The sequence below is a fragment of the Amycolatopsis arida genome, assembly GCF_900115565.1.
GTDB classification, from domain to species: Bacteria; Actinomycetota; Actinomycetes; order Mycobacteriales; family Pseudonocardiaceae; genus Yuhushiella; species Yuhushiella arida.
Map to the genome: position 1 here is coordinate 1 of NZ_FOWW01000002.1, position 98,089 is coordinate 98,089.

Annotated in this window: 93 protein-coding genes and 5 tRNA genes; 43 read left to right on the forward strand and 55 right to left on the reverse strand. The window is 72.8% G+C overall.

Translation table 11 applies throughout. The features are described 5' to 3' along the window. The 3 genes from BM051_RS29675 to BM051_RS04845 all read right to left on the reverse strand — a co-directional run. A partial coding sequence (locus BM051_RS29675; protein WP_244894466.1) for a DUF1259 domain-containing protein occupies positions 1-427 on the reverse strand: 427 nt, incomplete at its 3' end. Between the two features lie 179 nt (positions 428-606). Then, the gene (recG, locus tag BM051_RS04840; RefSeq protein ID WP_092528577.1) at positions 607-2,760 is read right to left on the reverse strand and encodes an ATP-dependent DNA helicase RecG; all 2,154 of its coding nucleotides are present in this window, start codon (positions 2,758-2,760) and stop codon (positions 607-609) included. Next, entirely contained in the window at positions 2,761-4,371 is a 1,611-nt protein-coding gene (locus BM051_RS04845; RefSeq protein WP_092528579.1) for a DAK2 domain-containing protein, read from the reverse strand. 168 nt (positions 4,372-4,539) lie between these two features. Here BM051_RS04845 and rpmB point away from each other — a divergent pair, with 168 nt between their 5' ends. Further along, positions 4,540-4,731, forward strand: coding sequence for a 50S ribosomal protein L28 (rpmB, locus tag BM051_RS04850; protein WP_092528581.1), 192 nt, complete (start codon positions 4,540-4,542; stop codon positions 4,729-4,731). A 214-nt stretch (positions 4,732-4,945) separates the two neighbouring features. On the opposite strand, the gene BM051_RS04855 is transcribed toward rpmB, so the two are convergent. From BM051_RS04855 to BM051_RS04870, 4 genes are all read right to left on the reverse strand, one after another. Next, a complete protein-coding gene (locus tag BM051_RS04855) occupies positions 4,946-6,193 on the reverse strand; it encodes a DUF6236 family protein (protein ID WP_092528583.1) in 1,248 nt (415 codons plus the stop codon). 16 nt (positions 6,194-6,209) lie between these two features. Beyond that, positions 6,210-6,887 (reverse strand): uracil-DNA glycosylase, encoded by a 678-nt coding sequence (locus tag BM051_RS04860; protein ID WP_092528585.1) that lies wholly within the window; start codon positions 6,885-6,887, stop codon positions 6,210-6,212. A gap of 69 nt (positions 6,888-6,956) precedes the next feature. Continuing rightward, a complete protein-coding gene (locus BM051_RS04865; protein WP_092528587.1) occupies positions 6,957-7,433 on the reverse strand; it encodes a GNAT family N-acetyltransferase in 477 nt (158 codons plus the stop codon). 39 nt (positions 7,434-7,472) lie between these two features. Continuing rightward, a complete protein-coding gene (locus BM051_RS04870; protein WP_092528589.1) occupies positions 7,473-8,456 on the reverse strand; it encodes a thiamine-phosphate kinase in 984 nt (327 codons plus the stop codon). Between the two features lie 127 nt (positions 8,457-8,583). Between BM051_RS04870 and BM051_RS04875 the strand changes: the two genes are divergently transcribed. Further along, positions 8,584-8,817, forward strand: coding sequence for an Lrp/AsnC family transcriptional regulator (locus BM051_RS04875; RefSeq protein ID WP_092528591.1), 234 nt, complete (start codon positions 8,584-8,586; stop codon positions 8,815-8,817). A gap of 172 nt (positions 8,818-8,989) precedes the next feature. Next, entirely contained in the window at positions 8,990-9,505 is a 516-nt protein-coding gene (locus BM051_RS04880; protein WP_092529584.1) for a DUF3515 domain-containing protein, read from the forward strand. A 357-nt stretch (positions 9,506-9,862) separates the two neighbouring features. Here the strand turns inward: BM051_RS04880 and BM051_RS04885 are convergent, their stop codons facing one another. Beyond that, a complete protein-coding gene (locus tag BM051_RS04885) occupies positions 9,863-10,960 on the reverse strand; it encodes a D-alanine--D-alanine ligase family protein (protein ID WP_092528593.1) in 1,098 nt (365 codons plus the stop codon). An 11-nt stretch (positions 10,961-10,971) separates the two neighbouring features. Next, on the reverse strand, positions 10,972-12,435 hold the full coding sequence (gene pdxR, locus BM051_RS04890; RefSeq protein ID WP_092528595.1) for a MocR-like pyridoxine biosynthesis transcription factor PdxR: 1,464 nt from the start codon (positions 12,433-12,435) through the stop codon (positions 10,972-10,974). Positions 12,436-12,609: 174 nt separating this feature from the next. Between pdxR and BM051_RS04895 the strand changes: the two genes are divergently transcribed. Beyond that, positions 12,610-13,302 (forward strand): pyridoxamine 5'-phosphate oxidase family protein, encoded by a 693-nt coding sequence (locus tag BM051_RS04895; RefSeq protein ID WP_243859245.1) that lies wholly within the window; start codon positions 12,610-12,612, stop codon positions 13,300-13,302. On the opposite strand, the gene BM051_RS04900 is transcribed toward BM051_RS04895, so the two are convergent. From BM051_RS04900 to BM051_RS04910, 3 genes are all read right to left on the reverse strand, one after another. Beyond that, positions 13,263-13,742, reverse strand: a complete 480-nt coding sequence (locus BM051_RS04900; protein ID WP_092528597.1) for a cysteine dioxygenase — start codon at positions 13,740-13,742, stop codon at positions 13,263-13,265. The genes BM051_RS04895 and BM051_RS04900 overlap by 40 nt on opposite strands. A gap of 186 nt (positions 13,743-13,928) precedes the next feature. Beyond that, positions 13,929-14,942: an NAD(P)H-dependent glycerol-3-phosphate dehydrogenase gene (locus BM051_RS04905; protein WP_092528598.1), complete on the reverse strand. Its 1,014-nt coding sequence runs from the start codon at positions 14,940-14,942 to the stop codon at positions 13,929-13,931. A gap of 4 nt (positions 14,943-14,946) precedes the next feature. Continuing rightward, on the reverse strand, positions 14,947-15,654 hold the full coding sequence (locus BM051_RS04910; protein ID WP_092528600.1) for a lysophospholipid acyltransferase family protein: 708 nt from the start codon (positions 15,652-15,654) through the stop codon (positions 14,947-14,949). A 157-nt stretch (positions 15,655-15,811) separates the two neighbouring features. On the opposite strand from BM051_RS04910, the gene cofC reads away from it, so the two are divergent. The 3 genes from cofC to BM051_RS04925 all read left to right on the forward strand — a co-directional run bounded on the left by cofC (position 15,812) and on the right by BM051_RS04925 (position 19,707). Then, positions 15,812-16,453, forward strand: a complete 642-nt coding sequence (gene cofC, locus BM051_RS04915) for a 2-phospho-L-lactate guanylyltransferase (protein ID WP_243859169.1) — start codon at positions 15,812-15,814, stop codon at positions 16,451-16,453. Positions 16,454-16,552: 99 nt separating this feature from the next. Then, positions 16,553-18,754, forward strand: coding sequence for an RNA degradosome polyphosphate kinase (locus BM051_RS04920; RefSeq protein WP_177216893.1), 2,202 nt, complete (start codon positions 16,553-16,555; stop codon positions 18,752-18,754). After that, positions 18,751-19,707, forward strand: coding sequence for an NUDIX hydrolase (locus BM051_RS04925; RefSeq protein ID WP_092528604.1), 957 nt, complete (start codon positions 18,751-18,753; stop codon positions 19,705-19,707). Before BM051_RS04920 ends, BM051_RS04925 begins: the two co-directional genes overlap by 4 nt. A gap of 270 nt (positions 19,708-19,977) precedes the next feature. Here the strand turns inward: BM051_RS04925 and BM051_RS04930 are convergent, their stop codons facing one another. From BM051_RS04930 to leuC, 3 genes are all read right to left on the reverse strand, one after another. After that, on the reverse strand, positions 19,978-20,628 hold the full coding sequence (locus tag BM051_RS04930) for an HU family DNA-binding protein (RefSeq protein ID WP_092528606.1): 651 nt from the start codon (positions 20,626-20,628) through the stop codon (positions 19,978-19,980). A gap of 231 nt (positions 20,629-20,859) precedes the next feature. Beyond that, a complete protein-coding gene (gene leuD / locus BM051_RS04935; RefSeq protein WP_092528608.1) occupies positions 20,860-21,489 on the reverse strand; it encodes a 3-isopropylmalate dehydratase small subunit in 630 nt (209 codons plus the stop codon). Between the two features lie 37 nt (positions 21,490-21,526). Then, on the reverse strand, positions 21,527-22,942 hold the full coding sequence (leuC, locus tag BM051_RS04940; protein WP_092528610.1) for a 3-isopropylmalate dehydratase large subunit: 1,416 nt from the start codon (positions 22,940-22,942) through the stop codon (positions 21,527-21,529). 113 nt (positions 22,943-23,055) lie between these two features. Here leuC and BM051_RS04945 point away from each other — a divergent pair, with 113 nt between their 5' ends. After that, positions 23,056-23,775, forward strand: coding sequence for an IclR family transcriptional regulator (locus BM051_RS04945; protein WP_166677543.1), 720 nt, complete (start codon positions 23,056-23,058; stop codon positions 23,773-23,775). Positions 23,776-24,121: 346 nt separating this feature from the next. Here BM051_RS04945 and BM051_RS04950 read toward each other — a convergent pair. The 4 genes from BM051_RS04950 to gltX all read right to left on the reverse strand — a co-directional run bounded on the left by BM051_RS04950 (position 24,122) and on the right by gltX (position 26,779). After that, positions 24,122-24,194, reverse strand: a tRNA-Glu gene (locus tag BM051_RS04950). Between the two features lie 64 nt (positions 24,195-24,258). Next, positions 24,259-24,330, reverse strand: a tRNA-Gln gene (locus BM051_RS04955). Positions 24,331-24,422: 92 nt separating this feature from the next. After that, positions 24,423-25,208, reverse strand: coding sequence for an HAD family hydrolase (locus BM051_RS04960; RefSeq protein ID WP_177216894.1), 786 nt, complete (start codon positions 25,206-25,208; stop codon positions 24,423-24,425). 86 nt (positions 25,209-25,294) lie between these two features. After that, positions 25,295-26,779 (reverse strand): glutamate--tRNA ligase, encoded by a 1,485-nt coding sequence (gene gltX / locus BM051_RS04965; protein WP_092528614.1) that lies wholly within the window; start codon positions 26,777-26,779, stop codon positions 25,295-25,297. An 89-nt stretch (positions 26,780-26,868) separates the two neighbouring features. Here gltX and BM051_RS04970 point away from each other — a divergent pair, with 89 nt between their 5' ends. Then, the gene (locus BM051_RS04970) at positions 26,869-28,107 is read left to right on the forward strand and encodes an FAD-dependent oxidoreductase (protein WP_092528616.1); all 1,239 of its coding nucleotides are present in this window, start codon (positions 26,869-26,871) and stop codon (positions 28,105-28,107) included. On the opposite strand, the gene BM051_RS04975 is transcribed toward BM051_RS04970, so the two are convergent. From BM051_RS04975 to BM051_RS30290, 5 genes are all read right to left on the reverse strand, one after another. Continuing rightward, positions 28,082-28,852: a fumarylacetoacetate hydrolase family protein gene (locus BM051_RS04975; protein ID WP_092528618.1), complete on the reverse strand. Its 771-nt coding sequence runs from the start codon at positions 28,850-28,852 to the stop codon at positions 28,082-28,084. The genes BM051_RS04970 and BM051_RS04975 overlap by 26 nt on opposite strands. 10 nt (positions 28,853-28,862) lie before the next feature. Beyond that, entirely contained in the window at positions 28,863-30,488 is a 1,626-nt protein-coding gene (gene cimA, locus BM051_RS04980; RefSeq protein WP_092528620.1) for a citramalate synthase, read from the reverse strand. 389 nt (positions 30,489-30,877) lie between these two features. Continuing rightward, positions 30,878-31,918 (reverse strand): 3-isopropylmalate dehydrogenase, encoded by a 1,041-nt coding sequence (locus BM051_RS04985; protein ID WP_092529588.1) that lies wholly within the window; start codon positions 31,916-31,918, stop codon positions 30,878-30,880. A gap of 307 nt (positions 31,919-32,225) precedes the next feature. After that, complete coding sequence (gene serA / locus BM051_RS04990) at positions 32,226-33,824, reverse strand: phosphoglycerate dehydrogenase (protein ID WP_092528622.1); 1,599 nt, start codon at positions 33,822-33,824, stop codon at positions 32,226-32,228. Then, positions 33,821-33,955 carry a hypothetical protein gene (locus tag BM051_RS30290; RefSeq protein ID WP_279587009.1) on the reverse strand — a complete coding sequence of 45 codons (135 nt, stop codon included), beginning with the start codon at positions 33,953-33,955 and terminating at the stop codon, positions 33,821-33,823. The genes serA and BM051_RS30290 overlap by 4 nt, the downstream gene beginning before the upstream one ends. A 225-nt stretch (positions 33,956-34,180) precedes the next feature. On the opposite strand from BM051_RS30290, the gene BM051_RS04995 reads away from it, so the two are divergent. Continuing rightward, positions 34,181-35,572 (forward strand): ankyrin repeat domain-containing protein, encoded by a 1,392-nt coding sequence (locus tag BM051_RS04995; RefSeq protein ID WP_092528624.1) that lies wholly within the window; start codon positions 34,181-34,183, stop codon positions 35,570-35,572. A gap of 94 nt (positions 35,573-35,666) precedes the next feature. Further along, positions 35,667-36,410, forward strand: coding sequence for an SDR family NAD(P)-dependent oxidoreductase (locus BM051_RS05000; protein WP_092528626.1), 744 nt, complete (start codon positions 35,667-35,669; stop codon positions 36,408-36,410). A 39-nt stretch (positions 36,411-36,449) separates the two neighbouring features. On the opposite strand, the gene BM051_RS05005 is transcribed toward BM051_RS05000, so the two are convergent. The 4 genes from BM051_RS05005 to BM051_RS05020 all read right to left on the reverse strand — a co-directional run bounded on the left by BM051_RS05005 (position 36,450) and on the right by BM051_RS05020 (position 40,278). After that, positions 36,450-36,722 carry a DUF397 domain-containing protein gene (locus BM051_RS05005; RefSeq protein WP_092528628.1) on the reverse strand — a complete coding sequence of 91 codons (273 nt, stop codon included), beginning with the start codon at positions 36,720-36,722 and terminating at the stop codon, positions 36,450-36,452. Positions 36,723-36,832: 110 nt separating this feature from the next. Further along, a complete protein-coding gene (gene ilvC / locus BM051_RS05010; protein WP_092528630.1) occupies positions 36,833-37,846 on the reverse strand; it encodes a ketol-acid reductoisomerase in 1,014 nt (337 codons plus the stop codon). Between the two features lie 54 nt (positions 37,847-37,900). Beyond that, positions 37,901-38,407 (reverse strand): acetolactate synthase small subunit, encoded by a 507-nt coding sequence (ilvN, locus tag BM051_RS05015; RefSeq protein WP_092528632.1) that lies wholly within the window; start codon positions 38,405-38,407, stop codon positions 37,901-37,903. 2 nt (positions 38,408-38,409) lie between these two features. Next, positions 38,410-40,278, reverse strand: coding sequence for an acetolactate synthase large subunit (locus BM051_RS05020; RefSeq protein WP_092528634.1), 1,869 nt, complete (start codon positions 40,276-40,278; stop codon positions 38,410-38,412). Between the two features lie 275 nt (positions 40,279-40,553). Between BM051_RS05020 and BM051_RS05025 the strand changes: the two genes are divergently transcribed. Both BM051_RS05025 and ilvD read left to right on the forward strand, forming a co-directional pair. Then, positions 40,554-41,057 (forward strand): PH domain-containing protein, encoded by a 504-nt coding sequence (locus BM051_RS05025; protein ID WP_243859170.1) that lies wholly within the window; start codon positions 40,554-40,556, stop codon positions 41,055-41,057. Between the two features lie 136 nt (positions 41,058-41,193). Then, positions 41,194-43,050, forward strand: coding sequence for a dihydroxy-acid dehydratase (gene ilvD / locus BM051_RS05030; protein ID WP_092528638.1), 1,857 nt, complete (start codon positions 41,194-41,196; stop codon positions 43,048-43,050). Positions 43,051-43,096: 46 nt separating this feature from the next. Here ilvD and BM051_RS05035 read toward each other — a convergent pair whose 3' ends face one another. Beyond that, positions 43,097-43,645 (reverse strand): DoxX family protein, encoded by a 549-nt coding sequence (locus BM051_RS05035; protein WP_243859246.1) that lies wholly within the window; start codon positions 43,643-43,645, stop codon positions 43,097-43,099. Positions 43,646-43,797: 152 nt separating this feature from the next. Then, positions 43,798-44,712: a 2-hydroxyacid dehydrogenase gene (locus BM051_RS05040; protein WP_166677544.1), complete on the reverse strand. Its 915-nt coding sequence runs from the start codon at positions 44,710-44,712 to the stop codon at positions 43,798-43,800. Positions 44,713-44,789: 77 nt separating this feature from the next. Between BM051_RS05040 and BM051_RS05045 the strand changes: the two genes are divergently transcribed. After that, positions 44,790-45,992, forward strand: a complete 1,203-nt coding sequence (locus BM051_RS05045; protein WP_243859171.1) for a PQQ-dependent sugar dehydrogenase — start codon at positions 44,790-44,792, stop codon at positions 45,990-45,992. Positions 45,993-46,132: 140 nt separating this feature from the next. On the opposite strand, the gene BM051_RS05050 is transcribed toward BM051_RS05045, so the two are convergent. From BM051_RS05050 to gatC, 5 genes are read right to left on the reverse strand one after another with little or no spacing between them, the layout of a single operon-like run. Beyond that, entirely contained in the window at positions 46,133-47,227 is a 1,095-nt protein-coding gene (locus BM051_RS05050) for an ABC transporter ATP-binding protein (RefSeq protein WP_092528644.1), read from the reverse strand. A gap of 44 nt (positions 47,228-47,271) precedes the next feature. Beyond that, entirely contained in the window at positions 47,272-47,784 is a 513-nt protein-coding gene (locus BM051_RS05055) for a hypothetical protein (RefSeq protein WP_243859172.1), read from the reverse strand. A gap of 34 nt (positions 47,785-47,818) precedes the next feature. Next, positions 47,819-49,324 carry an Asp-tRNA(Asn)/Glu-tRNA(Gln) amidotransferase subunit GatB gene (gatB, locus tag BM051_RS05060; RefSeq protein ID WP_092528646.1) on the reverse strand — a complete coding sequence of 502 codons (1,506 nt, stop codon included), beginning with the start codon at positions 49,322-49,324 and terminating at the stop codon, positions 47,819-47,821. Beyond that, complete coding sequence (gene gatA, locus BM051_RS05065; protein WP_092528648.1) at positions 49,321-50,880, reverse strand: Asp-tRNA(Asn)/Glu-tRNA(Gln) amidotransferase subunit GatA; 1,560 nt, start codon at positions 50,878-50,880, stop codon at positions 49,321-49,323. Before gatA ends, gatB begins: the two co-directional genes overlap by 4 nt. Beyond that, positions 50,877-51,176, reverse strand: a complete 300-nt coding sequence (gene gatC, locus BM051_RS05070; protein WP_092528650.1) for an Asp-tRNA(Asn)/Glu-tRNA(Gln) amidotransferase subunit GatC — start codon at positions 51,174-51,176, stop codon at positions 50,877-50,879. The genes gatA and gatC overlap by 4 nt, the downstream gene beginning before the upstream one ends. Positions 51,177-51,440: 264 nt before the next feature. Between gatC and BM051_RS05075 the strand changes: the two genes are divergently transcribed. The 7 genes from BM051_RS05075 (at position 51,441) to BM051_RS05105 (ending at position 55,955) form a co-directional block, all read left to right on the forward strand. Further along, the gene (locus tag BM051_RS05075) at positions 51,441-52,094 is read left to right on the forward strand and encodes an ACT domain-containing protein (protein ID WP_092529591.1); all 654 of its coding nucleotides are present in this window, start codon (positions 51,441-51,443) and stop codon (positions 52,092-52,094) included. Positions 52,095-52,248: 154 nt separating this feature from the next. Beyond that, on the forward strand, positions 52,249-52,668 hold the full coding sequence (locus BM051_RS05080) for a YciI family protein (protein ID WP_092528652.1): 420 nt from the start codon (positions 52,249-52,251) through the stop codon (positions 52,666-52,668). 16 nt (positions 52,669-52,684) lie between these two features. Then, on the forward strand, positions 52,685-53,971 hold the full coding sequence (locus BM051_RS05085) for an RNA polymerase sigma factor (protein WP_092528654.1): 1,287 nt from the start codon (positions 52,685-52,687) through the stop codon (positions 53,969-53,971). Positions 53,972-54,127: 156 nt separating this feature from the next. Further along, complete coding sequence (locus BM051_RS30295) at positions 54,128-54,259, forward strand: hypothetical protein (RefSeq protein ID WP_279587010.1); 132 nt, start codon at positions 54,128-54,130, stop codon at positions 54,257-54,259. Positions 54,260-54,340: 81 nt separating this feature from the next. Then, positions 54,341-54,526 (forward strand): hypothetical protein, encoded by a 186-nt coding sequence (locus tag BM051_RS05095; protein WP_092528657.1) that lies wholly within the window; start codon positions 54,341-54,343, stop codon positions 54,524-54,526. Positions 54,527-54,577: 51 nt separating this feature from the next. Next, positions 54,578-55,087 carry an MFS transporter gene (locus tag BM051_RS05100; protein ID WP_092528659.1) on the forward strand — a complete coding sequence of 170 codons (510 nt, stop codon included), beginning with the start codon at positions 54,578-54,580 and terminating at the stop codon, positions 55,085-55,087. A 34-nt stretch (positions 55,088-55,121) separates the two neighbouring features. After that, entirely contained in the window at positions 55,122-55,955 is an 834-nt protein-coding gene (locus BM051_RS05105) for an MFS transporter (RefSeq protein WP_092528661.1), read from the forward strand. A gap of 180 nt (positions 55,956-56,135) precedes the next feature. Here BM051_RS05105 and BM051_RS05110 read toward each other — a convergent pair whose 3' ends face one another. Then, a complete protein-coding gene (locus BM051_RS05110; RefSeq protein WP_092528663.1) occupies positions 56,136-57,314 on the reverse strand; it encodes a Cmx/CmrA family chloramphenicol efflux MFS transporter in 1,179 nt (392 codons plus the stop codon). A gap of 283 nt (positions 57,315-57,597) precedes the next feature. Between BM051_RS05110 and BM051_RS05115 the strand changes: the two genes are divergently transcribed. After that, positions 57,598-58,206, forward strand: a complete 609-nt coding sequence (locus BM051_RS05115; RefSeq protein WP_166677545.1) for a hypothetical protein — start codon at positions 57,598-57,600, stop codon at positions 58,204-58,206. A gap of 28 nt (positions 58,207-58,234) precedes the next feature. On the opposite strand, the gene ligA is transcribed toward BM051_RS05115, so the two are convergent. From ligA to BM051_RS05135, 4 genes are read right to left on the reverse strand one after another with little or no spacing between them, the layout of a single operon-like run. Continuing rightward, positions 58,235-60,394, reverse strand: coding sequence for an NAD-dependent DNA ligase LigA (gene ligA / locus BM051_RS05120; protein ID WP_092528665.1), 2,160 nt, complete (start codon positions 60,392-60,394; stop codon positions 58,235-58,237). Between the two features lie 11 nt (positions 60,395-60,405). Continuing rightward, positions 60,406-61,146, reverse strand: coding sequence for a hypothetical protein (locus BM051_RS05125; protein WP_092528667.1), 741 nt, complete (start codon positions 61,144-61,146; stop codon positions 60,406-60,408). A 9-nt stretch (positions 61,147-61,155) separates the two neighbouring features. Further along, positions 61,156-62,196, reverse strand: coding sequence for a uroporphyrinogen decarboxylase/cobalamine-independent methonine synthase family protein (locus BM051_RS05130; protein ID WP_092528669.1), 1,041 nt, complete (start codon positions 62,194-62,196; stop codon positions 61,156-61,158). A gap of 24 nt (positions 62,197-62,220) precedes the next feature. Beyond that, a complete protein-coding gene (locus tag BM051_RS05135) occupies positions 62,221-63,639 on the reverse strand; it encodes a pyridoxal phosphate-dependent decarboxylase family protein (RefSeq protein WP_243859173.1) in 1,419 nt (472 codons plus the stop codon). A gap of 341 nt (positions 63,640-63,980) precedes the next feature. Between BM051_RS05135 and BM051_RS05140 the strand changes: the two genes are divergently transcribed. Continuing rightward, entirely contained in the window at positions 63,981-65,021 is a 1,041-nt protein-coding gene (locus BM051_RS05140) for an MBL fold metallo-hydrolase (RefSeq protein WP_092528673.1), read from the forward strand. A 37-nt stretch (positions 65,022-65,058) separates the two neighbouring features. Here BM051_RS05140 and BM051_RS05145 read toward each other — a convergent pair whose 3' ends face one another. Next, positions 65,059-66,582: an acyl-CoA synthetase gene (locus BM051_RS05145; RefSeq protein ID WP_092528675.1), complete on the reverse strand. Its 1,524-nt coding sequence runs from the start codon at positions 66,580-66,582 to the stop codon at positions 65,059-65,061. A gap of 172 nt (positions 66,583-66,754) precedes the next feature. Here BM051_RS05145 and BM051_RS05150 point away from each other — a divergent pair, with 172 nt between their 5' ends. Further along, positions 66,755-66,952 (forward strand): hypothetical protein, encoded by a 198-nt coding sequence (locus BM051_RS05150; protein WP_092528677.1) that lies wholly within the window; start codon positions 66,755-66,757, stop codon positions 66,950-66,952. Between the two features lie 18 nt (positions 66,953-66,970). Then, the gene (locus BM051_RS05155; RefSeq protein ID WP_092528679.1) at positions 66,971-67,423 is read left to right on the forward strand and encodes a GNAT family N-acetyltransferase; all 453 of its coding nucleotides are present in this window, start codon (positions 66,971-66,973) and stop codon (positions 67,421-67,423) included. Positions 67,424-67,427: 4 nt separating this feature from the next. Here the strand turns inward: BM051_RS05155 and mnmA are convergent, their stop codons facing one another. Both mnmA and BM051_RS05165 read right to left on the reverse strand, forming a co-directional pair. Beyond that, complete coding sequence (mnmA, locus tag BM051_RS05160; protein WP_092528681.1) at positions 67,428-68,516, reverse strand: tRNA 2-thiouridine(34) synthase MnmA; 1,089 nt, start codon at positions 68,514-68,516, stop codon at positions 67,428-67,430. Positions 68,517-68,521: 5 nt separating this feature from the next. Then, on the reverse strand, positions 68,522-69,739 hold the full coding sequence (locus BM051_RS05165) for a cysteine desulfurase family protein (RefSeq protein ID WP_092528683.1): 1,218 nt from the start codon (positions 69,737-69,739) through the stop codon (positions 68,522-68,524). A gap of 252 nt (positions 69,740-69,991) precedes the next feature. Here BM051_RS05165 and orn point away from each other — a divergent pair, with 252 nt between their 5' ends. Beyond that, a complete protein-coding gene (gene orn, locus BM051_RS05170) occupies positions 69,992-70,594 on the forward strand; it encodes an oligoribonuclease (RefSeq protein WP_092529593.1) in 603 nt (200 codons plus the stop codon). Positions 70,595-70,660: 66 nt separating this feature from the next. Beyond that, positions 70,661-70,736: transfer RNA gene (locus tag BM051_RS05175), tRNA-His, on the forward strand. A gap of 979 nt (positions 70,737-71,715) precedes the next feature. On the opposite strand, the gene BM051_RS05180 is transcribed toward BM051_RS05175, so the two are convergent. After that, positions 71,716-72,903 carry a L,D-transpeptidase gene (locus BM051_RS05180; protein WP_092528685.1) on the reverse strand — a complete coding sequence of 396 codons (1,188 nt, stop codon included), beginning with the start codon at positions 72,901-72,903 and terminating at the stop codon, positions 71,716-71,718. Between the two features lie 193 nt (positions 72,904-73,096). Here BM051_RS05180 and BM051_RS05185 point away from each other — a divergent pair. Together BM051_RS05185 and BM051_RS05190 are read left to right on the forward strand one after the other, a co-directional pair. Beyond that, positions 73,097-73,169, forward strand: a tRNA-Lys gene (locus BM051_RS05185). Between the two features lie 173 nt (positions 73,170-73,342). Next, positions 73,343-75,184 (forward strand): AMP-dependent synthetase/ligase, encoded by a 1,842-nt coding sequence (locus BM051_RS05190; protein ID WP_092529594.1) that lies wholly within the window; start codon positions 73,343-73,345, stop codon positions 75,182-75,184. 6 nt (positions 75,185-75,190) lie between these two features. Here BM051_RS05190 and BM051_RS05195 read toward each other — a convergent pair whose 3' ends face one another. Next, the gene (locus BM051_RS05195; protein WP_092528687.1) at positions 75,191-76,075 is read right to left on the reverse strand and encodes an SDR family NAD(P)-dependent oxidoreductase; all 885 of its coding nucleotides are present in this window, start codon (positions 76,073-76,075) and stop codon (positions 75,191-75,193) included. A gap of 436 nt (positions 76,076-76,511) precedes the next feature. Here BM051_RS05195 and BM051_RS05200 point away from each other — a divergent pair, with 436 nt between their 5' ends. From BM051_RS05200 to BM051_RS05220, 5 genes are all read left to right on the forward strand, one after another. After that, positions 76,512-77,732 carry an MFS transporter gene (locus BM051_RS05200; RefSeq protein ID WP_243859174.1) on the forward strand — a complete coding sequence of 407 codons (1,221 nt, stop codon included), beginning with the start codon at positions 76,512-76,514 and terminating at the stop codon, positions 77,730-77,732. A gap of 1,160 nt (positions 77,733-78,892) precedes the next feature. Continuing rightward, the gene (locus BM051_RS05205) at positions 78,893-80,116 is read left to right on the forward strand and encodes a GGDEF domain-containing protein (RefSeq protein WP_092528691.1); all 1,224 of its coding nucleotides are present in this window, start codon (positions 78,893-78,895) and stop codon (positions 80,114-80,116) included. 249 nt (positions 80,117-80,365) lie between these two features. Next, on the forward strand, positions 80,366-82,534 hold the full coding sequence (locus BM051_RS05210) for a phospholipase (protein ID WP_092528693.1): 2,169 nt from the start codon (positions 80,366-80,368) through the stop codon (positions 82,532-82,534). A 168-nt stretch (positions 82,535-82,702) separates the two neighbouring features. After that, entirely contained in the window at positions 82,703-84,406 is a 1,704-nt protein-coding gene (locus tag BM051_RS05215) for an LCP family protein (protein ID WP_092528695.1), read from the forward strand. A 209-nt stretch (positions 84,407-84,615) separates the two neighbouring features. After that, positions 84,616-85,131 carry a helix-turn-helix transcriptional regulator gene (locus BM051_RS05220; protein ID WP_092528697.1) on the forward strand — a complete coding sequence of 172 codons (516 nt, stop codon included), beginning with the start codon at positions 84,616-84,618 and terminating at the stop codon, positions 85,129-85,131. Between the two features lie 137 nt (positions 85,132-85,268). Here BM051_RS05220 and BM051_RS05225 read toward each other — a convergent pair whose 3' ends face one another. Beyond that, positions 85,269-86,792: a flavin-containing monooxygenase gene (locus BM051_RS05225; RefSeq protein ID WP_092528699.1), complete on the reverse strand. Its 1,524-nt coding sequence runs from the start codon at positions 86,790-86,792 to the stop codon at positions 85,269-85,271. Between the two features lie 134 nt (positions 86,793-86,926). Here BM051_RS05225 and BM051_RS05230 point away from each other — a divergent pair, with 134 nt between their 5' ends. After that, complete coding sequence (locus tag BM051_RS05230) at positions 86,927-87,502, forward strand: TetR/AcrR family transcriptional regulator (protein WP_092528701.1); 576 nt, start codon at positions 86,927-86,929, stop codon at positions 87,500-87,502. A gap of 196 nt (positions 87,503-87,698) precedes the next feature. Further along, positions 87,699-88,133, forward strand: a complete 435-nt coding sequence (locus BM051_RS05235) for a hypothetical protein (protein ID WP_092528703.1) — start codon at positions 87,699-87,701, stop codon at positions 88,131-88,133. A gap of 108 nt (positions 88,134-88,241) precedes the next feature. Here the strand turns inward: BM051_RS05235 and BM051_RS05240 are convergent, their stop codons facing one another. Further along, positions 88,242-88,463 (reverse strand): DUF3618 domain-containing protein, encoded by a 222-nt coding sequence (locus tag BM051_RS05240; protein WP_092528705.1) that lies wholly within the window; start codon positions 88,461-88,463, stop codon positions 88,242-88,244. A gap of 139 nt (positions 88,464-88,602) precedes the next feature. Between BM051_RS05240 and BM051_RS05245 the strand changes: the two genes are divergently transcribed. Continuing rightward, a tRNA-Leu gene (locus BM051_RS05245) sits at positions 88,603-88,676 on the forward strand. Positions 88,677-88,755: 79 nt separating this feature from the next. Here the strand turns inward: BM051_RS05245 and BM051_RS05250 are convergent. Continuing rightward, positions 88,756-89,361: a PepSY domain-containing protein gene (locus tag BM051_RS05250; protein ID WP_092528707.1), complete on the reverse strand. Its 606-nt coding sequence runs from the start codon at positions 89,359-89,361 to the stop codon at positions 88,756-88,758. A 452-nt stretch (positions 89,362-89,813) separates the two neighbouring features. Between BM051_RS05250 and BM051_RS05255 the strand changes: the two genes are divergently transcribed. After that, the gene (locus BM051_RS05255) at positions 89,814-90,059 is read left to right on the forward strand and encodes a hypothetical protein (protein WP_243859175.1); all 246 of its coding nucleotides are present in this window, start codon (positions 89,814-89,816) and stop codon (positions 90,057-90,059) included. Positions 90,060-90,071: 12 nt separating this feature from the next. Here the strand turns inward: BM051_RS05255 and BM051_RS05260 are convergent, their stop codons facing one another. Continuing rightward, the gene (locus BM051_RS05260; RefSeq protein ID WP_208325817.1) at positions 90,072-90,497 is read right to left on the reverse strand and encodes a pyridoxamine 5'-phosphate oxidase family protein; all 426 of its coding nucleotides are present in this window, start codon (positions 90,495-90,497) and stop codon (positions 90,072-90,074) included. 203 nt (positions 90,498-90,700) lie between these two features. On the opposite strand from BM051_RS05260, the gene BM051_RS05265 reads away from it, so the two are divergent. From BM051_RS05265 to BM051_RS30610, 5 genes are all read left to right on the forward strand, one after another. Continuing rightward, positions 90,701-91,657, forward strand: coding sequence for a M28 family metallopeptidase (locus tag BM051_RS05265; RefSeq protein ID WP_092528709.1), 957 nt, complete (start codon positions 90,701-90,703; stop codon positions 91,655-91,657). Positions 91,658-91,816: 159 nt separating this feature from the next. Further along, the gene (locus BM051_RS05270; RefSeq protein ID WP_092528711.1) at positions 91,817-91,999 is read left to right on the forward strand and encodes a hypothetical protein; all 183 of its coding nucleotides are present in this window, start codon (positions 91,817-91,819) and stop codon (positions 91,997-91,999) included. Positions 92,000-92,250: 251 nt separating this feature from the next. Beyond that, positions 92,251-92,745: a hypothetical protein gene (locus BM051_RS05275; protein ID WP_243859176.1), complete on the forward strand. Its 495-nt coding sequence runs from the start codon at positions 92,251-92,253 to the stop codon at positions 92,743-92,745. A 43-nt stretch (positions 92,746-92,788) separates the two neighbouring features. After that, positions 92,789-93,265: a thioredoxin-dependent thiol peroxidase gene (gene bcp / locus BM051_RS05280; RefSeq protein ID WP_092528713.1), complete on the forward strand. Its 477-nt coding sequence runs from the start codon at positions 92,789-92,791 to the stop codon at positions 93,263-93,265. 76 nt (positions 93,266-93,341) lie between these two features. Then, positions 93,342-93,836: an NACHT N-terminal Helical domain 1-containing protein gene (locus BM051_RS30610; protein WP_424923205.1), complete on the forward strand. Its 495-nt coding sequence runs from the start codon at positions 93,342-93,344 to the stop codon at positions 93,834-93,836. Here BM051_RS30610 and rdgB read toward each other — a convergent pair. The 6 genes from rdgB to BM051_RS05310 all read right to left on the reverse strand — a co-directional run bounded on the left by rdgB (position 93,751) and on the right by BM051_RS05310 (position 97,961). Continuing rightward, positions 93,751-94,356 carry an RdgB/HAM1 family non-canonical purine NTP pyrophosphatase gene (gene rdgB / locus BM051_RS05285; protein WP_092528715.1) on the reverse strand — a complete coding sequence of 202 codons (606 nt, stop codon included), beginning with the start codon at positions 94,354-94,356 and terminating at the stop codon, positions 93,751-93,753. The two genes, BM051_RS30610 and rdgB, sit on opposite strands and share 86 nt — an antisense overlap. Beyond that, entirely contained in the window at positions 94,353-95,132 is a 780-nt protein-coding gene (gene rph / locus BM051_RS05290) for a ribonuclease PH (protein WP_092528717.1), read from the reverse strand. The genes rdgB and rph overlap by 4 nt, the downstream gene beginning before the upstream one ends. Before the next feature lie 65 nt (positions 95,133-95,197). Beyond that, complete coding sequence (locus BM051_RS05295; protein WP_092528719.1) at positions 95,198-95,965, reverse strand: MBL fold metallo-hydrolase; 768 nt, start codon at positions 95,963-95,965, stop codon at positions 95,198-95,200. Positions 95,966-96,025: 60 nt separating this feature from the next. Next, positions 96,026-96,874 carry a glutamate racemase gene (gene murI / locus BM051_RS05300; protein ID WP_092528721.1) on the reverse strand — a complete coding sequence of 283 codons (849 nt, stop codon included), beginning with the start codon at positions 96,872-96,874 and terminating at the stop codon, positions 96,026-96,028. 10 nt (positions 96,875-96,884) lie between these two features. Then, positions 96,885-97,271, reverse strand: a complete 387-nt coding sequence (locus tag BM051_RS05305) for a DUF1622 domain-containing protein (protein WP_092528723.1) — start codon at positions 97,269-97,271, stop codon at positions 96,885-96,887. Between the two features lie 36 nt (positions 97,272-97,307). Beyond that, complete coding sequence (locus BM051_RS05310; RefSeq protein WP_243859177.1) at positions 97,308-97,961, reverse strand: rhomboid family intramembrane serine protease; 654 nt, start codon at positions 97,959-97,961, stop codon at positions 97,308-97,310. Between the last annotated feature and the right edge of the window lie 128 nt (positions 97,962-98,089).

Sequence of the window (98,089 nt, forward strand, 5' to 3'; positions counted from 1 at the left end):
CGATACCGTTCGCGTGCAAGGCGTCGGTCACCCGCGGCAACTCGTCCTCGGTGACCACCAGATCACCCATCATCATCGTCTGCCCGTCCGGATAACGGGCGAAAACGACGTAGGAACCCAGTGCCAGGCCCGGTGTGACGGCCACGTCCTTACTTGTCACGGAAAGGTCCCGACGGGGGAAACCGACCCGGTACACCGTGCCGTTCGACAGTGTGCCGCTGCGGCCCAACGCCTCGGCCACACCCTCCCAATCGCTGTCCTGGGTGGTCACCGGTTCCGCGACCGGCCCCCCGCGCGCGTTGGACTGGTGAGCCGGTGGCGCCGCCGAATCTCCCGCACCGGAATCTCCTGGATCGCCGGAGCACCCCGCCACAAGCACGGCCACCCCCATCGCCGCGAGCAGCCGAGCCAGGCTCACCTGCGCCATGACTACCATCTCCCTCAGTCGGCATCCAGATGCAACCATGGTTGCGGTCATGTCGTGAGATCGCAGGCTGAGTACCGGAAGCGCGTGCCGTATCCGCCCTTGCCGCGGCCAGCGTCGCCAAGGCCAGCACCACCGTGACCGCCGAGGTCGGACGCGGCCAGGTCACCGTGCTGACCGGCCTAAGCCTTCTCCAGGTACTCGGCGCGCTCGGCGTCCACCACGTCGTCGACCAGCCGGGCCAGCCCGGGGTGCTCGGCCAGGTCGGGGTCGTCGGCCACGACGCGCTGCGCGCTCTCCCTGGCCCGCGCGATCAGGTCCTCGTCCCGCAGCAGCGACAGCAGCCGCAGCCCGGACTTGCGGCCCGACTGCGCCGCGCCGAGGATGTCGCCCTCCCTGCGCAGCTCGAGGTCCAACCGGGACAGCTCGAAACCGTCCAGTGTGGACTCCACGGCGGCCAGCCGCTGCCGCGTGGTGGTACCGTCTAGCGCCTCGGTGACCAGCAGGCACACCCCCGGCACGTCACCGCGCCCGACCCGGCCGCGGAGCTGGTGCAGCTGGCTCACCCCGAACCGGTCGGCGTCCATGATCACCATCGCGGTGGCGTTCGGCACGTTCACCCCGACCTCGATCACCGTGGTGGCCACCAGCACGTCCAGCTCGCCCGCGGTGAACGCGCGCATCACCGCGTCCTTCTCGTCGGCGGGCAGCCGGCCGTGCAGCACCCCGACCCGCAACCCGGCGAGCGGCCCCTCGGCCAGCTCCGGCGCCAGCTCCAGCACCGCGATCGGCGGGCGCCGGTCGGTCCTGTCCGACGGCGGCTCGTCGCCGATCCGCGGGCACACGACGTACGCCTGGTGCCCGGCGCGGACCTCCTCGGTCACCCGCTGCCACACCCGGTCCAGCCACGCCGGCTTCTCGGCCACCGGCACCACCGTCGTGCCGATCGGCGACCGGCCGACCGGCAGCTCGCGCAGCGCGGAGACCTCGAGGTCGCCGTAGACGCTCATGGCGACCGTGCGCGGGATCGGCGTCGCCGTCATCACCAGCACGTGCGGGCTGGTCGAGTCCGCCCCGCGGGTCCGCAACGCGTCCCGCTGCTCCACCCCGAACCGGTGCTGCTCGTCGACCACCACCAGCCCCAGGTCGGCGAACGACACGGTGTCCTGGATCAGCGCGTGCGTGCCGACCACGATGCCGGCCGCGCCACTGGCCGCGTCCAGGAGGGACTGCTTGCGCTCCTTCGCCGACATCGAGCCGGTCAGCAGGGTCACCCGGGTGGCCACCTCGGGCGCGCCCAGCTCGCCGGCCCGCGCGAGGTCACCGAGCATCTCGCGCAGCGACCGGGCGTGCTGCGCGGCGAGCACCTCGGTCGGCGCCAGCATCGCCGCCTGCCGGCCGGCGTCGACCACCTGCAGCATCGCCCGCAGCGCCACCACCGTCTTGCCGCTGCCCACCTCGCCCTGCAGCAGCCGGTTCATCGGGTGCTCGTCGGACAGGTCCGCGGCGATCGCCGCGCCGACCTCCCGCTGCCCCGCGGTCAGCTCGAACGGCAGCCGCGCCTCGAACGCCTCCGCGACGCCCCCGGCCTTCGGCGGGCACGCCGGCGCGGGCCGGGACAGGGCCGAGTGCCGGCGCTGCGCGAAGATGAGCTGGATGGCGATGGCCTCGTCCCACTTCAGCCGCTGGCGGGCCGTCTCCAGCGCGGCCCAGCTCTCCGGCCGGTGGACGGCGCGCAGCGCGGTGTCGAGGTCGACCAGGTGGTACCGCTCGCGCAGCCACCCCGGCAGCGGGTCCTCCCCCGGCTCGAACGTCGCCAGCACCTGCTGCACGGCGCGGGCGATCGACCACGACGGCATGCCCTGTGCCGCCGGGTACACCGGGATGATCTCGGCCAGGAAGCTGTCCACCGAGGACGGATCGGCGTCCGGGTCGATCAGCTCGTACTCGGGGTTGGCCAGCTGGAGGGTGTTGCGAAAGGCGTTGACCTTCCCGGCGAACAGCCCGGTGCGGCCCGGCCGCAGCTCCTTCTCCCGCCACGCCTGGTTGAAGAACGCGCAGGACAGCCGCCGGTGGCCGTCGGTGATCGTCATCTCCAGGATCGTGCCGTGCCGCGAGCGCATCCTTCGCTTGCTGACGTGCTCGATCCGGGCCATGACGGTCGCGTGCTCGCCGACCTCCAGCCCGGCGATGTCGGTCAGCTCGCCGCGCTCGGCGTAGCGGCGCGGGTAGTGCCGCAGCAGGTCCCCGACCGTCTCGATGCCGAGCGCGGACGACAGCGCCTTGGCGGTCTTCGCGCCGACCAGCGGCGTCAGCCCGTCCCGCAGCCCGCTCATTCACTCCACCCCGATCAACAGCACCGTGTCGGCCTGCCCACTGGGATAGCACACCAGTTCGACCTCCGGTCGCTCGGCACGCAGGCGCTCGGCGAGAACGTCCGCGGTGTCCGCCGGCGCCGCCGCCCCGACCAGCACGGTGACCAGCTCGCCGCCCAGGTCCAGCATCCGGTTCAGCACGGCCGTCGCCGGGCCCAGCAGGTCGGCGTGCCCCGGCTCGATGAGCACCACCTCGCCGTCCACCAGCCCGACGACGTCTCCGGCGTGCACCCGCCCGACCCAGGTGATCGCCTCCCCACTGGCGATCCGCAGCTCGCCGCGCCGGGTGGCCGCCGCGGCCTCCGCCATCGCCACCACGTCGTCGCTGGTGCGCCGGGTGGCGTCGTGCACGGCCAGCGCGGCCAGCACCTGCACCGGCGAAACGCACGGCACCACCACGACGTCGCGGTCGGCGAGCACCGGGTGATCGGCGATCCGGTCGGCCGCCTCGGTGAGCTCCGCGTCACCGGGCAGGACGGTAACGTGCGCGGCGCCGGTCTCGCCGATCAGCCCCAGCAACTCCTCGATGCTCGGCGCGGCGCCCGCGGGCACGGCGAGCACCGGCACGTCCTCCGCCCGGATCAGCTCGGCCAGCCCGGTGCCGCGCACCACGGCCACGACGGCTCGGCTGGCCCGGCTGGCCCGGCTCGCCCCGGCCGTGGTCTCCTCCACCAGCGGCGGGCTGAACAGCGGCTCCACCCGGATCCGGTGCGGGCGTCCGGCGACGAGCCCGGCCTCGATCGCCGCGCCGATGTCGCCGCAGTGCACGTGGACGGCGTGGCTGCCCGCGCCGTCCCCGGCCACCGTCACGCTGTCGCCGAGATCGGACAGCGCCGCGCGCAGCGCCGGCAGTGCGTCCTCGGCGACGCCGTCCAGCAGGTACATGACCTCCCACGCGTCCACCGGACGCGACGGTGCCGGTGGCGCCTGTCGGGGCGCGCAGCCGGCCGCCGCGGTGGTCCGCCCCGACTCGACCGGGTGCCCGGTGACCACCGCGACCAGCGCGTCGAGCACCGCGACCACGCCGCGCGCACCGGCGTCCACCACTCCGGCGGCGGCCAGGACGGGAAGCTGCCAGGGCGTCTCGGGCAGCGCCGCGGCGGCCGCCGACGCCGCCGCGCGGGCCACCTCGGGCACGTCACCGGTGTGGCCGTCCACCGCCGCGGCGGCCGCGTGCAGCACGGTGAGCATCGTGCCGGGCATCGGGTGGGCCACCGCCTCCGCCGCGGCCCGGTCGGCCCTGAGCAGCGCCGCCGCGAGCGCGGGCCCGTCGAGCTCGGCCCGATCGCCGGCCGAGTCGGCCAGCCCACGCAGCACCTGGGAGATGATCACCCCGGAGTTGCCCCGGGCGGCGCGCACGGCGCCCCTGGCCAGCACGCCCAGCGCCGGCCCCGCACCGGCCAGCTCGGTCGCCGCCAGCTCGGCGTGCGCGCCGGAGAGCGTGTGCAACAGGTTGGAGCCGGTGTCGGAGTCGGCGACCGGGTAGACGTTGATCCCGTCGATCTCGTCCCGGAGGTCCTCGAGGATCCGCACGCACGCCGCGGCCCACGCCGTCACCGCCGCCGCGTCCACGCCAGCACCACCCCATCCGCGCGTCACGCCTGTCGAGGGACTCCCGGCAGCGTAACGGCCCCCGGCGACCCCACCGCACCCCACGCCGGCCGCACCGGTTACCCTGTTCTGGCTGCCCGGCGCCGTCGGGCCTGTTCGTTTTCCCTGATCTTTCGAGGAGTGTTCGACGTGGCTGCCGTGTGCGACGTCTGTGGCAAGGGGCCGGGCTTCGGCAAGTCGGTCTCGCACTCCCACCGGCGCACCAGCCGCCGGTGGAACCCGAACATCCAGACCGTCCACGCCAAGGTCGGCCTGTCCCAGCGCAAGCGGATGAACGTCTGCACCTCGTGCCTCAAGGCCGGCAAGGTCGTCCGCGGTTGATGCGAACCCTCGGGTGAGGTGTGTTCGCGGAACACGCTCACCACTGGCCCGCATCAAGTGTCCCGTGGGGGTCGAACCCCCACACCCCCGCCAGGGGGCAAGCCCCCTGGACCCCCAGCCGCTGAGACTCGAGCGGTGATCTCCGGTAGGTCGGGTTACCCGACCCCAAGCCCGCCAGGTTTTGGTCCCTGGCGGGCTTTTTGTCTGGGCGGGGTCAGGCGCGGGTGAGCAGGCGGCGGAAGCGGTCCACCACGCCGCGCGGCTCCAACCGCTCCCGCAGGCCCAGCAGGTAGCCCGCGGCGGTGCGCCGCTGCTGGGCACTTGAGCGCCGCGTGCCAGCCGTCGCGCCCACCAACTGCGCCGCGACGTGCCCGGCCTGGCCGACCACCGGCGGCAGCCCCGCGGCGGTCAACGCCGCGCCGGCCAGCGCGGGCAGCTGCGGCGAGCTCAGGCTCAGCACACCCTTCGCCGGCTCCAGCCCGAGCTGGGTCAGCGCCCGCTCCAGATCGGCGGTAGGCAGGGTCAGCTCCCGCTCGACCAGCAGCTCCAACCGGGCCCGCAGCACCGCCGGATCGGGGATCTCCGCCAGCTCGGCGAACACGGGCGCCAGCGCCTCCAGATGCGCCCGGAACGCGTGGAACTCCCCCGCCAGCGCGCGCCGCGCCTTGATCACCTTCTTCACCGGCACGTGCTCGAGCCCCTTCGGCACCACGGTCCGCACCGCGAGTACCGCATAGCTCGCCGCGACCGCCTCGGCGTCCGGCCGTGGCGGGGCCTTGCCACCGTCCCCACCTGCCTCGTCGGCGAGCAGCACGGCCGCCAGCTCGTCCACGGTCCACCCGCTGAGCGCGCCGTACACGTCGTCCTGGTCGGTGACCGGCCGCATCCGGTTGGCCTCGGCCACCGCGTCGGCCAGCGCCACGCTGTAGACCCGCACCAGCGCGGGATGCATGCCCAGCCACTGCACGGACTCGACCACGGGGCTCGGACCGTCTCCTGGCGGGAACAGGACGCTCTGGTGGAACGGGTGGCCCCACTCCTCGACGGCGAGTCCCGCCGCGACGAGGTCGCGCACCAGCCCTTGGCTCACCTTGTCCAGGTGCAGCCACTCCAGGCTGGACCCATCCGGGAAGATCGGCGGTGCGGCCGCGAAGTAGGCGTCGGCGTCGCCGCCCCGGGACGGGCGACACTCGGGCGGTAGCGCGTATCGCGCCCGCAGCGCGTCGAGGTCGCGCCGCAGGAGCTCCTGGAACGCCGCCGACACTCCCGGCGCGTAGAGCCGCGGGTCGACGTTCACCAGGAAGCCCAGCTCGCCGTTCAGTGCCCGCGCGACCTCCGAGTCGTAGCGAGGCCAGTTCCGGGGCGCCAGCCGGCCGAGCCGCGGCCAGTACAGCGCCGCGGCCTTGAGCCAGGCGTCGTCGCGCACGTGGATGTAGGGGTAGTACAGCGCGAGGTCCGTCACCGGACCATCCTCCGGCTCAGGGCAGCTTCCAGTCCACCGGTTGGGCGCCCTGGCGTTCGAGCAGTTCGTTGGCCCGGCTGAACGGCCGCGAGCCGAAGAACCCGTTGTGCGCCGACAGCGGGCTGGGGTGCACCGACTCGACGCACGGCACCTCGCCGAGCAGCGGCTTGAGTCTGCGGGCGTTGCTGCCCCACAGGATCGCCACGAGCGGGCCGCCGCGGGCGGCGAGCGCGCGGATGGCCTGGTCGGTGACCTCCTCCCAGCCCTTGCCCTGGTGGGAGTTCGGCGCGCCGGGGCGGACGGTCAGCGCTCGGTTCAGCAGCAGCACGCCCTGCTCGGTCCACGGCGTCAGGTCGCCGTTGCTGGGCGGCGGGTGGCCGAGGTCGTCGCAGTACTCCTTGAAGATGTTCACCAGGCTCTTCGGCAGCGGCCGGACGTCGGGCGCCACCGCGAAGCACAGCCCGATGGGGTGGCCCGGCGTCGGGTAGGGGTCCTGACCGACGATGAGCACCCGCACGTCGTCGAAGGGCTGCTGGAACGCCCGGAGCACGTGGTCGCCCGCGGGAAGGTAACGGCGCCCCGCGGCGATCTCCGCCCGCAGGAAGTCGCCCATCGCGGCGATCCGGTCGGCCACCGGTTCGAGGGCCTTCGCCCAGCCTGCCTCGACGATCTCGTGCAGCGGTCGTGCGGTCACGGCCCGCGACTCTAGCAGTGACCGGGATCGCACCGGGCCGGGCGTCGGGTCAGGGAGACCTCGGCGACGTCAGCCCACCAGTGACTTGCCGAAGCAGCGGCTCAGCGGCTCGCACCGGTACACCCCGAAATTGGGGATCGGGGTGTAGCCGGACGAGGTGTAGAGGGCCAACGCCTCGGGCTGGGCCGTGCCGGTCTCCAGCACGGTCCGGAGCCGGCCGGCCGCCCTGGCGGTGCGCTCCAGCTCGGCCAGCATCGCCCTGGCGTGACCGCGGCCGCGGGCCTCCGGCACGACGTACATCCGCTTGAGCTCGGCGTCGCCCTGCCGGAACTCCGGCTCGGGGCCGTCGTGCGCCCGCCATCCGCCGCACGCGACCGGCACGCCGCCGGCGTACCCGACGAGGAACAACCCGCGCGGCGGGGCGAAGTCGGCGGGGTCCACCGGGGTCTCGTCGGGGCCGCCGTAGCGCACCACGTACTCCTGCTGCACCTCGGCCATCAGCTTGGCCGCGTCGGGGTCGTCGTAGGGCACCACACGGATCTCCACGACCGCACGGTAGCCGAACGGCCGGCCGCGTCCGAGTGGCTAGCGCCAGTGCTCCCAGCCGGCCGGGCCCTCGTAGGGGCGGCCGTCGACGGTGACCCCGGTGTCCGGCATGAGCACCGTGCCGATCTGGTACCAGCCCTCCGGCAGGTCGGCGTAGGACGGGAAGGTGGCGGCCAGCGCGTGGTCCTCCCCGCCGGTGAGCACCCAGTGCAGCGGGTCGGCGCCGAGCGCGGAGCCGACCTCGACCAGCCGCTGGTCCACCCGCAGCCGGTCGGTCAGCACGTCCAGTCCGACGTCCGAGGCCTTCGCGATGTGCCCCAGGTCGGCCAGCAGCCCGTCGGACACGTCGATCATCGCGGTGGCGCCGGCGACCGCCGCGGCGGGGCCGGCCGCGTAGGGCGGCTCCGGGTAGCGCTGGGCGTTCACGACGCCGACCGGGGAGCGGAAGCCGCGGCCCAGCACGGCGAGCCCGGCCGCGGCCCAGCCGAGCCGGCCGCAGACCGCGAGGACGTGCCCGGGGCGGGCGCCGGAGCGGGTCACCGGGGCGCGCCCGCCGAGGTCACCGAGCGCGGTGACGCTCACCACGATCTGGTCCGCGCGCACCATGTCGCCGCCGACGATGCCCACCCTGGCCCGCGCGGCCTCCGCCCACATGCCCGCGGTGAGGCCGGTGACCAGCTCGGTGGGCGTCTCCGGCGGGCAGGCGAGGCCGACCAGCACCGACGTGGGCGTGGCGCCCATCGCGGCGATGTCGGCCAGGTTCACCGCCACCGCCTTGCGGCCGACGTGCTCGGGAGTGGACCAGTCGGTGCGGAAGTGCACGCCCTGGACGAGGACGTCGGTCGTGGCGACGGTACGCCCGTCCGGCGCGGCCACCACCGCGGCGTCGTCGCCGGGGCCGAGCAGCGTCGTCGGCGGCTGGACGCGGCCCTCGGTGATGGCCCGGATCAGCCCGAACTCGCCAACCCCGGCGACCGTGTCCCGGCCGGGTTCGCCGTGCTCTGTCCTGTTCTGCGTCGACACGCCTCCACCTTCGATCACCGACAGTCGGATCCCCGATGTTTGCCTGGCCGCGGTAAGTTCCTGCGGGCTATCGTCCTATGCGGCCCATGAAACACCGAGCACATCCATCGAGACGAAGGGGCGCGCCGTGGTTCACGCGTACATCCTGATCCAGACCGAGGTCGGCAAGGCCGCGACCGTGGCCGCCGAGATCGCCACCATCCCGGGCGTCACCAGTTCGGAGGACGTGACCGGGCCGTACGACGTCATCGTGCGCGCGGCCGCGGACAATGTGGACCAGCTGGGCCAGCTCGTGGTGGCGAAGGTGCAGAACGTGGAGGGAATCACCCGGACGCTGACCTGCCCGGTGGTGCACCTGTAGCGCGTGCTGTAGTGGAGCCGTGACGGAACCCACCGAAACCGACCCCGCCGGCCCCGGCCGTGCCACCGGCGGCAAGGACGGCGCCGGCAAGGACAGCGTCGACAGCGAGAGCGCCAACAGCGAGAGCGCCAACAGCGAGAGCGCCGACAGAGAGAGCGGAGCCCCGCCGCGGGTGCTGATCGTCGTGGCCGCGGTGCTGGCGGTGGCGCTCGCCGTGGGCGTCGCGGTGCTCGGCCTGCTGACCGGTGGCACCGAGGACCCGGTCGCCGGCGATCCTGGCCCGCTGCCGCTGGTGCCCGTGCCGGCGCCGCAGGCCGCCGCGCCGGAGTGTGGCGAGCTGATCCAGGCCCTGCCCGAGCAGCTCACCTCGGCCGGCACCCCGCTGGACCGGCGGACGCTGGCCGAGCCGGCGCCGCCGGCGACCGTGGCCTGGGGGCGCAACGACCCGGTGGTGCTGCGCTGCGGACTGGCCCGCCCGCCGGAGCTGGTGCCGAACGCCACGCTGCGCGAGATCAACGGCGTGCGGTGGCTGCAGGTACCCGGCGAGGGCGCGGCCACCTGGTACGTCGTCGACCGGGAGGTCTACGTGGCACTCACCGTGCCCGAGGGCGCCGGGACCGGGCCGCTGCAACAGGTCTCCGACGCGGTGACCGCGACCCTGCTCCCGGTTCCCGTCCGCACCGGCTGACCTGGCGGCAGCGGGACGAAACCAGCCTTGGAAGCCCGCCGTCAGCGCGAGACCGGGCGAGGCCAGCACGAATCACCCGAGCACTCCCTGGCTGTCCCGGGCCGCTCCGGCCACGGCGACACCACGGCCGGCGACGGGGAACGGCGACGGTGATCCTGCCGATCGCGGTCGCCATGCCGCGCACCCCGAACTCCGGCCCGGCCCCGCTCCGGCCCGCCGACACCCTGGACGCCCTTCCCGCGATCGTCCAGATCGCACGCGACGCCGGCCTCCAGGTGACCCTCGACGACCTGTCCGGTCGCGCTGACCTTCGCCGACGGCGGGCGGCACCGCCGAGCGAAGCCGACCGCGGCGGGGTCAGCGCAGCCCGGTGCCTCGGGCGACGGCCGTGTCGATCAGGGTGCTCAGCAGGGTCGAATAGTCCACTCCGGTCACCGCCCAAACCTTGGGGTACACCGAGGTCGTGGTGAAGCCGGGCATGGTGTTGACCTCGTTGACGGTCAGCTCGCCGCCGGCACCGACGAAGAAGTCCACCCTGGCCAGTCCCTGGCAGTCCAGCGCCGTGAACGCCCGCACGGCCGTCGCCCGCAACCGCTCGACCACCTCGTCGTCCAGTTTGGCCGGAATGTCGAGCTCCAGCCGGTCGTCCAGGTACTTGGCCTCGAAGTCGTACCATCCCTCGCCGTGCTCGGCCGACACTCGGATCTCCGCCGGCAGCGAGGCCTCCACCCGGCCGTCCGGGAACTCCAGCACCCCGCACTCCACCTCGCGGCCCACCACCGCGGCCTCCACGAGGACCTTCGGGTCGGTCCGCCGGGCCAGCGCGATGGCCTCGTCCAGGTCGGCCCAGTCGGTCACCCGGCTGATCCCCACCGACGACCCGGCCCGCGCCGGCTTGACGAACACCGGTAGGCCCAACCGCTCCCGGTCGTCCTCCCCCGGGGTGGACTGTCCACGCCGGACGGTGGCGTAGCGGCCCACCGGGAGCCCCTCGGCGGCGAGCAGCTTCTTGGCGTACTCCTTGTCCATCGCGGCGGCACTGGCCAGCACACCGGCCCCGACGTAGGGGATCCCGGCGAGCTCGAGCATCCCCTGGATCGTGCCGTCCTCGCCGAAGGCGCCGTGCAGCAACGGGAACACCACGTCCACCCCGGCCAGTGTCGCGCCGCGGGTCTCCGGCGCCAGGCTCACCAGCTCGCGCCGGGTGGGGTCGCCGGTGAGCACCAGCTCCGCCCCCGCGGACACCGTGGGCAGCTCCCGCCCGCGGATCCGCAACGCCTCCGGGTCGTCGGTGCCGGCCACCCAGCGACCCTCCGGCGTGATGCCGATCGGCACGACCTCGAACCGCTCGCGGTCCAGGTTCGCCAGGACGCTGCCCGCGGAGACGCACGAGATCGTGTGCTCGCTGCTGCGGCCGCCGAAGACGACCGCCACTCGGGTCTTCCGTGCGCTCATGGCCGGTCACCCTACCGGGCGCTCGGTCCGCTCCCGCCGCCCGCGCCGAGCGGCGTACCGGCGCCCGCACCGCCCAGCAGCTCGACCAGCACGTCGAGCGCGTCCCGCAGTGCCTTCCTGCCGCACCCCGAGTACCCGATCGCGATGCCGTGCGCGGTGGGCTCCCCGGCGAAGTGCCGGCACAGGCCGTCGAGCAGGATGCCCCGCTCCCGCCCGGCGGCGACCAGCTCCCGCTCGGCCCCGGCCGACGGCAGCGGCACCACCAGGTGCGCCCCCGCGTCGTCGCCGAGTACCGGAATCCGCGCGGCCCGCAGTGCGCTGGTGAGCATCGTCCTCCGCTCGGACAGCTCCCTGCGCAGCTTGCGCAGGTGCCGACCGAGATCGCCGTGCCGGGCCAGCTCGACCAACACCCGCTGCCCGGCCGGCGCGGGCCGCGTCCCGGTGCGGTCGCGGTACTCCAGCACGACCGAGGTCACCGCCGGTGGCGCCACCATCCAGCCCGCGCCCAGCGTGGGGGTGAGGATCTTGCTGGTGGTGCCGAGGTGGGCCACCACGTCCGGGGCGAGCGCGGCCAGCAGCGGCAGCGGGGCGACGTCGAACCGCAGCTCACCGTCGTAGTCGTCCTCGACCAGCAGGAACCGCCCCGCCCGCGCGCGCTCCACCAGCTCGACCCTGCGCGCGGCGCTCATCCGCCCGCCCATCGGGTACTGGTGCGCCGGCGAGCAGTACACCGCCCGCACCCCCGGCGGTAGCGCGTCCGGCCGCAGCCCCTCCCCGTCCACCGCCACCGGCGCCACCCGCACGCCGGCCGAGCGGAACGCGTGCACGGCGCGCTGGTACCCCGGTTCCTCGACGGCCACCAGGTCGCCGTGCCGCAGCATCGCGTTGGCGAGCTCCACGACGGCCGCCGTGGTGCCGCCGGTGGCCAGCACCGAGTCGGCCCCGGTGTCCAGGCCGCGGTGCCGCAGCAGGTGCTCGGCGACCACCGCGCGGTACTCGGGCAGCCCGGCCCGCTGCGCGGTGGACAGCGGCGGCGCGTCGGCTGCGGCCCGCCACGCCCGGCGCCACGCGGCGCGGTCCAGCCCCTCCGCCCACGGCTGGCCGAGGGTCAGCTCGAGCAGGTCCGGTGTGGAGTCCTCGGGCTCGACCACCGCGCGGCGCTCGGGCCGGCCGGCCGGCGGGGAGGTGGTGACGTAGGTGCCCGAGCCGTGCCGGCCGGCGATCCAGCCCTCGGCGTGCAGCTGCTCGTAGGCGGCCGAGGTGACCGTTCGGCTCACCCCGAGCCGGCTGGCCAGCGCGCGGGTGGAGGGCAGCCGATCACCGCCGCGGAGGTGGCCGTTGGCCGCGGCGTCGCGCAGGGCGTCGGCCAGCTGCACGGCCAGCGGTACACCGGACACGCGGTCCAGGCGCACCGGCAGCGCGGTGTCGGCCCGCGCCGCACCGATCGGCTTCGCCGTGCCCGCGGGCTTCGCCATGCCGACCTCCCCGAGAGTGGCCTTTCAGGATTCTACGATGGTGGCCATTCCATGATGCCACTCCTCCCGGCGACGCTGAAACGCATGACCGAGGAGCTCGTGACCGAGGAGCGCGCGACCGAACCGACCGCTCCGCCGTTGACGGAACAGTCGACGCTGACGGCGCTGACGGCGCTGACGGCGCTGTCGCCGACATCCCGTACCCGGCTGGGCCGCAGGCGCGAGCGGGCCGCCACCGACCGTGCGGCGCTGTACGACATCCTGGACGAGGCGCTGGTCTGCCACCTCGGGCTGGTGCTCGACGGCACCCCGGTCGTGCTGCCCACCGCCTACGGCCGCGACGGCGACACCCTGTACCTGCACGGCTCCACCGGCGCGCGGAGCCTGCGCGCGGCGGGCGGCACCGACCCCGCCGAGGTGTGCGTGACCGTCACCCTGCTGGACGGGATCGTCTACGCCCGGTCGGTCAACGCGCACTCGATGAACTACCGCAGCGCGGTGATCTACGGCCGGTCGCGGGTCGTCACCGGCAGGACCGAGAAGCTGCACGGGCTGCGGGTGCTCACCGACCACCTCGCCCCCGGCTCCTGGGAGCACGCCCGCGACGTCAACGCCAAGGAGCTCGCCGCCGTCACGGTGCTCGCGCTGGATCTGGCCGAGGCGTCGGTGAAGGCCCGGGCCGGCGCGGCCGGCGACGAGCCAGAGGACATCGCGGCCGGCACCGCGTGGGCCGGGGTGCTGCCGGTGCGCACCGCCTTCGGCGACCCGGTGCCCAACCCCGACCTTCCGGAGGGCATGCCCGTGCCGGCCCACGTGACCGGCCGCGCTCAGCGGGGCACCGGGCCGTCCAGCGGGTCGAGCGCGTAGGGCCGCAGCGTGCGCCCGCCGGCGCGGTAGACGTGCAGGCTCACCGCGGGGTCCACGCCGTCGTTGCGCACCTCGTGCACGTAGCCCGGTCCGAACACCCGGGACTGCCCTGCCGCCAGCACGCGGCGGCTCTCCCGCACCCGCCCCTCGGTGGTGCGGCGCACCACCAGCTCGGACAGCTCGCCGCTGACCACGGTGAACGCGCCGTCCACCCTGCCGTGGTCGTGCAGGCCGGTGCCCTGGCCGGGCAGCCAGCTCATCAACCACACCTCGCCGGCCTCGGTGCGGGAGACCAGCACGGCGAAGCGGCGCTCGGGGTCGTAGCGGAGCAGGTGGGCCCAGCTGGCCCGGTCGGCGGCGTGGGCCAGCGCGACCCGGACCGGGTGGCGCAGGGCGGGGTTCTCGGCGACGGCGACGGTGTTGGCCGGAACGGCGAACATGGTGGTGTCCTCTGGGGTGATCGGGAACTGGTCGGGCTGGGGTGGATCACCGACAGGGACACAGCGCGCTGGCGACCCGGCGCAGGTCGATGTGACCTCGCCGCTGCGGGTAACCAGGCGTCAACACAGCGAACAGGAAACCAGCTCGCCGGCGGAGTGGTCAAACCGGTTCCACCAGGTGGGCGGTCAGGACCACTCGTGTTTGCGCTGCCGGCCGAGCAGCTCCGCACCCAGCCGCCGCGGGTCCGCGCCCTCGTGGCACACCCGGTACATCGCGTCGGTGATCGGCATGTCGACACCGAGGCCGCCGGCGAGTGCCCGGATGGACGAGCAGGACATCACGCCCTCGGCCACCTGGCCGCCGGCCGCCCGCTGCGCCTGGGCCACCGTCTCACCCCGGCCGAGCCGCTCGCCGAAGGTCCGGTTACGGGACAGCGCCGACGTGCACGTCGCCACCAGGTCCCCCACGCCGGCCAGCCCGGCGAAGGTGAGCGGGTCGGCTCCGAGCTTGCTGCCCAGCCGGGCCATCTCGGCCAGGCCGCGGGTGATGAGCGTCGCGACCGTGTTCGTGCCGAACCCGAGGCCCACGGCCATGCCGCAGCTGAGCGCGATGACGTTCTTGCACGCCCCGCCCAGTTCGCAGCCCACCACGTCGGTGTTGGTGTAGGGCCGGAAGTAGCGGCTGGAACAGGCCCGCTGGACCAGCACCGCGCGGTCGTGGTCGGCGCACGCCACCACCGCCGCCGAGGGCTGCTCCTGGGCGATCTCCCGCGCCAGGTTCGGCCCGGAGACGACCACGACCTGCTCGTCGGGCACGCCGGCGACCTCGGCGACGACCTCGCTCATCCGCTTCAGCGTGCCCAGTTCCACCCCCTTGGCGAGGCTGACCAGCGGCGCGCCGGGGGGGAGCAGCTCGCGCCAGCCGGCGAGGTTGGCCCGCAGGCTCTGGCTCGGCACGGCCAGCACCACCGCGTCGGCCCCGGCCAGCGCGGCGGCGGGGTCGGTGGTGGCGGTCAGCCGCTCCGGCAGCCGCACCCCGGTCAGGTAGGCGCTGTTGGTGTGGGCGTCCCGGATCTCCTCGGCCACCTCCGGCCGCCGTGCCCACAGGGTCACCTCCCTGCCGGCGTCGGCGAGCACCTTGGCGAACGTCGTGCCCCACGAGCCCGCGCCGAGCACGGCGATGCGCTGCAGGTCCGCCATCGCTTCAGTCCCCGCCGACGGCGCGGGGCCGGTCGGCCGGCGGCTGCTCGCCGCGGATCTCGGCCAGCAGCCGCACCACCTCGTCCATGATCAGGTCGGTCACCTCGCGCAGCGTGCCGCCGCCCACCGGCCCGCCCCGGTAGGCGGAGAGGTCGATCGGGTCACCGACCGAGTGCACCACCGTCTTGCGCGGCAGCGGGCGGAACTTCTTGTCGTAACCGTTCCAGATCCGCTCGGTGCCCCAGCGGGCGATCGGGATCACCGGGACGTCGTTCTCCAGCGCCAGCCGGGCCACGCCCGTGTAGGAGCGCTTCGGCCAGCCCGTCGGGTCCCTGGTGATGGTGCCCTCGGGGTAGATGACCACCATCTTGCCCTCGCGCAGCGCCTGGTGCGCCGCGCGCAGGCTGTCCCCGGCCTTCGACGTGCCCCGGTACACCGGGATGCCGCCGGAGCCGAGGAAGATCCGGCGGAAGATCGGGGCGCGGGCCACGCTGTCCTTCGCCAGGAACCGCGGTACCCGCTTGTGCTGGTGCACGAACACCGCGTCCACGGCGGGGTCGAGATGGGACACGTGGTTGAGCACCAGCAGCGCGGGCCCCTGCCGGGGGATCCGCTCGCCGCCCCGGTACACCCGCCGCCCCATCCAACTCAGCGGGTAGAACAGCACCGCGGCGGCGCCCACCCAGAAGCCGCCCTTCTCCCGATCGGCCAACGCTCCTCCTCCGTGTCGCTCGCCCGCTGGTTCGCCGGTGGTCGACGCCTCGCCCCGCGCCTCAGTGGGCGATCCTCCCCCGCGGCGTCGCGCGGGCCAAACAGGGGGTGCTCGAAGTCGCGGGCGCGGCCGCGACGGTTTCGGTAAAGATGGGGGCGTGGCTCGCGAGGTGGACCTGATCGTGCCGTTGAAGCCGCCGCACGCCGGCAAGTCGCGGCTGCGCGGCGTCAGCGCCAGCACCAGCGCGGTCGAGCACGCCGCGCTGGTGCTGGCGCTGGCCGCCGACACGCTCACCGCGGCCGTCACCGCGCCGGGGGTGCGCAGGGTGGTGGTCGTCGCCACCGACCCCGCCGAGCTGGCCGACCTGCGCGACCTCGACGTGGAGTTGGTCGCGGAGCCGGGCACGGCCGGCCTGAACGGGGCGCTGCGGCACGGCGCGGCGGTGCTGCGCGGCGACGACCCCGCCGGCGTGATCGCGGCGCTGCAGGCCGACCTGCCGGCGCTGCGGCCAGCCGAGCTGGCGGCAGCGCTCGGTGAGGCCGACGGCCGCAGGGCGTTCACCGCCGACCGGCACGGCACCGGCACCACCCTGCTGGTCTCCGCGCCCGGCGGCCCGCTGGACCCGCGGTTCGGCGCGGGGTCGGCGGACGCGCACGCCGCGTCGGGAGCCGTGCCGCTCGGCCTCGACGCGCCGTCGCTACGCGGCGACGTGGACACCCCCGGCGACCTCGACCACGCCCGCGCGCTCGGCCTCGGCCGGCACACCGCCGCGTTGCTGGGCGTGCCGAGGGCGGCCTGACGTGATGGACACCACCCCCGGCAGCGAGTGGCGGGTGATTTCACCCGCGGTCCTCCTCGACACGGGCGGCGGGCGGCCGGTGTGCGGAACAATGGGCACGTGACCAGCGACGAGAGCTCCCCAGCACCACCAAGGTCCACCCCGGGCGACACCCGGCGGACCACCGTGGGCAACGGCCGCGCCCAGGAGATCCACGCCGTGCCGTCGGCGCCGCCCGCGGTGACCGCCGCCACCCCCGGCGCCGACACCCTGCCCGACGACCGGTACTTCAACCGCGAGCTGTCCTGGCAGGACTTCAACACCAGGGTGCTCGCGCTGGCCGAGGACGCCTCCCAGCCACTGCTCGAGCGGGCGAAGTTCCTCGCCATCTTCTCGTCCAATCTGGACGAGTTCTACATGGTCCGGGTGGCCGGGCTGAAGCGCCGACACGAGACCGGGCTGTCCGTGCGCAGCGCCGACGGGCTGACCCCGCGGGAGCAGCTGGCCTACATCGCCAAGCGCAACCAGGACCTGGTGGAGCGGCTGACCGAGGCGTTCGAGGGGCACGTCCGGCCGGCGCTGGCCGCCGAGGGGATCCGGATCGTCTGCTGGTCCGATTTGGATCCGGCCGACCAGGTCCGGCTCTCGGCGTTCTTCACCGAGCAGATCTTCCCGGTGCTCACCCCGCTGGCGGTGGACCCGGCGCACCCGTTCCCCTACATCTCCGGCCTGTCGCTCAACCTCGCGGTGACCGTGCGCGACCCCGCCGGCGGCACCGAGCGGTTCGCCAGGGTGAAGGTGCCGAACAACGTGCCGCGGCTGATCCGGATCGAGCAGCAGCGGCAGAGCGAGACCGCCACGTTCCTGCCGCTGGAGGAGCTGATCGCCGCGCACCTCGGCGATCTGTTCACCGGCATGGAGGTCACCGAGCACCACGTCTTCCGGGTCACCCGCAACGCCGACTTCGAGGTCGAGGAGGATCGCGACGAGGACCTGCTGCAGGCGCTGGAACGCGAGCTGGCGCAGCGCCGGTTCGGCCCACCCGTGCGGCTGGAGGTCGCGCCGGACATGAGCGAGCACATGCTCGAGCTGCTGCTGCGCGAGCTGGAGGTCGACCCGCACGACGTGGTGGCGGTGCCCGGGCTGCTCGACCTGGGCTGCCTGCACCAGCTGAGCGCGGTGGACCGCAAGGAGCTGAAGGACCCGCCGTTCGTGCCGGCCACCCACCCGGCTTTCGGCGAGCGGGAGACGCCGAAGAGCGTGTTCGCCACCCTGCGGGAGGGCGACGTGCTGGTGCACCACCCGTACGACTCGTTCTCCACCAGCGTGCAACGGTTCATCGAGCAGGCCGCGGCCGACGACAAGGTGCTGGCGATCAAGCAGACGCTGTACCGCACCTCGGGCGACTCGCCGGTCGTGGACGCGCTGATCGACGCCGCGCACTCCGGCAAGCAGGTGGTGGCGCTGGTGGAGATCAAGGCCAGGTTCGACGAGCAGGCCAACATCGCCTGGGCGCGCACCCTGGAGCGGGCTGGGGTGCACGTGGTCTACGGGCTGGTCGGGTTGAAGACGCACTGCAAGGTGGCCATGGTGGTGCGGCAGGAGGGCTCGACCATCCGCCGCTACTGCCACATCGGCACCGGCAACTACAACCCGAAGACCGCCCGGCTGTACGAGGACATGGGACTGCTGACCGCCGACCCGGCCATCGGGGCCGACCTGACCGACCTGTTCAACGTCCTGACCGGCTACTCCCGGCAGGACACCTACCGCAACATCCTCACCTCACCCAACGGCATCCGCCGCGGCATCCTCCGGCTGATCTCCGAGGAGATGGCGCACGCGGCGGCGGGGACACCGGCCGGCATCCGGATCAAGTGCAACTCGCTGGTCGACGAGCAGATCATCGACGCGCTCTACCACGCGTCGCTCGCCGGCGTCGGAGTCGACATCGTGGTGCGCGGCATCTGCTCGCTCAAGCCGGGCGTGCCGGGACTGAGCGAGAACATCCGGGTGCGCTCGATCCTGGGCCGGTTCCTGGAGCACTCGAGGGTGTTCCACTTCCGTGGCGGCAACAGCTACTGGATCGGCAGCGCGGACCTGATGCACCGCAACCTGGACCGGCGGGTCGAGGCCATGGTTCGGGTGAAACACCCGAACCTCGCCGCGCAGCTGGACGAGGTGTTCGACTCCGCACTCGACCCGGCCACCCGGTGCTGGGTGCTCACCGCCACCGGTGAGTGGGCACCGTCCCCAGCGGACGGCTCGACGGTGCGCGACCACCAGGTCGAGCTGATCGCCAAGCACAGGGCGGCCGGATGACCGGCGGCGGTTCCCGGCCGGAGGTCCGCGCGGCCGGCGCGGTGCTGTGGCGGCCCGCGGCGGGCGGCCCCGAGGTGGCGGTGGTGCACCGGCCGCGCTACGACGACTGGTCACTGCCCAAGGGCAAGCTGGATCCCGGCGAGACGGCGCCGGTGGCGGCGGCGCGCGAGGTGGCGGAGGAGACCGGCTTCCGCGCGGTGCTGGGCCGCTACCTGTGGCGCGTGGAGTACGACGTCGCCGATGCCCGCAAGACGGTGGACTACTTCGCCGCGCGGTCCGGCGGCGGGAGGTTCACGCCCAACGAGGAGGTCGACGAGCTGCGCTGGCTGCCGGCCGACCGGGCGGACGCGGCGCTGACGCACGCCGGCGACGTGGCCGTGCTGCGGGCGTTCCGCGCGCTGCCCGCCGAGCTGACCACCCTGCTGCTGGTGCGGCACGCCAAGGCCGGCAAACGGGAGGAGTGGACCGGCGACGACGACCTGCGGCCGCTGTCCGACGCCGGGCTCCGGCAGGCGGCGGCGCTGCGCGTGCTGGTGCGGCCGTTCGAGCCTGACCGGGTGTTCGCCGCGCCGCGGCTGCGGTGCGTGCAGACCGTGCGGGGCGTCGCGGAGGACCTCGGCGTGGAGATCCGGCACGAGCCGTTGCTCGGCGAGGAGGGGTACTGGAAGGACCCGGTGCTCGGGGTGGCCCGGCTGCTCGCGATCGTCGCCGACGGCGGCACGCCGGTGGTGTGCAGCCAGGGCGGGGTGATCCCGGACGTCGTCGCCACCCTGGCCGAGCGGGACGGCGTGGCGCTGCCCGCCGCCAAGCCGGGAACGGCCGGCAAGCCGGTGGCGAGCAAGAAGGGCTCCGTGTGGTTGCTGTCCTTCCGGCAGACCCCGGAGGGCCCCCGACTGGTGGACGCGTCCTACTTCCCCAGCCCCCTCCCGTCCCCCGTCCCCGCCCGCCCCTGACAACCCCCGGGTCCGACGGACGCGACCCCGCGACGATGTGTCCGCGGCCTGTGTACGTGTGTCCGCGGTCTGTGTACGGGTGTCCGCGCCGTGCGGCGGGATTACCCGATCGTGGAGCGCGGACACGGCAGGAACCGCCGTGTTGGCCGGCCGCGTCGCCGGGTGGGGCGCCACGGCTCGACAGTGGACCCCGTGCGGAACGGAAGGCTTCTGAACGCGGTGGGGCCCCCGCGCGGCACGCGGGGGCCCCCCGAGTAGCGGGTCGGGTCGCTACTTCTTCTTCTTGGCGGCGGAGGTCGTCTTCTTCGCCGTCGACTTGGCCGCGGTGCTCTTGGCCGCGGTCTTCGGTGCCGCCTTGGCGGTCGTCTTCTTGGCCGCGGTGGTCTTCGCCGCGGTCTTCGGCGCCGCCTTGGTCGCGGTCTTGGTCGTCGACCTCGGGGCGGCCTTCGCCGTACGGCTCGCGGTGGTACCCCGAGTCGTGCTGGTGGCACGAGTGCGGGTGGTGGTGCTGCGAGTCGTGCTCGGACGGCTCGCCGTCGCCCGGCTCGCGGCGGTGCGCGTGCTGGTGCCGCGCGACGCCGTGGTGCCGGTGCTACGCGAGGCGGCCGTGGACCGCTTCGTGGCGGTCGCCTTCGGCAGCTTCTTCGCGCCGCTCACCACGTCCTTGAAGGTGGTCCCGGCGCGGAACGCCGGCACGTTGGTCTTCTTGACCTTCACGGTCTCACCGGTGCGCGGGTTGCGCGCCGTGCGGGCGGCCCGCGCCCGCTTCTCGAACACCCCGAATCCGGTGATGTTCACCTTCTCGCCCTTGTTGACCGTCCGGATGATGATGTCGACGAGGCCGTCGACCGCTTCCGACGCAACCTTTTTGTCGCCCAGGCGCTCCGACAGCGCCTCGATCAGCTGGGCCTTGTTGGCCATCCCAGTCCTCCACGAAGAACTACTTGTCCCACGGCCACGTCGGCCGACTTGCGCACACGGTATTACCAATGGCGCACAAATTCCAAACGGCACGCGGAAGTTTTCCTTGCCGGAGGCGGATCTTCCGCCTCCCGAGGGATGCCCCGGGGCGGTCCCGGGGTGCCGTCCGGTGTGGGGCTCGCGGCCGGTGGGCGGGCCCGGAATTCCTTGCTGAGCAGGGAATCCTTGTCCCTACCCGCCGGTACGAACCGGGGTTCCGGTGGTGCCGGGGGCGGGGGTGGTCACCGGAAGCCAGCTCGGCCGGGTGGTCTCGAACGCGTCGATCGCGTCCGCGTGTCGCAGGGTGAGGGCGATGTCGTCGAGGCCCTCCAGCAGTCGCCAGCGGGTGTAGTCGTCGATGGCGAAGGAGGTGACGAAGTCCTTGACCCTGACGGTCTTCTCGGCGAGGTCCACGGTGACCTCCGTGCCGGGCTCGTTCTCCAGGATCTTCCACAGCAGCTCGACGTCGGACTGCTCGCACTGGGCGGCCAGCAGGCCCTGCTTGCCCGAGTTGCCCCGGAAGATGTCGGCGAACCGGGACGAGATGACGACCCGGAAGCCGTAGTTCATCAGGGCCCAGACGGCGTGCTCGCGGGACGAGCCGGTGCCGAAGTCGGGGCCGGCGACGAGCACGGTGCCCCGGCGGAACGGCTCCTGGTTGAGCACGAAGTGCTCGTCGGAGCGCCAGGCGGCGAACAGTCCGTCCTCGAACCCGGTCCGGCTGACCCGCTTGAGGTAGACCGCCGGGATGATCTGATCGGTGTCCACGTTGGACCTGCGCAGCGGGACGCCGACGCCGGTGTGTGTGGTGAACGGCTCCATGGGGTGAACTCCTCGTGGGGGTGGCTGGACGGTCGGCTCAGGTCAGGTCGTCGGGCGAGGAGAGCGTGCCGCGCACCGCCGTGGCGGCCGCCACGAGCGGCGACACGAGGTGGGTGCGCCCGCCCTTGCCCTGCCGGCCCTCGAAGTTGCGGTTGGAGGTGGAGGCGCTGCGCTCGCCCGGCCTCAGCTGGTCGGGGTTCATGCCGAGGCACATCGAGCAGCCGGCCTGCCGCCACTCGGCACCGGCCTCGGTGAAGACCTTGTCCAGGCCCTCGGCCTCGGCCGACTGGCGGACCCGCATCGACCCGGGGACGACGAGCATCCGGACGCCGTCGGCGACCCTGCGTCCGCGCAGCACCTCGGCCGCCGCGCGCAGGTCCTCGATCCGGCCGTTCGTGCACGAGCCGAGGAAGACGGTGTCGACCGCGACGTCCCGCAGCGGCGTGCCCGGCTTCAGATCCATATAGGACAGGGCCTTCTCGGCGGCCAGCCGCTCGGTCTCGTCGGGGATGTCGGCGGGGTCGGGCACCCGCTCGCCGAGCGGCAGTCCCTGCCCGGGGTTGGTGCCCCAGGTCACGAACGGGGTCAGCGCGCCGGCGTCCAGGTGCACCTCGGCGTCGAACCGGGCGTCGTCGTCGGTGCGCAGCTCGCGCCACGCGACCAGCGCGGCGTCCCATTCGGTGCCCGAAGGGGCGTGCGGGCGGTCCTTGATGTAGGCGAAGGTGACCTCGTCGGGGGCGATCATGCCGGCGCGGGCGCCCGCCTCGATGGACATGTTGCAGATCGTCATCCGGGCCTCCATCGACAACGACTCGATCGCGCTGCCCCGGTACTCCAGGACGTAGCCCTGCCCGCCGCCGGTGCCGATCTTGGCGATGACCGCGAGGATGACGTCCTTGGCGGTGACGCCGGGCCGCAGCCGGCCGTCGACGTTGATCGCCATGGTCCTGAACGGGCGCAGCGGCAGGGTCTGGGTGGCGAGCACGTGCTCGACCTCGGAGGTACCGATGCCGAACGCCATCGCGCCGAACGCGCCGTGGGTCGAGGTGTGGCTGTCGCCGCACACCACGGTCATCCCCGGCTGGGTCAGGCCGAGCTGCGGGCCGATGACGTGCACGATGCCCTGCTCCGCGTCGCCCATGGGGTGCAGCCGGACACCGAACTCGGCGCAGTTGCGACGCAGCGTCTCCACCTGGGTGCGCGAGACGGGGTCGGCGATCGGCAGCTCGATGTCGACGGTGGGGACGTTGTGGTCCTCGGTGGCGATCGTGAGGTCGGGGCGGCGCACGCGCCGGCCGGCCAGCCGCAGCCCGTCGAACGCCTGCGGGCTGGTGACCTCGTGGATGAGGTGCAGGTCGATGTAGAGCAGGTCGGGCTCGTCGCCCTTCCCGCGGCGCACCGTGTGCGCGTCCCACACCTTCTCCGCCAACGTGCGGCCCTGGGTGGTGGCCATCAGGGCTCCTCTCGGGATCGTTCGGGTTGTCGCGACGAACGGGCGCCCTGGACCGGGCCGAGGTTCGTCCCAAGATCTGGACTTCCCAAAGTTCGGGAATATAGTATCGCTTCGTGAGACAGCATAGCTCGACGAACCAGCACAGCGGTATCGGTGTCCTGGACAAGGCGGTGGCGGTGTTGCATGCCGTCGCGGAGGATCCGTGCGGGCTCGCGGAGCTGTGTACCCGGACGGGCCTGCCGAGGGCGACCGCGCACCGGCTCGCGGTGGGGCTCGAGGTGCACCGGTTGCTACGGCGGGGCGCGGACGGCCGGTGGCGGCCGGGCGCGGCGTTGGCGGAGCTGGCCGGGGGGACGACGGACCCGTTGCTCGACGCGGCGAGCGCGGTGTTGCCGAAGCTGCGGGACATCACCGGGGAGAGCGTGCAGCTGTACCGGCGGGACGGGATGCAGCGGGTGTGTGTGTCCACCGCGGAGCCGCCGAGCGGGCTGCGGGACACGGTGCCGGTGGGGGCGCGGCTGCCGATGACGGCGGGGTCGGGCGCGAAGGTGCTGGCCGCGTGGGCGGATCCGCACACGCAGCGGGCGCTCCTGGTGGACGCGGTGTACGGAGAGCGGACGTTGCTGGAGGTGCGCCGGCGAGGGTGGGCGCAGAGCGTGGCGGAGCGGGAGCCGGGCGTGGCGAGCGTGTCCGCCCCGGTGCGGGACTCCGGTGGGACGGTGATCGCGGCGGTGTCGGTGTCGGGCCCGGTGGAGCGGATCGGCCGCAAGCCCGGCGGCAGGTGGGCCGCCGACCTACTGGCCGCCGCCGAGGCCCTACAAGAACGCCTCTAGCCCCCGCCCCCAGCCCGGCTGCACGCCCCAGCGGGCAGCACGCGACGCGGACGCGGCAAACACGACGCCGCAAACGGCAAACACCCGAACACAGACCGCGGACACGCGTACACAGACCGCGGACACGCGTACACAGACGGCGGACACGTGTACACAGATCGCGGACACAGCTTCCCGGCGCGGGTCAGTCAACCCGGGCGTGGAACTCGCGCCCACCGAACGGGACCACAGGATGGGGGTCCGGGGGTGTGCCCCCGGCAGGGGGTGTGGGGGCTTGGCCCCCACAGGACACAACGGAAGAGCCCCGTCTGCGCTTTCCGCAGACGGGGCTCTCCCAGCTCTTACGTACCCCCGATGGGATTCGAACCCACGCTACCGGCGTGAGAGGCCGGCGTCCTAGGCCGCTAGACGACGGGGGCTTGTCGTGGTGACTTGCCTTTGTTGCGAGAGAGAACTTACCAGAGGCGGTTGCGCCCTCCGCAGCTGGGGTACCAGGACTCGAACCTAGACTAACTGAACCAGAATCAGTCGTGCTGCCGATTACACCATACCCCAACGGTGACACCGTTCTGGTGAGCTTCCGGAGCGGCACCGCCGGATGGAAATACTAGACCACCCCGTCCGGGGGCGGTCAGCCGCCCCCGAGCTCAGCGCGGCGCGGGCACGCCGACCCTGGCGAACTCGCAGACCAGCAGCTCGGGAAGCTCGGCGAGGCTGTGGATCGCGTGGACGCCGGTGGGCAGGTCACCGGGGGTGCCGGCGCGGTCGAGCCAGATGCCACCGAGCCCGGCGTCGCGGGCGCCGACGGCGTCGGTGTCCAGTTTGTCGCCGACGTGGGCGGCTTCGGACGGAGCGCAGCCGAGCGCGAGGCACACCGTGTGGAACATCACCGGATCGGGTTTGGCCACGCCCAGCTCGCCGGCGATGGCGACGTAGTCGAAGAACCGGGCGAGGCCGAGGTCGGCGAGCTTCGCCCGCTGGTGGACGCCGGAGGCGTTGGTCACGGCGGCGAGCTGGACGCCGGCGGCCTGGAGCCAGTCGAGGCAGGGCAGCACGTCGTCGAACAGCCGCCAGGACCGGCGGAGCAGCTCCTTGCGACGGGACTCGAAGGCGAGCACGTCGGCGAGCTCGGCGTACACCCCGAGCTCCTCGAGGAAGCAGCGGGTGCGCCGGGGGTGCATGTCGGCGTAGTCGAGCTCGCCGGCGACGACCCTGGCGACGTGCTCGTCGGTGATGCGCTCCCAGAGGGGCCACATGTCGGTCCTGCCGATCAACGCGGCCAGCGCGCGGCGTCCCGCGGCGGTGAAGTCGATCAACGTGTCGTCGATGTCGAGGCAGACCAGGCGGAGGACGGGGGGACTCCATGGTCCGGGTGGCTCGAGCCGGGTGTCGACGGTTTGCGGTGCTGTCGGGGAGGCGAGCGCAAATTCCACCCAGCGAGGCTAGGGCACTTTTGGCCGTACCGATTCGACTGACGAGGTGATTACGGCTGCTCTCTTTCGGTGCGTGAGGTCTACGCTCAGTTGCCCGGCAGGGCGCGACGCAGCCGTCCGAGGGACCGGTCCCGGCCGAGCAGCTCCATCGACTCGTACAGCGGCGGGGACACCGTGCGCCCGGTCACCGCCACCCGGACGGGGGCGAAAGCCTTGCGGGGCTTGAGTCCCAACCCGTCGACGAGCGCGGTCTTGAGCGCCTGCTCGATGGTGGCGGTCTCCCAACTCGAGAGCGCCTCGAGTGCCTCGATGGCGGCGCGCAGCACGGCCTCGGCGTCGGGACCGAGCGCCTTGGCGGCGGAAGATTCTTCCGGGGCGAAGGAATCCTCGTCGGCGAACAGGAAGCGGAGCATCTCGACGGCGTCGGAGAGCACGGTGACCCGCTCCTGCACCAGCGGCGCGATCGCGCGCAGCGTCGCGAGCTGGTTCGCGCTGGGCTCGACGGGCAGCACCCCGGCGGCGGTGAGGTGGGGCGTGACCCGCTCGACGAAGTCGGCGGTGTCCAGCGCGCGGATGTGCGTGGCGTTGATCGCCTCGGCCTTCTTCAGGTCGAACCGGGCGGGGTTGGCGCTCACCCGACTGATCTCGAACGCCTCGACCAGCTCGTCCACCCCGAAGACGTCGCGGTCGTCGGCGATGGACCAGCCGAGCAGGGCCAGGTAGTTCAGCAGTCCCTCGCGGACGAACCCGCGGTCACGAAGGTGAAAAAGATTCGAAGAGGGGTCTCGTTTGGACAGTTTCTTGTTGCCCTCCCCCAGCACGTAGGGGAGGTGGCCGAACTCGGGCACGAAGTCGGCGACGCCGATCCGGCGCAGCGCCCGGTACAGGGCGACCTGCCGGGGGGTCGAGGGCAACAGGTCCTCGCCGCGCAGCACGTGGGTGATCCGCATGAGCGCGTCGTCGACCGGGTTGGTCAGGGTGTACAGCGGGTCGCCGTTGGCCCGCACCAGCACGGGGTCGGGGATGCTGCCGGCCGGGAAGCTGATCTCGCCGCGCACCAGGTCGGTCCACCCGAGGTCCTCGTCCGGCATGCGCAGCCGCAGCACCGGGCTGCGCCCCTCCGCGCGGAAGGCCGCCTTCCGCTCCTCGGTGAGGTCGCGGTCGGCGTTGTCGTAGCCCAGCTTCGGGTCCTGACCGGCGGCCCGGCGCCGCGCCTCGACCTCCTCGTTGGTGGAGAACGCCTCGTACAGCTCGCCCGCCTCGAGCAGCCGCGCGGCGACGTCGGCGTAGATCTCGCGGCGCAGGCTCTGCCGGTACGGCCCGTACTCCCCGCCGACCTCGGGGCCCTCGTCCCAGTCCAGGCCGAGCCAGCGCAGCGCCTCCAGCAACGACCGGTACGACTCCTCGGTGTCGCGCGCGGCGTCGGTGTCCTCGATCCGGAACACGAGCGTCCCGCCATGATGGCGGGCGAAGGCCCAGTTGAACAGCGCCGTGCGGATCAGCCCCACGTGCGGGGTTCCGGTCGGCGAGGGGCAGAAGCGGGCGCGAACTTCGGTGGGCGTCTCAGTCATGGCTCGATCAGCCTATCCGCTTGACCGGAGGTCACTGGGCGGGCATGGTGTATTTATTCAACACAGGATGAAAACTGTGGGAGACCACGATGAGCGAGCGCACGACCTGCGTCGTCGCCGGGGGTGGACCGGCCGGCATGGTGCTCGGCCTGCTGCTGGCCAGGGCCGGCGTCGAGGTGACCGTCCTCGAGAAACACGCCGACTTCCTGCGCGACTTCCGCGGCGACACGGTGCACCCGACGACCATCGACCTCCTGGACGAGCTGGGCCTCGGCAAGAGGTTCGCCGCGCTGCCGCAGAGCAGGCTCGACAAGGTGACCTTCCCGATGCCCGACGGCGGCGAGCTGGTGGTGGGCGACCTGCGCCGGCTCGACGTGCCGCACCCGTACATCGCGATGGTGCCGCAGTGGGACTTCCTGGACCTGCTGGCCGACGCGGCCCGCGCGGAGCCGACCTTCACGCTGCGGATGAACACCGAGGTCACCGACCTGCTCCGGGAGCGCGGCGCGGTGCGCGGGGTGCGCTGTCGGACCCGCGACGGCACCGAGGGCGAGCTGCGCGCCGACCTGACCGTCGGCGCCGACGGCCGGTGGTCGCTGGTCCGGCGGCGGTCCGGGCTGCGGCCGAAGGAGGCACCGGTGCCGTTCGACGTGTGGTGGTTCCGGCTTCCCCGGCGGGAGAGCGACCCGGCCGGGATGCTCATGCCGGCCATGCGGAACCGGCAGTTCGCCGTGGTGATCCCGCGCGAGGGCTACTACCAGATCGCCTACATCGGCGCGAAGGGTGCCGACGCCGGGCTGCGCGCCGAGGGGATCGCCTCGTTTCGGGCCCGGATCGCGCGGCTGATGCCGGCGCTGGCCGACCGGGTGGACGCCCTGGAGTCGATGGACGACGTCAAACACCTGGACGTCCGGATGAACCGGCTCCGCCGGTGGCACGCCGACGGGGTGCTGTGTCTCGGCGACGCGGCACACGCGATGTCGCCGCTCGGCGGGGTGGGCATCAACCTGGCGGTGCAGGACGCGGTGGCCGCGGCGCACCTGCTCGCCGAGCCGCTGCGCGCGGGCCGGCTCACCGGCGCGGACCTCGCGAAGGTCCACAGGCGACGGTGGCTGCCGACGGTCGCCGTGCAGGGCCTGCAGCGGCTGCTGCACCGGGTGATCGTCGAGCCGGTGATGGCCGGCCGCAGGGAGGGCCCGCCGCGGCCGCTGGTGCGCCTGCTCGGTGCCGTGCCGAAGCTCAGCTTCGTGCCGGCCTACCTGATCGGGGTGGGCGTCCGACCCGAGCGCGCGCCCGCGTTCGCTAGGCGGCCCCCACCGGGTTGCTGAGCGTGCCGATTCCCTCGATCGTGACCGACACGGTCTGTCCGACGGCCATCGGACCGACTCCCTCGGGGGTGCCGGTGAGGATGACGTCGCCGGGCAGCAGGGTCATCACCCCGGAGACGAACTCGACCAGCTCGGGGATCTTGTGCACGATCGCCGAGGTGCGGGCGTCCTGCCTGACCTCGCCGTCCAGCTCGGTGCGCAGCGCCAGGTCGCTCGGGTCGACCGCGGTCTCGATCCACGGTCCGAGTGGGCAGAAGCTGTCGTAGCCCTTCGCCCTGCCCCACTGGCCGTCCGCCTTCTGCTGGTCCCTGGCGGTGACGTCGTTGGCCACCGTGTAGCCGAGGATCGCCCCGGGCGCCTGCGCCGCAGTCACGTTCCGCACCGGCTGGCCGATCACCACGGCCAGCTCGCCCTCGAAGTCCACCCGGTTCGAGCTGGGCGGCAGCTTGATCGCGGCGTTGGGCCCGGTCACGCTGGTCGACGGCTTGAGGAAGATCATCGGCTCGGCCGGGACCTCGTTGCCGAACTCGCCGGCGTGCGCCGCGTAGTTGCGGCCGACCGCGACCACCTTCGTCGGCAGGATCGGGGCGAGCAGCCGGACGTCGGCCAGCGGCCAGCGCTTGCCGGTGAAGTTGGGCTGGCCGAAGGGGTGCTCGGCGATCTCCAGGACCTGGGCGTCGGGGCCGTCGCCCTCGACCGCGGCGAACGCGACGCCACCGGAATGTGCCACTCGTGCCAATCGCATGGACCCGAATCTACACACGCGGGGTGCGCAGGCTCTTGTGCACCAGCGCGTCGCACAGGGCCAGCCAGCTCGCCTCCACGATGTTCTCGTGCACGCCCACCGTGGTCCACTCCCGCTCGCCGTCGGAGGACTCGACGAGCACCCGGGTCACCGCGTCGGTCCCGGGGTGGCCCGCCAGGATGCGCACCTTGTAGTCGGACAGCTCCACGCTGTCCAACCACGACAGATGGGGGGACAGCGCGCTGCGCAGCGCGGCGTCCAGCGCGTGCACCGGTCCGTTGCCCTCGGCGGTGGCGATCACCCGCTGCCCGGCGACGTGCACCTTGACCGTCGCCTCCGAGGTGACCGCGCCGTCCGCGCGGTGGTCGAGCACCACCCGGTAGGACTCCAGCACGAACGGCGGCTCGTCCAGCACGTCCCGGTCCGGCCCGACCACCTCCCGGCGCAGCAGCAGCTCGAGCGAGGCGTCGGCGGCCTCGAAGGACCAGCCCTCGGCCTCCAACCGCTTCACCTTCCGCACGGCGCTGGTGAGCGCCTCGGGTTGGCCGGCGAGGTCGACCCCGAGCTCACGTCCCTTGAGCTCGAGGCTCGCCCTGCCGGCCATCTCGGTGACCAGCACCCGCATGTCGTTGCCGACGGTGGCCGGATCGATGTGGTTGTACAGCAACGGATCCACCTTGATCGCGCTCGCGTGCAACCCCGCCTTGTGGGCGAAGGCCGACGCCCCGACGTAGGCCTGGTGGGTGTCGGGGGCGAGGTTGGCGATCTCGGCAAGGGCATGGGAGACGCGGGTGAGCTCGGCGGCGCCCCCGGTGGGGAGCACCGGCATGCCGAGCTTGGTCACCAGGTTCCCCGCCACGGCGAACAGGTCGGCGTTGCCGGCCCGCTCGCCGTAGCCGTTCGCGGTGCACTGCACGTGTGTCGCGCCGGCCTGCACGGCCGCGACGCTGTTGGCGACCGCGCACGCGGTGTCGTCCTGGCAGTGGATGCCGAGGCGCAGTCCCGTGCGCGCGGCGACGTCGCGCACGGTGTCGGCCAGTTGCAGCGGCAGCTGCCCGCCGTTGGTGTCGCACAGCACCAGGACGTCGGCACCGGCCTGCCCGGCCGCGTCGAGCACGCGCAGCGCGGTGTCCGGGTCGAAGGCGTAGCCGTCGAAGAAGTGCTCGGCGTCGAGGAAGACCCGCCGGCCCTCGCCGACGAGGAAGGCGACGGTGTCGCGGACCATGGCGCAGGCCTCGGCGACGTCCACCCGCAGCGCGCGCTCGATGTGCCGGCGGTCCGATTTGGCCACCAGCGTCACCACCGGGGCGCGCGAGTCCAGCAGCGCCCGCACCTGCGGATCCGCGGCGGCCGCGGTGTCCGCCCTGCGGGTCGCGCCGAACGCGACCAGTACCGCGTGCTTGAGCGCGAGCTCGCCGGTCGCGGCGCGGGCGAAGAACTCGGTGTCCTTGGGCAGCGCGCCGGGCCAGCCGCCCTCGATGAAGCCCACCCCCAGCTCGTCCAGCAGGCGGGCGACGGCGAGCTTGTCGGTCACCGAGTAGGAGATGCCCTCCCGCTGAGCTCCGTCCCGCAGCGTCGTGTCGTAGAGGTGGAAGTCGTCGCCGAGCGGGGTGTCGACGGGTTCCGTGCGGTTCACGGGTCTCTCCTGGTGGTGGGTTCGCCTGCCAAACAAAAAGACCCCCCGCGGATGCGAGAGGTCTGCGCGCCGGGAGCTGGAGGCTCTACCCGGCGCGCCCGCCGATAATGATCACGGCAAAGGAAGTCATGTGCCGCATCATGCCACACCCCCTCCCGGCCTTCCACGGCCTGGGCGGAACTTCCCACGATCCGGGCACGCCCCACTGGCCGCCCTCATGGCCACCCAGGCCCCCTTGGTGGTGCCCACCCGTCTCCCACCACCCGAACGGAGACGCAGCGCGTCGCCGTGCACACACAACGCTCCCCCACCGCGCGGGCTTCGCCGTGGTCGCGCGGCGGGGCCCAACGGAGGCCCTGGTGGCAAGCCGGTCCGGTGAGGGGATCGGGTCAGGCGACCGGGCGGGCGTTGGACGACACCAGCGCGGCCAGCCGGTCGCCGATGGCCTGGGTGGTGCCCGGCGAGGACTGGTCACGGGTGGCGAGGTCGAAGGCCACCGACGCCTCGATCCGCCGCGCGGCCTCCTTCTGCCCGAGGTGGTCGAGCAGCAGCGACACCGAGAGCACCGCGGCGGTCGGGTCGGCCTGGTTCTGCCCGGCGATGTCCGGCGCGCTGCCGTGCACCGGCTCGAACATGCTCGGGTTGCGCCGGGTGATGTCCAGGTTGCCGCTGGCGGCGAGGCCGATGCCACCGGTCACCGCGGCGGCGAGGTCGGTGATGATGTCGCCGAACAGGTTGTCGGTCACCATCACGTCGAACCGGGACGGATCGGTCACCAGGTGGATGGTGGCGGCGTCCACGTGGGAGTAGGCGACGGTCACGTCCGGGTGCTCGAGCGAGACCTCCTCCACGATGCGCGACCACAGCGAGCCGGCGTACTCCAGCACGTTGGTCTTGTGCACCAGGGTGAGATGCCTGCGCGGCCGGGCCTGGGCGCGCTGGAACGCGTCGGTGACCACCCTGCGGACCCCGAAGGCGGTGTTGACGCTCACCTCGGTCGCGATCTCGTGCTCGGTGTCCTTGCGCAGCAGACCACCGTTGCCGGCGTAGGGGCCCTCGGTGCCCTCCCGGACCACCACCATGTCGACCTCGCCGGGCTCGGCCAGCGGGCCGCGCACGCCCGGGTAGAGCCGGGCCGGCCGCAGGTTCACGTGGTGGTCCAGCTCGAACCGAAGCCGCAGCAGCAGGCCGCGCTCGAGGATGCCGCTGGGCACCGTCGGATCGCCGACCGCGCCGAGCAGGATCGCGTCGTGCTGGCGGAGCTCGCTCAGCACCGATTCGGGAAGCAGCTCGCCGGTGGCATGCCACCTGGCGGCGCCGAGGTCATAGTTGGTGATCTCCGCGCTCGGCGCTACCTCACCGAGCACCTTGAGCGCCTCGGTGACCACTTCGGGCCCGATCCCGTCACCGGGGATCACCGCGAGCCGCATCCACACACCTCCGTCGATCGGGGACCGGAGTTCCGGATGCCCCATCTGCCACAAACTCCAGCCACGGCAGGTTACCGGCCGTCGACGACCCACCGAAGCAGCACCACCCTTACGCCGGATCATCCCGCGGTCCGAGACACCCAAAAGTGTCAGTTTGGTGCCCGAGGGTTGCGCCAACCGGGCGATGCGGCCCGAACGCGGTGCTCCGGCGGCCACCGCCGGAGCACCGGTCGGGGCGGCGGCGCGGCCGGTGGAGTCCCGGGCACGGGTCCCGGGACTCCACTATGGAGGCGACAGGGGCGGCAGGTCACCCGAACGTGACCGCGCGGATGGTCCGAGCGCCCACCGAGGCACCGATCGGCTCGAGCATGTGCGCGTCCACCGCCCGGTCCACCCGGAGCAGCATGACCGCGTCGGTCCGGTCGGTGGTCTGGCTGATCTGCGCGGCCTCGATGTTGATGCCCGCCTCGCCGAGCAGGGTGCCGACCCGGCCCATGATCCCCGGCCGGTCCGGATACTCCAGCAACAGCAGGTGGCCCTCGGCGCGCAGATCGAAGTGCCGACCGTTGACCTCGATCAGCTTCTGCACCTCGTCCTTGCCGGTGACCGCGCCGGACACCGACAGCGTGGTGCCGTCGGCGTGCACCGCGCGCACGGTCACCTCACTGCGGTAGTTGCGGCTCTCCGGCTCGGTGACCAGCTCCACGCCCACGCCGAGCTCCTCGGCCAGCCGCGGCGCGTTCACGAACGTGACCTGGTCCTCGACCACCCCGGAGAACGCGCCGCGCAGCGCGGCCAGCGGCAGCACGCTGACGTCCTCGGTGGACAGCTCGCCGCGGACCACGACGGTGATCGACGCGGGCGCGCTGGCGCTGAACGCCGACAGCACGGTGCCGAGCTTCTGGGCGAGCGGCAGGTACGGCCGCACCTCCTCGCCCACGGTGCCGCCACCGGCCACGTTCACCGCGTCGGGTACGAAGTCACCGCGCAGCGCGAGCAGCACCGAGAAGGCCACGTCGGTGCCGGCCCGGTCCTGCGCCTCGGCGGTGGAGGCGCCCAGGTGCGGCGTCACCACGACGTTGGGCAGCTCGAACAGCGGGCTCGACGTCGTCGGCTCGGTCTCGAACACGTCGACCCCGGCGCCGCCGACGTGCCCCTCGGCGATCGCCTTGGCCAGCGCGACCTCGTCGACCAGGCCGCCACGAGCGGCGTTGACGATGATCACGCCGGGCTTGGTCCTCGCCAGCGCGGCGGCGTCGATCAGCCCCTTGGTCTCCGGGGTCTTCGGCAGGTGGATGGAGATGAAGTCGGCGCGGGCGAGCAGCTCGTCGAGGTCGACCAGCTCGATGCCGAGCTGCGCGGCACGCTGCGCCGAGACGTACGGGTCGTAGGCGATGATCGTGGTGCCGAACCCGGCCAACCGCTGGGCGAACAGCTGACCGATCTTGCCGAGCCCGACCACACCCACCGTCTTGCCCTGCAGCTCGACGCCGGCGTAGGCGCTGCGCTTCCACTCCCCGCCGCGCAGGCTCTGGTCGGCGGCCGGAACCCGGCGGGCCACCGCGAGCAGCAGCGCGACCGCGTGCTCGGCGGCCGACACGATGTTCGAGGTGGGCGCGTTGACCACGAGCACGCCGCGCGCGGTGGCGGCCGGCACGTCCACGTTGTCCAGCCCCACGCCGGCCCGCGCGACCACCTTGAGCCGGCTCGTGGCACCGAGCACCTCGGCGTCGACCTTGGTGGCCGAGCGGACGAGCAGCGCGTCGGCGTCGCGCACCGCGGACAGCAGCGCGGAACGGTCCGTGCCGTCCACGTGCCGGACCTCGACCTCCTCGCCGAGCACGCTGAGCACGGAAGGGGCGAGCTTCTCGGCGATGAGTACCACCGGTTTGCTGGGCACGGTCACGATTGCGGCTCCACTGCGATCACGGGGTCATTGGCGGCGAGGGGGCCGAGCCCGCCGGTGGCGGCGAGGAAGGCCGTCGATGCTCGGGTGCCGGCGCCGGGGCCGGCCACCTCGACCGGCCGGAAGAACACACCCTCACCCACGCCGACCGGTCACGACGATGTGCCCGGACCCGCCGCAGTTTAGTCCGCGCGGTGGCCACCCGAACGGGCGCCCGGTATGCTCGCACCCGCGCGGCCGGGGCCGCGTCCCGTCCGCGGGAAGGGCCGAGCCCACCCCGTTCTCCTCGACCAGGCACCACCCTTCTTTCCCGCCCGGTGCTCGCGGACCACGGGCGTGACGGGAAGGAAGTGGTCATGTCACTACCCACCGCCGCCAGTCTCGAGCAGCTGCGCAAGCGCGCCAAGGAGCTCCTGCGCGCCGCCCGCGCGGGGGATGTCGCCGCGCTGCGCCGGATCGCCGCGCACCACCGCCGGCCGGCGGAGGTGCCGAAGCTCGCCGAGGCCCAGCTGGTGATCGCCCGCGAGCACGGCTTCCCGAGTTGGGCCCGGTTGCGATCCTATGTGGAGCGGTTGGAGCGGTTCGGGCCGGCGCTGCGGCACGCCTACCGTGCCGATCTCGACTACTACGCCGAGCGGGCCGTCGGCCTGCTGGCCTCGGCCGAGGACGGTACGGCGGAGGCGCTCGCCGCGTTCGCCGCCGCGGAGGCACCGCTGACCAGGGCCGGCGCCCGTGCCGTGGTCGCCGGGCAGCACGGCTTCGCGTCGTGGGCCGAGCTGCGCCGCCACGTGGCCGGGCTGGCCACCGGCGGGGAGCCGTTCGCCCGGGCCTACCGGGCAGTCGAGGCACACGACGTGGACGGGCTCGCCGAGCTGCTCGACCGGTTTCCGGAGCTGGTCACGGCCAGCGGCACCAACGGCAACGACCTGCTGGGGATGGCCACGGCCACCTGCGACGAGCGGCTGGTCCGGCTCCTGCTGGGCCGCGGCGCCGACCCGGCCCACGCCAACGACCACGGCTGGACCGCCCTGCACGGGGCCGCCTACGCGGGCCGGCCCGCGCTGGCCCTGCCGATGATCGAGGCGGGTGCGCCGATGGCCGCCTCGGCGCGGGGTGACGGCGGCACCCCGCTGGTCGTCGCGCTGTTCTGGGGGCACCGGGAGGCCGCCGAGTTGCTGGCCGAGCACGGGACGCACCCGGGCAACCTACGGGTCGCCGCCGGCCTCGGCCGGGTGGAGATGATCGAGCGGCTGGTGGCGCCGGACGGGCGGCTGACCCCGGAGGCCGGGGCGCACCGTGGCTTCTACCGGCCGCACAGCGGTTTCCCCGCCTGGCGCCCCTCGGACGATCCGGCGGAGGTCAGGGACGAGGCGTTGACCTGGGCGGCCCGCAACGACCGGCCCGACGCGGTGGACCTCCTGGTGCGGCGGGGCGCCCGGGTCGAGGCGGACGTCTACCGGGGCACCGCGCTGGTGTGGGCGGCGGCGTGCGGCCGCGTCGGCGCGGTGCGGCGGCTGCTCGAGCTCGGCGCGGACCCGAACCGCCGGGGCACGTTCGGCGGGCCGACGCACGGGCTCGGGGTGACGGCGCTGCACCTGGCCGCGCAGAACGACGCGCTGCCGGTGATCCGGCTGCTGCTGGCCGCCGGAGCGGACCCGACCGTGCGGGACGAGCTCCACGACGGAACGCCGGCCAGCTGGGCCGAGCACTTCGGCAACCCTGCCAGCGCTGAGTTGTTGAGTGTTTAACTAGATGTCCGAAAGGTGCCGGCGAGGCGCGGGCGCCCCGGCTTGGATCGATCCCGTGAACGTCACGTCATACCGAGACGACAGGGAGATCGCGATGACCGGGGAGCTCGACGGCAAGGTGGCAGTGGTGACCGGTGGCAGCAGGGGGATCGGCGCGGCGATCGCGCTCCGCCTCGCCGAGCACGGGGCCGACGTGGTGATCACCTACCAGCACAGCGCCGACGCCGCGGGCACCGTGGTGGCGGCGGTCGAGGCCCGCGGCAAGCGGGCGTTGGCCGTCCGCGCCGACAGCGGTGACCCCACCGCCGTCGCCGAGGCGGTGGAGACGGCCGCGGCGGAGTTCGGCCGGCTGGACATCCTGGTGAACAACGCCGGCGTGGGCATACTGGGGCCGCTCGGATCGCTGGCGGTCGCCGACATCGACCGCGCCCTCGCGGTCAACGTGCGGGCCCCGCTGGTGGCGGCGCAGGCCGCGACACGGCACATGGGTGAGGCCGGGCGGATCATCAGCATCGGCAGCTGCGTCGGCGAGCGGACCCCGGGTCCCGGCGTCGCGCTCTACGCGCTGAGCAAGACGGCGCTGACCGGGATGACCAGGGGCCTCGCGCGGGAGCTCGGGGACCGTGGCATCACGGCGAACGTGGTGCACCCCGGTCCGGTGGACACCGACATGAACCCGGCGGACGGGCCGGGTGCCGACCACCAGCGGGCCGGCACCGCCCTCGGCCGCTACGCCCGCCCGGCCGAGATCGCGGCGACCGTCGCGTACCTGGCCGGTCCCGATGGCAGCTACGTCACCGGCGCGACCATCGCCGTGGACGGTGGCTGGACCGCCTGACGGCGGGGTGGCCGGAGCGCGGGACCCACCCGCCGAGTGTCACCAGGGTTCGTCGAACTCGCCGTCCCGAACGCCGGCGAGGAAGGCGTCCCACTCGGCGGGGGTGAACACCAGCACCACGCCGTCGGGCTCGGAGGACTTGCGCATGGCGACGTAGGTAACGCCGTCGGTGTGCGGCACGAACGCGTACTCGACGGCGTCCTCGAGGGTTTCCCCCTCGGGCTCGGCGCGCTGCCACTCGGCCTTGCTCAGGTCCAACTCGTGCCGGATGTGGGCCTTGTCGTCGACCGGCCGGGCGGGTTGCTCGCTCATGTGACCCACCGTATCCACCCCACCACCCCACCACCAAGACCCACCCCCCGCATGCCATGAAGGCCACCGAGCGCGCTGACGGTGGCCTTCATGGCGGGTGGGGCGAACGATCAGGCGGTCTCGGTGATCGGGCGGTCCACCCAGGACATCAGGCCGCGCAGCTTCCCGCCGACCTCCTCGATCGGGTGCGCCGCGCCCTTCTCCTGCAACGCGCGGTAGTTGGGTCGGCCGGCCTCGTCCTCGCCGACCCACTCCCTGGCGAACGTGCCGTCCTGGATCTCGCCGAGGATCCTCCTCATCTCGGCCTTCACCTGGTCGTTGATCACTCGAGGGCCGCGGGTGAGGTCGCCGTACTCGGCCGTGTCCGAGATCGAGTACCGCATCCGGGCGATGCCGCCCTCGTACATCAGGTCGACGATGAGCTTCAGTTCGTGCAGGCACTCGAAGTACGCCACCTCGGGGGCGTAGCCGGCCTCGGTGAGCGTCTCGAAGCCGGCCTGCACCAGCGCCGTGGCACCACCGCAGAGCACGGCCTGCTCGCCGAAGAGGTCGGTCTCGGTCTCCTCGGTGAACGTCGTCCTGATGACCCCGGCCCTGGTGCCGCCGATGCCCTTGGCGTAGGAAAGGCCCAGCGCCAGCGCCTCGCCGGTGGCGTCCTGCTCCACCGCGACCAGCGCCGGTACGCCCTTGCCGTCGACGAACTGGCGGCGCACCAGGTGCCCCGGCCCCTTCGGCGCCACCATGATGACGTCCACATCGGATGGCGGCTTGATCAGGTCGTAGCGGATGTTGAAGCCGTGCCCGAAGAACAGCGCGTTGCCGGACTCGAGGTTGGGCGCGATGTGCTCGGCGTAGATGTGCCGCTGCGCGGTGTCCGGCGCCAGGATCATGATCACGTCGGCCTCGGCGGCGGCCTCGGCGACGGTGCGGACCGGCAGCCCCTCCTCCTCGGCCTTGACCCGGGACTTCGACCCTTCCGGCAGCCCGATGCGGACGTCGACCCCGGAGTCGCGCAGGCTCAGGGCGTGCGCGTGGCCCTGGCTGCCGTATCCGATGACGGCCACCTTGCGGGCCTGGACGAGGCCGAGGTCGGCGTCGTCGTCGTAGAAGATTTCGGCTGGCATGAGGGGTGGTTACTTCCTTTCGGTTTCGATGGGCGGGAACGGTGGCGCGCCGCCTCAGCGCGTCCCGCTGGCGGTGATCGACCGGGCGCCCCGGCCGACCGCGACCATGCCGGACTGCACCAGCTCACGCACGCCGTAGGGCTCCAGCATGCGCAGCAGCGCGTTGATCTTGTCGGCGGTCCCCGTCGCCTCGATGGTCAGCGCCTCCGGGGACACGTCGACCACCTTGGCCCGGAACAGCTGGACGGTCTCGAGCACCTGACTGCGCACGGTGGCGTCCGCCCTGACCTTGACCAGCAGCAGCTCGCGCTGCACCGAGCTGGCCGGGTCCAGCTCAACGATCTTGATGACGTTCACCAGCTTGTTGAGCTGCTTGGTCACCTGCTCCAGCGGGAGTTCCTCGACGGCGACCACGATCGTCATCCGGGACACCTCGGGGTTCTCGGTCGGCCCCACGGCGAGGGACTCGATGTTGAACCCGCGGCGGGAGAACAGGCCGGAGACCCGGGCGAGCACGCCGGGGACGTTCTCCACCAGGACGCTCAGCGTGTGTGTCGACATGTCTAGATCTCATCCTCGTCGAACAGCGGGCGGATGCCACGGGCGGCCATGATCTCGTCGTTGCTCGTGCCCGCCGCGACCATCGGCCAGACCTGAGCGTCCTTGCCGACCACGAAGTCGATCACCACGGGCCGGTCGTCGATCTCCATCGCGCGCCGGATCACCTCGTCGACCTCGTCCTTGGTCTCGCAGCGCAGCCCCGCGCAGCCCAGTGCCTCGGCGAGCAGCGTGAAGTCCGGGATCCGGTGCTTGTGCGTACCGAGGTCGGTGTTGGAGTAGCGCTCGGCGTAGAAGAGGTTCTGCCACTGCCGGACCATGCCGAGGTTGCCGTTGTTGATCACCGCGACCTTGATCGGCGCGCCCTCGATGGCGCAGGTCGCCAACTCCTGGTTGGTCATCTGGAAGCAGCCGTCGCCGTCGATCGCCCACACCTGCTTGTCCGGGTGGCCGAACTGCGCGCCCATCGCGGCCGGCACCGCGAAGCCCATCGTCCCGAGGCCGCCGGAGTTGATCCAGGTGCCGGGCTTCTCGTAGGCGATGAACTGCGCCGCCCACATCTGGTGCTGCCCGACGCCCGCGGTGTAGATCGCGTCCGGCCCGACCAACGCGCCGATCCGCTCGATCACGTACTGCGGCGACAGCGACCCGTCCTCCGGCCATTCGTAGCCGGCCGGGAAGGTGGTGCGCCACGCGTCGATCTGCGTCCACCACGGCGTCAGCTCCGGCGGCCCGGACTGCTCGGTCTCCGCCTTCACCGCGTCGATCAGCTCGGTGATGATCTCCGCGCAGTCCCCGACGATCGGCACGTCGGCCTTGCGGTTCTTGGAGATCTCCGCCGGGTCGATGTCGGCGTGCACCACGGTCGCGTCCGGCGCGAACGACGACAGCTTCCCGGTGACCCGGTCGTCGAACCGGGCGCCGAGCGCGACCAGCAGGTCGGCCCGCTGCATCGCGGCGACCGCCGCCACCGACCCGTGCATGCCGGGCATGCCGAGGTGCTGGCGATGCGAGTCGGGGAACGCACCCCTGGCCATGAGCGTGGTGACCACCGGAATGCCGGTGAGCTCGGCCAGCTCGCGCAGCTGGATTGAGGCGCGCGCCTTGATCACCCCGCCGCCGACGTAGAGCACCGGCCGGCGGGCCCTGGCGATCAGCCGGGCGGCCTCGCGCACCTGCTTGCCGTGCGGGCGCAGCGTCGGCCGGTAGCCGGGCAGCCGCATCTCCGGCGGCCAGGCGAACGACGTCGCCTCCTGCAGCACGTCCTTCGGGATGTCCACCAGGACCGGGCCGGGCCGGCCGGACTCGGCCAGGTGGAACGCCTCGGCGATCACCCTCGGGATGTCCGCGGGATCGGTGACCAGGAAGTTGTGCTTGGTGATCGGCATGGTGATGCCGCAGATGTCGGCTTCCTGGAACGCGTCCGTGCCGATCAGCGCCCTGGTCTGCTGCCCGGTGATCGCGACCACCGGCACGGAGTCCATGTTGGCGTCGGCCAGCGGGGTCACCAGGTTCGTCGCGCCCGGGCCCGAGGTGGCCATGCACACCCCGACCTTGCCGGTGGCCTGCGCGTACCCGGTGGCCGCGTGCCCCGCGCCCTGCTCGTGCCGGACCAGGACGTGCCGCACCTTCGTCGAGTCCAGCAGCGGGTCGTAGGCGGGCAGGATGGTGCCACCGGGAATGCCGAAGACGACCTCGACGCCCACGGCCTCGAGCGAGCGCACGAGCGACTGGGCACCGGTCACCCGGACGGGGGTGCCGGCGGGCGGGGCGGGCTTGGGCCTGGCTCCGAGCTGGCTTGGCGACGCGGCCGGGACCTTGCCGGGCGGTTTCGGCCCGGCGTTCGCGTCCGATCGCGAGGTGGCGCTTGTCATCGGTTCTGCCTCGTGGGTCTGGAGGGTCGGTGGTCGGGCAACAAAAAACCCCCGCCGACCGAAAAGGTCGCACGAGGGTCGCGCGTCGACGCAGCGGCAGCTTCCCTAAGCGTCGACGCGCTCGGGAAGTACGAGGCCGGTCTGCGGTGTCACGGGCACGACGGTAATCGGTCGCCGTCCGGAGTGTCAACTCTGCGGGATCGCGCTCCCGCATGTTGGACACCAACGAGGTACCCGCGTGCGACCGCCGGTCCGGGCCGGTGCACCATCGACGAGTGCAGGAGGACGTCGTGGACGAGAAGCCCGAGCAGCGGGAACGGCCGGAGGAGCCGGTACCCGCCAAGCAGCGGAAGGCCGTGTTCCGCATCCCGGCGATCGCGATGCTCGCCGTGGCGCTGCTGACCGTGTGCGTGATCCCGGCCGCTTTCGCGCTGGCCGGGCTGCAGGTGCTGCTCCTCGTGCCGATCGGGCTGGCCTGGTGGATCCTGCGCAGTCGGACGACGGCCACCCCGAGTGGGCTCACCGTCCGGACCGCCTTCGGCCGGCAGGAGCTGGCCTGGTCGGAGCTGAAGGGCCTGGCGCTGGCCCGGCGCGGCAGGGTCCGCGCGGTGGCCACCGACGGCCGCGAGGTCACCCTGCCCTCGGTCCGGCCCCGGCACCTTCCGGTGCTCTCGCTGATCAGCGGGGGCCGGCTGCCCGACCCCACGGGACTCACCGACGACATGCCCGGCGCCGGGTCGGACACCGGGCGGACCGAGTCCGGGGAGCGCGAGGAGTAGGCTCGCGGTACCGCCGCAGGCCGATCCCGCACACCCCGCGCCGGCCGCCCGTTCCCCGCCGCCCGCGCCGTCGAGCCGAAACGCCTCGATCCGGCCAGGAAGGCGGACCAGCACCCGAACAGTTCCCGGAGGAGCCTTGCCCGCACTGCGCTCCCGCACCACCACCCACGGCCGCAACGCCGCCGGCGCGCGCTCGCTGTGGCGCGCCACCGGCCTGACCGACGGCGACTTCGGCAAGCCGATCGTGGCGATCGCCAACTCCTACACCCAGTTCGTCCCCGGCCACGTGCACCTCAAGGACCTCGGGGACATCGTGGCGGAGGCGGTGCGCGAGGCCGGCGGGGTGGCCCGCGAGTTCCACACCATCGCCGTGGACGACGGCATCGCCATGGGACACAGCGGCATGCTGTACTCGCTGCCCTCCAGGGAGATCATCGCCGACTCGGTGGAGTACATGGTCAACGCGCACCAGGCCGACGCGCTGGTGTGCATCTCCAACTGCGACAAGATCACGCCGGGGATGCTCAACGCCGCGATGCGGCTGAACATCCCGACGGTGTTCGTCTCCGGCGGGCCGATGGAGGCCGGCAAGGCCGTGGTGGTGGACGGCGTGGCGCACGCGCCCACCGACCTGATCACCGCGATCTCGGCGTCGGCCAACTCCGCCGTGGACGACGAAGGGCTCGCCGTCGTGGAGCGCTCCGCGTGCCCCACCTGCGGCTCCTGCTCGGGCATGTTCACCGCCAACTCGATGAACTGCCTCACCGAGGCGCTCGGGCTCTCCCTGCCCGGCAACGGGTCCACACTGGCCACCCACGCCGCCCGGCGGGAGCTGTTCCGCGAGGCCGGCAGCACGGTGGTCGAGCTGTGCCGGCGGTGGTACGGCGAGGACGACGAGCGCGCGCTGCCCCGCTCGATCGCGAGCAGGAAGGCGTTCGAGAACGCCATGGCACTCGACATGGCGATGGGCGGCTCGACGAACACCGTGCTGCACATCCTCGCCGCCGCGCAGGAGGGCGAGGTCGACTTCACCATCGACGACATCGACCGGATCGGCCGGCGCGTGCCGTGCCTGTCCAAAGTGGCGCCGAACTCCGACTACCACATGGAGGACGTGCACCGGGCCGGCGGCATCCCCGCCATCCTGGGGGAGCTGCACCGGGCCGGGCTGCTGCACGCCGACGTGCACGCCGTGCACGCCGCCAGCCTGGCCGAGTGGCTGTCCACGTGGGACATTCGCGGCGGGTCCGCGTCTCCCCACGCGGTCGAGCTGTTCTCCGCCGCGCCCGGCGGGGTGCGCACCACCGAGGCGTTCTCCACCACCAACCGTTGGTCCGAACTGGATACTGACCCGGTGGTGGGGTGCGTCCGGGACGTGGCGCACGCCTACACCGCCGACGGCGGGCTCGCCGTGCTGCGCGGCAACCTCGCGGAGAACGGCGCGGTGATCAAGTCGGCGGGCATCGACGAGTCGCTGTGGCGGTTCTCGGGCCCGGCGCGGGTCGTGGAGAGCCAGGAGGAGGCGGTGTCGGTCATCCTCGGCACCGGGGAGGGCCGCAGGATCCGACCCGGCGACGTGCTGGTGGTGCGGTACGAGGGACCGGCCGGCGGGCCGGGGATGCAGGAGATGCTGCACCCGACGGCGTTCCTCAAGGGCGCCGGGCTGGGCGGGACGTGCGCGCTGATCACCGACGGGCGCTTCTCCGGCGGCTCCTCCGGGATCTCGGTGGGCCACATCTCGCCGGAGGCGGCCGCCGGTGGCGCCATCGGCCTGGTCGAGGACGGCGACCAGATCCTGATCGACGTGCGCGAGCGCCGGCTGGAGCTGCTCGTCGACCCGGACGCGCTCGCCGAGCGGCGGGCGAAGATGGAAGCCAGCGAGCGGCCGTGGCAGCCGGTCGCGCGGCAGCGCCCGGTGACCGCGGCGCTGCGTGCCTACGCCCGCATGGCGACCTCGGCCGACACCGGGGCGGTGCGCGACCCCAACCGCTGACCGGGTCGCCGGCCGGACGGCCGGCGACCCGGTCAGCGAAAGCCGGTCAGCGGAAGACCACGAGCACGACGACCGACGCCGCCGCCGCGAGCAGCAGCCCGAGCAGCGCGAACGGCATCGGCCTGCGCCGCCACGGCGTGTTCTTGTCCACCGAGATCCGGCCCGCCCCGGTGAACAGCAGCGCAAGCGCGACCGTACCGATCAGCAGCTCGTACTCGAAGCCGTTGTTGCCCATGAAAAAGCCGTTGGCCCACTTCACGTACACGACGTTCGCCGCGACACCGAGGATCGCGGCGGCACCGAGCGGGGTGAAGAGGCCGAGCACGAGCAGCAGCCCGCCGAGCGTCTCGGACAACGCGGTGATCCAGGACAGCAGCGTGGTGTTGCCGCTGTAGCCGAAGGGGCCGCTCAACGCCTGGGCGAACCCGCCGATGCCGGGCCCGTCGAAGGCGCCGAACAGCTTCTGCAGCCCGTGGGCGAACATCGTGCCGCCCAGCACCACGCGCAGGATCAGCAGCCCGAAGTCGAGCCCGCCGTGCCATCGGGTGGCGTCGCGGTCCCGGTCCGACGGAGTGTCGTCGACACCGGCGAGGATGTCCGTGCGCTGCGTGTCGGCGGAGTGGGCCCCGGCCTGGTCACTGGAGGAACGGTTGGTCACCTCATCGTCTGAAGTGTTCACGCGCGCAGAGTAGGGCATCGCGGGCGGCACCGGCAGACCCAGTTCGTATGGTACCTCTTTCGGGTGAATCAGTACTCGCCGTGCACCAGGTTGTTCGGTAGCTCGCCGTTGACGTAGCGCTCGATCTCGGCGGCCGCGACCGCGTAGGAGCGGCGCTGCAGCCCGCGGGCGGCACCGGCCACGTGCGGGGTCAGCACCAGGCCCGGCGCCGTCCAGAGTGGATGGTCCCGGGGCAGCGGTTCCGGCTCGGTGACGTCGAGCGCGGCCCGCAGCCGCCCGCTGTTCAGCTCGGCGAGCAGCGCGTCGGTGTCCACCACCTGGCCGCGGGCGGCGTTGACCAGGATCGCGCCGTCGGGCATCGCGGCGAGGAACTTCGCGTCCACCATGCCCTTGGTGCGCGAGGTGAGCGGCACCATGAGGACCACCGCGTCGTGCTCGGCGAGCAGCTCGGGCAGCTCGTCGACGCCGTGCACATCGTTCCGGGCGGACAGGCCGACCATCGTGATCCTGGCATCGAACGGCTCGAGCCGGCGGCGGAGCTGGTTGCCGAGATCGCCCGCCCCGACGACCAGGATCCGCTTGCCCTGCAAGGTGTCGGTGGTCCGCTTGCTCCACCGCCGACCGGCCTGCGCGGCGGAGAACTCGCGCAGCTCCCGGTAGACCAGCAGCAGTGTCGCGACCACCCACTCGGCGGTGCTGCCACCGTGCGCGCCGCGGCAGGTGGACAGCAGGACGCCGTCGGGGACCCTGCCGATCCAGTCCTCGGCGCCGGCGGACAGCAGCTGGATGAGCTTGAGCTGCGGCAGCCGGGCGACGAGCTCGTCCGCGGCCGGTGGGCGGGAGAAGCCGGGGATCAGCACCTCCGCCTCGGCCGCCTCGGGCGGCAGCGGCGTGTCCCAGGTGTAGCGCACCGGGCGCACCCCGGCGACCTCGGACAGCACGGCCACGCCGTCGTCGTCGGGCACCAGCACCGTTACCGTCATGATCACCACGGTAACCGTGTTCCCTGCGCAGGGTGTACTCACCCGCGGCTCACGGCAGGCCACCTACGCTCGGGGACGTGGGCGTCCGTGCTGTTCTCGGCCGACCGCTGGCGTTGGTGGCCTGCGGTGGGCTGCTGCTGTCCGGGTGCGCGAGGTTCGACGACCCGGTGGCCGGGCAGACGTTCGAGCCGGCGCCCGAGCTGACCGCGCCGGCGGGGCCGCAGCCGGAGCTGCCCGAGGTGGGCGGCAGCGGGCCCTCGCCGGGCCGACCGGGCGGTGCGCCCAACTCGGTGCCGCCGCCGGACGGGTGCACCGACTTCGACAGGGCGGTGATCGCGACCTGCCTGGACACCGTGTCGGCGGTGGCCGCGCTGCCCGGTGACGGCACGCGGCTGACGGCGCTGGCCGGCGAGCGGCGCAGCGGGCGGGTGATGCTGGTCGGCCGGGGGCAGGGTGGCGGCGTCGAGCAGACCGAGATCGCCCGGTTGGAGGTCGACGCCGCCGGTGACGGCGGGTTGACCGGGCTCGCGCTGTCGCCGAGCTACGCCGAGGACCGGCTGGTGTTCGCCTACGTCACGACGACGACGGACAACCGGGTGGTGCGGTTCGCCCAGGGGCAGCCGCCGAAGCCGGTGCTCACCGGAATTCCCAAGGCAGCGAGCGGCAACCGCGGAGCGTTGCTGACCGGGCCGGACGGCGCGCTGCTGGTGGCGACCGGTGACGCGGGCGACCCCGAGGCGGCGGCCGATCCCGGTTCACTGGCCGGGAAGGTGCTGCGGATCGACACCTCGGGGGAGCCGGCGAAGGGCAACCCGACGGCCGGCTCGCGGGTGCTGGCCCGCGGGTTGCACGCACCGGGTGGGCTGTGCGCGGCCGCCGACGGCCAGCGGTTGTGGGTGACCGACCGGGCGCCCGGCAAGGACGTGCTGCACCGGGTGCCGACCGGCGGGGACGTCGTGCCGGTGTGGTCGTGGCCGGAGCGACCGGGGGTCGCCGGGTGCGTGGACTGGGGTGACGTCGTGGCCGTGGCGGCGACCGGTGACGGGAACCTGCAGAACGTGCCGGTGACCGGGGACGGCACGGCGAACGGCAAGCCGGTGGTCAGCATGGACGGCCGGAACAACGCCGGGTACGGGCGGCTCACCGGCATCTCGCCGGTCACCCCGGACCTGGCGCTCGTGGGGACCGCGAACAAGGACGGCGGGGACCCCGTCTCCAGCGACGACAGGGTGGTCGTGATCAGCCGCCAGCAGAACGTCCCCGGCGGCGGCCGCGACTGAGGCCCGGGCTTCGGACCGGCGGGCGCACTCTCTCGGCGTGTTCGCCCCTCACGTCGCCGTGTTCGCCGCTCACGTCACCGTGTTGGCCGCGTGCGACGCCAACACGGTGACGTGGAACGCAACCCCACGCGGGTGCGCGGTCAGGCGGCCAGGCGCTCTCCGCTCTCCGGGTGGAACAGGTGCACCTCGTCCGGGTCACGCACGGTCACCTGAAGGGTGTCGCCCAGCGACGGCGGCACCCGCCCGTCCATCCGGACCACGAACCGCTCGTCCTCGCCGCTCACGCGCACGGTGCCGTGCACCAGCGCGTCCGCGCCGAGCTCCTCGACCAACTCGACCCGCAGGTCCATCCCCGGCTCACCGGCCCCGACCGGGCGCAGCGACTCGGGCCGGATCCCCAGGGTCACCTGGGCCAGCCCGCCGGCATCGGCGCTCGCGATCCGCGGCACCGGCACGGTCAGCCCGTCCAGCTGAGCACCGCCCTCGGCCAGCGGCACGGTCTTGAGGTTCATCGCCGGCGAGCCGATGAACCCGGCGACGAACGCGTTCGCCGGCCGGTCGTACAGCGCTCGCGGCGTGTCGCACTGCTGCAGCACCCCGTCCTTGAGCACCGCGACCCGGTGCCCCATGGTCATGGCCTCCACCTGGTCGTGCGTGACGTAGATGGTGGTCGTGCCCAGCCGCCGCTGCAGCGCCGCGATGTTCGCCCGCGTCTCCACCCGCAGCTTCGCGTCCAGGTTCGACAGCGGCTCGTCCATCAGGAACACCGCCGGCTCGCGCACGATGGCCCGCCCCATCGCCACCCGCTGCCGCTGCCCGCCGGAGAGCGCCTTCGGCTTGCGGTCCAGGTACTTCGTCAGGTCCAGCAGCTCGGCCGCCTCGGCCACCCGCTGCCGGATCTGCGCCTTCGGCATCCGCCGCAGCTTCAGCGCGAAGCCCATGTTCTCCGCGACGGTCATGTGCGGGTACAGCGCGTAGGACTGGAACACCATCGCGATGTCCCGTGCCTTCGGCGGCACCGTCGTCACGTCCTTGCCCCCGATGGAGATGCCGCCCTCGTCGACGTCCTCCAACCCGGCCAACATCCGCAGCGCCGTGGACTTGCCCGACCCGGAAGGCCCGACCAGCACCAGGAACTCGCCGTCGTCGACCTCGAGATCCAGCCCGTCCACCGCGCGGACCGGCGGCGAGCCGGAGTAGACGCGTGATGCCTTCTGGTATGCCACCTCTGCCATTGGCGCAGCTTATCCAGGTGACGCCGGCCACGTCCAGGAGATGTCTAGACCGATCCAGGGCGCCGCGCCGGCGGGGTTCGGCGCACCGCTCGGACGTCCAGCACCGCGGCGATGCCCGACACCACCCCGGCGACCACGGCCAGCCACCGCCCCGCACCCGCGCGCACGCTCACCCCGAGCTCGCGCAACAGCTCCCGCCGGTCGACGTCGTACCGCCACTCCATGGTCAACCAGCCCAGCACGAGCAGGGCCAGCGCGACCGCCGCGGCGACCAGCCACAGGTGCGGCAACCCCGCCCGGCGCACCGACGGCCGCTGGCCGAGCACGACCACCGCGGCACCGGCGAGCGCGAGCAGCAGTGGTGGGAACCACGCCAGCGGCCCCGCCTCCCACACGCTCCGGGTGACCTCGTCGGCCGGCAGTTCGGCCAGCGCCGCGGCGGTCTCCGGGAGGCTCGAGCCCAGCGTGGTCCACGGCGGGAACAGCGCCGCCACCGCGAGCAGCCCGGCGGCGAGGCCGAGCCACTCGCGCCGCCTCACCTCCGCGAGCCGGCCCACGCCGACGCACCGTCCGCGCGGCGCCGAGCCGCCGTCACCCGTTGACCCGTTCCAGGATCAGCTCGCGGACCCGCTTGGCGTCGGCCTGGCCCTTGGTCGCCTTCATGACCGCGCCGACGACCGCCCCGGCGGCCTGCACCTTGCCGCCGCGGATCTTGTCCGCGACGTCCGGCTGCGCGGCGAGCGCCTCGTCCACCGCGGCGAGCAGCGCCGAGTCGTCGGACACCACCTTCAGGCCGCGCGCGGCCACCACGTCGTCCGGCTCGCCCTCACCAGCCAGCACGCCCCGCACCACCTCGCGGGCCAGCTTGTTGGTCAGCTCGCCGGAGTCGACCAGCTCGATCACCCTGGCCACCTGCCGCGGCTCGATCGGCAGCGCGGCCAGCTCCACGCCGCGCGTGTTGGCCTCCTGGGCCAGGAAGTTCACCCACCAGCTCCGGGCCTCGCCGGGCTTGGCGCCGGCGTCCACCGTGGCCTGCACGAGATCGACGGCACCGGAGTTGAACAGGTCGCGCAGCTCCTCGTCGGTGAGCCGCCACTCGGTCTGGATCCGTCGCCTCCGCTGCGCCGGCATCTCCGGCAGCGTGGTCCGCAGCCGCTCCACCCAGTCCGCGGACGGCGCGATCGGCGGCAGGTCCGGCTCGGGGAAATACCGGTAGTCCTCGGCGGTCTCCTTGGTCCGGCCCGGCGAGGTGGTGCCGTCGGACTCCTGGAAGTGCCGGGTCTCCTGCACCACCCGGCCGCCACCGGCGAGCACCGCGGCCTGCCGGGTCATCTCGTACCGCACCGCGCGCTCCACGCTGCGCAACGAGTTGACGTTCTTGGTCTCGGTGCGGGTGCCGAACTCGGCGGCCCCCTTGGGCATCAGCGAGACGTTCGCGTCGCACCGCAGTGAGCCCTGGTCCATCCGCACGTCGGAGACGTCGAGCGCGCGCATCAGCTCGCGCAGCGCGGTGACGTAGGCGCGGGCCACCTCGGGCGCCCTGGCGCCGGTGCCGGCGATCGGCTTGGTGACGATCTCGATCAGCGGCACGCCCGCCCTGTTGTAGTCCAGCAACGAGTGCTCGGCGCCGTGGATCCGCCCGGTGGCGCCGCCGACGTGCAACGACTTGCCGGTGTCCTCCTCCATGTGCGCCCGCTCGATGCCGACCCGGACCACCTCGCCGTCGTCGAGCACGACGTCGAGGAAGCCGTCGAAGGCGATCGGCTCGTCGTACTGTGACGTCTGGAAGTTCTTCGGCATGTCCGGGTAGAAGTAGTTCTTCCGGGCGAACCGGCACCACGGCGCGATCCGGCAGTTCAGCGCCAGCCCGATCCGGACGACCGACTCCACCGCCGTGGCGTTGACCACCGGCAGCGACCCGGGCAGGCCGAGACACGTCGGGCAGACGTGGGTGTTGGGCTCCCCGCCGAACAGGTTGGGGCAGCCGCAGAACATCTTGGTCGCCGTGGACAGCTCCACGTGCACCTCGAGCCCGAGCACCGGGTCGAAGCGCGCGACCACCTCGTCGTAGTCCATCAGCTCGGCCGCGGCGGTCATGCCCGGACTCCCTTCAGCTCCGGAACGCGGTGGACCAGCGACCCACCGGCGGCGGCGTCCCTGGCCGCCTCGTAGGCCGCGCCCACCCGGTACAGCCGGTCGTCGGCCAGCGCCGGCACCATGATCTGCAGGCCGACCGGAAGGCCGTCCTCGTCGGCGAGGCCGCTCGGCACGCTCATCGCGGCGTTGCCGGCCAGGTTCGCCGGGATCGTGCACAGGTCGGCGAGGTACATCGCCATCGGGTCGTCCACCCGCTCGCCGATCTTGAACGCGGTGGTCGGCGTCGTGGGCGAGACGAGCACGTCGACCCGCTCGAACGCGGCGTCGAAGTCCTGCCGAATGAGGGTGCGGACCTTCTGCGCCGAGCCGTAGTAGGCGTCGTAGTACCCGGACGACAGCGCGTAGGTGCCGAGCATGATCCGCCGCTTGACCTCGGCGCCGAAGCCGGCCTCGCGGGTGAGCGACATGACCTCCTCGGCGCTGCGGGTGCCGTCGTCACCCACCCGCAGCCCGTAACGCATGGCGTCGAACCGGGCGAGGTTGGACGAGCACTCGCTCGGCGCGATGAGGTAGTAGGCCGGCAACGCGTAGGTGAAGTGCGGGCAGGAGACCTCGACGACCTCGGCGCCGAGCGCCCGCAACTGCTCCACCGCGGCCTCGAACGAGCGCAGCACGCCGGGCTGGTACCCGTCGCCACCCGCCGACGCACTCCGTCCCGCGGAGGCGGCATGGCCGGAGAGCTCCCGGACGACGCCGACGCGGACCCCGGACAGATCGCCCGCGGCTCCCTCCCTGGCGGCGGCGACCACCGGCGGCACCGGCGCGTCGATCGAGGTGGAGTCGAGCGGGTCGTGCCCGGCGATCACCTCGTGCAGCAGTGCCGCGTCGAGCACCGTGCGGGCGCACGGCCCGCCCTGGTCCAGTGACGAGGAGAACGCCACCAGGCCGTACCGGGACACGCCGCCGTAGGTCGGCTTCACCCCGACCGTGCCGGTGACGGCGCCGGGCTGGCGGATCGAGCCGCCGGTGTCGGTGCCGACGGCCAGCGCCGCCTCGAAGGCGGCCAGCGAGGCGGAGGACCCGCCGCCGGAGCCACCCGGGATGCGGGCGTGGTCCCACGGGTTGTGAGTCGGGCCGAACGCGGAGTTCTCGGTGGACGAGCCCATGGCGAACTCGTCCATGTTCGTCTTGCCGAGGATCACCACGCCGGCCTCGCGGAGCCGTCGGGTGACGGTGGCATCGTAGGGCGGCCGCCAGCTCTCCAGGGTGCGGGAGCCGCAGGTGGTGGGCATGTCCTTGGTGGCGAACACGTCCTTGAGCGCCAGCGGCACGCCGGCCAGCGGGGAGGCCGGGGGGCGGCCGGCGTCGAGGTCGGCGTCGACGGCGCGGGCGGCCGCCCGCGCGCCCTCGGCGTCGACGTGCAGGAACGCGTGCACGGCGTCGTCGACCTCGGCGATGCGGTCGAGGTGGGCGGCGGTGACCTCCTCGGCGGAGACCTCGCGGGCGTGGATCCGCGCCGCGAGGTCGGCGGCGGTCAGGTGGACGAGGTCGCTCACGCGTCCTCCCCAAGGATCCTGGGCACCCGGAAGCGCCCGTCCTCGGCGGCCGGGGCACCGGAGAGGGCCTGCTGCTGGGTCAACCCCGGGCGCACCTCGTCGGCGCGGAACACGTTGGTCAGCGGCACGGCGTGCGAGGTGGGTGGGACGTCCTCGCCGGCGACCTCGCCCACCTTGGCCACCGCGTCCAGGATCTGGTCGAGCTGGCCGGCGAACGTGTCCAGCTCGTCGTCGGTGACGGCCAACCTGGCGAGTCTGGCGAGGTGTGCGACCTCGTCGCGGGAAATCGTGGACACGCGGGTGTCTCCCAGGGTTCTTGTCGGGTCCTGCTCGGGTTCTGGTTCGAACGCGTTCGAAGGGGCAATTCTATGGGGACGGATGCGGCGCACTCGATCGGGTTTGCGCGGGCAGGGCGGCCGGGCCGGCGCGGATGAAGGGCACAACCTGATCTCGCTACGCGGACGGCAGGCCGTACTCGCGGGCCGGTCTGTCACAATCGTCGACCGGCACGAGTGCGCTCCACGGCGAGGCTGGAGCTCCAACCCGAGAGGGGTTTCGCGTTGTCCTTCCTGATCCGGGTGCAGCTCCCGGACAGCCCGGGGACCCTCGGTGCGGTGGCCACGGCACTCGGCACCGTCGGCGCGGACATCCTCAGCGTCGACGTGGTGGAGCGCGGCGGTGGGATCGCCGTGGACGACCTGGTGGTGGAGCTGCCCTCCGGGCGGTTGCCCGACGCGCTGATCACCGCGGCGGAGAGCGTGGAGGGCGTCGAGGTCGACGCCGTGCGGCCGTACGCAGGGGTGCTGGACACCCACCGCGAGCTCGAGCTGGTGGAGGAGATCGCCGCGCACCCGGCGCGCGGGCTGGAGGTCCTCGCCGAGGGCGTGCCGAAGATCATCCGGGCGGGGTGGTCGCTGGTGGTCCGGCACACCGGGGACGAGGTGCACCGGCTGGCCGCCTCCACCGCCGCGCCCGAGGCGCCGCTGGACGAGCTGCCGTGGCTGCCGCTGGAGCGGGCCACCGTGCTGGACGGCGAGGACACGTGGGTGCCCGACACGTGGCAGGAGCTGGGCACCGAGCTGGCCGCGACACCGCTGGGCAAGCCGGACAAGGCGCTGCTGGTGGGCCGGCCCGGCGGGCCGATGTTCCGCGCCGCCGAGGTGGCCCGGCTGGCGCACCTCGCCGGCATCGTGGCCGTCGTGCTGAGCAGTTGACCAGGGCGTTCGCTCCCTCACCGGCCGCCACTCACCCCTCGCCGAAGTCTCTCCAAAGAAATTTCGGGACGCTGTCGATCCACGCCACCCGCCGTTCGACCCAGGGATGAGAGGGTTCGAGAGGGACCCGCACCACGGAGGAGAGACGACAACCATGAAGTACATGCTGATCATGCGCGCCACCGACGAGGCGTTCGAGGGGTTCAAGGACGTCGACTTCAACGAGATCATCGAGTCGATGGGCCGCTTCAACGACGAGATGATCCGGGCCGGCGTGCTGGTCGCCGCCGAGGGGCTCGACGACGCCGCGGAGGGCGTGGTCGTGGACTACTCGTCCGAGCCGCCGGTGGTCACGGACGGCCCGTACGGTGAGACCAAGGAGCTGTTCAACGGCTTCTGGATCCTCAACGTCGCCTCCAAGGAGGAGGCCGTGGAGTGGGCGAAGCGGGCGCCGATGAAGGGGCCGGGCTTGAAGACCGAGATTCGCCGGGTCACCTCGATCGACGAGTTCCCGCAGGACAACGAGTGGATCCAGAAGGAGCGGGCCTGGCGCGAGGCCACCGGCCAGCTGTGAGCGGAACGGGCGGGAGATGACCGACGTGGGAGGCCGGGAGGCCGTCGCCGCCGTCTGGCGGATCGAGTCCGCGCGGATCGTCGGCGCGCTGGCGCGCTACACCGGCGACTTCGCGCTCGCCGAGGATCTGGCGCAGGAGGCGCTGGCCGAGGCGCTCGTCACCTGGCCACGCGACGGCACGCCCCGCAACCCCGCGGGGTGGCTGCTCACCGTCGGCCGGCGCCGCGCCATCGACGCCTTCCGCCGGCGCTCCGCCCTCGACGAGCGGTACGCCGCCCTCGCCCACGACCTGGGCGAGGGCGGCGCCACCGCGGGGAGTGCGCCCGCCGATCCGGCGAGGGAAGCCGAGGACGTGCTGTGGGACCCGGACCAGATCGACGACGACGTGCTCGCGTTGATGTTCATCTCCTGCCATCCCGTGCTGTCCCGGGAGGCGCGGGTCGCGCTCACCCTGCGCGTGGTCGGCGGCCTGACCAGCGACGAGATCGCCAGGGCCTTTCTCGTCCCGACCGCCACCGTGCAGGCCAGGATCACCAGGGCGAAGAAGACCCTCGGAGCGGCCAGGGTGCCGTTCGAGCTGCCGCCGGCCGCGGAGCGGACCGAACGGCTCGGGTCGGTGCTCAACGTGATCTACCTGATCTTCACGGAGGGATCCTCGGCCAGCTCGGGTGGCGATCTGATCCGGTTCGACCTCGCGGGCGAGGCACAGCGCCTCGCTCGGGTGCTGGCCCGGCTGGTGCCGAACGAGCCCGAGGTCCACGGCCTGCTGGCGCTGCTCGAGCTGACCGCGGCGCGGTTCCCCGCGCGCACCGGGCCGGACGGCGAGCCGGTGCTGCTGGAGCACCAGGACCGCCGCCGCTGGGACCGCGCCGCGATCCGCAGGGGACGGGCCGCCCTGGCCCGCGTCGAGCGGGCCGGCCGGGGCCTGGGCGCCTACGGCCTGCAGGCGGCGATCGCCGAGTGCCATGCCGTCGCCGCGTCCGTCGAGGCGACGAACTGGGAGCGCGTCGTGCTCCTCTACGAGGCGCTCGGCCGGCTCGCGCCGTCACCGGTGGTTGACCTCAACCGGGCGGTGGCGGTCTCCATGGCGCAGGGGCCGGCCGCGGCGCTGCCGATCGTGGACGAGTTGGTGGCCGCCAAGGCGCTGTCGACCTCGCACCTGCTGCCGAGCGTGCGCGGGGAGCTGCTCACCCGCCTGGGCCGCGGCGTCGAGGCGCGCCGCGAACTGGAGCGCGCGGTGGGGCTGTGCGGCAACGAGCGCGAGCGGGCGTTGCTGGAGCGCAAGCTCGCCGACCTCGGCTGACAGTGAGGATGTGGATGAGCGTCTCCCGGTGAGGTCTTGGCCCATCGCCTGACTGACCGTGGTGTCCTGAACGGGATCTGCGGCCTTGGCCGGAAGTCGCTCAGCCGCACGCACCGGACGTTGGCGCCGTGCCCGCATAGGAGCCTCGGCATCCCGATGGTCGTCGGGGAGAACGTGGTGCCGGTGCACGGCTACGGGCACCTGACCACGACGGCCGACTCCACCGACGATCCGTCGGACGGCCGGGCGCTTCTGGACCAGCTGATCGCCTACCGCGACGCGTTCTGAACGGGCTCGGTGGGGTTGTCGTCCAGCAGAGCACCGAGGACGCCGACGCCGAGGTGTGGGGGTGGGTCTGCCCCTCGCGGAATGCCTCCGGCGTATCGCGGGCGCGGCGGTCCCGCGCTCGGAGGGCGCAGCCTGCTGGCCTCCGGCCGGATGTGGGAGGGTCGTCGCGCGACGACCCGCCTGGCCATGGGGGCGACGGCCGTCGGTCTGGGCCGTGCGGCCCTGCTCGCCGTCGACGAGGACCCCGCCGCCGGCACGCTGCCGTGACCGCCTGACTGGTCGATGGGTGGGCGACGACCGACGACGAAGGAACGGCACATGACCTCTGAACCGGACGAGGCTCGTGGCAGGGCTGGGCGCCAGCCCGCCGTCGAGCGGGCCGGCGCCCCAGGGGTCGACCCCGACCGCCGCCGCCCGCTGTCGGCGAGCTATCTCGGTTTCGTCGGCTCCACGGGGCTGTCGACCCTGGGCGACGCGGCGTGGGTCATCGCCCTGACCACTGCTCTGACCGAACAAGCCGGACCGGCCGCCGCGGGTGGCCTGCTCGCGTTGTCCGGGCTGCCCCGGCTGGTCGCGCTGCTCGGCGGCGGAGTGCTGGCCGACCGGTTCGGCCCGGCACGGGTCATGGTGCACGCCGATCTCCTGCGGGCGGTCGTGATGGTCGCCGCGGCCGTCGTGGTGGTTCTCACCGGGCCCTCGGTAGTGGTGCTCACCGTGGCGGCCACCGTGTTGTCCCTGGTGGGGGCATTGTTCATACCGGCCTCGGGTGCGCTGCGCCCCTGCTGCTGCCGCCGCGCCACCTGGTTCGAGGCAACGCCTTGTACATGATCGGACTGCGCGCGGGACAGGCCGCGGGGGCCCGGTGGGGGCCGGGCTCATCACACTCGGCGGCGCCGCGCTGGTCGCCGTGGGCAACGCGGTCAGCTTCCTCGTCTCAGCCGTGGTGCTGGTGTGGATCCGCCGTGGGCACCGACACTCCACCGCCGATGCCGCCGATGCCGCCGATGCCGCCGACGGGTCGCCGCCCGCCGAGGCGACGGCCGCCAGGGCCCCGCGGGGCCTGCTCGGCCAGCTCACCGAAGGTCTGACCCACGTGGCCCGCCATCCGCTCCTGCGTGTGCTCGTGCTCGCGGACCTGCTCGTCGAACTGGCCTTGGCTGGCCCCGTGAACATCGGCCTGGTGCTGGTGTCGGACGGCATGGGTGGCGGCCCGACCGGCGCCGGACTGCTGCTCACCGCCTTCACCGTGGGCACCACCGCGTCCTTCCTGCTGAGCCTCGCCTGGCCGGTCAGGCGGCCGGCCGGGGCGATGCTGGTCGCCAGCACGGCCGCACTGGGCGCGGTGTTCGGCGCGCTGGCGCTGACGGTGCCGGACGACCCGACCGCCGTCACGGGCGGGACGGCACTGCCGGTCGCCCTCGGCGGCTACGCGCTTCTGGGAGCGCTCGGCGCCCAGTGCGGGCTGGTGCTCGTCTCGTTGCTGCAGCGCGCCGCGGCACCGGAAGTGCGCGGCCGGGTCATGTCGGTGTTCGCGCTCATGTCGTTCGGAGCCGTGCCCCTGGGCAACCTGCTCAGCGGTCTGCTCGTCGGTCGGCTGGGGACCGCGGCGATGCTCGGCGTGCACGCGGGCCTGGCCGCGGTAGCAGCCGGCACGGTGCTGGCCGCCCCCGGTCTGCGCCGCGCGACCTTGGCATGACCGGCCGGCCCGCCGCCGGACTCGACCCGGGCGGGGGGACCTGGCCACCGCTCCCCGTCCCGCGGGAGCTGCTCGACACGGGCGGGACCACTTCGGCCGAGTCATCACCCCCGTAGCCACCGACCACCGCACCCGCGCCTACGTCCAGCACTCGCGAGGCGGCCGGAGCGTCTCCCGCCGTCACCGAAGCACCTGGTCGCGCCGGCCGTCCGCGATCACACCGCGCAGGGGGAAGGCGGCGACCAGTGCGACCGCGACGAGGAGTCCGCTCGCCCAGAGGGGCCCGAGGTCCCCCGCCACGGTGCCGAGTGTGCTCGCGGCGATGAGCGGCCCGACGGCGGCACCGACGTTGAGTGCCGCGGTCGCGTACGACCCGGCCATGGTGGGGGCTCCCGCCGCCTCGTACAGCACCCGGGTGATCAGCGTGCCGCCCACCGCGAACGACAGCGCGCCCTGCCCGAACACGAGGACGAGCAGAGCGGCCGGCTCCTCGGCCAGCACGGCCAGGGCCAACCAGCCGGCGAGCAGCAGTGGACCGCCGACCGCGATGACCAGGCCGGGGCGCTGGTCGGACAGCCGTCCGGCGAGGGTGACACCGGCGAAGGAACCGGCGCCGAAGAGCACCAGAACGACGGAGATCCACAGCTCGCCCAGCCCGGCGGTGCCGGTCACGACGGGGGCGAGAAAGGTGAAGCTTCCGAAGGTCGCCGCGTTCACCAGCGCGCCGAGCAGCATGACCAGGATCAGCCGTGGCCGCCCGAGCTGAGCGAGCTCCGATCGCAGCGCCGGCCCGCCCGTTTCGCCTTCCCGGACCGGGCGCGCCGGGATCCCGCGGAGGATGCCGACGGCCGCGGGCAGGCAGAGGACGGCGACGGCCCAGAACGTCGCCCGCCACCCGAGCACCGTGCCCAGAACCGAGCCGCCGGGGACCCCGGCGACCGTGGCCAGCGTCGTGCCCGACAGCAGCACGGCGAGCGCGCGCCCCTTCGCGCCGGGAGGGACCAGCGTGGCGGCGGTCGCCAGCGCCACGGCGAGAAACCCCGCGTTCGCGACGGCCGCGACCACGCGGGTCGCGAACAGGACCGGGAAGCTCGAGGCGGCGGCGCCGATGGCGTGGGCCGCCGAGAACACGAGGACGAACCCGAGGAGGCTGGATCGTCCGGGCCGATTGCGGGCGAGCGCGGCCATCAACGGGGCGCCGACGATCATTCCGATCGCGAACGCCGACGTGAGCGTGCCCGCTGCCCCGACGGTCACGTCGAGGTCCGAGGCGAGGTCCGGCACGAGGCCGGCGAGCATGAACTCCAAGGTACCCATGGCGAAGACCGCCATGGCGAGCAGGTAGAGCGCGAGAGGCATCGAGTGGCTCCGAGGTGAGGAGAAGCGCGAGAAAGAGGCGTCTCGTCACCGCGGTCAGCACCCACGGGCGCACCCGTCCGGCCGCGGACGCGGCGGACGGTAGAACGACGAACTCAGTGGTTCAGGGGGCTGACGGCGTGACCGAAAGCCCCCACCGTGAACGCCTCGGGGCTCGACATGAGCCGCACGGTACCCGACCGGTGCCCGTCGAAGCACTTCCGTTTCCCGCGCGGCGAGCCGTGTCACCTCCGCCGTGTTCCGCGGCATCTAGCATCGGGTGGCGATGAGCGAACCCGACCGGTCCGTGGGGGACACCCGTGCCGAGCGGCTCGAGGCCCGCCTGACCGTTCCGGTCCTGCTCGCGGCGCTGGTGTCCGTTCCCGCCGTGTTCCTGACCACGGCCGAGGGACCGGCGGCCGACGTGGGCCGGGTGCTCAACTGGGCGTCACTGGTCGTGCTCGCCGGCGAGTCGCTCGTGCTGCTCTGGCTCAGCCGGAACGTGCCGTCCTGGCTGAGCCGGCACCGGTGGAAGCTGGCGGTGCTCGTCGTGGCGGTCCCCGCCGTGGTGTTCGTGGTCGGGCCGGCCCAGGTGCTCCGGCTGCTCCTGTCCCTCGGCGCGCTGCGCGTGCTGCGGGTGGGCCGGATCGTCCGGGCCGGAAGGGTGATCCGCCGCCGGGCCGGGCTCGGCACCCGGCCCGGGAGATGGCTGCTCGGCGGCGCCGGCGCGCTCGCCGTCGCGTTCACCGCGATCGTGCTGGCCGACCCCACTTCGCGCAGCCGGCGGCTGGTCGAGTGGGTGCTCCGCCACCTCGGTGTGGCGCCGGCCCTGCTCGGTGGGCTCGTGCTCGCGATCGCCGCGACCCTGCTGCTCCTCCGCCGGCGCCGGCGCTAGTGGCGCTAGTCCCGGCTGCGTTCGCGACTCACGTCCCGGCGGGCTCGTCCGCGCCGTCGTCCGGGGTCAGGGCGAGCTCGGCCGCGGCGTCGGGACCGCGGTCGAGCAGGACCCGGAAGCCCGCCTCGTCGAGGATGGGCACCTTCAGCTGTACCGCCTTGTCGTACTTCGACCCCGGGGCGTCGCCGGCCACGACGAACGCCGTCTTCTTCGACACCGATCCCGCGGCCTTGCCGCCGCGGGCCATGATCGCCTCCTTGGCCTCGTCCCGGGAGAAGTCGTTCAGCGAGCCGGTGACCACGATGGACAGTCCCTCCAGGTGACGTGGGATCGACTCGTCGCGCTCCTCGGCCATCCGCATCCCGGCCCGGCGCCACTTCGCCACCACCTCGCGGTGCCAGTCGTGGCCGAACCACTCCCGCACCGCGCGGGCGATGGTCGGCCCCACCCCGTCCACGTCGGACAGCTCCTGCTCGGAGGCGGCCTCGATCCGGTCCAGCGAACCGAACTCCCTCGCCAGCGCCTGCGCCGCGGTCGGCCCGACGTGCCGGATGCTCAACGCCACCAAGACCCTCCACAACGGACTGTCCTTGGCGGTGTCCAGGTTGACCAGCAGCTTGCGCCCGTTCGCGGAGAGCTCACCGGCCTTGGTGCGGAACAGCGGCACCTCGAGCAACCGGTCGGCGTCGAGGTCGAAGAGGTCACCCTCGTCGGTGATCACCCCGGACTCCAGCAGCGCGGTCGCCGCCTCGTAGCCGAGCCCCTCGATGTCCAGCGCGCCCCGGCCGGCGAGGTGAAACAGCCGCTCCCGCAGCTGCGCGGGGCAGGACCGCGAGTTGGGGCAGCGGATGTCGGCGTCGCCCTCCTTCTCGTAGGCCAGCTCGGTGCCGCACTCCGGGCAGTGGGTGGGCATGACGAACTCGCGCTCGACGCCGGTGCGCGCGTCCACCACCGGGCCGAGCACCTCCGGAATCACGTCGCCGGCCTTGCGGATGACCACGCGGTCGCCGATCAGCACACCCTTGCGCTTGACCTCCTGCGCGTTGTGCAGGGTGGCCATCGCGACCGTCGACCCGGCCACCTTCACCGGCTCCATCACCGCGAACGGCGTCACCCGGCCGGTGCGGCCCACGTTCACCTGGATGTCTTTCAGCGTGGTGGTGGCCTCCTCCGGCGGGTACTTGAACGCGATCGCCCACCGCGGCGCGCGGGAGGTGCTGCCCAGCCGCCGCTGCAGCGACACCTGGTCGACCTTGACCACCACACCGTCGATCTCGTGCTCGGCGTCGTGCCGGTGCTCACCCCAGTACGCGGCGAACTCGAGCAGGGCGTCGGCGGTGTCGACGACCTTGCTGTGCCGGGGCACCGGCAGGCCCCACGCGGCCAGCGCGCGGTAGGACTCCGACTGCCGCCGCGGCTCGAAGCCCACTCGCTTGCCGAGCCCGTGGCAGATCAGCCGGAGCTTGCGGCTCTTGGTGACCCGCGGGTCCTTCTGCCGCAGCGACCCCGCCGCGGTGTTACGCGGGTTGGCGAACGGCGGCTTGCCGGCCTCGACCAGCCGCGCGTTCAGCTCGAGGAAGTCCTCCGGGCGGAAGAACACCTCGCCGCGCACCTCGACGAGGTCCGGGATGCCGAACTCCGGGCTGCCGGTGAGCTGTTCGGGCACCTCCTCCAGGGTGCGGACGTTGAGCGTGACGTCCTCGCCGGTGCGACCGTCACCCCGGGTGAGCGCCCTGGTAAGCCGGCCCTTCTCGTAGAGCAGGTTGATCGCCAGCCCGTCGATCTTCAGCTCGCACAGGTACTGGGTGCCGGACCCGACCTCGCGTTCCACCCGCTCCACCCAGGCCAGCAGCTCGTCCGTGGAGAAGGCGTTGTCCAGGCTGAGCATCCGCTCCAGGTGGTCGTGCGCGGTGAACTCGGTGGAGAATCCGCCGCCCACCTGCTGCGTCGGCGACTCCGGCGTGGCCAGGCCCGGGTAGTCGGCCTCCAGCTCCTGCAACCGCCGGAACAGCTCGTCGAACTCGCCGTCGGAGATGGTCGGCGCGTCCAGGACGTAGTAGCGGAACTGGTGCGCCCGGACCTCCTCGGCGAGGGCGGCGTGCCGGTCCCGGACATCGGCCGGAACGTCACCGATGTCCTGCGCCGCGTCCGCGGGTACCTGGTCTGGCGGAAGCTCTTCGCTGCTCACGGCGGGTAAGCCTAGTGCGCGCCGCCGACATTCTCGCCCGGCGGCGGCGCGGGGCCGTCGGCCAGTCCGCGGACCAGCTCGCGCAGCTCCAGCAGCGAGATGGTCCCCGCCGGCTCGTGCTCGGCCGTCTCCACCCGGCGCAACCGCTCGGCGGCCATCCGCTCACCGAGCGTGGCGTCCAGCGGCAGGAACGTCATCGTCGTCCGCGCCGGCTCGGCCAGTCGCGCGAGCGCCGGGTGGTGGACCGCGACGTCGACCACCGCCTCGACCGGGTCGACCTGAGCCACCACCCGCACGTCGGCGAGCGCGACGCGGATGTCGCCCAGGTTCACCGTCACGCCGGTGGGGTCGGGCACCGGTGGCACCGAGTCGTGGTACTCCCAGATGGCGTCCTCCGGCGGGGCGGCGGCCTTCCACGCGTCGGTGTAGGGCCGCAGCGCCGGGTCCTCCTGGCCGGTGACGACCAGCGCGTAGATCGCCCGCTGCCCGCGCTCCAGGGAGAAGTGCAGGCCGGGATGCACCAGCGCCACCGCCCGGCACAGCTCGTGCTCGACGCGCTGCGGCTCCCGGTCCCCGAGCGCCGCGCTGATCCGCGGCAGCAGCTCGGTCCAGCGGCGCCAGAACGCGGCCGCGGCGGCCGCGGGGTCGGCCGGCACCGCCTGCCGCGGCCACGGGGTGCGTGGATCCACGGGGTGGTCGTCGCGGGCGGAGCCGGCGCGACCGCGCCGGCGAAGTCGGTGGAGGAACCGCATCCTCCCTTGCTACCAGCCTTCCGGCGGCTCCACGAACGCCGTGCCCAGATCGCGGGTGAGCGCCAGCGCCCGGCGCGTCCACTCCGGGCTCGCACCGGCGAGGCCGCACGCGGTGGTGGGCATCGCCCGCTCGGCCAGGATCGACCGGGCGAAGCCGAGCCGGTCGACCAGCCGCAGCGCCGGCCCTGCCGCGTCGCGCAGGGTGGGCCACTCCCCTTCCGGCGTCTCGCCCGGCAGCAGGCCGAGCAGCAGCACGACACCGGCGTCCCACGCCTCGCCGAGCTGGTCGAGGAGGCCGCCCGGCGCGCCGTCGAGCGTCCTGGCATCGAGGGCGAGCGCCCCGGCCCCTGCCGAGCGGAGCAGCGCCACCGGCGGCCGGGGCGCGCAGCAGTGCACCACCACCGGCTGACCGGTGGCGCGCTCGGCCGCGGTGACCACCCCGGCCAGCAGGTCCCGCGCCTCGGGCTCGGGGACCGCCGGCACGGTCTCGTAACCGGACGGCGTGGGCAGCGCACCGGCGAGCACCTCGGGCAGCGTGGGCTCGTCGAGCTGCACCACCACCCTCGCGCCGGTCCGCTGGGCGAGCTCGGCGACGTGCCGGCCGAGGCCCTCGACCAGCGACTCGGTGAACTCGCGCACGGCGCCGCGGTCGGTGAGCACCCGGTGCCCGCGGGGCAGCTCGATCCCGGCGGCCAGCGTCCACGGGCCGGCCACCTGGGTCTTGATCACCGGTGGGGTGGCGCCGGCGCGCTGCCGGGCGTCGTCGAGCGCGTCGAGGTCCCAGCGCAGCAGGTCGACCGCCCTGCGGTGGTCGTGGCCGGGCTTCGCGGTGACCCGGTAGCCGGAGGGCACCACGTCGACGGCCAGGTCCACCAGCATCGCGGCGGTGCGGCCGAGCAGGTCGGCGCCGACGCCGCGGGCCGGCAGCTCGGGCAGGAACGGCAGGTCGGGCAGCTCACCGAGGACGATCGCGGCGGTCTCGGCCGGGTCGGTGCCGGGCATCGACCCGATGCCGGTCGCCGCGCCGGGCGGCCAGGTCTGTTCGCGCACACCGACAGTGTGGTCATCGCCGGGTCACACGCTCAACGGGGTCAGCACCGGACGGGGCGCCCGCTCGTGCAGCACCGCCAGCGCCTCCCGGACGTGCTCGGCGTGCGAGCGGTGGGAGAGCACGCACAGCCGGAGCAGGTACCGCCCTTCGACAGTGGTGCCGGAAAGGTAGATCCGGCCCTCGGCGTTGACCTCGTCCAGCAACCGGTGGTTGGCGTCATCGGCGGCACCACCGGCACCGGCGAGCGCGAAGCAGACCGTCGACAACTGCGGCGGGTACGGGCATTCGAAAGCACCGCGCGCGGTCAGCTCGGAATACGCGAACCGGGCGAGGTCCAGTTTCTCGTCGAGTGCCGCGCGGAAAGCGCCGACCCCGTGCAGCCACAGCGGCAGCCACAGCCGCAGCCCGCGGCATTCCCGGGTGAGCTCGGGGCCGTGGTCGGCGTAGTGCGGTACCGGCGGCGCCGGCAGGTCCTGCAGGTAGGCACCGGTGTCGGCGTGCGCGGCGCGCAGCACGCCGGGGTCGCGGACCAGCAACATGCCCGTGCCGTAGGGCGCGAACAGCGACTTGTGCGGGTCCACGACCAGCGAGTCGGCCGCCTCGATGCCGCGCAGCACCGCCCTGCCCCGCTCGGTGAGCTGGAAGAAGCCGCCGTACGCGGCGTCGACGTGGAACCACAGACCCTCCCTGGCGGCGACCCCGCCGACCTCGGGCAGCGGGTCCACCGTGCCGGTGCTGGTGGTTCCGGCGTTGGCCACCACCAGGAACGGTCGCGCCCCACGGTCCCGGTCGGCGGCGATCATGGCGGCCAGCGCCGCGGGATCCATCCGCAGCCGGGCGTCGGTCGGCACGGTGCGCACGGCGGATGCGGGGAAGCCGGCGATCCTGGCCGCCTTGGCCACCGAGTAGTGCGTGTGCGCCGTGGCGTAGAGGGTGCCGTCGGCGAAGGTCTCGCCGAGCCGGTCGTGCCGGGCGGCGACCAGCGCGGACAGGTGCGCCGTGGAGCCGCCGGTGGTGATGATCCCGCCGGCGCCGGCCGGGAGCCCGAACTCCCCGCACAGCCAGCGGATGACGCCGTCCTCCATCGCGACCAGCGCCGGGGAGAACCCGGCCAGCCCCGTGGACCGGTTGAGCGCGCGGACCAGCAGCTCGGCCACGGCCGAGGTGTAGAGGCCGCCGGAGGGGACGTAGCCGAAGTACCGCGGGCCCGCCGTCTCCAGACCCTCGCCGGCGGCGTCGCGGAACAGCGCGAGCGCCGTGGCGAGGTCACGCCCGTGCTCGGCGGGCGGCTCGGCGATGAGGGAGTACCGGTCCGCCCAGGGGCGGAACGTCGATGCCGGCGCGTCCGGGAACGCGCCGACCATGTCGGTGACGAGCTGCAGTGCCGCCCGGCCGATGTCAAGCATGTCGGCCGGGTCGGGCTCGAGAGGAAAACCAGCCACACGCCAATTTGTACTCCCCGGTAACCGCGCCGACTAACAAGAAAACTGTGACGTACGGCGCAGCGTCAAAATTTACTGAGGTCGGCAAAGAATGATTAAAGGAAAGGGTATTCTCGAGCCATTTTCCGGGGCGGCGCGCCAATGCCGGGTAATCGATTGTCCCGGTGGCGGGAGGATCGCGCGCGGGTAACCGGCCGGGGTGCCGGATCGTGGGATACCGGGCGGTCTGTGCGTGACCCACGTCTCATCGACCTCCTGCCCACGCCCGATCCCTGGTCGAATCGGACGAGCCGGACCGGAGGCGCCCGGCCGAGGACGAGGACGAGGACGACGAGGTCATCGTGGAACCGCTTGCCGAGGACAGCACCCGCCACTGGGCCGAGCCGGGCACCTACGAGGTCGCGCCGGACGTGTACCGGATCCCGCTGCCGATCCCGGACGCCGGGCTGCGCGCCGTGAACGTGTACGCGATCACCGGCGGATCCGGGATCGCACTGGTGGACGCCGGATGGGCCACCCCGGAGGCCAGGGAGGCACTGCGCGCCGGCCTCGCCGCACTCGGCGGCGAGCTCGCCGACGTCCGGGAAGTGTTGGTCACCCACATGCACGGCGACCACTACACGCAGGCCGTGACGCTGCGCCGGGAGTTCGGCTGCCGGGTCACCCTCGGCGAGTTCGAGAAGGCGTCGGTGCGGGCCTCGTCGTCGGCCGCGCGGACGATGTTCGGCGCGCAGGCCGCACTGCTGCGCCGGTGCGGCGCCGAGCCGATGGCCGACGAGCTGCGGGCCACTTTCGGGACCGGCCCTCGGCACACCGCCGAGCTGTACGACCCGCCGGACGAGTGGCTCGCCGAGGGGCCGCGGACCGTGCCGTCCGGCCGGAGGCTCGAGGTGGTGCACACCCCCGGGCACACCGCGGGCCACGTCGTGTTCGTCGACGGCGCCGCCGGGCTGCTCTTCTCCGGCGACCACGTGCTGCCGCACATCACGCCGTCGATCGGGTTCGAGCCCGAGCCGGTGGAGCTGCCGCTGCGGGACTTCCTCGACTCGCTGCGCCGGGTGCGGACCATGCCCGACCGGCGGCTGCTGCCCGCGCACGGCCCGGTGACCGGCAGCGCGCATAGCCGGGTCGACGAGCTGCTGGCGCACCATGACCGCCGGCTCGAGCTCACCGCGCGGGCCGTCGCCGCCGGGTCCCGCACCGCGTTCGCCGCGGCACACGAGCTGACCTGGACCCGGCGCGGGCGCCGGCTGCCCGAGTTGGACCTGTTCAACCGCATGCTCGCGGTGATCGAGACCAAGTCCCACCTCGACCTGCTGGTGGCCGAGGACCGGCTGGCGATGACCGAGCTCGACGGCGTGCGCCACTACACCCCGAGCTGACCCGGCCGACGCGAAGCCGGGAAGGTGGCCTCGCGGGTCAGCCGCCGAAGCGGTCGCGCAGCTCGCGCTTGAGGATCTTGCCGGAGGCGTTGCGCGGCAGGTCGTCGACGAAGCGCACGGCCTTGGGCACCTTGAACCCCGACAGCCGCTCCCGCGCGTGCGCGATCAGCTCGTCGGCGGTGACCGCCGACTTGGCCACCACCACGGCGGTGACCGCCTCGATCCACTTCTCGTCGGGCAGCCCGACCACCGCGACCTCGGCCACTGCCGGGTGCGTGTACAGCGCGTCCTCGACCTCCCGCGAGGCGACCAGCACCCCACCGGTGTTGATCACGTCCTTGATCCGGTCGACGACGGAGAGGTAGCCCTCCTCGTCGATCCGCACCAGGTCGCCGGAGTGGAACCAGCCGTCCCGGAACGCCTCCGCGGTCTCCTCCGGCTTGTCCCAGTAGCCGACGGCCAACTGCGGCGACCGGTAGACGACCTCACCCATCCCGCCGGGCGGGACGTCGGCGCCGGAGGAGTCCACCACCCGCAGTTCGACGAACAGCACGGCGCGACCCGCTGAGTCCGGCCGCTCGGCGTGCTCCTCCGGCCGCAGGATCGTGGCCAGCGGCCCGATCTCCGACTGCCCGAAGCAGTTGTAGAACCCCAGCTCCGGCATCGCCGCGCGGAGCTTCTCCAGCACCGGGCCGGGCATGATCGAGGCACCGTAGTAGGCCTTGCGCAGCGCGCCGAGGTCCAGCCGGGCGAAGTCGGGGTGGTTGGCCAGCGCCACCCACAGCGTGGGGGCGGCGAAGAACGCCCGGTGCCTCTCCTCGGCGATCCGGCGCAGGATCTCCCCGGGATCGGGCACCTCGAGCAGCCGGTTGGTGGCCCCCACGGCCAGCCACGGCAGGAGGAACACGTGCATCTGCGCGCTGTGGTAGAGCGGCATGACGTGCAGCGGCTCGTCGTGCTCGGTGAGGTCCAGCCCGACGATGCACGAGAGGTACTCGTGCACCAGCGCGCGGTGGGTCATCATCGCGCCCTTGGGGCGGGACGTGGTGCCGGAGGTGTAGAGCAGCTGGGCGAGATCGGTGTCGGCCACCTCGACGTCCAGCTCCGGCACGTCGCCGGCGCCGGCGACGGCGAGCAGCGAGTCGGCGTCGTCCTGCAACGGCAGCACGTGCCGCAGCCGGAGGTCCCCGGCGAGCGCGTCGACCGCGTCGCGCAGGTCGGGGTCCACCAGCGCGACCGTGCTGCCGGACTGCTCCACGAGGTAGGCCAGCTCGGCGCCGGTGAGGTTGTAGTTGACCGGCACGTGCACCAGGCCCGCGCGGGCACAGGCGAGGAAGCCGATCAGGTAGCCGTCGGAGTTCCGGCCGTAGGCGGCGACCCGGTCGCCCTGGCGCAGGCCCAGGCCCAGCAGGTGCGCGGCGGCCCGGCTGACCGCGGCGTCCAGCTCGGCGTAGGTCCACTCCCGGTCGGCGAAGCGGAGCGCGACCCTGCGGGGCACGCGGGCGGCGCTGCGCCGCAGGACGTCCGCGACGGTGCTGGACCGGATCAGGGCGGTGTTCATCGAGCCTCCCGTGGCGCCGTTGCCGTCCCCCGGTGAGATCAACACTAACCGCGCGGGGGGTGGCCCTGTCGACGTTCGCCGGCCCGTGTCGGAGGCTGCCCACCCGCGGCCGGTCACCGTGGGTCAGCGCGGAGTACGCTGCGTCAGATCCGAGGGACGAAGGACGGCGACGATGATCGACTGGTGTTACAGCACCGCCTCGCGTTGCTGCCACTGCGACCAGCGGGCGTGCTTCCCGGACGAGCGGACCGCGGATCGCTTCGTCACCAAGTCCGAGCGGAGGCTGGTGTCCTTCGCCTGCCCGGTCGGCAACGGCTGGCACGTGATCTACCCCGCCGTCGAGCTCAAGGCGTCCGTGCCACGGCGCTGAGCGCGCGATACTTCCGGCATGGACGAGACCACCATCCGTGCCGCGCGGCCCGACGACGTCCCGGCCATCGTGGCCATGCTCGCCGACGACCCGCTCGGCGCGACCCGCGAGCGGCCGGACGACCTCGCGCCGTACCGGCGGGCGTTCGCCGCCGTCGACGCCGACCCGAACCAGCACCTGGTGGTGGCCGACCTCGGCGGCCGGGTGGTGGGCACGCTGCAGTTCGCCGTCATCCCGGGCCTGGCCCGATGCGGCGCGCCGCGCGGGCAGATCGAGGCGGTGCGGGTGCACGCCGCGCACCGGGGCCGCGGCATCGGGGCGGCGCTCGTCCAGTGGGCGATCGGGCAGGGTCGCCGCCGCGGGTGCGCCCTGGTGCAGCTCACCTCGGACGCCTCGCGCACCGACGCGCACCGGTTCTACCGGCGGCTGGGCTTCGCGCCCACGCACACCGGGTTCAGGCTCGCCCTGTGAGGCGCTAAGAGTCGGTGGCGCGGATCTTCGCGCTGCCCAGCACGAGGTCACCGGCGGCGTCCGGCCGGTAGAGCACCGCGACCTGGCCCGGCGCGACCCCGCGCAGCGGCTCGCGCGGCGCGATCCGCACCTCGCCGCCCACCAGCTCGGCCACGGCCGGTGCGGTGCCGCCGTGCGCGCGCACCTGCACCACGCACTCCACCGGACCGTCCAGCGGCGCGCCGGGCCACACCGGACGGTCGGCGGTGATCTCCCGCACCCCGAGCCGCTCGGCCGGGCCCACCCGGACGGTGCCGGACACCGGCTCCAGACCCAGCACGTACCGGGGCCGGCCGTCCGGGGCGGGCGCCTCGATGCCCAACCCCTTGCGCTGGCCCACGGTGAAACCGTGCACGCCGGTGTGCCGGCCGAGCACCGCGCCGGTCTCGGCGTCGACCAGCTCACCCGGCCGCTGCCCGAGCCGCGACTCCAGGAAGCCGCGGGTGTCACCGTTCGGGATGAAGCAGATGTCGTGGCTGTCCGGCTTGTTCGCCACGGCCAGCCCGCGCCGGTCGGCCTCGGCCCGCACGTCCCGCTTCACCGAGTCGCCCAGTGGGAACAGCGAGTGCCGCAGCTGCTCCGCGGTCAGCGAGGCGAGCACATAGGACTGGTCCTTGCCCTCGTCGGCCGCGCGCCGCAGCTCCGGTACACCGTCCACGACGGACAGTCGGGCGTAGTGACCGGTGCACACCGCGTCGAAGCCGAGCGCGACGGCCTTCTCCAGCAGCGCCGCGAACTTGATCTTCTCGTTGCAGGTGACGCACGGGTTCGGCGTCCGGCCCGCGGCGTACTCGCCGACGAAGGTCTCCACGACCTCCTCGGTGAACCGCTCGGCGAAGTCCCAGACGTAGAACGGAATGCCGAGGAGGTCAGCCGCCCTGCGAGCGTCCCGCGAGTCCTCGATCGTGCAGCAGCCCCGCGACCCGGTGCGCAGCGTGCCCGGTCGCGCCGACAGCGCCAGGTGCACCCCGACGACGTCGTGCCCGGCGTCCACCGCGCGCGCGGCGGCGACCGCGGAGTCCACTCCCCCGCTCATCGCGGCCAGCACCCGCATCCGCGTCACACCTCCTGCTTCTGCTTGCGCATTCCGGCCAGCCCCGCCTGCCTGGCCCTGGCCACCACCGCGCCGATCTCCCCGGCCAGCGCCGCCACGTCGTCCGAAGTGGACGTGTGACCGAGCGAGAACCGGAGCGACCCGCGGGCCGACGCCGCGTCCGCGCCCATGGCCAGCAGGACGTGGCTCGGCTCGGCCACCCCGGCCGTGCAGGCCGAGCCCGTGGAGCACTCGATCCCCTTGGCGTCCAGCAGCATCAGCAGGCTGTCGCCGGCGCAGCCGGGGAAGGTGAAGTGCGCGACGCCGGGCAGTCGGCCCGGCGTGCCCCTGTCGAGGACGTCGTCGGGCGGCGAGCCATTGAGCCGCGCGTCCGGCACCTCCCGCAGCACCGCGGCGACCAGCTCGTCCCGCAGCGCCGCCACCCGGGGAGCCTCGCCGGCGCGACCGGCCACCACGGACTCGACCGCCGCCGCGAGCGCGGTGATGCTCGGCACGTCGAGGGTGCCGGAGCGCACGTTGCGTTCCTGCCCACCGCCGTGCAGCAGCGGGGCGCACGGCACGTCCCGGCCGAGCAGCAGTGTGCCCACCCCGTACGGGCCGCCGACCTTGTGCCCGGTCAGCGTCAGCGCGCTGACGCCGCTGGCGGCGAAGTCGACGTCGAGGGCGCCGACGGCCTGCACCGCGTCGGTGTGCAGCGGGATCTCGTGCTCGGCGCAGACCGCCGCGAGCTCGGGCACCGGGTTCACGGTGCCCACCTCGTTGTTGGCCCACATCACGGTGACCAACGCCACATCCGAGGGGTCGGGGCCCAGCGCGGCGCGCAGGGCGTCCGGCCGCACCCGGCCGTGCCGGTCGACCTCGATCCAGGTGACCTCGGCGCCAGCGTGGTCGCCCAGCCACCGCACGGTGTCGAGCACCGCGTGGTGCTCCACCGCGCTGGCCAGCACCCGGCGCCGCGCGGGATCCTCCGCCCGCCGGGCCCAGAAGATGCCCTTCACCGCGAGGTTGTCGCTCTCCGTGCCGCCGCCGGTGAACACCACCTCGGACGGCTGGGCACCGAGCGCGGCGGCGATCGTCTCGCGCGCCTCCTCGACCACGCGCCGTGCCCGACGGCCCGAGGAGTGCAGGGAGGAGGCGTTGCCCACGGTGGACAGCGCCTCGCTCATCGCCGCGACGGCTTCCGGCACCATCGGAGTGGTCGCCGCGTGGTCCAGGTACGTCATCTCCTCACCAGGGTAGCCTTGGACGACGCCGCGATGTGCCCGGTGGAGCAGCGCCACATTCCCCCGTCCTCCGGGTGCACCCCCGTCCCCTTCTTGGCCGGCAGTGTCTTACGGGCTGGGACGAAGGAGGCCCGGGAAAGAACCAAGGCCCACCGCCGCGGGGCGTCCCGCGCCTCGGCACCGCCCGCGGTGTTCGGCCGCTCACGGCACGTCCCGGCGCCGAGCCGGCCGGGCCCGGCTATGGTTCCGCTGGTGAACGATCGTCTTGTCTGGATCGACTGCGAGATGACGGGGCTCGACCTCGCCAAGGACGTGCTGATCGAGATCGCCGTCCTGGTGACCGACTCCCAACTCACCATCCTCGGCGACGGCCTTGACCTGGTCATCCACGCCGACGACGCGGCGCTCGGCGGCATGACTGACGTGGTGCGGGACATGCACGCCCGCTCCGGGCTCACCGACGAGGTGCGCCGCTCCCGGATCACCCTCGCCGACGCCGAGCGCCAGGTGCTCGACCACGTCCGCCGCTACGTCCCCGAGCCCCGAACGGCACCGCTGGCCGGCAACTCCATCGCCACTGACCGGGGCTTCATCGCCAGGGACATGCCCGCCCTCGACGCGCACCTGCACTACCGGATGGTCGACGTGTCCTCGGTCAAGGAGCTGGTGCGCCGCTGGTACCCGCGCATCTACTACGCCAAGCCGGAGAAGGGCCTTGCCCACCGCGCGCTCGCCGACATCAAGGAGTCCATCGGCGAGCTCGAGTACTACCGCCGTACCGCCTTCGTCCCCCAACCCGGCCCGACCAGCGAACAGGCCAAGGCCGTCGCCACCGAGGTCCTCGGCGTTCGATAACCCGGTGCGAGTCCCCCACGGCCACACGCTACGATATTGCAGCCGAGGCGGTCACCGCCTCGCATGGTGGGTGTAGCTCAGCTGGTAGAGCACCTGGTTGTGGTCCAGGATGTCGCGGGTTCAAGTCCCGTCACTCACCCCATGGGTGCCCCTATTCGCCGGGCACGGCTTCGCTCCCTGGGGTTCGTCCTCGCTGTGGGGGGCCGAGCCCCCCACACCCCCCACGGTGCGAGCTCCTCGCCTTGGGCGAGCGCTGGTGGCGTTGGTCGTGGACCAGCGATGCGGGGGGTGCCATGTCTGTCGGGCGCTTCGCTCGCTGGCGCTCGCTCGCTGGGTCACCTGTGGGGGTTGGTGGGCGCCTTGTGGGTGAGGGTGCGTCTGGCTGGGGCTGGCTCTGGGACTTCTGGGGCGCTTTGCTCGCTGCGCTCGCTCGCTGGGGCCGCGCGGCGGGTGTGGTAGGTGGCTGGGCGTGAGGCCGTTGGTTCGAGGAGTGCGGGCTCTTCGTTCGGGGGCGCGAGTTTCACGTTCGGGACGGCGAAATCTATGTTCGGGACGGCGAGGTCTACGTTGAGGCGCGCTGTTTGCGAGCCCAAGGTGGCTCGGCGGGATGCGCCTCACCCAGCATCGGAGCTTCAGCCGTTCCATCCCGGGCTCGGGGCACGCCCATCAGGCGTGGCGCACCGTCCGTCGTTCCCACCCGGCTCGCGGCACGCCCCACCAGGCGCGGGGCCATCAGCCATTCCCCTCCCCACCCCGATCCGAAGCCGCCTTGCGGGCGGGGGCGCCGTGTCAAGGCACTCTTTCCCGCCTTGACACGGTGCCGACGACCGTCAACACAATCAGGGCTTCGGGGTGGGGACCACACCACCCGCGACGCGGCAACCCCGACACGGGATGCACCCCCAGCGGGCGCGCGAGGAGGACTCTCCCGGCGCGGCACACGCCGCCGCGCACCCGTCGAGTTGTCCCCATCCCACGAAAGGGATCCACAGATTTCGCGCCCACCGTCCCAACACCCCCGGCGGCGATACGCTGGAGCGGCTCGGCGGCCCCCCGGGGTGGGCGGGGTCGGGGCCAGCGGTGCGGCGGGCCGGGTGGTTGATCGGGGCGGCGTGCGGGGGCTACTTCTTCTTGCCGCCGGACTTCCACTCGTCCCAGGGCATCTGCCACACGCTCCAGCCGTCGGTGGGCTCGAGTTCGCGGCCGCCCGAGTTCCGGACCACGACGATGTCGCCGCGCTTCGACGTCTCCATCAACCACCCGGCGTTCTCCACCGACAGGTTCAGGCACCCGTGGCTCACGTTGCGCCGTCCCTGGTCGCCGACCGACCACGGCGCCGAGTGGTAGAAGATCCCGCTGTTGGACAGCCGGACGGCGTACTTCACCCAGGTCCGGTAGCCGGCCGGCGAGTCCGCCGGGACACCGTACGTGCCCGAGTCCAACGTGTAGCCGACGTGCTCGCTCATCACCGTGTACGTGCCGGTCGGCGTGGTGCTCGACCGCTTGCCCATCGACAGCGGCATCTCCCTGACCACCTCGTCGTTGATCGACACGGTCATCTGGAAGGTGCTGCCGTCGGCCACCGCGACCAGCTTGTCGCCGATGGTGAAGCTCGCCGAGCGGTCCTCCCTGCCGAACGTGCCGTTGCCGAGGTCCCGCCCGTAGATGCCGGCGTCCACCGTGACCTTGGTGCCCGGCTTCCAGTACTCCTTCGGCCGCCACGTCACCCACTTGTCACTGAACCAGTGAAACGCGCCCTCGGTCGCCGGCTCGGCGGTCACCCGCAGTGCCCGCTCCGCGGCGTCCTTGTCCGCGACGTTGCCACTGAACATGAAGACGATCGGCATCCCCACGCCGACCGTCTCCCCGTCCTGCACGTTCACCGACACCGAGACCCGCCGCTTCGGCGTCGCCGTGGTGAACGTCGACGCGGCCTCCACCAGCTTGCCGTCCGCGCCCTTCGCCGACGCGGTCAACGTGTACGTCTTGCCGTAGCCGAGCTTCTCGGTGGTCGTCCACTTCGCGCCGTCCGCCGCGCGCTCCCCGGACACCTCGGTCCCGTCCGCGCCGACCAGCGCCACCTCGGCGAGCGTGCCGTTCTCCGCGGCGACCTTCACCGGCTCGCCCGGAGCGAAGGCGTCGGCGCCGTCGGCCGGCGAGAGGCTCAGCGACACGGGCCTCGGCGGTGGCGGGGTCCGCGATTCGGGCGGTGCCGGCGTCTCCCCCGTGCCGCTGCACCCGGCGAGCAGCAGCCCACCGGCCAGCACGAGCACCGGCACCCGGGTCCGCAACCCGCCCCGACCTCGCATGGAAAACCACCGTTCGTGTTCGACACCACCCGTTTGCGCCTACAGTGTGCCCGAATCGTGGCACGCTGTGTGCGAGTACGGTGAAGTCGCGTCCACCCCGTACCGAGTCCGGCCGAGGGGGCCGCGACACGAGCGCCGAACAGCCCGTGCTAGTGTTTTCCCGTCGCCGAGCACAGCGCGAAGCGGCAGGTCCGCGCCATTAGCTCAACTGGCAGAGCAGCTGACTCTTAATCAGCGGGTTCGGGGTTCGAGTCCCTGATGGCGCACCCCCAACGAGGTCCCCACGCGGCTCCGCGCGTGGGGACCTTTGTCGTCCCCTTTCGTCCCCTCGATGCTCCACTGTGGACTTCCCGCCGGCGTCCCCGCGCCGCTCCGACGTCTTCCTGATTCGCCGACCAGCGCTTAGAGTGGCGGAGGTCACGACCCGAGGAGGCCAGTGTTGACCAGCCCGCAGTCCGCCGCCAACGCTGCCGAAGGCCAGACGATCCCGAGCCTGCTGCGTCGCAACGCCACCGAGTTCGCCGACCTGCCCGCCCTCACGTCGCTGGACGCCGCCGGGCAACCCACCCTGACCTGGGGCGAGCTGCGCACCGAGATCGCCGCCGTCGCCCGCGGCCTCGCCGACCTCGGGCTGCACGCGGGCCAGCGCATGCTGATCATGGCGAGCAGCCGCCCCGAGCACTTCGTCGCCGACCTGGCCGCCACCCACCTCTCCGTCCTGTCCTGCACCGCCTACGCCACCCTCAGCAGCGAGCAGATCGCCTACGTCGCCCGGCACAGCGCCACCCCGGTGGCCGTGCTCGAGGGCACCCGTGAGCTGGAGCGCTGGCTGCCGGTGCTGGACGACCTGCCCGACCTGCGCCGCGTCGTGGTGATGGAGGCCGACGCCGTCCCGCCCGGCGACGACCGGTTCGTCAGCCTCGCCGACGTCAGGGCCAGGGGCGCCGAGCTGCACACCGCCGACCCGGACACGTTCGAGCGGTGGACCGCCCAGATCAAGCCGGACGACCCGCTGTCGATGATCTACACCTCGGGTACCACCGGCGACCCCAAGGGCGTGGTGCTCTCCCACCACGGCGCGATCTACGAGGGCTACGTCGTGCACCAGCGCCACGGCCTGCCCATGCACCTGCGCAACATCGCCTACCTGCCGCTGGCGCACATCGCCGAGCGGGAGCTGTCGATCTACATCCCGATCATCATCGCCGGCCACGTGCACACCCTCGCCGACCCGACGAGCGTGGTCGGCGCGCTCGGCACGGTGCGCCCGCAGACCTTCTTCGGCGTGCCACGGGTCTGGGAGAAGATGGCCGCCGGCCTGAAGAACATGCTCGCCGGCGTCCCCGAGGACCGCCGCGACGCGCTGCTCGAGGCCAACCAGCTGCTACAGCAGGGCTACAAGCTGCGCAGCGACGGCAAGGAGGTGCCGGCCGACCTCGCCCGCCGGATCGAGGAGGCCGACCGCGCCGTCCTCGCCCCGGTCCGCCAGCTGCTCGGCCTCGACCAGCTGCTGCTCGCCGCCAGCGGCGCCGCCGCGCTGCCGGTCGAAGTGCTCTACTTCCTCGCCGGGCTGGGCATCGAGATCCACGAGGTGTGGGGGTTGTCGGAGACCACCGGCGCGGTCACCGCGAACACCGCCGGCGCGTTCAAGGCCGGCACGGTCGGCCGCCCGTTCGACGGCGTCGAGGTGCGCGTCGCCGAGGACGGCGAGTTGCTCGTCCGCGGGCCCATCGTGTTCCTCGGCTACCTGCGGGAGGACGGCTCGATCGAGCCGGCGACCGACGCCGACGGCTGGCTGGCCACCGGCGACATCGGCGCCATCGACCAGGACGGCTACGTCACCATCACCGACCGCAAGAAGGAACTGATCATCACCTCCGGCGGGAAGAACATCGCGCCCAGCCGGATCGAGGGGCTGCTCAAGGAGCACCCGCTGATCGGCCAGGCGGTCGCGATCGGCGACAACCGCCCGTACGTCACGGCGTTGCTCGTGCTCGACGACGAGATGGCGCCCGCATGGGCGGGGAACCGGGGCATCGAGGCACCGGACATCGCCACCCTCGCCGACCACCCCGAGGTGCGCGCGGAGATCGAGCGCGCGGTCGCCGCCGCCAACGCCAGGCTGTCCCGGGCCGAGCAGGTCAAGCGCTACCACGTGGTGCCGAGGACCTGGACGCCGGAGAGTGGCGAGGTGACCCCCACGCTCAAGCTCAAGCGCCGGATCATCAACCAGCGCTACGAGCCGCTGATCGAGGCGCTGTACGAGCCCACTGACGGGTGACCACGGTCAGGCGGCGCCCTCCGTCCACTTGCGCAGCCGCGGCGGCACCCGCTTCTCCAGGCCGTAGGGCTCGAGGTGGGCGCTGAACACCTCGTCGAACGCCCGCTGGATGCTGTCGGTGTCCCAGGCGGAGCGTTCCAGGATCGGCGCCTTGAAGTAGGGCTGGCCCACGAGGTGCAGCTGCGGACCGTTGCACCGGACCAGCTGCCCGGTGATGCCCCGCGCCCGGTCGCTGAGCAGGTACAGCACCAGCGGGGCGATCCGGGACGGCGTGCGGTCCGGCGGGCAGTTGCGCAGCGACCGCTCCGACTGCCACACCATCCTGGTGTGCGCCAGCGGGCACACCGCGTTGACCCGGATGCCGACCTCCTCCATGTCCAGCGCCCAGGAATAGGTCAGCGACGCCACCGCGCCCTTGGTCGCCGCGTAGGTACCGAGCTTGCGCTGGCCGAGTGACGCCCCGGACGAGATGTTCACGATGGCCCCGCCCCGGCCCTGGTCGACCATCGCCCGCGCGGCGGCGGTCCCGGTGTAGATCACCCCGAGCAGGTTGACCCCGACCAGTTCCCGCACCTGGTCGGGCCCCTCCTCCCAGGGCAACGCCTCGTAGTTGAGCCCGGCGTTGTTCACCAGGCCGTCGATGCCGCCGAACTCGCTCCGGCACAGCGCGACGATCGCCTCCGCCTGGTCGGGCTCGGTCACGGTGTGCCCGCTCGACACCGCACGGCCCCCGTGCACCCGGATGCCGGCCGCCACCCGCTCGGCGAGGTCGGCCTCCACGTCGTTGACCACCACGGCGGCCCCGGCCTGGGCCAGGTGCACGGCGAACGCCTCGCCCAGTCCCCGCCCGGCGCCGGTCACCACCACGGCCCTGCCATCCAGCATGTTCATGATCGTCTCCCACCGGCCAGCCCCGACGCAGCCGGGTGTCCACCCACTGCCGCTGGCCTGCAGACAGTGTTGGCCAGTCACCGACCGGAGTACCCCCGACGGCGACGAATGGTGCAAACCTTGCGCCGAACGAGTGACGTTTGATCGGCCGGGGCATACTGCTCGGCGAGTCGACCCTGCCCCCGGGCCCGGCGGGGCCCGGTCCGGGTCCCTCCGCGCCACCGATCAGACCTTCGGTGGCGTCCTTGTGGCCCAGTCTGGGCGTCCGTTGATCCGATTCCCGATGGATCGCTGTTTGCCTACGCGTAGCCGGCGGCATACTGAACGTTGTCAGAAACGTTGCGCGGTCGTCGGGTGTTCGGGGGCGATCCCCAGGACCATCCGCAGCGCGCACTCCACGGGACGGCTCGGGCGAGGGGGAACGGATGATGGGCCGGTGAGCACGCGAACGGCGCCGAGGACGTCCTCACCGCTCCGGAACACCGAGTTCAGGGCGCTGTGGATCGCGGAGGCCCAGTCGGTCTTCGGCGACCATCTCACGACGGTCGCGCTCGCGATCATGGTGTACCAACGCACCGAGTCGGCGCTGTGGGCCGCGCTGGTCTACGCACTGACGTTCCTGCCCGCGTTGGCCGGCGGGCTCGGGCTGGCCCAGCTGGCCGACCGGTTTCCGCGGCGCACCGTGCTCGTCGCCTGCGCCGCGGCGCAGGCCGTGCTCGTCGGCCTGATGGCCATCCCCGGCACCCCGCTGCTACTGGTGGGCGGGCTGCTCGTGCTGGCACGACTGGCCGGGGCGCCGGCCAACGCCGCGCAGAACGCTCTCACCCGCGAGGTCTTCACCGACGACGAGCGTTACCTGCGCAGCCAGGACGTGCGCGGCATCACCACCAACATCGCGATGCTCGTCGGGCTGGCCAGTGGCGGCTTCCTGGTGCTCCAGCTCGGCGGCTCGGCCGCACTCGCGCTGGACGCCCTCACCTTCGGAGTCAGCGCGCTGCTGGTGTGGCGCCGCGTCGCCTGGCGCCCGGCCGCGGGCGCCGCGGGTGAGCCGTGGTTCGGTGCGATCCGCTGGGTGTTCGGGCAACGCCGGCTGCGGGTGCTGCTGGCGCTTTCCTGGCTGGTCGGGTTGGCGGTGATCCCGGAAGGGCTGGCCGCGCCGCTGGCCGACCAGATCGACGCGCCACCCACCGCGGTCGGCTGGCTGCTGGCCGCCGACCCGCTCGGGTTCATCGTCGGGGTCTTCGTGCTCTCGCGGTTCGTGTCGGGTGAGAACCGAAGGCGGGCGATGGGGGTGCTGGCGATCGCGTCCGCGGCCACCCTGGTCGCGTTCGCCCTGGAGCCGAGCCTGCCCTACGCGCTCCTGCTGCTGGCACTGGCCGGCGCGACCGGTGCGTACATCATCACCGTCGGCGCCACGTTCATCACCTGGGTGCCCAACGAGTTGCGGGGTGGCGCCGGCGGGCTGTACCGCACCGGGCTGCGCGTGGCGCAGGGCATCGGGGTGGCGCTGGGCGGTGTGGTGGCGGAGCTCGTCGGCTCCGCCTCCGTGACCATCGCGCTCGCCGGCGTGGCGGGTGTGGCGCTCGGCATCCCGGTCGCGTTGTCGTGGGCGCGGGTCCGAGCGGGCGGTGTTGGCGCACCGTTGCCCGCCCATTGACGCGCGAGCGAGTTCCGGTGCGTTACCGGTACCGAGGCAAGGGAGTCACCGCCTCTTTTCGAGGCGTTGGCACGGCGATCAGAAGTCACGGCTCGACATGGAGGTTCACCTCCCATTCGGGTGCTGTCGACGGGTCAACAACTCGAGCGGTTCAGAAGTCGCGGCTCGACACGACGGCTCACCTCCCGGTGCGGTCGAAAACAATCGAACACGGACGAAGTTGATCAGAAGTCACGGCTGGACATCGGCTGGCTCCTCTCGGGGTCCGGCACGGGTGCTCGGGACGGTCGGGACGGCTCAGAAGTCACGGCTCGACATGGAGGCTCACCTCCCATTCAGGTGCTGTCGACGGGTCAACAACTCGAGCGGTTCAGAAGTCGCGGCTCGACACGACGGCTCACCTCCCGGTGCGGTCGAAAACAATCGAACACGGACGAAGTTGATCAGAAGTCACGGCTGGACATCGGCTGGCTCCTCTCGGGGTCCGGCACGGGTGCTCGGGACGGTCGGGACGGCTCAGAAGTCACGGCTCGACACGGTGGCTCACCTCCGCTTCAGCTCGTCGGACGGTCGGACGGTCGGACGACGAAGGCTCAGAAGTCACGGCTCGACACGCTGGGTCACCTCCTCGGGGACGAATGTGAAACCCTCTTCACCCATGAGCTGCTCAGAAGTCACGGCTGGACATCGGATGCCACCTCTCTGCTACCAAAACGAACGGGGACGTACTCACCTGCCGGATCAGAAGTCGCGGCTCGACACCAGAAACACCTCCGATCGTCGCTTGCGGATTGGACTCGGAGATCATCGGAGGTCACCGACCCCGTCGATGTCCTCGCCTACCCGGAACATCTGATGGAGTGGGATGATACCTGTCACGGAAAACGAATGCCCGCTTCACCCGGTACCGGACAGATTACTCATCGCCGTGCCGCGGACAACGAGGAGGTGACCAAGTGCCATCGGTACCTCCCCGCCGGCCGTCCACGAGCGACCGGCCCGCTCCGCGGCCCGACCTGCCCCATCCACCGGCGACCACTCCTCCCGTCGACGGCGGGACCCGCAGTACCGATGACGACCGCGCGAACGCACGCGCCTACCACCCGCGCTCCTGGGCACTGTGGCACCGCCCTCGGCGGGTCATCGTCTTCCTGCTCGTCATGGAGGCCCTCGCGCTCGCGGTGTTCGCGGTCGCGTTGTGGCACTCCCCGCTGCCCGGTACCGGCGACTGGCTGAGGTTCGCCATCCTGGCGGTCGGCGCCACCGCGCACATCCAGCTCACCCAGCGGCAGGAGGAACGGCGCCGCAACCGGACCAGGACGGTCCTGATCGACTTGACCGCCGTGTGGACCTTCTCCGCCGCGGTGGTGCTGCCGATCCCGCTGACGCTGCTGCTCGTGGCGTTGATCCGGGTGCAGCACTGGTTCATCGCCCGGCGGCCGGCGCACAACTTCGTGTTCTCGTCGATCACCCACGGCGTGTCCGTGGTGCTGGCGCACCTGACGTTCGAGGCGGTCGGCCCGGACGGGTGGGGAGCGTTCGGCACCGACCCGATCCAGGACTTCGCCGCGCTCGTGGTGGCCGGCGTGGTGTTCGAGGCGGTGCAGATCGGCTACGTCAGCGGAATTCTCGCGCTGGGCGCGACCTCGACCCCGACGGTGCGCAACGTGCTCGGGAACAAGGCCGACAACCTGCTCGAGGCCATCACCATCGGGTTGGGCGCGGTGACCGCCATCCTGCTGGTGACCGTGCCGCCGGCGGTCGCGATCATGGCCGTGGTGACCGTGGTGTTCAACCGCCTCGCGGAGCTCGACCAGTTGCAGGACGACGTCCGCACCGATCCCAAGACCGGCACGCTCAACATGCGGGGCTGGACCGAGCTCGCCGAGCGGGCGCTGGGTCGGGCCAGCAAGTCCGACGACGAGCTGGCGTTGCTGATGATCGACCTCGACCACTTCAAGTGGATCAACGACACGTTCGGTCACCCCGCCGGTGACGACGTGCTGCGCGTCGTCGCGCAGGCACTGGGAGAGGTGACCCGACCCACCGACGTGGTCGGCCGGTTCGGCGGCGAGGAGTTCCTCGTGCTGCTGCCCGACACCGACCAGGCGGCGGCCGACGCGGCGGCCGAGCGGGTGCGACGTGCGATCGCGGCACTGCGAATCGTCACCACCGACAAGCGTGGCGGCCAAACGATCATCGCCGGGCGCACCACCTCGATCGGCGTCGCCGTGTACCCCCGGCACGCCGACACACTGAACACCCTGCTCCAGGCCGCCGACGCCGCCGTGTACGAGGCCAAGGAGAAGGGCCGCAACCAGGTGCGGATGGCCGCGGAGCGGCGGATCCACACCGGATCGAACAACGGCGCGGACCGGCAGTGACCGACACCAGACCCGTCGCCCACGGCTGAGCATCACCCTGACGAGGACGCTTCGCCCCACCCGGGTGGCGGCGCGTTGCGGCGTGGTGGGCACACTGGCCGGCCGTGCCCACTATCGTCACCCGAACCGGGGGCCGGCCGGGCCTGTCGGCACGGTCCGTGAGCGCCCACCGGGACTGCGGTTCTCCGCAGGTCGGCTCGGGGGTTGCCCCCATGCCGTCGCCCGAGCAGCACTGAGAGCCTGGAGAGCATGAACCGTCCGCCCCTGCCCCCACGCCGTCCGTTGTGGACGTCGGCGTGGCTGCTCCTGCTGGTGCTGGCGGTGATCGGGTTCGGCTTCGTGGCATCCCGGCCGGCGCCGTCCCCGAGGGTCCCGCTCGACGGCGACGTGGCGCAGGCCGAACAGGCCGTGCGGGCCCTGCTCACGCCGGGACCGCGGACCACCGCGCTCGACCTGCTGCCGGCGGACTTCACCGAGGTCACCGGGGTGCGGCCGGGCCGGGAGCCGGCTAGGGACGGCACCGTGCGGGCGGTGCACGCCGACGGGGGGTGCTCGGCGCCGTGGGGCGACGACGACACGCGCTGGGACTACGCCGTGCCGTGCCGGTCCCACGACCTGGGCTACGACCTGCTCCGCTACGCCGCGGCGAAGGGCACACCGCTGGCCCCCGAGCTGCGAGAGGCGCTGGACGACCGGTTGTCGGCGGACATGCACGCGACGTGCGGACTCAACCCGCGGGGCTCCCCCGACCTCTGCCGGGCCGTGGCGTCGCTGTACTCCGCCGGGCTGGTGGTGAACTCCTGGCACCAGCGCTGGGGCCCACCGGTCGGCCAGCCGATCGCGCCGATGCTGTGCGGCCTGGCCATGATCGGCTTCCTGCTCACCTTCCGGCTGCGCGGCTGGCTGCACGTGCGCCGGCAGACCCCGCGCCGAGCACCCCACCCGCGACCCGCGCCACGGCCGGTGAGCCGCTGGGCGCTGCTCGGGGTGGGCGGCATCGTGGTGCTGATGCTCGGCGAGTCGGTGGTCGCGCTGGCCCGGTGGGCCGGCGCCGGCGAGGCGACACTGTGGCCGCTCACCTGGCTCGCGCAGCTCGGCTTCGTGTTCTTCTTCGCCGGCGGCCACGCCAACGCCGCGGGGTGGCGGGCCGAGGTGCGCGCCGGCGGCGGCTACCGCGAGTACCTGGCGCACCGGGCGAGCTGGCTGCTCCGGCCGGCGCTGGTCTTCGCCGTCGTGGCGTTCGCCGTGCCGGTGGCGCTGGAGCTGCTCGGCATCCCGGCCGGCACCACCGCGGCGGCGATGCGGATCGCCCTGCACCCGCTGTGGCTGCTCGGGATGTACCTGCTGACCGTCGCGCTGACCCCGGTGATGCTGGCGCTGCACCGCCGCGCCCGCTGGCCGACGCTGCTGGGCACGCTCGGCGTCGTGGCGGGCGCCGAGCTGGTCGGCGGCACCCCGGCCGCCCGCTACGTCGGCGCGCTCGGCCTGGCCCTGCTTGCCCAGCAGCTGGCCTTCGCCCACGCCGACGGGCGGCTGCCCCGCCGGCTGCTGGTGCCGCTCGGCGGCGCCGCCGCGGCGGGCCTGGCGGCACTGGCCTGGTCCGGAGGAGTGCCGCCGCTCCTGCTCGGCACCCCGGGCGCGGCGCCGGTGTTCGCCGCCCCCGCCGGGGCGGTGCTGCTGCTGGGGCTGACCCAGCTCGGCGCGCTCGCGCTGCTCGCCCGGCCGCTCGCGGGGCTGGCCCACCGGCCCGGCGCGACCCGCGCGGTGGCGTTCGCGCTGCGCGCGCCGATGAGCCTCTACCTCGGCTTCCTCACCGCGATGCTGCTGCTCATCGCGGTGGTCTACTTCCCCGACCGGCTCGGGCACGGCGTGGCCTGGCTGTTCCAACCGCGGTCGGTGGTGGCGCTGGCGCTGCTGGCCGGGCCGGCGGCGCTGGTCTTCTGGTGGTTCGAGCGGCACGGCGTGGGGCACAGCGGCCCGCGCCCCGTTGCCCCCGGTGCGGGCCGGCTCGGCGCGCCGCTCAGCCGCGCGGCGGCCGGGCTCGGGATCGGCTACGCCATGGTGGGCGTGTTCGGCCTCGCGCTCACCAGCCTCGGCGCGGATCCGGAGCCGTCGGTGTTGCTGGGCCTGTCGCTCGACCCCATCCAGAGCCTGCTGCACCTGCTACTGGGCGTGTCCCTGCTGCAGACGGTGCGCACCGGGGCGAGCGCGGCGCCGGTCACGTGGGTGCTGACCGCGCTCGCCTGCGTGCCGCCGGTGCTGGCCGCGACGGCGGGGCCGGCGGTCGACCCGCTGGGCCTGGCCGTGCACGGCGCGACGGCGCTGTTCGCCGCCGCGGCGGTGCTCGCCACGGTGCTCGGCGCCCGGTCGGCCCCGATGCCGACGCCGGCGACGGTGCCGGCGAGAACGGGCGGGTGAGGCGCTCGACGTCCCCGCTTCGGGTGTTGTCGACCACGCCCGAGCGCCGTTGTGCCACGCTGTGGACAACCCGGACCGATCGTCGGACGTCACCGGGATGGAGGAGTGACACACCCGTGCCCACGGCCAGGGCGCGGGTGTCGAGCACGGACGAAGGGAGCTGCCGGCGTGGAGTACCCGCCGCGGAACGGTCGCGGGGACCGTCGTCCCGCGAGGCCGTGGCAGGAGTCCGGGGTCGGTCGACCGGCCCCGGCCCGGCATACTCCGCCACCCGGTTCCGCACGCTCCGCCGGGGCCCGCGCGACGGGCTCCCGGCCGCGTCCTCCGGTCGATCGCCCTTCCGCCGACGCGCCGACGGTCCGTCGGCCCGCCGCCGGGGACCCACCCCGCCCGCGCCGCCCGCAGCCACCACCCGCCCGCCGGCGGGGACCCGGCCGCGGCGTGAAGATCGCGCTGACCATGGCGTCCGTGCTGGTGATGAGCGTCACCGGCTATGCGTGGGCGGCGATGCAGGGCCTGGTCACCGGCCTGACCATGACGGACGTCATCGGGGCCGAGGGTGGCGGCGACAAGCCGGCGGACGGCGCCAGGGACATCCTGCTGGTCGGCATGGACAGCCGGACCGACGCGCAGGGCAACCCGCTTCCCGAGGACATGCTCGCCAAGCTGCGCGCGGGCGTCGCCGACGGCGAGCTGAACACCGACACGTTGATCTTCGTGCACATCCCCAACGATGGCAGCAAGGCCGTCGCGTTCTCGCTGCCCCGCGACTCCTACGTCGACATTCCCGGCCACGGCAAGCACAAGATCAACTCCGCCTACGCGCGGGGGAAGCTGGAAGCCCGCGCGGAGCTGCAGGAGAAGGGGGTGACCGACCCCAAGGAGCTGGAGGTACGCGGCAACCAGGAGGGCGCCAAGACGCTCATCGCCACCGTGGAGCGGCTCACCGGCTCCACGATCGACAACTACGCCTCGATCAACCTCCTCGGCTTCTACGAGATCACCCAGGCGATCGGCGGGGTCGACGTCTGCCTCAAGCGGCCCACCAAGGACCCGTACTCCGGCGCGAACTTCACGGCCGGCCCGCAGACCGTCTCCGGTTTCGAGGCACTGGCGTTCGTCCGGCAGCGGCACGGCCTGCTCCGCGGCGACCTCGACCGGGTGGTCCGCCAGCAGGTGTTCATGGCCGGGCTGGCCAGGAAGATCCTGTCCGCCGGCACCTTGAGCGATCCCGGCAAGCTCAACGACCTGGTCAAGGCGGTGCAGAAGTCGGTGGTGCTCAACCAGGGCTGGGACATCCTCGCCTTCGCCGAGCAGATGAAGGGCCTCACCGCGGGGCAGATCGAGTTCCGCACCATCCCGGTGGTGAACTCGGAGTACAGCACCCCCGAGGACGGCGAGGCGGTCCAGGTGGACCCCAAGCAGGTCATGGCGTTCGTGCAGGGCTCGACCGGACCGACCCAGCCGGCCGACGCCGGCCCGGACAACGCCGAGATCACCGTGGACGTCCGCAACGCCTCCGGGCGCACCGGTCTGGCCGCCGGGGTGTCCCGGTCGCTGGCCGAGCAGGGCTTCACCGAGGGGGCGATCGGCAACGCCACGTCGCGCACGAGCACCGTGGTGCGGGTCCCGCCGGGCGCGCAGGCGGCGGGCCGGAAGGTGGCCGACGCCCTCGACGGCAACCCGGAGGTGGAGGAGGACCGGTCCGTGCCCGCCGGCCACGCGGTGGTCCTGCTCGGTACCGACTACGCGAGCTCGGACACCACGAACCGGACGACCGACCGGATCGCCGCCGCACCGCCGGCACAGTCGGCCCCGCCACCCGAGGAGGAGCAGCCGATCACCGCCGACGGCGTCGTCTGCGTGAACTGAGGCCAGTCGGAGCAGGACCGCTACCACCTGGGCCGGACCGGACGTTACTCCATTCGGCCCATATCGCCGTCCGCTCGGAAACAGTCCGGCAAACCCGCGTAAGGACCCGCGACCCAGCGCCTTTCATCCACGTGAAGGTGAGTCGCGGGCAGCCTGCCGCGCTGCGCTGGCAGCGCGGTACGCCGCGTGGTGCAGGCAGGGGACGACGAGTGCAGATCGACGGGGACGCCTACCAACGTGCTCTCGGCGAAGAGCTGCGCGAGCTTCGCAAGCGGCGCGGCTGGACCCGGAAGGAACTGAACGAGCGCCTGCAGAGCGACATCTCGCTGCAGACGTTGGCCACGTACGAGCTGGGCACCCGGCAGTGCTCGGTGGTCCGGCTCGCCGAGCTGTGCCTCGCGATGGGGGAAACCCCGCAGGACCTGCTCGCCAGGGTGCACCGCCGGGTGTTCGCCGAGGAGCCCGGCCGGCTGCGGCTGGACCTGGCCGCCGTGGTCGCCGACCGCCAGCCCGAGCTGCTCCCGCTGCGCCGCTGGGCGCAGGACCGGCTGCGGCAGGCCGGCGTGCTGTCCCTGGCCGTCCAGCTCGACCTCGCCGCGATCGACTGGCTCGCCGAGCTGTGCGGGGTGGCCACCAGCGAACTGCTCCCCCGCCTGCGCCGGCTCTCCGGCCACGCCGACGACGACGGCGACCCACCCGCCCGGACGGGCACCGCGGACACCTGACCCCAGAACGCGGACACGCCGCCACCCCGCCGTGTCCGCGCCCCGCGCCCGCGTGTCCGCGCGCCACGTCACCGTGTTGGCCGCTCCCGTCGCCGTGCCGGCCGCTCCCGTCCGCGGTGGGCGGCTGCCCTCGCCCGTCAGGCGCTCAGCTTCGCGAGGGTCGGCTCGGAGCGTCGGGACCGGGCAGGAGCGCGCCCGATCAGCTCGAAGTCGGCCGGCTCCAGCCGCCGGGTGCGCTGCCAGTACCGCCAGGTGAAGCCCGGCCAGATCGTGCGGTTGACACCCATCGCGTCCAGGTACCAGCTCTTGCAGCCGCCCTGGGTCCAGATACCCTTCTCGAGCTTGCGCTGGATGTCGGCGTTGAACTGGGCCTGCGTGTCGGCCCGCACGTCGATCGCCGCGGCGTCGTTGTCCTCGACGTAGCGGATGGCCTCGGCGACGTAGCGGACCTGCGACTCGATCATGAACACCACGGAGTTGTGGCCGAGCCCGGTGTTCGGACCGAGCAGGAAGAACAGGTTCGGGTAGCCGGACACGGTGATCCCCAGGTGGGTCCGCATCCCGTGCGTCGCCCACTCCTTGCTGAGGTCGCGCCCGTCCTGGCCGAGGATGTCCAGCCCGTCGAAGGCGTCGGTGACGTGGAAGCCGGTGCCGAAGATGATCGCGTCCACCTCGTGCTCGACGCCGGCGGCGTCCACCACGGCGTGCTCCCGCACCTCGGCGACGCCGTCGGTGACCAGCTCGACGTTGTCGCGGTTCAGGGCGGGGTAGTAGTCGTTGGAGATCAGCACCCGCTTGCAGCCCATCGTGTAGTCGGGGGTGATCTTGCGGCGCACCTCCGGGTCCCGGACCTGCTTGGCGATGTGCCGCTTGGCGACCAGCTGGGCGAGCTTCATCATGCCGGGGTGGCCGTTGAAGCCGATCGCCCGGACCTCGAGCAGCCAGTACAGGAGGTGCCGGTACAGCCGCTGGACCCCGGGCACGCGGTGGAACAGCGTCCGGGCCCACCCGGGCATGGCGTGGTCGGGCTTGGGCATGATCCACGGCGGGGTGCGCTGGAACACGGTCAGCCGGTCGACGTCCTTCGCGATCTGCGGGACGAACTGGATGGCGCTGGCCCCGGTGCCGATCACCGCGACACGCTTGCCGCGCAGGTCGAAGTCGTGGTCCCACTCGGCCGAGTGGAACGCCCTGCCCTGGAAGCGCTCGATGCCGGGCAGCCGCGGGGTCTGCGGGACGTGCAGGGCACCGACACCGGAGACGAGGAACTGGCCGACGAACTCGTCGCCGGACCGGGTGCTCACGTGCCACCGACCCTCGTCGGCGTCCCAGCGCGCACCGGTCATCTCCTGGCCGAACCGGACGAACCGGTACAGGTCGTACTTCTCCGCCACCCGGCGCAGGTAGTCCCAGATCTCCCGTTGTGGGGAGAAGGACCTGGTCCAGTCGGGGTTCTGCTCGAAGGAGAACGAGTACATGTGCGACTGGATGTCGCAGGCGCAACCGGGGTAGGTGTTGTCCCGCCAGGTGCCGCCCACGTCGTGCGCCTTCTCCAGGATGACGAAGTCGTCGCGGCCCTCCTTGCGCAGCTTGATCGCCATGCCGAGGCCGGAGAAGCCCGTCCCGACGATGACGACACCGACTTCGGTGCGCTTGCCCATACCCGTCCTCCAAGGTCTGGATTCCTGTTACTCGAAGTCCATCTTACTGCGAGTAGGTTACTTCCGGTAGACTCAGTTTCGTGACGGTGACATCGAGGGACTCCCGCGGCACCCCCGAGCCCCGCCGCCGGCGGATGCCGAGGGCCGAGCGGGAGCGGCAGATGATCGACGTCGCCGTGGCGGTCTTCGCGGAGCGGGGCTACGCGGCGGCGTCGATGGACGAGATCGCCGAGCGGGTCGGGGTCTCCAAGCCGATGCTCTACGAGTACTTCAACTCCAAGGAAGGGCTGCTGCTCGCCTGCATCCGGCAGGCACGCGCGGAGCTACGCACCGTGACCGAACACGCGGTGGTGGGCGCCGGTTCCGCCGAGGAGGCGATGCGCAGGGGGCTGCACGCCTACTTCGCGTTCATGCGGGAGCACCGCGAGGCGTGGTCACTACTGCGTACCGAGATGTCGCTGGCCGGCACCCCGGCGGCCGACGAGATCGAGGAGACCCGGCGCCAGCAAACCGACCTGATCGCGGCGCTGATGAGCGGATACTTCGAGGCCGACGCGCCGCTGCAGGTGGAGGCGGCGGCGGAGTTCGTGGTGGGCGCCTGCGAGCGGCTGGCCCTCTGGTGCGAGCGGCACGACGTCGCGCCGGACGTGGTCACCGACCACGTCATGCGGATCCTGTGGGACGGGCTCCGGGACCGCGCTCGCGGGTGAGCTACTCTCCGTATGCCCTACGCAGCGTAATCTTTGACACATTGTCGTATTGCTGCCGCGATCATTCCGATACAGAATTCAACGACGAACCCAGACGGGTGCCACCCGATCGGGGCCGTCCGTAACGAGCGTCATGGCACGGCGGTGGCTCGGTCTACCACTGTGGAACATGCCGAGAGCGGGAGGGGTGAGACCGATGGTGCAGCCGATCGTGGCGACGTACCGGCAGGACGACGAGGACTGGTCGATCACCGTGGCGGGTCTGGGCAAGGAGCTCACCGCGCGGGCGCCGGGCATCATCGCCGCGCGGGACCGGGCCGACCAGCTCGTGGAGAAGCTGGCCCCGGAGGGCACCGCCACCACCGTGGTGCACCTGCTCAACGGGAGCGCGCTGGAGTTCACCGCCGCCTACATGAGCGCGCGACTGGCCAGGACGACCGCCGAGCCCGCCCCGGCGCCGGCCGCCGCACCGACGGCGCCGAATCCGACGGTGGTGGTGCGCGAGACGAAGTCCACCAAGCCCACCGTGCCGACCAAGGAGCTCAGCAGGACTCCCGAGGAGGCCGGCAAGGCTCCGGCCCAGGCCACGCCCACGACGCGGATGCCCGGTACCGCCGCGGCGGCGCGCTGAGCCGCGGATCAGCGCGCGCCGAGACCGGCCGCTCTCCCGCCCCGGCCACTCCACTCGCGGATTCCCCTTCTCCGGGAGCGGTCGGCGGATCCGTTCGGGGCGAGCGGCTCAGCGAAGCAGCTTGCGCAGCAGGAGCAGCCCGACCAGCACGCCCGCGCCGAGCAGCGAATACTTGATCTTCGGTTCGGCGAGCTTCGCCTGCACGCTCACCTTCGCGTCGTCGGCGAGCCGCTTCGGGTTGGCCTTCACCGTCAGCTCGTCCAGCGTGGACGCCAGTGCGTCCCTCGCCCGCTCGATCTCACGCTCGATGGTCTCCGGATCGCGGGCCACGTGTCCTCCTCGCCACAACCGGCCTTCACCAAGGCCGCACGGTTACCGCTCCTAGGACGCCCACCGTAGAGGACCCGCCGGCGGCCGCCGCACTCACCCGACACGGCGACCCACGCCGGCGGCTAAGCTCTGGCAGGGCGGGCCCGTAGCCCAATCGGCAGAGGCACATGGTTTAGGTCCATGCCAGTGTGAGTTCGAGTCTCACCGGGCCCACGCAGCGCAGCGCACCTCACCTGTCCGCGGTTTCCTCCCCGGCGGCTCGGCCGGGAAGGAGGACTTCGCCAGCGGGCGGCTACTCGGTCCTGACGACATCCCCGGTCTTCGCGTCGAGGTAGGTCTCCCGACGCTCGTCGTCCTGCGCGGTGAACTCGAGCTGCCACACCACCGTGCCGTCGTGGAGTTGATCGATCTCCAGCTCGGTCAGCCGTCCACTGTCCTGCTGCCCACCCAGCTCAGCCGCGCGGGCGGCGTCGATCTGAGCCGCGTCGAGCTTCTGGATGTCGTCGTCGGGGTCGGCGCTCTCGTGCTTGCGCAGCACCTCGGCGCCGTCCTCGGACACGTCCACTTCGTACTCCCGGCCGTCGGAGGCCACCTTCACCTCCCAGACCCGCTGGTTGCCGCTCCTCGTCTCGTGCTCGATGTCGAAGACCCTGCCGTTGGGCACCGCGGCCGCCGCTGTCCGGGCGGCGGCCGCCATCTCGGCCGCCCCGCCGGCCTGCTCCCCGGCCGTGGTGGTCGTGGGCGACGGGGGCGAGGTCACCCCCGCCGTCGGAGTCGGGACGCCGTCGGCGTCGCCCTGTTGGTCGTTGTCGGGGCCTCCACAGGCGGCGAGCGCCGCCGCCGTGGCGAGCGCCCCCGCGCTGGTGACCAGGGCGGTGAACAGAGAGTGTCGAACCATGAGCGGGTCCTACCCCACTCGCCTGGCCCCCATTCGCGTCAGCACCCTTCTCGCCCGCCAGGCTCACCGAGCGAGTGAGAAGGTCATCAGTGGTGACAGTCAGTGACGCATCTTCCGGTGTGCCACGGTGGCCGCGTCGCGCGGGTGGGCGAGTGCCACGGCAGCCTCGGTGTCCCGCGGTCCTCCCGCGTAAACAGGAGCGCCGGGATCGGTAACGATCGCGGACGTCGTATCGGTATCCACCCTGGGTGAACGCCTGGTCACGATCGGGCTTCCCCGCTACCACTTCCCGAGACGCGACAGAGGTGTGACGATGCACTACGACATGGTGGAGTGCCCCCGGTGCCACGGGTCCGGGCTGGCGCCCAACCGGAAGGATCCGTGTGGTAACTGCGGCGGGCTCGGGCAGGTCCCCGGCACGTGACTGCGAGCTGTGCCATGGCAGCGGAACGATGACCTGGCAGCAGCCCTGCCCGCCGCACGGCCTGCGCACGCTCGAGCTGCCCTGCCCGAACGGGTGCGGCGGGCACTGGACCCATCCCGCCGCCGAGCGCGACCGCGTGGTCGACCCGCCGGACGACCGGCCCACCCGCGTCGCCGGCAACGCCGACGCGGCCAACCGTCTCGGCGCCGACTTCATCGCCGGGGCGCTGCGCTACTGGGGCATCGACCACCCCGCGTGGCGCGACCGGAGCTGAGGCCCCTCCCGGTCAGCCGCGCATCTTGCGGAAGTCCCAGCTGGCGATCTTGTTCGGCGTCACCTTCAACCACGCGTGCCGGCCGTCGTAGGGCATCGCGTCGAGGTCGAAGTACTTCCGCGCGAAGAGCGCCTCCGGCTCGGCCAGCTCCGGCTGGTCCGCACCGGTTCGCGGGACCTCGCCGACGACCTCCGCGGTGCCGGTGATCTCCACCCCGCGCAGCTCGAGGTAGTCGTGCCCGGAGTCGACCAGCACGGCGACCCGCGGGTCCCGGTTCAGGTCCACCCACCGCTGGCTGTCGGTGATCGAGTACAGCCACACGGCCCGGTCGTGCCACACGAACCACAGCGCCGTGACGTGCGGACCCTGCTCGCTGGTGGTCGCCACCCGGCAGGTCCGCTGCTCGGCGAGATAGGCGTCGACCTCGTCGGGGGCCATCGCGACCCGGCGGCTCCGTCGTTGGGGTCTCAACTGCTCCGGCACCGGCGACTCCCCGGGTTGCGTTCAACGTTGCACGCAAGTTCTACCACCGATGGCCGGTGAATTGCGTGGGCTACCTACCGTTGCCCTTATTGTTTCGGCCCGACGCCACCCGCGACGCTCATGGTGACGGATCTCGCCCTGCCGAAGGAGTTCCCACCATGAAGCTGCGCCACCCACGCGCCGCGCTCCCCGCGATGGTCGCCGCCCTGCTCACCGCGGCGTCGCTCGCGTCCGCACCGGCCACCGCCGCGCCGACCGCGCTGGCCCCGCCGGACATCCCGGTCGCCAACATCCAGGCACACCTGAACGCGTTGCAGCAGGCCGCGTCCCGCAACGGCGGCAACCGGGCACACGGCCGGCCCGGCTACCGCGCCTCGGTCGACTACGTCAAGGGCCGGCTCGACGCCGCCGGGTACCGGACGCGGATCCAGGAGTTCACCTACAACGGGTACCGCGGCTACAACCTGATCGCCGACTGGCCCTACGGCGACCCGAACAACGTGCTGATGGCCGGCGGCCACCTGGACAGCGTCACCGCGGGTCCCGGCATCAACGACAACGGGTCGGGCTCGGCGGGGCTGCTCGAGGTCGCGCTGACCGTGTCCAGGGAGGGCCTGCGGCCGAACCGGCAACTGCGCTTCGGCTGGTGGGGGGCCGAAGAGCTGGGCCTGGTCGGCTCCCGCTACTACGTCAACAGCCTGACCAGCACCGAGCGGAGCCGGATCAGGGGCTACCTGAACTTCGACATGATCGGCTCGCCGAACCCCGGGTACTTCGTGTACTCCGCGTCCGGCCAGCCGTCCGGCTCGGCCACCCTGGAGAACGCGCTGCGGGCCGGGTTCCAGGCCGAGGGCGTGCCGATCGAGTTGACCAGCGTGGGCGGCCGGTCCGACCACGCGTCGTTCGCCAGGGCCGGCATCCCGGTGGGCGGCACGTTCAGCGGCGCGGAGGGCTACAAGTCCTCGGCGCAGGCGCGGAAGTGGGGCGGCACGGCGGGCGCGCCGTTCGACCGGTGCTACCACCGGTCGTGTGACACCACCAGCAACATCAGCAGCACCGCGCTGGACCGACACACCGACGTGATCGCCCACGCGGTGTACTCGCTGGCCGGCTGAGGGGCATCGGGCCCGCCGCCGCCCCGGGGCGGGCGGGCCCGGCACCGGCCGGAGGCGGCGGAGTCCGACGACCTCACCCCGATCCCCGCCTCCGGCCACCCGGCTTGACCCCCCGCCCGCGAGTCGTACGGTGAAGGCTGATCGCGGGAGGTCGAACGGATGCCGACACGCAACCCGCTGCGGTGGCTGGTGCACTGGGCGGACTGGTTCGAGATGCGTGGCGTCTACGTGCCGGGCGAGGACAACCGCACGGTCGACCCGTGGCGCGACTTCGGCTGGCTCATCGTGGCGTGGCTGGCCGGGCTCGGGGTGTTCATCCTGTTCTTCGCGCTCGCCGTGTGACCGCTCGTCGCGGGCGCTTCTCCCTGTACGGTAACCAATTCGAGTGATTGGCATCACCGCCAGTGCTCCGACTATCACGGGTCGGACACGGCGGGACACCAGCTCCGCCTCAACCCGCGGATCTTCCTCGCCCACGCGCGCGGACCCGGCCAGAGTGGAACCCGTCGGGCGACTACCGCCACCGAACGGACCAAATGGCTTACAGCAAACGGAGTAGCGCAGTGGCACCTCGACGCCGTAGCGTCACCTTGGTGGGGTGCGCACTGCTGGCCGTCACCGCGTGCGGCGCTCCCACCAGCATGGACGCACCGACGAGCGCCGTGGGCGGGGTGCGGATGGAGCGGACCGTCCCCGGCACGCTGGAGTTCGGCCGGGACCACCGTTTCGACTCGGGGGTGACGGTGGTGGTGTCCACGCCGAAGATGTTCCGCCCCAGCGACACCGCCTATCCGCAATCGGAACGGGCGGTCGCGTTCGAGGTCTCGATCTACAACGACGGGCCGCAGCCGTACCGGTTGTCGGACCTCGTGGTGCGGGCCGCGGTGAACGACGTGCCGGCCAAGCAGGTGGTCGACGCGACGCAGGGGTTCAACGGGATCGTCGACGCCGACCGTGACGTACCGCCGCAACGCAACGTGCGGGTGAACCTGGCGTTCGCGGTGCCGCCGGAGCCGGCGCCGCTGAGCGTGACGGTGCGGCCGGAGCCGGGCAGCGAGGACACGGCGGTGTACGTCGGCTCGGCGTGACCTGTCGGCCCGCCCTGTCGGACCCGCTCGCTAGGGTGACGGCATGACCGAGCAGAAGCGGCTCTCCCCCGGCGACCCCGCACCCGACTTCACCCTGCCGGACAGCACCGGCAACGAGGTCTCGCTGTCGGACTTCCGTGGCCGGTCGGTGGTGGTGTACTTCTACCCGGCGGCCGGGACGCCGGGGTGCACCAAGCAGGCGTGCGACTTCCGGGACAACCTCGGCGAGCTGGCCGGCGCGGACTACGAGGTGCTGGGGATCTCGCCGGACAAGCCGGAGAAGCTGGCGAAGTTCGCCGAGGCCGAGGGGCTGAGCTTCCCGCTGCTGTCCGACCCCGACAAGAAGGTGCTCACCGAGTGGGGCGCCTACGGGGAGAAGAAGAACTACGGCCGCGTGGTCCAGGGTGTGATCCGGTCGACGTTCGTGGTCGACCCGGAGGGCACGATCGTCAAGGCGCTGTACAACGTGCGCGCCACCGGCCACGTCGCGAAACTGTTGAAGGACCTCTCGATCGCCTGACCCAGCGAACCTCCGTCGCCCGGCTCGACTCGCCACGCGGCCTTCACCCGGCTGCCGGCTTGCCCCGGACCGCGGCGTGCGGGCACGATCCGCCGCACGCGAGATCAGGGGAGGCCGCCATCACCGGGACCGAGGGCCGCGCTCGAGCTGGGGTCGACCATCGCCACCTCCGCCGCGGTCCTGGCCGCAACGACGCCGCGCGACGTTCGTCCGGACGGCCACTCTGGCCGAGCTGGCCGCCGACGAGCTGAAGGGCCCGCTGCGGCGAGCCGACCTGGACACGCCGGTCCACCGGCTCGGGCTGCAGGTGGCCACGCAGCTCGCCACCGGGATCGGGCAACGGTTCGCCGCGCTGCCGGACAACGAGGGGGAAGCGGCGCTGCTGGCCGTGGGCGACCGCCCGTTGTCCGGGAAGAGCCTTGCCGTGACGCTCGGTTCCCGTCAGGAGTACGTCGGGCTGGAGGACGTCGGACCGGAGGCGAGGATCAGATCGTCAGCTCTTCCAGACAGGGCAGAAGGGCGCGGAGGGCGCGGCCGCGGTGGGAGGCGGCGTCCTTCTCCTCCGGGGTGAGCTCGGCCGAGGTCCGCGTCTCGCCCTCGGGGACGAAGATCGGGTCGTAGCCGAAGCCGTGGGTGCCGCGCGGCTCGCGGGTGAGGGTGCCACGCCACTCGCCGCGCACCACCGTCTCCGCACCGCTCGGGGTGACCAGCGCCGCGGCGCACACGAAGGCGGCGCCGCGGCGCTCGTCGGGCACGTCGGCGAGCTGGCCGAGCACCAGCTCCAGGTTCGCGCGGTCGTCGCCGTGGCGGCCGGCCCACCGGGCGGACAGCACCCCGGGCATCCCGTTCAGCGCGTCCACCGCCAGCCCCGAGTCGTCGGCCACGGCGGGCAGGCCGGTGGCCTTCGCCGCGTCGCGGGCCTTGGCCAGCGCGTTCTCCTCGAAGGTCGCGCCCGTCTCGGGGGCCTCGGGGAACTCCGGTACGTCGGCAAGGCCCACCACGGCCACCCCGGAGACCCCGGCCCGCTCCAGGATCCGCCGCAGCTCGGCGAGCTTCTTGGCGTTGCGGGTCGCGAGGAGAAGCCGCGTCACTTGCCCTTCGCCTTCTTCCCGGTCGCCGGCGGGCTCGGCAACTCACCCGGGTACGGCGCCGCCAGCGCCTCGCTCTGCCTGCGGGACAGTTCCGCGCACCCGGCCAGCGCCATGTCCAGCATCTTGTCCAAAGTAGACCGCGTGAAGGTGGCGCCCTCGCCGGTGCCCTGCACCTCGATCAGCGTGCCCACGTCGGTGACCACCACATTGGCGTCCACCTCCGCCCGCGAGTCCTCCTCGTACGGCAGGTCGAGCCGCACCCTGCCGTCCACCACGCCGACACTCACCGCGGCCACCCCGGTCGACAGCGGCTGCGGATCGGCCAGCCGCCCCGCCGCCGCCAGCCAGGTCACCGCGTCGGCCAGCGCCACATAGGCACCGGTGATCGCGGCGGTGCGGGTGCCGCCGTCGGCCTGGATCACGTCGCAGTCGATCACGATCGTGTTCTCCCCCAGCGCGGCCAGGTCGATGCACGCCCGCAGCGACCGCCCGATCAACCGGCTGATCTCGTGCGTCCGCCCGCCGATCCGGCCCTTCACCGACTCCCGGTCGCCGCGCGTGTTCGTGGCGGAGGGCAGCATCGCGTACTCGGCGGTGACCCACCCGAGCCCCGACCCGGCCCGCCACCGCGGCACCCCCTCGGTGACACTCGCCGCGCACAGCACTCGCGTGTTGCCGAACTCCACCAGCACCGACCCGGCCGGCCACTTCTGGTACCCCCGGGTGATCCGCACCTCGCGGAGCTCGTCGTCGTTCCTGCCGTCTTTTCTCACCACGCCTGCACTCTAGAGCCCGGTGGTGACACCCGCCGACGACACCCGCCACCGGCGACTCCGGCGGCTCAGAACTCGTAGACCGCCCCCTGCTCGACGAGCTCGGCGGCGGGGAACCCCGCCCGCGCCTCGGCGAGCACGGCCGCCCGGTCGGTCCACGGCGCGATGTGGGTGAGCAGCAGGCGCCGGGCCCCGGCCCGGCAGGCCAGCTCCCCCGCCTGCCGACCCGACAGGTGCACCCCGCGCGGCCGGTCCGGCGCGTCGGTCCAGGTCGCCTCGCACAGCAGCACGTCGGCACCGGCCGCCAGCTCGTCCAGCGCGGCGCACGGCCCGGTGTCGCCGGTGTAGGCCAGCGTCCCGTCCCGCCACCGCATCCGCAGGCCCCACGCTTCCGTGGGGTGGTCCATCGAGAACGCCGTCAGCTCGACCGGGCCGACCCGCACCGGACCGCGCCCCAGCGGGTGGAAGTCGTAGACGTCGGAGAGATCCGTCTCCAGCCGCTCCGCCTCGTGCGGCGCGTAGGCGTTGGCCAGCCGCTCCGGCGCCTCGGCCGGCGCGTAGACCGGCAGCCGGCGCGGCCGCTCGGGGTACGGCGCCGCGGGATGGTAGCGGCGGAGCACGGTCAGCGCGCTGAAGTCCGCGCAGTGATCCGGGTGCAGGTGCGACAGCAGCAGCGCGTCCAGGTCGAAGGGGCTGCGCACCCCTTGCAGCTCGGCCAGCGTGCCGTTGCCGAGCTCGAGCCCGAGCACGAAGCCGTCGACCTCGAGGAGGTAACCCGACGCCGCCGTGCGCGGGCCGGGAACGCTGCCCGCGCAGCCGAGGATGGTCATTCGCACGCCGACACCTTACAGCGCTGGTAGATACCAATCCGACCGAAAGCAAGCTGTTCGGCCAGGTCAGTACGTTGCCACAGTCCGCTTACTTTCGGTCTCCTTGGTATGTGGATCAGCGGCGGACTCCGCCGAGACGTGGGCCAGCCCCATGAACCGCCGGGCCAGCCGGGTGAACGGCTCCGCCGAGCCGGTGGCGACGAACTCGTGCCGCGGCGGCTCCGCGCGGGCGCTGAGCAGGTCGAGGTCGGTGAGCACGCGGACCACGTCCTTCGCGGTCTCCTCCGCGCTGGAGACCAGCGTCACCTCCTGACCCATCACGATCTGCAGCACCCCGGTCAGCATCGGGTAGTGCGTGCAGCCGAGCACCAGCGTGTCCACCTCGGCGCGCAGCAGCGGCTCCAGGTAGCCCTGGGCGAGGCCGAGCACCTGCCGGCCGGAGGTGACGCCGCGCTCGACGAAGTCGACGAACCGCGGGCAGGCCACGCTGGTGACCCGCGCGTCCCTGGCCGCGGCGAAGGCGTCCTCGTACGCGCGGGAACGGATGGTGCCCTCGGTGCCGATCACCCCGATCCGCCCGGACCGGGTCGCCGCCACCGCCCTGCGCACCGCCGGCAGCACCACCTCCACCACCGGCACCGGGTAGCGCTCGCGGGCGTCACGCAGGCACGCCGCCGACGCCGTGTTGCAGGCGATGACCAGAGCCTTCACCCCGCCGGTCACAAGGTCGTCGAGCGCGCCCAGGGCGAGCTCCCTGGCCCTGGCGATGGGCAGCGGGCCGTACGGGTTGTGCGCGGTGTCCCCGACGTAGCGCAACCGCTCGCCGGGGAGCTGGTCGAGGATGGCGCGGGCCACGGTGAGCCCACCCACTCCGGAGTCGAACACGCCGATCGGAGCGTCCCGGTCTGGGGTCACGACCGCGAGACTACCGGTCGGTCACCGCGGCGCCGCCGGCGTTGTGGCGCGCGCCGCGTGGCTTCTGCCACGGCCAGCGGCCCTCGAGCTCGACCTCCAGCGAGAAACTGAGGAAGGTCCGCACGAGCACGATCGCGGCGAGGACGCCGACGCTCTGCAGACTCGGGTCGACCGCCACGGTGCCGATGATGTCCCCGGCCACCAGGAACTCCAGGCCGAGCAGGATCGCCCTGCCCAGGCTCTGCCGGTACCCGCGGTAGAGCCCGCCCGACCGCTCGCCGCGGGTGACGCGGTAGCCGAACACGGCGGTGGCCACCAGCGCGCCGACGACGATGACCACCACCCCGGCCACCTCGACCGCCGTGCCGACCGCCTGGATGAGGTGCTCGACGTTCACGGTCCCTCCTCCCGAGATCGACAGGAGGGAGCGACGTTACCCGCCGACCGCGGGGCCCGCCGGCCGGCGCGCGGCCCTCGCTCGATCCGCCCTGCCGACCAGCCACGCGGCGAGCACCCCGGCCAGCGCGCCGAACAGGTGCCCCTGCCACGAGACGTTCGGGCTGCTCGGCAGCACGCCCCACAGCATCCCGCCCCAGATCACGAACAGCACCGCGGCCAGCGCCAGCTGCCTGGCGCTGCGGTTGAACAGCCCGCGGACCAGCAGGAACGCCAACCAGCCGAAGGCGAGCCCGGAGGCACCCACGGTCACCGCGTTCCCCGGCGCGGTGAGCCACACGCCGAGCCCGCCGAGCACCCAGATCACCGCGGTCACGGTCACCCACTGCCCGATGCCGCCGGCCATCGCCAGGAACGCGAACACCAGCACCGCGACGGTGTTGCTCAGCAGGTGGCCCCAGCCGTCGTGCAGCAGCGGCGCCCACGCGATGCCGTCCAGCCCGCCGAGGCTGCGGGCGACGATGCCGCCCTGGTCCAGGTCGGCCGGCAACACGACGTCGACGAGCTCGACCAGGTACAGCAACACGGTGAAGCCGAGCGCGACGACCGCGGCCGCCTTCGGGTTCGGTGGCAGGATGCGCTTGCCCGGGCTCGTGGTGGGTTTCGGCGAAGGTGCAGGCAAGGTACTCACGCCCCCTCCTCGCTGGCGCTCGTCGGCGGCGTTCGCCGGACTGCTGTGTTGAACGGCGAGCTCGCACGCTCGCTCGCGGACCCCTCCTCGCTGGCACTCGTCGGCGACGTTCGCCGGACCACTGTGTT

Excerpts from the sequence above, each read along its gene's own strand:
- recG (WP_092528577.1), bottom strand. The coding sequence starts at position 2,760 with ATGAGCGGGCTGCGGGACGGGCTGACGCCGCTGGTCGGCGCGAAGACC.
- BM051_RS04885 (WP_092528593.1), bottom strand. The coding sequence starts at position 10,960 with ATGAGCGCACGGAAGACCCGAGTGGCGGTCGTCTTCGGCGGCCGCAGC.
- pdxR (WP_092528595.1), bottom strand. The coding sequence starts at position 12,435 with ATGGCGAAGCCCGCGGGCACGGCGAAGCCGATCGGTGCGGCGCGGGCC.
- BM051_RS04900 (WP_092528597.1), bottom strand. The coding sequence starts at position 13,742 with ATGTTCGCCGTTCCGGCCAACACCGTCGCCGTCGCCGAGAACCCCGCC.
- BM051_RS04905 (WP_092528598.1), bottom strand. The coding sequence starts at position 14,942 with ATGGCGGACCTGCAGCGCATCGCCGTGCTCGGCGCGGGCTCGTGGGGC.
- BM051_RS04925 (WP_092528604.1), top strand. The coding sequence starts at position 18,751 with ATGACCGGCGGCGGTTCCCGGCCGGAGGTCCGCGCGGCCGGCGCGGTG.
- BM051_RS04930 (WP_092528606.1), bottom strand. The coding sequence starts at position 20,628 with ATGGCCAACAAGGCCCAGCTGATCGAGGCGCTGTCGGAGCGCCTGGGC.
- leuD (WP_092528608.1), bottom strand. The coding sequence starts at position 21,489 with ATGGAGCCGTTCACCACACACACCGGCGTCGGCGTCCCGCTGCGCAGG.
- leuC (WP_092528610.1), bottom strand. The coding sequence starts at position 22,942 with ATGGCCACCACCCAGGGCCGCACGTTGGCGGAGAAGGTGTGGGACGCG.
- gltX (WP_092528614.1), bottom strand. The coding sequence starts at position 26,779 with ATGACTGAGACGCCCACCGAAGTTCGCGCCCGCTTCTGCCCCTCGCCG.
- BM051_RS04970 (WP_092528616.1), top strand. The coding sequence starts at position 26,869 with ATGAGCGAGCGCACGACCTGCGTCGTCGCCGGGGGTGGACCGGCCGGC.
- BM051_RS04975 (WP_092528618.1), bottom strand. The coding sequence starts at position 28,852 with ATGCGATTGGCACGAGTGGCACATTCCGGTGGCGTCGCGTTCGCCGCG.
- BM051_RS04985 (WP_092529588.1), bottom strand. The coding sequence starts at position 31,918 with ATGCGGCTCGCGGTGATCCCCGGTGACGGGATCGGGCCCGAAGTGGTC.
- BM051_RS04995 (WP_092528624.1), top strand. The coding sequence starts at position 34,181 with ATGTCACTACCCACCGCCGCCAGTCTCGAGCAGCTGCGCAAGCGCGCC.
- BM051_RS05000 (WP_092528626.1), top strand. The coding sequence starts at position 35,667 with ATGACCGGGGAGCTCGACGGCAAGGTGGCAGTGGTGACCGGTGGCAGC.
- BM051_RS05005 (WP_092528628.1), bottom strand. The coding sequence starts at position 36,722 with ATGAGCGAGCAACCCGCCCGGCCGGTCGACGACAAGGCCCACATCCGG.
- ilvC (WP_092528630.1), bottom strand. The coding sequence starts at position 37,846 with ATGCCAGCCGAAATCTTCTACGACGACGACGCCGACCTCGGCCTCGTC.
- ilvN (WP_092528632.1), bottom strand. The coding sequence starts at position 38,407 with ATGTCGACACACACGCTGAGCGTCCTGGTGGAGAACGTCCCCGGCGTG.
- BM051_RS05020 (WP_092528634.1), bottom strand. The coding sequence starts at position 40,278 with ATGACAAGCGCCACCTCGCGATCGGACGCGAACGCCGGGCCGAAACCG.
- BM051_RS05040 (WP_166677544.1), bottom strand. The coding sequence starts at position 44,712 with ATGACGGTAACGGTGCTGGTGCCCGACGACGACGGCGTGGCCGTGCTG.
- BM051_RS05050 (WP_092528644.1), bottom strand. The coding sequence starts at position 47,227 with ATGGCAGAGGTGGCATACCAGAAGGCATCACGCGTCTACTCCGGCTCG.
- gatB (WP_092528646.1), bottom strand. The coding sequence starts at position 49,324 with ATGACCGCCGCGGCCGAGCTGATGGACTACGACGAGGTGGTCGCGCGC.
- BM051_RS05080 (WP_092528652.1), top strand. The coding sequence starts at position 52,249 with ATGAAGTACATGCTGATCATGCGCGCCACCGACGAGGCGTTCGAGGGG.
- BM051_RS05085 (WP_092528654.1), top strand. The coding sequence starts at position 52,685 with ATGACCGACGTGGGAGGCCGGGAGGCCGTCGCCGCCGTCTGGCGGATC.
- BM051_RS30295 (WP_279587010.1), top strand. The coding sequence starts at position 54,128 with ATGGTCGTCGGGGAGAACGTGGTGCCGGTGCACGGCTACGGGCACCTG.
- BM051_RS05095 (WP_092528657.1), top strand. The coding sequence starts at position 54,341 with ATGCCTCCGGCGTATCGCGGGCGCGGCGGTCCCGCGCTCGGAGGGCGC.
- BM051_RS05100 (WP_092528659.1), top strand. The coding sequence starts at position 54,578 with ATGACCTCTGAACCGGACGAGGCTCGTGGCAGGGCTGGGCGCCAGCCC.
- BM051_RS05110 (WP_092528663.1), bottom strand. The coding sequence starts at position 57,314 with ATGCCTCTCGCGCTCTACCTGCTCGCCATGGCGGTCTTCGCCATGGGT.
- BM051_RS05115 (WP_166677545.1), top strand. The coding sequence starts at position 57,598 with ATGAGCGAACCCGACCGGTCCGTGGGGGACACCCGTGCCGAGCGGCTC.
- BM051_RS05125 (WP_092528667.1), bottom strand. The coding sequence starts at position 61,146 with ATGCGGTTCCTCCACCGACTTCGCCGGCGCGGTCGCGCCGGCTCCGCC.
- BM051_RS05145 (WP_092528675.1), bottom strand. The coding sequence starts at position 66,582 with ATGAACACCGCCCTGATCCGGTCCAGCACCGTCGCGGACGTCCTGCGG.
- BM051_RS05150 (WP_092528677.1), top strand. The coding sequence starts at position 66,755 with ATGATCGACTGGTGTTACAGCACCGCCTCGCGTTGCTGCCACTGCGAC.
- BM051_RS05155 (WP_092528679.1), top strand. The coding sequence starts at position 66,971 with ATGGACGAGACCACCATCCGTGCCGCGCGGCCCGACGACGTCCCGGCC.
- mnmA (WP_092528681.1), bottom strand. The coding sequence starts at position 68,516 with ATGCGGGTGCTGGCCGCGATGAGCGGGGGAGTGGACTCCGCGGTCGCC.
- BM051_RS05165 (WP_092528683.1), bottom strand. The coding sequence starts at position 69,739 with ATGACGTACCTGGACCACGCGGCGACCACTCCGATGGTGCCGGAAGCC.
- BM051_RS05180 (WP_092528685.1), bottom strand. The coding sequence starts at position 72,903 with ATGCGAGGTCGGGGCGGGTTGCGGACCCGGGTGCCGGTGCTCGTGCTG.
- BM051_RS05195 (WP_092528687.1), bottom strand. The coding sequence starts at position 76,075 with ATGAACATGCTGGATGGCAGGGCCGTGGTGGTGACCGGCGCCGGGCGG.
- BM051_RS05205 (WP_092528691.1), top strand. The coding sequence starts at position 78,893 with ATGGAGGCCCTCGCGCTCGCGGTGTTCGCGGTCGCGTTGTGGCACTCC.
- BM051_RS05210 (WP_092528693.1), top strand. The coding sequence starts at position 80,366 with ATGAACCGTCCGCCCCTGCCCCCACGCCGTCCGTTGTGGACGTCGGCG.
- BM051_RS05225 (WP_092528699.1), bottom strand. The coding sequence starts at position 86,792 with ATGGGCAAGCGCACCGAAGTCGGTGTCGTCATCGTCGGGACGGGCTTC.
- BM051_RS05230 (WP_092528701.1), top strand. The coding sequence starts at position 86,927 with ATGCCGAGGGCCGAGCGGGAGCGGCAGATGATCGACGTCGCCGTGGCG.
- BM051_RS05235 (WP_092528703.1), top strand. The coding sequence starts at position 87,699 with ATGGTGCAGCCGATCGTGGCGACGTACCGGCAGGACGACGAGGACTGG.
- BM051_RS05250 (WP_092528707.1), bottom strand. The coding sequence starts at position 89,361 with ATGGTTCGACACTCTCTGTTCACCGCCCTGGTCACCAGCGCGGGGGCG.
- BM051_RS05255 (WP_243859175.1), top strand. The coding sequence starts at position 89,814 with ATGACCTGGCAGCAGCCCTGCCCGCCGCACGGCCTGCGCACGCTCGAG.
- BM051_RS05260 (WP_208325817.1), bottom strand. The coding sequence starts at position 90,497 with ATGGCCCCCGACGAGGTCGACGCCTATCTCGCCGAGCAGCGGACCTGC.
- BM051_RS05265 (WP_092528709.1), top strand. The coding sequence starts at position 90,701 with ATGAAGCTGCGCCACCCACGCGCCGCGCTCCCCGCGATGGTCGCCGCC.
- BM051_RS05270 (WP_092528711.1), top strand. The coding sequence starts at position 91,817 with ATGCCGACACGCAACCCGCTGCGGTGGCTGGTGCACTGGGCGGACTGG.
- bcp (WP_092528713.1), top strand. The coding sequence starts at position 92,789 with ATGACCGAGCAGAAGCGGCTCTCCCCCGGCGACCCCGCACCCGACTTC.